This window comes from Butyricicoccus sp. AM78-15b2TA (assembly GCF_027665985.1).
Classification (GTDB): Bacteria; Bacillota; Clostridia; order Oscillospirales; family Butyricicoccaceae; genus Agathobaculum; species Agathobaculum butyriciproducens.
The window spans coordinates 115,610-215,266 of the sequence record NZ_JAQEHY010000004.1; the positions used below are offsets into that span (position 1 = coordinate 115,610).

93 protein-coding genes, 1 tRNA gene, 1 rRNA gene, 1 riboswitch and 1 other annotated feature (2 of these 97 only partly in view) are annotated in these 99,657 nt (G+C 56.5%); of the genes, 27 read left to right on the top strand and 68 right to left on the bottom strand.

Annotation, left to right across the window (positions count from 1 at the left end):
• The 3 genes from PGS25_RS05610 to ftsH all read left to right on the top strand — a co-directional run.
• A protein-coding gene (locus PGS25_RS05610; RefSeq protein ID WP_158575149.1) for a phenylpyruvate tautomerase MIF-related protein crosses the window boundary here: on the top strand, positions 1–5 show its final stretch. It extends 337 nt beyond the left edge of the window; 5 of the gene's 342 nt are visible here — the last part of the coding sequence; the start codon falls outside the window, past its left edge; its stop codon occupies positions 3–5.
• A gap of 163 nt (positions 6–168) precedes the next feature.
• The gene (locus PGS25_RS05615) at positions 169–624 is read left to right on the top strand and encodes a MarR family winged helix-turn-helix transcriptional regulator (RefSeq protein WP_118729819.1); all 456 of its coding nucleotides are present in this window, start codon (positions 169–171) and stop codon (positions 622–624) included.
• Positions 621–2,459 carry an ATP-dependent zinc metalloprotease FtsH gene (ftsH, locus tag PGS25_RS05620; protein ID WP_270417939.1) on the top strand — a complete coding sequence of 613 codons (1,839 nt, stop codon included), beginning with the start codon at positions 621–623 and terminating at the stop codon, positions 2,457–2,459. The genes PGS25_RS05615 and ftsH overlap by 4 nt, the downstream gene beginning before the upstream one ends.
• Positions 2,460–2,586: 127 nt before the next feature.
• Here ftsH and PGS25_RS05625 read toward each other — a convergent pair whose 3' ends face one another.
• Both PGS25_RS05625 and PGS25_RS05630 read right to left on the bottom strand, forming a co-directional pair.
• Positions 2,587–3,204, bottom strand: coding sequence for an HAD family hydrolase (locus tag PGS25_RS05625; protein ID WP_270417940.1), 618 nt, complete (start codon positions 3,202–3,204; stop codon positions 2,587–2,589).
• The gene (locus PGS25_RS05630; protein ID WP_270417941.1) at positions 3,201–4,175 is read right to left on the bottom strand and encodes an ROK family protein; all 975 of its coding nucleotides are present in this window, start codon (positions 4,173–4,175) and stop codon (positions 3,201–3,203) included. The genes PGS25_RS05625 and PGS25_RS05630 overlap by 4 nt, the downstream gene beginning before the upstream one ends.
• A gap of 200 nt (positions 4,176–4,375) precedes the next feature.
• Between PGS25_RS05630 and PGS25_RS05635 the strand changes: the two genes are divergently transcribed.
• A complete protein-coding gene (locus PGS25_RS05635) occupies positions 4,376–4,693 on the top strand; it encodes a hypothetical protein (RefSeq protein WP_270417942.1) in 318 nt (105 codons plus the stop codon).
• 286 nt (positions 4,694–4,979) lie between these two features.
• Here the strand turns inward: PGS25_RS05635 and PGS25_RS05640 are convergent, their stop codons facing one another.
• Together PGS25_RS05640 and rpe are read right to left on the bottom strand one after the other, a co-directional pair.
• Positions 4,980–5,777, bottom strand: a complete 798-nt coding sequence (locus PGS25_RS05640) for a hypothetical protein (RefSeq protein WP_270417943.1) — start codon at positions 5,775–5,777, stop codon at positions 4,980–4,982.
• A gap of 76 nt (positions 5,778–5,853) precedes the next feature.
• Positions 5,854–6,537, bottom strand: coding sequence for a ribulose-phosphate 3-epimerase (gene rpe / locus PGS25_RS05645; protein ID WP_270417944.1), 684 nt, complete (start codon positions 6,535–6,537; stop codon positions 5,854–5,856).
• Positions 6,538–6,983: 446 nt separating this feature from the next.
• Between rpe and PGS25_RS05650 the strand changes: the two genes are divergently transcribed.
• Complete coding sequence (locus PGS25_RS05650; RefSeq protein WP_270417945.1) at positions 6,984–10,715, top strand: phosphoribosylformylglycinamidine synthase; 3,732 nt, start codon at positions 6,984–6,986, stop codon at positions 10,713–10,715.
• A 529-nt stretch (positions 10,716–11,244) separates the two neighbouring features.
• Positions 11,245–11,661, top strand: a complete 417-nt coding sequence (locus tag PGS25_RS05655; protein ID WP_270417946.1) for an acyl-CoA thioesterase — start codon at positions 11,245–11,247, stop codon at positions 11,659–11,661.
• A gap of 44 nt (positions 11,662–11,705) precedes the next feature.
• Here the strand turns inward: PGS25_RS05655 and PGS25_RS05660 are convergent, their stop codons facing one another.
• The 3 genes from PGS25_RS05660 to PGS25_RS05670 all read right to left on the bottom strand — a co-directional run bounded on the left by PGS25_RS05660 (position 11,706) and on the right by PGS25_RS05670 (position 16,001).
• On the bottom strand, positions 11,706–12,473 hold the full coding sequence (locus tag PGS25_RS05660) for a tRNA threonylcarbamoyladenosine dehydratase (protein WP_270417947.1): 768 nt from the start codon (positions 12,471–12,473) through the stop codon (positions 11,706–11,708).
• Positions 12,474–13,192: 719 nt separating this feature from the next.
• Positions 13,193–14,512, bottom strand: a complete 1,320-nt coding sequence (locus PGS25_RS05665) for an MATE family efflux transporter (RefSeq protein WP_270417948.1) — start codon at positions 14,510–14,512, stop codon at positions 13,193–13,195.
• Positions 14,513–14,660: 148 nt separating this feature from the next.
• Complete coding sequence (locus PGS25_RS05670; RefSeq protein ID WP_270417949.1) at positions 14,661–16,001, bottom strand: S-layer homology domain-containing protein; 1,341 nt, start codon at positions 15,999–16,001, stop codon at positions 14,661–14,663.
• Positions 16,002–16,207: 206 nt separating this feature from the next.
• Here PGS25_RS05670 and PGS25_RS05675 point away from each other — a divergent pair, with 206 nt between their 5' ends.
• Together PGS25_RS05675 and PGS25_RS05680 are read left to right on the top strand one after the other, a co-directional pair.
• Positions 16,208–17,584, top strand: coding sequence for an MBOAT family O-acyltransferase (locus PGS25_RS05675; RefSeq protein ID WP_118480170.1), 1,377 nt, complete (start codon positions 16,208–16,210; stop codon positions 17,582–17,584).
• Between the two features lie 13 nt (positions 17,585–17,597).
• Entirely contained in the window at positions 17,598–18,755 is a 1,158-nt protein-coding gene (locus tag PGS25_RS05680) for an alginate O-acetyltransferase AlgX-related protein (protein ID WP_270417950.1), read from the top strand.
• Between the two features lie 82 nt (positions 18,756–18,837).
• Here PGS25_RS05680 and PGS25_RS05685 read toward each other — a convergent pair whose 3' ends face one another.
• The 4 genes from PGS25_RS05685 to PGS25_RS05700 form a co-directional block, all read right to left on the bottom strand.
• Positions 18,838–19,995, bottom strand: coding sequence for a Gfo/Idh/MocA family protein (locus tag PGS25_RS05685; RefSeq protein WP_110436725.1), 1,158 nt, complete (start codon positions 19,993–19,995; stop codon positions 18,838–18,840).
• 141 nt (positions 19,996–20,136) lie between these two features.
• On the bottom strand, positions 20,137–21,009 hold the full coding sequence (locus PGS25_RS05690) for a mechanosensitive ion channel family protein (protein WP_270417951.1): 873 nt from the start codon (positions 21,007–21,009) through the stop codon (positions 20,137–20,139).
• 181 nt (positions 21,010–21,190) lie between these two features.
• A complete protein-coding gene (locus PGS25_RS05695) occupies positions 21,191–22,123 on the bottom strand; it encodes a DUF975 family protein (protein WP_270417952.1) in 933 nt (310 codons plus the stop codon).
• Positions 22,124–22,143: 20 nt separating this feature from the next.
• A complete protein-coding gene (locus tag PGS25_RS05700) occupies positions 22,144–23,778 on the bottom strand; it encodes a VanW family protein (protein WP_270417953.1) in 1,635 nt (544 codons plus the stop codon).
• 239 nt (positions 23,779–24,017) lie between these two features.
• On the opposite strand from PGS25_RS05700, the gene PGS25_RS05705 reads away from it, so the two are divergent.
• The 3 genes from PGS25_RS05705 to PGS25_RS05715 all read left to right on the top strand — a co-directional run bounded on the left by PGS25_RS05705 (position 24,018) and on the right by PGS25_RS05715 (position 27,271).
• On the top strand, positions 24,018–25,205 hold the full coding sequence (locus tag PGS25_RS05705) for a cation:dicarboxylate symporter family transporter (protein ID WP_199720398.1): 1,188 nt from the start codon (positions 24,018–24,020) through the stop codon (positions 25,203–25,205).
• A 75-nt stretch (positions 25,206–25,280) separates the two neighbouring features.
• Entirely contained in the window at positions 25,281–25,856 is a 576-nt protein-coding gene (locus PGS25_RS05710; RefSeq protein ID WP_118359676.1) for a phosphatase PAP2 family protein, read from the top strand.
• Entirely contained in the window at positions 25,853–27,271 is a 1,419-nt protein-coding gene (locus PGS25_RS05715; protein ID WP_270417954.1) for a lipopolysaccharide biosynthesis protein, read from the top strand. The genes PGS25_RS05710 and PGS25_RS05715 overlap by 4 nt, the downstream gene beginning before the upstream one ends.
• Positions 27,272–27,487: 216 nt before the next feature.
• Here the strand turns inward: PGS25_RS05715 and PGS25_RS05720 are convergent, their stop codons facing one another.
• Positions 27,488–27,913: an RrF2 family transcriptional regulator gene (locus PGS25_RS05720; protein ID WP_270417955.1), complete on the bottom strand. Its 426-nt coding sequence runs from the start codon at positions 27,911–27,913 to the stop codon at positions 27,488–27,490.
• 70 nt (positions 27,914–27,983) lie between these two features.
• Positions 27,984–30,551: a translation factor GTPase family protein gene (locus PGS25_RS05725; RefSeq protein WP_118729830.1), complete on the bottom strand. Its 2,568-nt coding sequence runs from the start codon at positions 30,549–30,551 to the stop codon at positions 27,984–27,986.
• Positions 30,552–30,793: 242 nt separating this feature from the next.
• Here PGS25_RS05725 and PGS25_RS05730 point away from each other — a divergent pair, with 242 nt between their 5' ends.
• Both PGS25_RS05730 and PGS25_RS05735 read left to right on the top strand, forming a co-directional pair.
• Positions 30,794–31,987: an aminotransferase-like domain-containing protein gene (locus PGS25_RS05730; RefSeq protein ID WP_270417956.1), complete on the top strand. Its 1,194-nt coding sequence runs from the start codon at positions 30,794–30,796 to the stop codon at positions 31,985–31,987.
• A 5-nt stretch (positions 31,988–31,992) separates the two neighbouring features.
• A complete protein-coding gene (locus PGS25_RS05735; protein WP_270417957.1) occupies positions 31,993–32,991 on the top strand; it encodes a D-isomer specific 2-hydroxyacid dehydrogenase family protein in 999 nt (332 codons plus the stop codon).
• 12 nt (positions 32,992–33,003) lie between these two features.
• Here the strand turns inward: PGS25_RS05735 and PGS25_RS05740 are convergent, their stop codons facing one another.
• Positions 33,004–33,858 carry a LysR family transcriptional regulator gene (locus PGS25_RS05740; RefSeq protein WP_270417958.1) on the bottom strand — a complete coding sequence of 285 codons (855 nt, stop codon included), beginning with the start codon at positions 33,856–33,858 and terminating at the stop codon, positions 33,004–33,006.
• Positions 33,859–33,901: 43 nt separating this feature from the next.
• Between PGS25_RS05740 and PGS25_RS05745 the strand changes: the two genes are divergently transcribed.
• Complete coding sequence (locus PGS25_RS05745) at positions 33,902–34,816, top strand: AEC family transporter (protein ID WP_270417959.1); 915 nt, start codon at positions 33,902–33,904, stop codon at positions 34,814–34,816.
• A gap of 83 nt (positions 34,817–34,899) precedes the next feature.
• Here PGS25_RS05745 and tyrS read toward each other — a convergent pair whose 3' ends face one another.
• The 21 genes from tyrS to PGS25_RS05850 all read right to left on the bottom strand — a co-directional run bounded on the left by tyrS (position 34,900) and on the right by PGS25_RS05850 (position 52,720).
• Entirely contained in the window at positions 34,900–36,123 is a 1,224-nt protein-coding gene (gene tyrS / locus PGS25_RS05750) for a tyrosine--tRNA ligase (protein WP_118729803.1), read from the bottom strand.
• 105 nt (positions 36,124–36,228) lie between these two features.
• Positions 36,229–37,908, bottom strand: a complete 1,680-nt coding sequence (gene recN, locus PGS25_RS05755; protein ID WP_270417960.1) for a DNA repair protein RecN — start codon at positions 37,906–37,908, stop codon at positions 36,229–36,231.
• Positions 37,909–37,926: 18 nt separating this feature from the next.
• Entirely contained in the window at positions 37,927–38,382 is a 456-nt protein-coding gene (locus PGS25_RS05760; protein WP_118761548.1) for an arginine repressor, read from the bottom strand.
• Positions 38,383–38,415: 33 nt separating this feature from the next.
• Positions 38,416–39,267 (bottom strand): NAD(+)/NADH kinase, encoded by an 852-nt coding sequence (locus PGS25_RS05765; protein ID WP_118285992.1) that lies wholly within the window; start codon positions 39,265–39,267, stop codon positions 38,416–38,418.
• Entirely contained in the window at positions 39,264–40,085 is an 822-nt protein-coding gene (locus PGS25_RS05770) for a TlyA family RNA methyltransferase (protein WP_442865241.1), read from the bottom strand. The genes PGS25_RS05765 and PGS25_RS05770 overlap by 4 nt, the downstream gene beginning before the upstream one ends.
• Positions 40,060–41,937 (bottom strand): 1-deoxy-D-xylulose-5-phosphate synthase, encoded by a 1,878-nt coding sequence (gene dxs / locus PGS25_RS05775; RefSeq protein WP_270417962.1) that lies wholly within the window; start codon positions 41,935–41,937, stop codon positions 40,060–40,062. Before dxs ends, PGS25_RS05770 begins: the two co-directional genes overlap by 26 nt.
• Positions 41,938–41,982: 45 nt before the next feature.
• A complete protein-coding gene (locus PGS25_RS05780; RefSeq protein ID WP_202183305.1) occupies positions 41,983–42,567 on the bottom strand; it encodes a hypothetical protein in 585 nt (194 codons plus the stop codon).
• Positions 42,568–43,428: 861 nt separating this feature from the next.
• Complete coding sequence (locus PGS25_RS05785; RefSeq protein WP_118761545.1) at positions 43,429–44,313, bottom strand: polyprenyl synthetase family protein; 885 nt, start codon at positions 44,311–44,313, stop codon at positions 43,429–43,431.
• The gene (xseB, locus tag PGS25_RS05790) at positions 44,310–44,546 is read right to left on the bottom strand and encodes an exodeoxyribonuclease VII small subunit (RefSeq protein WP_117490672.1); all 237 of its coding nucleotides are present in this window, start codon (positions 44,544–44,546) and stop codon (positions 44,310–44,312) included. The genes PGS25_RS05785 and xseB overlap by 4 nt, the downstream gene beginning before the upstream one ends.
• Position 44,547: 1 nt before the next feature.
• On the bottom strand, positions 44,548–45,822 hold the full coding sequence (gene xseA / locus PGS25_RS05795) for an exodeoxyribonuclease VII large subunit (protein WP_270417963.1): 1,275 nt from the start codon (positions 45,820–45,822) through the stop codon (positions 44,548–44,550).
• A gap of 98 nt (positions 45,823–45,920) precedes the next feature.
• Positions 45,921–46,850, bottom strand: coding sequence for a DNA-binding protein (locus PGS25_RS05800; RefSeq protein ID WP_118645655.1), 930 nt, complete (start codon positions 46,848–46,850; stop codon positions 45,921–45,923).
• Positions 46,843–47,322: a transcription antitermination factor NusB gene (gene nusB / locus PGS25_RS05805; RefSeq protein ID WP_118285986.1), complete on the bottom strand. Its 480-nt coding sequence runs from the start codon at positions 47,320–47,322 to the stop codon at positions 46,843–46,845. The genes PGS25_RS05800 and nusB overlap by 8 nt, the downstream gene beginning before the upstream one ends.
• Positions 47,323–47,479: 157 nt before the next feature.
• Complete coding sequence (locus tag PGS25_RS05810; RefSeq protein WP_110436702.1) at positions 47,480–47,926, bottom strand: Asp23/Gls24 family envelope stress response protein; 447 nt, start codon at positions 47,924–47,926, stop codon at positions 47,480–47,482.
• Positions 47,927–48,029: 103 nt separating this feature from the next.
• Entirely contained in the window at positions 48,030–48,560 is a 531-nt protein-coding gene (locus PGS25_RS05815) for a SpoIIIAH-like family protein (protein ID WP_118761542.1), read from the bottom strand.
• Between the two features lie 30 nt (positions 48,561–48,590).
• Positions 48,591–49,136, bottom strand: a complete 546-nt coding sequence (locus PGS25_RS05820; protein ID WP_270417964.1) for a hypothetical protein — start codon at positions 49,134–49,136, stop codon at positions 48,591–48,593.
• Entirely contained in the window at positions 49,133–49,609 is a 477-nt protein-coding gene (locus PGS25_RS05825) for a stage III sporulation protein AF (protein WP_270417965.1), read from the bottom strand. The genes PGS25_RS05820 and PGS25_RS05825 overlap by 4 nt, the downstream gene beginning before the upstream one ends.
• Positions 49,606–50,718, bottom strand: a complete 1,113-nt coding sequence (locus tag PGS25_RS05830) for a stage III sporulation protein AE (protein WP_270417966.1) — start codon at positions 50,716–50,718, stop codon at positions 49,606–49,608. Before PGS25_RS05830 ends, PGS25_RS05825 begins: the two co-directional genes overlap by 4 nt.
• Positions 50,715–51,101, bottom strand: coding sequence for a SpoIIIAC/SpoIIIAD family protein (locus PGS25_RS05835; RefSeq protein WP_270417967.1), 387 nt, complete (start codon positions 51,099–51,101; stop codon positions 50,715–50,717). The genes PGS25_RS05830 and PGS25_RS05835 overlap by 4 nt, the downstream gene beginning before the upstream one ends.
• Positions 51,102–51,103: 2 nt before the next feature.
• Positions 51,104–51,298: a stage III sporulation protein AC gene (spoIIIAC, locus tag PGS25_RS05840; RefSeq protein ID WP_110436696.1), complete on the bottom strand. Its 195-nt coding sequence runs from the start codon at positions 51,296–51,298 to the stop codon at positions 51,104–51,106.
• Positions 51,299–51,311: 13 nt separating this feature from the next.
• On the bottom strand, positions 51,312–51,830 hold the full coding sequence (locus PGS25_RS05845; RefSeq protein ID WP_270417968.1) for a stage III sporulation protein AB: 519 nt from the start codon (positions 51,828–51,830) through the stop codon (positions 51,312–51,314).
• Positions 51,824–52,720, bottom strand: coding sequence for a stage III sporulation protein AB (locus tag PGS25_RS05850; protein ID WP_270417969.1), 897 nt, complete (start codon positions 52,718–52,720; stop codon positions 51,824–51,826). The genes PGS25_RS05845 and PGS25_RS05850 overlap by 7 nt, the downstream gene beginning before the upstream one ends.
• 290 nt (positions 52,721–53,010) lie before the next feature.
• Positions 53,011–53,261 (top strand) — a binding site (T-box leader).
• A gap of 78 nt (positions 53,262–53,339) precedes the next feature.
• Here PGS25_RS05850 and aroF point away from each other — a divergent pair.
• From aroF to PGS25_RS05885, 7 genes are all read left to right on the top strand, one after another.
• Positions 53,340–54,356, top strand: a complete 1,017-nt coding sequence (aroF, locus tag PGS25_RS05855; RefSeq protein WP_118359573.1) for a 3-deoxy-7-phosphoheptulonate synthase — start codon at positions 53,340–53,342, stop codon at positions 54,354–54,356.
• Between the two features lie 155 nt (positions 54,357–54,511).
• Positions 54,512–55,555: a 3-dehydroquinate synthase gene (gene aroB, locus PGS25_RS05860; RefSeq protein ID WP_270417970.1), complete on the top strand. Its 1,044-nt coding sequence runs from the start codon at positions 54,512–54,514 to the stop codon at positions 55,553–55,555.
• Between the two features lie 12 nt (positions 55,556–55,567).
• Complete coding sequence (gene aroC / locus PGS25_RS05865; RefSeq protein ID WP_270417971.1) at positions 55,568–56,662, top strand: chorismate synthase; 1,095 nt, start codon at positions 55,568–55,570, stop codon at positions 56,660–56,662.
• A complete protein-coding gene (gene pheA / locus PGS25_RS05870) occupies positions 56,655–57,785 on the top strand; it encodes a prephenate dehydratase (protein ID WP_270417972.1) in 1,131 nt (376 codons plus the stop codon). The genes aroC and pheA overlap by 8 nt, the downstream gene beginning before the upstream one ends.
• Before the next feature lie 15 nt (positions 57,786–57,800).
• Positions 57,801–59,072 carry a 3-phosphoshikimate 1-carboxyvinyltransferase gene (gene aroA / locus PGS25_RS05875; RefSeq protein ID WP_270417973.1) on the top strand — a complete coding sequence of 424 codons (1,272 nt, stop codon included), beginning with the start codon at positions 57,801–57,803 and terminating at the stop codon, positions 59,070–59,072.
• Positions 59,073–59,075: 3 nt separating this feature from the next.
• Positions 59,076–60,461 carry a shikimate kinase gene (locus tag PGS25_RS05880; protein WP_270417974.1) on the top strand — a complete coding sequence of 462 codons (1,386 nt, stop codon included), beginning with the start codon at positions 59,076–59,078 and terminating at the stop codon, positions 60,459–60,461.
• A gap of 99 nt (positions 60,462–60,560) precedes the next feature.
• Positions 60,561–63,563, top strand: coding sequence for an S-layer homology domain-containing protein (locus tag PGS25_RS05885; protein WP_270417975.1), 3,003 nt, complete (start codon positions 60,561–60,563; stop codon positions 63,561–63,563).
• Between the two features lie 67 nt (positions 63,564–63,630).
• Here PGS25_RS05885 and brnQ read toward each other — a convergent pair whose 3' ends face one another.
• From brnQ to PGS25_RS05905, 4 genes are all read right to left on the bottom strand, one after another.
• The gene (gene brnQ / locus PGS25_RS05890; protein ID WP_270417976.1) at positions 63,631–64,914 is read right to left on the bottom strand and encodes a branched-chain amino acid transport system II carrier protein; all 1,284 of its coding nucleotides are present in this window, start codon (positions 64,912–64,914) and stop codon (positions 63,631–63,633) included.
• 72 nt (positions 64,915–64,986) lie between these two features.
• Entirely contained in the window at positions 64,987–66,129 is a 1,143-nt protein-coding gene (gene tgt, locus PGS25_RS05895) for a tRNA guanosine(34) transglycosylase Tgt (protein WP_270417977.1), read from the bottom strand.
• A 20-nt stretch (positions 66,130–66,149) separates the two neighbouring features.
• Complete coding sequence (queA, locus tag PGS25_RS05900) at positions 66,150–67,175, bottom strand: tRNA preQ1(34) S-adenosylmethionine ribosyltransferase-isomerase QueA (RefSeq protein WP_161273941.1); 1,026 nt, start codon at positions 67,173–67,175, stop codon at positions 66,150–66,152.
• 81 nt (positions 67,176–67,256) lie between these two features.
• Complete coding sequence (locus PGS25_RS05905; RefSeq protein WP_270417978.1) at positions 67,257–68,957, bottom strand: SpoIID/LytB domain-containing protein; 1,701 nt, start codon at positions 68,955–68,957, stop codon at positions 67,257–67,259.
• Positions 68,958–69,051: 94 nt separating this feature from the next.
• Positions 69,052–69,234: riboswitch (Lysine riboswitch) on the top strand.
• 221 nt (positions 69,235–69,455) lie between these two features.
• Between PGS25_RS05905 and asd the strand changes: the two genes are divergently transcribed.
• From asd to dapB, 3 genes are read left to right on the top strand one after another with little or no spacing between them, the layout of a single operon-like run.
• On the top strand, positions 69,456–70,538 hold the full coding sequence (asd, locus tag PGS25_RS05910; RefSeq protein ID WP_118729784.1) for an aspartate-semialdehyde dehydrogenase: 1,083 nt from the start codon (positions 69,456–69,458) through the stop codon (positions 70,536–70,538).
• Between the two features lie 18 nt (positions 70,539–70,556).
• Positions 70,557–71,447: a 4-hydroxy-tetrahydrodipicolinate synthase gene (gene dapA, locus PGS25_RS05915; protein WP_117750875.1), complete on the top strand. Its 891-nt coding sequence runs from the start codon at positions 70,557–70,559 to the stop codon at positions 71,445–71,447.
• 15 nt (positions 71,448–71,462) lie between these two features.
• Positions 71,463–72,227: a 4-hydroxy-tetrahydrodipicolinate reductase gene (gene dapB / locus PGS25_RS05920; protein ID WP_270417979.1), complete on the top strand. Its 765-nt coding sequence runs from the start codon at positions 71,463–71,465 to the stop codon at positions 72,225–72,227.
• A 79-nt stretch (positions 72,228–72,306) separates the two neighbouring features.
• On the opposite strand, the gene PGS25_RS05925 is transcribed toward dapB, so the two are convergent.
• From PGS25_RS05925 to PGS25_RS05950, 6 genes are all read right to left on the bottom strand, one after another.
• Entirely contained in the window at positions 72,307–74,085 is a 1,779-nt protein-coding gene (locus tag PGS25_RS05925; protein ID WP_270417980.1) for an Rqc2 family fibronectin-binding protein, read from the bottom strand.
• Positions 74,086–74,097: 12 nt separating this feature from the next.
• Complete coding sequence (locus PGS25_RS05930) at positions 74,098–74,874, bottom strand: Nif3-like dinuclear metal center hexameric protein (RefSeq protein ID WP_270417981.1); 777 nt, start codon at positions 74,872–74,874, stop codon at positions 74,098–74,100.
• Positions 74,871–75,557, bottom strand: a complete 687-nt coding sequence (locus tag PGS25_RS05935; RefSeq protein ID WP_270417982.1) for a tRNA (adenine(22)-N(1))-methyltransferase — start codon at positions 75,555–75,557, stop codon at positions 74,871–74,873. The genes PGS25_RS05930 and PGS25_RS05935 overlap by 4 nt, the downstream gene beginning before the upstream one ends.
• A 63-nt stretch (positions 75,558–75,620) precedes the next feature.
• Positions 75,621–75,821, bottom strand: a complete 201-nt coding sequence (locus PGS25_RS05940) for a DUF1858 domain-containing protein (RefSeq protein ID WP_110436676.1) — start codon at positions 75,819–75,821, stop codon at positions 75,621–75,623.
• 378 nt (positions 75,822–76,199) lie between these two features.
• On the bottom strand, positions 76,200–77,759 hold the full coding sequence (locus PGS25_RS05945) for an oligosaccharide flippase family protein (protein WP_270417983.1): 1,560 nt from the start codon (positions 77,757–77,759) through the stop codon (positions 76,200–76,202).
• A gap of 165 nt (positions 77,760–77,924) precedes the next feature.
• A complete protein-coding gene (locus PGS25_RS05950; RefSeq protein WP_270417984.1) occupies positions 77,925–78,842 on the bottom strand; it encodes a helix-turn-helix transcriptional regulator in 918 nt (305 codons plus the stop codon).
• Positions 78,843–79,388: 546 nt separating this feature from the next.
• On the opposite strand from PGS25_RS05950, the gene iolE reads away from it, so the two are divergent.
• The 3 genes from iolE (at position 79,389) to PGS25_RS05965 (ending at position 82,476) form a co-directional block, all read left to right on the top strand.
• Positions 79,389–80,288, top strand: a complete 900-nt coding sequence (iolE, locus tag PGS25_RS05955) for a myo-inosose-2 dehydratase (RefSeq protein WP_110436673.1) — start codon at positions 79,389–79,391, stop codon at positions 80,286–80,288.
• A 125-nt stretch (positions 80,289–80,413) separates the two neighbouring features.
• On the top strand, positions 80,414–81,409 hold the full coding sequence (locus tag PGS25_RS05960; RefSeq protein ID WP_270417985.1) for a sugar ABC transporter substrate-binding protein: 996 nt from the start codon (positions 80,414–80,416) through the stop codon (positions 81,407–81,409).
• A gap of 50 nt (positions 81,410–81,459) precedes the next feature.
• Positions 81,460–82,476 carry a Gfo/Idh/MocA family oxidoreductase gene (locus tag PGS25_RS05965; protein WP_116705252.1) on the top strand — a complete coding sequence of 339 codons (1,017 nt, stop codon included), beginning with the start codon at positions 81,460–81,462 and terminating at the stop codon, positions 82,474–82,476.
• Between the two features lie 135 nt (positions 82,477–82,611).
• Here the strand turns inward: PGS25_RS05965 and PGS25_RS05970 are convergent, their stop codons facing one another.
• From PGS25_RS05970 to PGS25_RS06080, 23 genes are all read right to left on the bottom strand, one after another.
• The gene (locus tag PGS25_RS05970; protein ID WP_117555007.1) at positions 82,612–83,412 is read right to left on the bottom strand and encodes a Cof-type HAD-IIB family hydrolase; all 801 of its coding nucleotides are present in this window, start codon (positions 83,410–83,412) and stop codon (positions 82,612–82,614) included.
• 3 nt (positions 83,413–83,415) lie between these two features.
• On the bottom strand, positions 83,416–84,126 hold the full coding sequence (locus PGS25_RS05975; protein ID WP_270417986.1) for a YoaK family protein: 711 nt from the start codon (positions 84,124–84,126) through the stop codon (positions 83,416–83,418).
• A 162-nt stretch (positions 84,127–84,288) separates the two neighbouring features.
• Positions 84,289–84,690, bottom strand: a complete 402-nt coding sequence (atpC, locus tag PGS25_RS05980; protein ID WP_110436669.1) for an ATP synthase F1 subunit epsilon — start codon at positions 84,688–84,690, stop codon at positions 84,289–84,291.
• 1 nt (position 84,691) lies between these two features.
• Entirely contained in the window at positions 84,692–86,089 is a 1,398-nt protein-coding gene (atpD, locus tag PGS25_RS05985) for a F0F1 ATP synthase subunit beta (RefSeq protein ID WP_117750882.1), read from the bottom strand.
• 99 nt (positions 86,090–86,188) lie between these two features.
• Positions 86,189–87,052, bottom strand: coding sequence for an ATP synthase F1 subunit gamma (gene atpG, locus PGS25_RS05990; RefSeq protein WP_270417987.1), 864 nt, complete (start codon positions 87,050–87,052; stop codon positions 86,189–86,191).
• A 21-nt stretch (positions 87,053–87,073) separates the two neighbouring features.
• Positions 87,074–88,579, bottom strand: a complete 1,506-nt coding sequence (gene atpA / locus PGS25_RS05995; RefSeq protein ID WP_118359612.1) for a F0F1 ATP synthase subunit alpha — start codon at positions 88,577–88,579, stop codon at positions 87,074–87,076.
• 5 nt (positions 88,580–88,584) lie between these two features.
• Positions 88,585–89,133 (bottom strand): ATP synthase F1 subunit delta, encoded by a 549-nt coding sequence (atpH, locus tag PGS25_RS06000; protein WP_270417988.1) that lies wholly within the window; start codon positions 89,131–89,133, stop codon positions 88,585–88,587.
• 6 nt (positions 89,134–89,139) lie between these two features.
• The gene (atpF, locus tag PGS25_RS06005; protein ID WP_117490612.1) at positions 89,140–89,643 is read right to left on the bottom strand and encodes a F0F1 ATP synthase subunit B; all 504 of its coding nucleotides are present in this window, start codon (positions 89,641–89,643) and stop codon (positions 89,140–89,142) included.
• Positions 89,644–89,888: 245 nt separating this feature from the next.
• A complete protein-coding gene (atpE, locus tag PGS25_RS06010; protein ID WP_110436663.1) occupies positions 89,889–90,146 on the bottom strand; it encodes an ATP synthase F0 subunit C in 258 nt (85 codons plus the stop codon).
• Between the two features lie 54 nt (positions 90,147–90,200).
• Positions 90,201–90,923 (bottom strand): F0F1 ATP synthase subunit A, encoded by a 723-nt coding sequence (locus PGS25_RS06015; RefSeq protein WP_242988059.1) that lies wholly within the window; start codon positions 90,921–90,923, stop codon positions 90,201–90,203.
• 4 nt (positions 90,924–90,927) lie between these two features.
• Entirely contained in the window at positions 90,928–91,302 is a 375-nt protein-coding gene (locus PGS25_RS06020) for an ATP synthase subunit I (RefSeq protein ID WP_110436662.1), read from the bottom strand.
• Positions 91,303–91,306: 4 nt separating this feature from the next.
• Entirely contained in the window at positions 91,307–91,564 is a 258-nt protein-coding gene (locus tag PGS25_RS06025) for an AtpZ/AtpI family protein (RefSeq protein WP_147356543.1), read from the bottom strand.
• Positions 91,565–91,906: 342 nt separating this feature from the next.
• Positions 91,907–92,317 carry a hypothetical protein gene (locus tag PGS25_RS06030; protein ID WP_270417989.1) on the bottom strand — a complete coding sequence of 137 codons (411 nt, stop codon included), beginning with the start codon at positions 92,315–92,317 and terminating at the stop codon, positions 91,907–91,909.
• Positions 92,318–92,464: 147 nt separating this feature from the next.
• Positions 92,465–93,610, bottom strand: coding sequence for a D-alanyl-D-alanine carboxypeptidase family protein (locus PGS25_RS06035; RefSeq protein ID WP_270417990.1), 1,146 nt, complete (start codon positions 93,608–93,610; stop codon positions 92,465–92,467).
• A 540-nt stretch (positions 93,611–94,150) separates the two neighbouring features.
• The gene (locus PGS25_RS06040; protein WP_270417991.1) at positions 94,151–94,519 is read right to left on the bottom strand and encodes a CPCC family cysteine-rich protein; all 369 of its coding nucleotides are present in this window, start codon (positions 94,517–94,519) and stop codon (positions 94,151–94,153) included.
• A complete protein-coding gene (locus PGS25_RS06045) occupies positions 94,512–95,267 on the bottom strand; it encodes an exodeoxyribonuclease III (RefSeq protein WP_117490604.1) in 756 nt (251 codons plus the stop codon). The genes PGS25_RS06040 and PGS25_RS06045 overlap by 8 nt, the downstream gene beginning before the upstream one ends.
• Before the next feature lie 12 nt (positions 95,268–95,279).
• Positions 95,280–95,663 carry a VOC family protein gene (locus PGS25_RS06050; protein WP_110436655.1) on the bottom strand — a complete coding sequence of 128 codons (384 nt, stop codon included), beginning with the start codon at positions 95,661–95,663 and terminating at the stop codon, positions 95,280–95,282.
• 9 nt (positions 95,664–95,672) lie between these two features.
• Positions 95,673–96,839 carry an aminotransferase class I/II-fold pyridoxal phosphate-dependent enzyme gene (locus PGS25_RS06055; protein WP_270417992.1) on the bottom strand — a complete coding sequence of 389 codons (1,167 nt, stop codon included), beginning with the start codon at positions 96,837–96,839 and terminating at the stop codon, positions 95,673–95,675.
• A 5-nt stretch (positions 96,840–96,844) separates the two neighbouring features.
• A complete protein-coding gene (locus tag PGS25_RS06060) occupies positions 96,845–97,567 on the bottom strand; it encodes an alpha/beta fold hydrolase (protein ID WP_158574602.1) in 723 nt (240 codons plus the stop codon).
• 2 nt (positions 97,568–97,569) lie between these two features.
• The gene (locus PGS25_RS06065; protein ID WP_270418015.1) at positions 97,570–98,040 is read right to left on the bottom strand and encodes a VOC family protein; all 471 of its coding nucleotides are present in this window, start codon (positions 98,038–98,040) and stop codon (positions 97,570–97,572) included.
• A gap of 157 nt (positions 98,041–98,197) precedes the next feature.
• On the bottom strand, positions 98,198–98,443 hold the full coding sequence (locus PGS25_RS06070; protein ID WP_270417993.1) for a hypothetical protein: 246 nt from the start codon (positions 98,441–98,443) through the stop codon (positions 98,198–98,200).
• 202 nt (positions 98,444–98,645) lie between these two features.
• Positions 98,646–98,721, bottom strand: a tRNA-Lys gene (locus PGS25_RS06075).
• 162 nt (positions 98,722–98,883) lie between these two features.
• A 23S ribosomal RNA gene (locus tag PGS25_RS06080) occupies positions 98,884–99,657 on the bottom strand (it continues 2,071 nt past the right edge of the window).

Genomic DNA, 99,657 nt, shown 5'->3' on the forward strand with positions numbered 1-99,657 from the left:
AGTAAACCGCAGAAAGACGCTGAGAGTTTCTCGGCGTCTTTTTTGTTTCGGATGAAGAATTGAGAATGTCTGAATTTTCAGAATGTTCACATTTGGACGATTGACGTTCGCTCGCTTTCGGTCTATTATAGTTTACAAGTAAACCGTTTGCTGAAAGGAGGACACCGCATGCCCGGCTCTCCCCATGATTTTGCCGCCGATGCGTTCCACGCGGGTCAGCTGTACCGCAGCTGCTTCCGCGAGCTGACCGAAAACTGCGGCTTTACGCCAAATGAGATGTTCGTGCTGCTGTTTCTGTACCGCAACGCGCCCGAGCAGGACACCGCAACTGTTATTGCACAGGCGTGGAACGTTTCCAAGCCGCTGGTGACGCGCAGTGTGGACGGACTGCAGAGACGCGGTCTGCTCTACTGCGTACGCGACGAGAACGACCGCCGTCTGGTGCACCTGCACCTGTCTGATGAAGGACACGCTGCTGCCAAAACGCTCCATCACCGCTGTGAAACCTTTGCGCTGACACTGCAGCAGGGTATCTCCGAGCAGGAAATGCAGACCCTGTGTGGTGTGATGCGCAAGATGCAGCAAAACCTCAACGATTTACTCGAAAGGACGAAACTCACATGAATAACAACCCAAAAGGGACGAAAAACCCAAAAAAACCGCTGATCTTCTATTATGCGGTCATGCTGCTCGTGCTTATGATGCTCAACTGGCTGCTGTTTCCGAGCCTGCTGCAGCGGCAGGTTACCGAGGTCGGCTACGACGAGTTTATCGCCATGGTGGACGACGGCAAGGTGCAGACCATCGCCTACGACAAGCAGGATCAGGAAATTACCTTTGAGGCCACCAATGACAAGGGCAAGGACGCGCTCTACAAGACCGGCATTTTCCCGGATGACGAGCTGGTCGGCCGCTTGCTGAAGGCCAATGTCAAGTTTGCTGCCGAGATTCCGACCCAGACCTCTCCCATGCTGAGCATGCTCATCAGCTACGTTGTGCCAATTGTACTCATTATCGCGGTCGGTCAGTGGCTGCAGAAAAAGATGATGAAGAACATGGGCGGCAACATGATGAGCTTCGGCAAATCCAACGCCAAGATTTACGCCGAGACCGAGACCGGCAAGACCTTTGCCGATGTTGCCGGTCAGGATGAAGCCAAGGAGGCCCTCACCGAGATCGTAGACTTCCTGCACAACCCGAACAAGTACGCTTCCATCGGCGCCAAGCTGCCCAAGGGCGCGCTGCTGGTCGGCCCTCCGGGCACCGGCAAGACCTTGCTGGCGAAGGCCGTTGCCGGTGAAGCGCATGTGCCGTTCTTCTCCATCTCCGGCTCGGAGTTCGTCGAAATGTTCGTCGGCATGGGCGCGGCCAAGGTGCGCGATCTGTTCAAGCAGGCCAGCGAAAAAGCACCGTGCATCGTGTTCATCGACGAGATTGATACCATCGGTAAAAAGCGCGACGGCGCAGGCATGGGCGGCAACGATGAGCGCGAGCAGACGCTCAACCAATTGCTGACCGAGATGGACGGCTTTGACGGCACCAAGGGCGTCGTTATTCTGGCGGCGACCAACCGTCCGGAGTCGCTTGACCCGGCTCTGCTGCGTCCGGGCCGTTTTGACCGCCGCATTCCGGTGCAGCTGCCCGATCTGCAGGGTCGTATCGCAATTTTGAAGGTGCACGCTAAGGATGTTCACATGTCCGGCAATATCGACTTTAACTCGATTGCCCGCGCAACCTCCGGCGCTTCCGGTGCTGACCTCGCCAACATTATCAACGAGGCGGCTCTGCGTGCCGTTCGTCTCGGACGCAACAGTGTCATTCAGGCCGATCTGGATGAGAGCGTCGAGACCGTCATTGCCGGTGCGCAGCGCAAGAACGCCGTACTCAGCGCCAAGGAGAAGGAGATCGTTGCGTATCACGAAATCGGTCACGCACTGGTGGCTGCCAAGCAGACCGACTCCGCGCCTGTCACCAAGATTACCATTGTGCCGCGCACCTCGGGTGCACTCGGCTACACCATGCAGGTGGATGAGGGCGAGCACAATCTGATGAGCAAGGACGAGCTGCTGAACAAGGTGGCAACGCTCACCGGCGGCCGTGCAGCCGAGGAGCTGATTTTCGGCTCGATTACGACCGGTGCATCCAACGACATCGAGCAGGCCACCAAGCTGACGCGCTCGATGATCACGCGCTACGGCATGAGCCGCAAGTTCGATATGGTTGCGCTCGAGACCGTGACGAATCAGTATTTGTCGGGCGATACCGCGCTCGCCTGCTCGGCGGAGACCGCTGCGAAGATTGATGAGGAAGTGATTGCCACCGTCAAGACCGCGCATGAGAAGGCCATCGGCATCCTGCAGAATAATATGGATGCCCTGCACCGTCTGGCGCACTTCCTTCTGGAAAAAGAAACCATCACCGGCGAAGAATTTATGGATCTGCTGCATAAATCCGAGTAAATCTGCGCAAAAGGAAACCCTCTCTCGTAATGAGAAAGGGTTTCCTTTTGCCTATACCCACAACAAGGAACAGACCAGAAAGAGAGGGCGGACACATTGGTCCGCCCCTAAGCATATACAATTATATTTATCTGAGCGACAGAATCTCTGCCGGATGTTCAAACCTCATATCCGACATTAACTTCTCCGCCTCGGAGCACCCCCACAAGGCGAGGACGCTCTTGACGCCTGCACTTTTCGCGCACTGCATATCATATTCGCTGTCACCGATATAGACGGCGTCCTCGGGTTTACAGCCGAACCGACGCAGACACTCAAGCAGAGCGTCCGGCGCAGGCTTGGGATGCTCGACATCATCCGCGCAGATAATCTCATCAAACCACGGCGTGAAGCCAATGGGTTCAATCCCCTGCTTGAGCTGCAAACGTGTCCGCGAGGTGACAATGCCACACGAACAGCCGGATTTTCTGAGTTCCTCTATCGTTTCAGGAATGCCGTCGTACATCGAGATTTCGTCCAGACGGTCATACGCCAGCGCTTCCCAGCGAGCCATGATTGGCTCAACCCGCTCGGCCGGAATGCCTAATTTCGCCAATGCGCGTCTGCCGGGCATACCGAAGGAGAAGATCAGCTGCTCGTAGGTGAACTCATAGCCGAACTCGGCAAGTGCAGTGTGCATGGCCCACTGATCTACCTTTGAGGAGTCGATCAGCGTGCCGTCAATGTCAAAAACAAAGTATTTCATGTGGTTTCCTCCATCTTTTTCGCCAAGGTAAATAACCCTCGGGTATAGTCCTGCTCGAAGGACTGAGACAGCTCTATGGTCGGCATAGCCTGCTCCGGCAGCGCCTGCGCACAGCTTTCGCGTATCCGCGCTGCCTTATCGGTCAGACGGGAATCGGCATACAGCACCACCCTGTCCGGATTGATGAGCGCCGCACAGCCGCAGATGACCTTGGTGAAATAGTCGCTTATATCCGCGCCTGCAAAGTGATTCTGCGCGTATTCGAGATTGTGTTCGATTGGAAGATAATGCAGTTCGCCGGCAAAGCCTGCGGCACCGCCCCAGACCTTTCCGTTCAGCACGATACCTGCGCCTGCACCCAGCTTGCCGATGTAAATGCACACAGCGGCTTTCGGTGCGGGCGTGTACTGCGCCGCGTAGCCTGCAGCCACGACCTGCATATCACGGGCCGCCATGCACGGCAGACCGGTTTTATCGTGAAGATACGCACTAAGGCTTACGCCCCGCAGCTCGGGGTAGCCGAAACTCTCGGTGACGATGCCGTTATGCATTGTTCCGGCAAAGCCGAGCATCACCGCTGCAAGCCGCGGGTAACGCGCCCTAACACGCATCAGAAGCGTGTCGAGAAATTCGCGCACATCGCCGGAGCAGGTCTGCTGTTCCTGTTCGAGTGATGTGCCGTCGAGGTCACACACAAACCAGTGCAGCGTGTCCTGCTCCAGTCGCAGACACAGGAACAGCCGGTACTGCGGGTTCAGCCGGTACTGCATGGCGCAGCGTCCGCCGGTGGAGGCTGCCGTGCCGATTTCTTGCGCTTCTCCGCGCTCAACCATCTCATCCACAATGCGGCTGACGGTCGGAAAGCTGAGATGTGTCAGCCGCGCAAGATCGTTCTTGCCGGCAGAGCCGTGCTGCATCGCCTGCCGAAGCAGAGCCGTGTTCTCCCGCTTGAGTTTTCCTGTGTCTGCCATGGTGCACCTCTTTTCAAAACACTTTTTAATAGTGCGTTAATTTCTACATACAGTATATCCTCTGTGGGCGGTTCTGTCAATGCTGAATTAGCAATTAAGCGTTAGGAATTAACGTGAGGGTTTATTTGCTGCGTAATATTGTCCTTTCCATTCCACCCATAATATGTTATACTGTTCGCAAAGGAAGGAGGAGACAAAAAATGTCCACTACAATTTCAATCTCGGTGATGTGCTCTGTGGGGAGCCTGACCTGCGGTATACTTTCACTTGTACTGCCGCTCATTGCACTGGCCAGACGAAAAAACGCGCTGCCATTTGCAGCGGTCAGTATGGGTTTGTGCTCACTGGCGTTGCTCGGGCAGATTTTCGAGTACAATGTCCGCGTATATGCACAGGATTTCAGCGCCCTTCTGGATACATCGTTCGCTATTCGGTTCTGCGCAGTCGTACTGTTCCTGTTGGCGGCTGTTGTAAATGCAGGCGTATGCATATACCAGATGAAACACAGCGTAAAATAACACCCGCAACATCAATTTACCATGGAAAATACATAATAAAACCGCCTTTTCAGGCGGTTTTATTATTTTAACAAGGTCTTACATCTGCCGGTTTAAGACGGATTGACCTTGCAGGTCTGACAAGATTTGAAACTCACGTTTGTCACTCCCTTTAGGTCTATGCAGATGGGTTAGCGGCGATGCGCAAAGCCAGCGTCCCCTATGGTATACCTTTAATAGCAAGATAGAATCATGTGAAGAAGGATAAATCGCTACGTCATCTTCACTATCCGATCTCCACTCTTAATTACTCCGTTGATTTCCGCTTCGGCAGATTGAAGTCAAGCCCGGTGAGCATTTTCACAATCCACAGCAGGAACAGCAGTACGAGCACCGGCAGCACACACGAGGTAACGATTAGCACGGCGAGTGCCTCCATAACATTGCTGAGCAGTTTTTCAAACTTTTCCGTCACACCGGAGACCGCATTCTGTACCGAGGACGTGATATCCGACCAGAAACCGTTCTTTTCGCTGTCTGAATCCGAGTCCGAACCCGCACTGGTATCGATATCATCCGCTGCACTTTGCGCGTCCTCAATGGTCTGCGACAGAGAGGTTTCATAGGTGGCCTCGATCATGCGCGATACTGTGATGCCTCCCGGAACAGCAAGCCAAACCGCCATGCCGAACAGCGCCAGCTTGAATGCGAGTTTCGCCAGAATCTCACTGCTGCGGAACTGACGAACGATGAGCAGCACGCACGCTGCCGGTAAAATAAACCGAAAAACCGCGTATCCGGTAATGGTGAGCAGATATTTTTCTAACATAATGGCACACAGCACGATCAGAAAATCCGACGTGAGATCAGCCAGCTTTTCTGCGATGGCGCTGCCTGTGTCTCCCGGCAGAGCCGAAACAGCTGCGGACGCTGCCGTGGAAGCCGCAGTCAGCTTCATCACCGTCGCCTGTTTTTCGTTTAAGTATTCAATGCTCGTCCGGTGCGTCTCCGGTGAGGACTGCCATCCCGAGATACCGAAAAAGCACCCGAGTCCGATCATCAGCAGCAGCACACACGAAACGATTCGCTTTGTCAGTTCGTTCATTTTATCCCTCATCTCTATTAGAAAACCCCCAACGGTCAGACAGACTAACGATTGGGGGTTGCTCACACTTATATGATTACTTGCTCCAGGCTGCCTTGGCTGCGCCTTCCTTGAATACCTCGTGGAAGCCCTTGACATTGGCTGCAATGTCACCGCCGAACACGGCAGAACCTGCTACGATAACGTCTGCACCGGCGGCTACGATGTCGGCGGTATTGTTCAGCTTTGCACCGCCGTCAATCTCCAGCTCGCACTTATAGCCATTCTTCTGGATTTCCGTGCGGACAGCCTTGATTTTGTCCATGCACTCCGGGATAAAGCCCTGACCGCCAAAGCCCGGCTCAACGGTCATGATGAGCACCATATCGCAATACGGCAGCAGCGGGAACAGCACCTCAGCGGGGGTTTTCGGCTTGATAACGCAGGCTGCCTTGACACCGGCTGCGCGGATTTTCTTCAGCTGCTCGAGCGTATCACCGTTGGACTCGTAGTGTACGGTGATGATATCCGAGCCGGCCTTGATGAAGTCGTCCAGATACTGGTCGGGGTCCGAGATCATCAGATGTACATCGAGCACCTTGTCGGTCGCCCTGCGCAGCGCCTTAACCACCGGAGCGCCGATGGTGATATTCGGCACGAAGTGACCGTCCATAACGTCAACGTGAACATATTCCGCACCGGCATCGGTGGCAATTTTAATATCGCGTGCAAGATTTGCAAAATCTGCGGACAGAATAGACGGTGAGAGCTTGATTTCCATGACAGTTCCTCCTGTAACCGCAGAGTATTCCGCGGCATAATTTGATACCAGACGCGCCTGTATGCTCAACCGGTTTGCACGGCGCCGTCTTTTTGAATACGAGGGCGGCATGCACGGTCGCCCTCCTCTTGACTTACATTATATCACACCTCTTTGGAAATTGAAAGAAAAGAGTGTGGAGTGGAGATAACATAACGTTTTCATCTTCTTCACACCGCTGCATCTTGTCACATCCTGCGGCTGCCATTTTTAATACGATATAACCATACGAAGAAGGCTGCACCCCCATCAATCACTGCTTACGAATGCCTGATTACTAATTTGTTCTAACGGTATAGAAAACTTCTCCATCGAAATCAACAATATTTTGTCGCCCTCACCGATTGATTTATCTGTGTGAAAAATGTAGAATAGAAGTATCATGCAATAAAGGAGCGAACACGATCATGAGCGTCAATCGTTGTTATTCCGAGAAAAAAAACGGCTTCGATGTCGAAGCACGCAGCCTGTTCTCCAGCCTGCACGACCTGTTGGAAATCAAAAACCTGACTCATGTGCGCTATCTCTGCCGCTACGACGCAGAGGGACTTGCACCTGAGACCTACGAGAAGGCAAAAGGCATCGTATTCTCCGAGCCTATGGCTGATGTGTGCTACGACGAGGACTTTCCCCGTCCGGAAGGCGCTCACACCATCCTTGCGGTAGAGCCGCTGCCCGGTCAATTCGATCAGCGCGCCGATTCCTGCGCACAGTGCATCCAGCTGCTCACCGGCGGCGAACGCCCGACCGTTGCAGCCGCTAAAATTTACGTTCTGGAAGGCGAACTCACCGCTGAGGACATGGACAAGATCCGCGGCTATCTGATTAACCCCGTAGACACCCGCGAGGCTTCGATGGCTAAGCCTGCAACCCTCAAGGTAGAGTACGCTATCCCGACCAGCGTGGCATCGGTTGTCGGCTTTACTCACATGGACGAGACGGCTCTCTCTGACCTGCTGCATAATATGGGTCTGGCGATGGATCTGGACGACCTCAAGTTCCTGCAGACCTACTTCCGCGACACCGAAAAGCGCGACCCGACCATCACCGAGGTTCGCATGGTCGATACTTATTGGTCCGACCACTGCCGCCACACCACCTTCCTCACCCAGATCGATGACGTAAAGTTCGAGGATCAGATGGTGCAGGACGCATTTGACCGCTACATGGCTGCCCGCGTAGAAGTCTACGGCGAGGAAAAGGCTGCGAAGCGTCCGGTAACGCTGATGGACATGGGTACGATCGCGGCTAAGGTGCTCAAGAAGCGCGGCTACCTGAAGAACATCGACGAGTCCGAGGAGATCAACGCCTGCTCCATTAAGGTAAAGGCGCTCGTGAACGGTCACTACGAGGACTGGCTGCTCATGTTCAAGAACGAAACCCACAACCACCCGACCGAGATCGAGCCGTTCGGCGGCGCTGCCACCTGTCTCGGCGGTGCGATCCGTGACCCGCTGTCCGGTCGCTCCTACGTTTATCAGGCAATGCGCGTAACCGGCGCGGGCGACCCGACCGTGCCGCTCTCTGAAACCCTCGAGCACAAGCTGCCGCAGCGCAAGCTGTGCCAGACCGCTGCTGCGGGCTACTCCTCCTACGGCAACCAGATCGGCCTTGCGACCGGCCTCGTACACGAGATCTACCACCCAGGCTATGTCGCAAAGCGCATGGAGATCGGCGCTGTTGTCGGTGCGGCTCCGCTGGAGAACGTCATCCGCGAGGTACCCGAGCCGGGCGACATCGTCATCCTGCTCGGCGGCAAGACCGGCCGTGACGGCTGCGGCGGCGCTACCGGCTCCTCTAAGAAGCACACTGAGGAGTCCCTTGAGACCTGCGGTGCTGAGGTTCAGAAGGGCAATCCGCCTGAGGAGCGCAAGATTCAGCGTCTGTTCCGTGACGGCAATGTCACCCGCATGATCCGCCGCTGCAACGATTTCGGTGCGGGCGGTGTTTCGGTTGCCATTGGCGAGCTGGCCGACGGCCTTGACATCGACCTGAATGCCGTACCGAAGAAGTACGACGGTCTGGACGGCACCGAACTGGCCATCTCCGAGTCGCAGGAGCGCATGGCTGTCGTTGTCCGTGCAAAGGACGTAGACGCCTTTATTGCCGCAGCTGCCAAGGAGAATATCGAGGCTGTTGTCGTAGCCACCGTTACCGACAAGAATCGCCTGTGCATGACCTGGAACGGTGTTAAGATCGTGGATGTTCCCCGTGATTTCCTCAACACCAATGGCTGCTCCAAGCACGTTGACGCAGAGGTTGGCGCACTGCCGACTCCGTCCATCTCCTGTGCTCCGGCAGGCAATTCCGAAAAGGAAAAGCTGCTGAACCACGCCTCTACCCTCGGCATCTGCCTCGAGCGCGGTCTGGTCGAGCGTTTCGACGGCTCCATCGGCGCAAGCTCGGTATTCATGCCCTTCGGCGGCAAGTATCAGCTGACCCCGACGCAGGTCATGGCGGCTACCATGCCGGCACTGAACGGTCAGTGCGAAACCGCCTCTGTCATGGCGTTCGGCTTTGACCCCTACTTCACCGAGCAGAACCCGTATCTCGGCGCATCCTCCGCGGTAATCGAGTCTGTAGCCAAGCTGGTTGCTGCCGGCTGTGACTTTGAGACCGCATACCTCACCTTCCAGGAGTATTTCGAGCGTCTCGGCAAGGATCCGAAGCGTTTCGGCAAGCCGCTGTCCGCCCTGCTGGGCGCGTACACCGCACAGGAGAACCTGTGTCTGGCAGCCATCGGCGGCAAGGACTCCATGTCCGGCTCGTTCGACGATATGGACGTACCGCCCACGCTGGTTTCGTTCGCCATCGCGCCGCAGGACGCTTCCCGCCTGATCTCTCCTGAGTTCAAAGCGGCAGGCCATCCGGTTTACTTCTTCGACGCACCGTACAATCAGGACGGCACGCCGGATTACACCACGCTCAAGTTCATGTGGAACGAGGTCGCAAACCTGATTGCGTCCGGCAAGGCGGTTTCCGCGTGGGCGCTGTCCACCGGCGGTATTGCTGAGGGCGTGTGCAAAATGGCGCTCGGCAACAAAATTGGCTTTAAGATGGACGATTCCTTCCCGTCTGACGCGCTGTACCTCAAGAACTTCGGCGGCATTCTGATCGAAGCCGCATCCGAACTCCCGGCTTACTGGCTGGTCGGCTATACCACCGACGATGAGAAGATCACGGTTGCTGGTGAGTCCGTAGCGCTCGACGAGCTGACGAATGCCTTCGAGGGCAAGCTCGAGAGCGTGTTCCCGACCAAGGCGGCTGCTTCCGACGAGCATCTGACCAAGGTTTCCTTTACCGAGCGCAATGCTGCCGCTCCGGCGGTCAAGAGCGCAAAGCCGCTGGCTGTTATTCCGGTATTCCCCGGCACCAACTGCGAGTACGACACCGCCCGTGCGGTCGAGAATGCAGGCGGCGCAGCTGAGATTGTCGTTGTCCGCAACTTCTCCACAGATGCCCTCCGCGAGAGCGCAGAGCAGCTCGAAAACTCCATCCGTAAGGCGCAGATGGTTATCCTGCCGGGCGGCTTCTCCGGCGGTGACGAGCCGGACGGTTCCGGTAAGTTCATTGCGTCCTTCCTGCGCGACGCAGGCATCAAGGATAGCATCCACGAGCTGCTGAACAAGCGCGACGGTCTGATGCTCGGCATCTGCAACGGCTTCCAGGCGCTCATTAAGCTGGGGCTGGTTCCCTACGGCGAAATTCGTGACGAGATGACCGGCGACGACCCGACGCTGACCTTCAACCTCATCGGCCGCCACCAGAGCCGCTACGCGACCACCCGCGTTGCGTCGGTTAAGTCTCCGTGGCTGTCCTCCTGCAATGTCGGCGACCTGCACTCCATCGCGTTCTCGCACGGCGAGGGCCGCTTCGTAGCGCCGCAGAACGTCATTGACGACCTGATTAAGAACGGTCAGGTAGCGTTCCAGTACACCGATCTGAACGGTGATCCGTCCATGGACATCGCGTGGAACCCGAACGGCTCCATGTGCGCCATCGAGGGCATCACCTCTCCGGACGGCCGTGTGCTCGGCAAGATGGGTCACACCGAGCGTTACAGCCCGTTTGTCGGCAAGAATATCTACGGCGAAAAGTATCAGCCGCTGTTTGCAAACGGCGTGAAATACTTTAAGTAAAGCCTGTGCAGAAAGCGCCCTCAACGAGGGCGCTTTCCTATCAATAAATACAATATGAAAAAGCGGTTAAAAAATACTATAAGCGCATAATGCAAGACATTTTAGGATATATCAGTTTATCCCCATATTGGCGGCAAATTCTACGAGATACTCCTGCATTTCCCCCCAATTATATTAGAGACTGCCGATCTCGCATAGTTCGATTGTCATCTTGCTCATATTTGCCAACGAAATAGACTTTCTTTCGGTATATATCGAACCGAGTTTGATCCTGTCAATAGTCACGAATGCTTGATCTTTGTATATGCGAACGACTCATTTTATTCGCATCTTTGTGCCGTTTCCCTCAATAATCTTGATTATTTATAACAGGAGCACCTACAACAGAAATTTATACAGAGCGTGGTTTCTATAACAGCTCCTATGAATTGTCTTTTCATGATCTATCCAAATATTCTTTAACGTCAAAGAACAAACTTGCAATCCAAAAACTTCGCAACTCACTTTCTTCCAATAACGAGGTGTTTTTATGAACCCCTGTGAGCACAAAGTCCAATACTATGAAACCGATGGCATGGGCATCGTCCACCACTCGAACTACATCCGCTGGTTCGAGGAGGCGCGCGTGGATCTGCTCGAGCAGCTCGGCTTCGGCTACGACCGCATTGAAGAGGCCGGTTACAGCGGTCCGGTGCTGGAGGTCTCCTGCCAGTACAAAACCATGTCGAAATTCGGCGAAACCGTGCGAATCGAAGCATCTATCACGCAGTACAACGGCGTACGCATGACGCTGCACTATGATGTCTACGACAAGGCGACCGGCACGCTGCGCTGTACCGGCGACAGCCGCCATTGCTTTATCAACGTCGAGGGCAAACCGGCTATCCTCAAGCGGTGCTGGCCGGAGTTTGACGCGGCATTGGCTGCAAATATTGTCAAAGAGTAAAAAAACCGTCATCTCTGCATTTTAGATGACGGTTTTTGCCTGCGTTATCCTTTATTTTCCACGCCGGTCAAGTCCTGAACAACTTCACCTGCGATGATAAGACCCGCAACAGCAGGCACAAACGCAGTGCTGCCCGGAACCTGTCGGCGCTGTGTGCATTTTCTGGCAGTGCCCGGCGGGCAGATGCAGTTCTGGCGGCAGCTGATCGCCATATCGTCGATGGGCGTCATAGCCGGCTCCTTGGAGTACACGACCTTGAGCTTGCGGATGCGACGCTTGCGCAGCTCGTAGCGCATAACACGCGCGAGCGGACAGCCGGAGGTCTTATAAATATCCGTCACCTCCAGCTTGTCAGCGTGAATCTTGTTGCCCGCACCCATGCAGCTGATGATGCGCGTACCGGCCTTGGTTGCCTGCTCGATCAGCTCGAGCTTGCCGGTTACGGTGTCGATCGCATCCACAACGTAGTCATACTGGGTGAAATCGAACTGAGAGGCGGTCTCAGGCGTGTAAAAAGTTTTGTAAACGTTGACCTTGCAGTCCGGATTGATATCGTGAATACGCTCGGCAGCGGCCTCTACTTTGTACTGACCGACCGTCCTGCGGGTAGCGATGATCTGGCGATTGATGTTGGTCAGGCACACCTTATCATCGTCGATGAGGTCAAGTGTGCCGACACCCGAACGCGCCAACGCTTCTACTGTGTAGCCGCCTACACCGCCGATGCCGAATACCGCAACACGCGCGTTGTACAGGCGCTCCATGCCCTGCTTGCCAAGCAGCAGCTCGGTTCTCGAAAATTGATTGAGCAAGTTTTTTCTCCCTTTCGTGCAGTTTTTCGCTTAATTATAAGTATAACGGGGAATGCCTACTGTGTCAATAGGAAAGCTGTTGTTTCCCTGCACCGATTGACCGAGGCCGAACTGCGCAGGTGGGTTCGCCCCTGACGGGCGGTGTGTTTTTCACTGAGATTCACGCCACCCACAGGGACAGCGGGAACGTCGCGGCGCCCGCCGCGTGGCAAAAAGGAAGGGACACCTACGTTTTCCCTTCCTCTTTGGACTCCTACCTTTCCCTTGTTTGATAGCCCGGCGCAGATTGCCTACATGTGACCGCTTCGAAATTGGGAACGGCAGAGGATTTTTACTACCGTGTCTTTCGAAACCTGTTCGCAGGATCAGATACATTACTGCTACACAGACCGGAAAGTCTCCGCAGGCGCAACACAAGGTGAATTGCCCGCAGGGCAAGAGAGGGTCCCCTGGGGGATACCCGTGTTGCGCAATTCTTTAACACGTTATACTGCACGGCACCTACGGATTAGGCATTGTGTAGCGGTAATCTATCTGTGAACTGCGAATATGTTGCGAAACAAACGCTGTGGTAACCCGACTGCCGTTCCCCTATTCCGAAGCGGTCGCCGATCTCTGGTCTGCGCCAGGCTCGGAAACAAAAGGAAACGGGAGTTAAGAGGGTAGAAACCGTAGGTGTCTACCCTCTTGCCCACCGCGCGGGCGCGGCGTCAGCGCAGTTACACTCGCTTCCAAGCGACCAATGCAACTCCTGCCGAGATAAACTCCGTTACCCAGAACGCATGCCAGACGCCATTCGCACCCATAATCTTACACAGCACGACCGCGATCGGCAGAATGACCACGGTATACCGGCACAGTGAAATCACGAGTGACGCCGTACCCTTTCCGAGTCCTTCCAGTGCGCCGGATGCCGTAACCGAAACTGCCGAAACAAGAAATCCCACACAGATAATGCGCAGCGCATGTGCACCGATAGCCACCGTCCGGACATTTTCGGTGAAAAGTGCCATCAGCGGAGACGCGAACGCCAGACACAGCACAGTGCCGATCATCATAATGCACGCACACAGCGCAAGCGCTACCTGAAAAATACGGCTGACGCGTTCCCGCTCACCCGCACCGTAGTTGTAACCGATCACCGGACGCATCCCCTGAATAATGCCGCTCGCAGGCAGATACAGGAAGGTCTGCAGCTTGTAATAGATGCCGAGCACGACCACATACGCCTGACTGAACCCCGCCAGCAGCGCATTCAGACACGAGATGAGCAATGACGGCAGCGCCAGATTGAGTGCTGCCGGAATGCCGACCGCATACAGCCGTGCCGTGATGCCTCGAGCGCCGTGCAGCCCCTTGCGTGTGATATGCACGGACACCGGCTGCAGCCGATATATCACCAGATAGAATGCCAGCGTTACCAGCTGGCCGATGCCGGTGGCGAGCGCCGCACCGCGCATGCCAAGCTGCGGGAACGGCCCGATACCGAAGATGAGCAGCGGGTCCAGCACGATATTTGTCACGCAGCCGAACAGCAGCGCCGTCATGGTCACCTGCATGCGGCCCATCGCCTGATAAATCTTCTCGAACGCGAGACCGACCATGATAATCACCGAGAACGCGAACGCAATAGACGCGTACTGCGTACCCATCTCCGCTACCTGCTCAGAATCCGTGAACAGCCGCAGGAAACGCGGCATGACGGTGATGCACACGATCATGCTCACCACGCCGTGGACAACTGAGCACGCAATACCGCGCGTCGCCGCCGCGTCTGCCTTGTCGATCTCACCGGCACCGAGATGATACGAAATCACTGCGTTGATGCCCACGCCGAAGCCGATAGCGAGCGCGTTTATCAAATTCTGCACCGGATAGACCAGTGACAGCGCTGTTATCGCGTCCTCTCCTATTTTTGCAACAAACAGGCTGTCGATGATGTTATACAGCGAGTTCACCAGCATGGAAACCACCATCGGCAGCGCCATTGAGAGCAACAGCGGCAGTATCGGCTTTTCCCGCATAAAGCGTTGGTTCACGTTCGGTTCCTCCCTTTTGTGCAAATAAAAAACCGCACGACCGGAATCCCGGTCGTGCGGCGAAAAAGAACATCTTGAGATGCTGTAAAAATCCACACAAATTTTAGTGAGATAAGTTTATCATAAAAGATGCGGAATTGTCAAGCCGTCAGTTAATCTCGGTCGGCAGATCGACATAGCTGTCCAGATCGGTCGGCAGCGTAATCTTGACCGCATCGCCGGTAGCGGTTACCTTAGCGGCTGCGTTCAGGGTTGCGCTGATGGTCTCGCCCTCTGCCGTAATATCAACCGTACCGGAAATCGCGGTATCGGTAAGCATGCCATTGACTGCCTTCGCGGTAACATTCATATCGCGGGTTTTGATAGAAACACCGTCCAGCATGCCGCCGAGCAGCTCGTCAAACAGGTCAGAGCTGAAGACACTGTTCATGTTGTACTTAACGGTCATACCGCCGTTGCCCTTAGTAATGCTCTCAATCGCGCTGACCGGAACAGAACTGTTCATAGCAGAAATCTCCATGCCGTTCAGCACATCATCAAAGGACATCGCCATTTTGTACTTGCCCTGTGCACCCATATCCATGTAGTAAGTGCCATTGGTGAAGTAATAGTTAATATCCTGCGAAATACTGGTATCGCCGCCGTTCGCCAAAGACGGGTCGATCGTCATGTTCAGCTTGCCGCCAAATGCCATCACGGACTTGTCCAGCTCCTTGAGGTTCATATCGGCCTTAATCGTCATCGGCATGGACATATCGAGCAGCTTGGTGGTGCCGAGTTTAACGCTTGCCTTGATGTTCATATCCATAGCCATCTTGGACTCCGCCGAGGTGTTCTTCGCAGCGGTGTTGAATGTGTCCGCGTCTGCGAAAAATGCGCCCAGAGAAGCAGCCTTGGTCTTGTCAACCGCACCGTCTGCAACCAGCTTATCGAGCAGAATGCTGTCACTGCCCTTGACATCGGTATCAAGCGCGGTCAGGCTCATTGCAACTACGTTGTCACGCAGGAAATTCTTGGTGCTGCAATTGACATCGTCCACCAGGCCAACCTGCTCACCGAAATCCAGTGCTTTGGCATAGGTAAAATCGCCCTTGGCATCCGAGTAGCCGAGTGCGCGCAGCAGGAACGTGGTATACATCTGTGCAGAGCACTTGCCGGTCGGGTTATAGGCAGTCTCACTCATGCCGTTGGCAAGGCCGTTATCGTACAGGTACTGCACATACGGCTTTTCCCAGCCCTTCAGATCGGTAAACGGTGCGGTGTAGGTCAGCTTTTCCGCCTCAGCCTCCTTGCCCAGCAGGCGGACCAGCATTGCCGAAGCCTCGGCACGGGTAGGTGCCTTGTCAAGCTGGTAACCCTGATTCGTGCCCTGGAACAGTCCCACGTCCTTCAGGCGGTCCGCACAGTTTGTGAAGTTCGCCGCACCGGCTGTTGCCGTAATGCCGGCAGCAACCAGCATGGATGCCAGTGCGATTCTCATCTTTTTCATATTATCTTCCTCCTTTTGATTGAAAAAGCCAATAGATTTTCTTTATTATAGCATGGTTCTTAGGAAAAGTAAACAACAATTCAGAAACGATGCGGCTATCTGATGCATGATTGCAAATCCGCGCAGAACATGGTAAACTAAAGGTGCTTTTTGTCGGTTGTTTTGCCTTTCTGACAGCAATTTTACCATACAGGGATGTTTGCTACATGGTTTTCAGCAGTCTGATTTTTCTATTTTTCTTTTTGCCGGCGGCGCTGTTCTGCTATTATATCGTGCCGCAGAAATTTATCCGAGTGCGGAACGCGGTGCTGCTTTTATTCAGCCTGTTCTTTTATTTCTACGGAGAGCCAAGGCTGATCGGCATGCTAATTTTTTCGATACTGATGAACTACCTGTTCGGTCTGTCCATGCGCAGTACATATAGAAAACCGCTGCTTATTTTGTGCGTTATCGCTAATCTGAGCCTGCTGGGTGTATTCAAGTATCTGAATTTCTTCATCAGCTCAGCGGACAGCCTGTTCGGACTGGGTATTCCGGTGCCGGATATCGTCATGCCGATCGGCATCTCGTTTTACACCTTTCAGGCGCTCAGCTACGTCATTGACGTATACCGCCGAGAGGTTCCGCCGCAGCACGATCCGTTTTCGCTGGCGCTATACGTTTCCATGTTCCCGCAGCTTATCGCAGGCCCGATCGTACGCTACCACGATGTCAACGTGCAGCTTGCCGTGCGAAAACACTCGTTTGCGCAGTTTTCCGAGGGTATCAGCCGCTTCCTGTTCGGGCTCAGCAAAAAGGTACTGCTGTCCAATGTGTTCGCGCAGATTGCGGACGGCGTATTCAAATATGCACCGAGCGAGCTGTCCGCTGCCGGTGCGTGGATGGGCGCGATTGGCTATACGCTGCAGATTTACTTCGATTTCTCCGGCTACTCGGATATGGCGATCGGTCTCGGCAAAATGTTCGGCTTTGCGTTCCTCGAAAACTTCAACTATCCGTACATCAGCAAGTCGGTCACCGAGTTCTGGCGCCGCTGGCATATCTCGCTGTCCACCTGGTTCCGCGACTATGTGTACATTCCGCTCGGCGGCAACCGGTGCTCGCCCGCACGGCATATTTTCAATCTGCTTGCCGTATGGACGCTGACCGGCTTCTGGCACGGTGCCAACTGGACATTTATGGCATGGGGTCTGTACTTCGGTATCCTGCTCATTCTGGAAAAGAAATTCCTCGCCGGATGGATTACGCGCCTGCCGTCCGTGCTGCAGCATGTCTATGCGCTGTTTTTTATCGTCATCGGCTGGGTGTTCTTCCGCAGCGATTCGATGGGACTGGCAGTGCAGTATCTCGGCAGCATGTTCACCTCGGCGGTGCCGCTCAACCGGTTCGTAATCGAATATCTGCTGCGGTTCTGGCCATACTTGCTGTTCGGTGTTGTATTGTCCGCGCCGGTGTTTCCGCGTCTCAAGGCCTCCCGTGTATGGCGCGTGCTGGAGTTTCCGGTGCTGGCTGTCCTGTTCACGCTGTGCCTGATGCGCCTGCTCGCCAGCAGCTACAACCCATTTATCTACTTCCGCTTCTGAGGAGGGTTGAGACATGAAAAACGCAAAGCATATTGTCAAAACCGTGCTGTTCTGCGGTACGCTGGTCGTTTTTTCGGCTGTCAGCGTATTCAGTCCGAAGGAAAAAGGCTCGTTTTACGAAAACCGCAGGCTGGCGGTCTTTCCGGTGCCGAGTGTCGATACCGTGCTGGACGGTACGTTTTTTCCCAATGTGGAAACCTATATCAGCGACCACTTTGCCTGCCGTGTTCCGCTGCTGCGGCTGAACGTCCGCAAGGAGCTTGCGCTGCACAATCCGGTCGTCAGCAACACGGTTATCGCGGGTGATACGCTGCTGCCCTATCACGGCAAGCCGCGCACCGATTACAACCATGAGGACATGCAGACCGTATTGGATGCGCTCTCGCAGGTAAACACGGTGTGTGAGACTGTCGGTGCAAGGTTTGTCTATCTGTCCATTCCCGAGCAGAGCAGTGCTTTGCGGTACAAATATCCGTCATACCTCACGTCCGGCACCTACACGGATGATTCCATGCGCACGGACTTCCTCGCCGGACTGGATGCACGCGGCATTGACTGCCTGAACATGGCGGACTATCTCTGTACCGATCCGGAGAAATATTACAGCAAAACCGACCATCACTACAACTTTTACGGCGCGTATGAGACCTATCTGTGCACTATGGAGCACCTGCAGACGCTCGGCATAGACGCACCTGTCACCACCGATGTGACCATCGAGCAAATTGAGCGGCCGTTTCTCGGTTCCCGCTCCCGCAAGCTGCTCGGCGAGTACCCCACGGATGACAAGCTGTACCGCTTCACGCTCGGCACACCCGTGCCCTTTACGCGAGAAGATAACGGCAAGCCGGTTTCCGGCACGGTGGTCAATGAGAATTTCAACAACGTGTACGATTACTACATGGGCGGCGACATTGGCGAAACCATTATCAAGACAAACCGTCCCGGTCTGCCGCGCGTGCTTGTCGTCGGCGATTCGTTCACGAATCCCTTGGAGGGTATCCTGTATACCTCGTGCGATGAAATGCGCAGTCTGGATTACCGCCACTATGACGGAGAGAATATCCTCGACTATATCGCAAAATATCAGCCTGATGTCGTGCTGTATGTCCGCGATGATCTGACCTGCATCACCACCGAAGGCAACGGCACGATGGGACTTGCGGAATAAAAAAGACACCCGGGGGTGTCTTTTTCAGGTAGACATGCGGTGCAATTGAGAACGGAAAATCCTTCTCGGGCTTTTACTTCAATTACTGCCAATCAAGCGGCTTCGGCTGCTCAAATGTAGTCGTTGGCTCACAGAAGACGTGCTCATGTGCACTCTTGAGGATGCACTCCATCACCTCAAGCGAATGCAGCGCCATCTCGCCGGAGGCACGCGGCTTGCGGCCCTCCTCGAGCGCGTAGACGAGATCCACCAGACCGATACCGCGCGGGTTCTCGGCATGGCTGACCGAATTGTACGGATGGCTGTTCGGCACGACCGGCCACGGCGCGTTTACGTTCTCCGGACGGCGCTCGGCATCCGCCCAGCGGTACTGGTCGGGCGTGCGCATGAGCGTATCGCCGCCGAACAGGTTGGGACCGGAAATCGGGTCCTTCTCGTCAATGAGAACGGTTCCCTCGGTACCGTAAATCTCCATACGCGGCAGCTCGGAATCCCAGACGTCAAAACTGCAGGTCAGCGTCACTTGTGCCCCGCACACAAACTCGAGAATCGCGTTAATATGAGTATCCACGTCCACCGGCAGCACCTGTCCCTTGCTCGGACCGGACGGCACAGTTCGCGTCTCCCCTGCCTTGGTGGCCATTGCGCAGACGCGCTTTACCGGGCCGAGCAGGCTGAGCAGCGCGGTGACGTAGTACGGCCCCATATCGTACAGCGGACCCGCACCCGGCTGATAGAAGAATGCCGGAGCCGGATGATGGAACTCGTGACCATGACCGACAAACCACGCGCCGCCGCCCGTGATGCGGCCCAGTCTGCCGCTGTCGATCAGCTCGCGGATGTTCTGCAAGCGACCGCCGAGGAAGGTGTCCGGCGCGCAGCCAATCAGCAGTCCCTTCTCCTTAGCAAGCGAAACAAGTTCCCTGCCCTGCTCAAACGTCATCGCCAACGGCTTCTCCGTGTAGACATGCTTGCCCGCCTTCAAGGCTGCCAGATTATACTCATAATGTGCCTGCGGCGTCGTCAGATTGAGGATAATGTCAATATCCGGGTCAGCGATCAGCTCCATACCGGAGGCGTATGCCTTGGGAATACCGTGCTCTGCCGCCTTTCGCTGTGCCTTCTCCAGTCCGCGTGAGGCACACGCCACCACCTCGACTGCGTCATACTTTTTCAGATTGTTCAGGTAAACATTGCTGATGTCGCCAATGCCGATTACACCAACGCGTAATTTCTTCATCTTATGTTCCTCCCTTTGCTCTTTGACCATATTATAAAAGGAATGCGGATGGTTGTCTTACAATATCTTGCGATTTCTTACAGGCAGGAGACAGGAGTTTCGATTGCGGTTTACCATCGTCCGCTCCTCACTCCTGCCTGTTCACTCCTTGCTTTTTACGACCTGCATGTGCGGATATGCAATATCAATGCCTTCCGCATCATAGGTGAGCTTAATGCCCTCGAGTACGGCACACTTCAGTGCGAATGCGGTGGCGTTATCCTTCGCCCACAGCGATGCACGCAGAACAACCGCGGAATCCGCCAGCTCAAGCACAACGACCGGCACATCGGGCACGCCGTCCTTTTTCTGCTGCTCGGTGCGAATATCGAGGAAGGCCGGCTGCTTCCGCACCTCGCGGGCGAGCAGCTCTTTGGCTTTTTTGAGGTCGCTTTCGTAGGTAATCCCCACTGTCAGGAACACGCAGACCTTGCTGTCCGCATAGTCGGCGTTCTCGATGATGGCACTGTTCATCTTGCTGTTTGGGATGATGACGCGCTTGTTCTCGAACGTGCGGACCGCAGTATGGTGCAGCGTGATCTCCTCAACGCAGCCGGTGATGTCATTATCGACATAGCGCACGACATCGCCCATCTTAAACGGCTTGAATGCGAGGATCATCATGCCGCTGACCACGCTGCCGAGGGCTTCCTGTGCTGCAAGACCGGCAACCACCGCGATCACACCGCCGGTCGCCAGCAGAGTACGCACCGCACTCGACAGCACCGGAATCGCGCCTACGATGACCATGCCGCCCGCAAAATACACCGCAGCAACCGCTATGTAGCGCACAAATCCTAAGACAGTCGCAATACTGCTGTTCGTTTTCCGGTGACGGTCAACCAGCTTTTTCATCAGCCGATTGACCAGTCCGGCCGCCGCCAGCGTCAGGAGCAGCACCGCCACGGCCAGTATTCCCGTGGAAATCAGCTTTCCCATCGGCGATTCCATAAATTCTGTAAACCATTCAAACATCAGGGTTCCCTCTCTTTCCGGAGATAGGTTTATTATAGCGTATCTGCGGGTACGATACAATAGGAAAAGCCTCGGAGCATACATCTCCGAGGCTTTTCACACGTTCATAAATGATATCCTGTCGTTTGCCTGATGCTATCACCGCATAACCTCCACGAATGCAGGTTGCCCGGCAGGATGCTTACCCTTCCGGATAAAACTCTGCCGACGGTTCGGTCAGATGCTCATACACACGCACGAACGAGCTTTCCATATACGCCGAAAGAAAACCGTTCAGCACAGCGGTCAGGCATAGCGCCGCCACCAGAGCCGCCGCGAATACCGCAATCGCCATGCCGGTGCTCATCGCAGTCAGGCCGACCGTACCGAGCAGGATACATCCCCACAGAACAACGGCGATCAGTACATACCAGCCGATAAAGCTGAGATCGAACACAAACAGCTTCATCAGATTTCCGCGGAACGCCCATGAAGCCTCGCGCGTAGCTGCCCATGCACTGCGGTTCTCATCCTGCGCGAGCAGGAGCCAGCCTGCGTTATAAGTCTGCAGCTTAACGCGAATCGGAATCATCACCAGCAGGTACACAACCTGCAGCGCTCCCGCAATCACTTGATACTGTGCCGTATCCGAGACAGCCATAGCAGCCGCAAACACGATTGTCGAATAGATGACGGTCGGCACGATTGACCAGATAATGCCGCGCAGCCACAGCGTAAACACCATACGGATGCCCGCCCAGACGCTTCTCAGCGAGGTGAACGGGTACATGAGCATACCCACCGTCACATCCTCGCCGTGTGCGAGGCCGATGTAAAAGTGCATGAGGCCGAACTGCAGGGGACCCGTGATCGCCAGCATAAGCGCAATGCACAACCATACCGTATTCAGTCCACGCGAGAGTGCCGCCATCAGCTGGTAATCATTCGCAGAAACACCGCCTGCGATGAGCGCGAACGCTCTGCCGAACACGGAAACGTACAGGATCACCATCAGCAGCACATACGGCACGAGGTACATCAGCTGGATGCCGATACACCGGCCAAGGTTTTCCATTACACGCGCCTTCTGCTCCCGCTTAAGCTGTCTGCGGGTCTCAGCTGTAAAATTGTTCATAAAATTCTCCGTTTTCTTTATTATTCACCGACGTACACGACCTCATCCCGCTTGGAATAGGTGGAGCTGTTGGCCAGCACCTCGGTCGTCTTGCCATTTTCAGTAATCTGCTTGTAGGTCTTGGTCGAGTAGCCCGTGATGCCCGAGGTCTCCACGCGGCTCTCGCCTGCCTCCATCGAGCTGTCCGTCTTTGTAACGGTCTCCGGCTTGTAGGTCTCGAGCACCTCTGTGCGGGTCGTGACCGTCTTGTCGCTCGTTTTGGTGCCGACAATGGTCATGATCATCTGACCGTCGGTCTGCTCGGCAAGGATCTTGACCGGATACGCCGTATTGTTGACGAACCGGAAATCCAGATTGCCGTAATCCACGGTTGCGTCCTCGCCGAGCGGTGTGTAGGACACGGTAAACGAATGATTATGCCGTTCGGTCACCTTCAAATCGGCACGCAGTACAGCCATGTACAGCGTCGAGGACGGCTGGCAGACACCGCCGCCGAACTCGTCAATAATCTTACCGCCCGAGTAGGCATGCGCCTCCTGATAACCGCGTGCGGCTGTGCGCTCGCCAACCGTGCCGTTATAGGAAAACTCGTCGCCCGGATTGAGGATAGTGCCGTTGATGGCCTTAGCCGCCAGACGGATGTTGTTCGTACGCGGTGCGTTGCCCTCGTCGAGATTGGTCGCCGTGCGCGCGAGCGTATCGTGGAACAGCTTCGCCTTGAGCGTCTCTGCCGTGATGGACGGCTGGGTGATCGTCACAGGAATGGTGTAGGTCTCTTGCGAGCCATCGCCAATGATCTCCTTGGCCTTATCGGTGTCGAACGACACGCCTGCCTTGCCGGCGATGATGGTCTTGCCGTCCTCCTTGCTGACGGTAGCGTTGACCGGGTCACCGATAATGTCGGCTGCAATCTTGTCAACGTCAATCGCCGGAGCGGCTGTCACATCGGTCGAGACCTCATACGGCTCAAAGTCCATCAGGCGAATCTGATCAGTCAGCGCCTGCTCTACCGCATCCGTGTCAAACTTGACGCCCGGCTTGCCGGAATGCACGATCAGATTGCTGTCCTGCAGCTCCCAGGTCGGATTGACCGGTTCGGTCAGCGCCGTGTCCGCGATTTCGTTAAGCGTGCCGCGCAGACTTTCCTCATCTACAGTTGCCGCAATCTGTGCCTCTCTGTGGCCGCGCATTGCGCCGATGATATCGCGCACGCGCTCGAGCGGATTGCCGGTGCGGCCTATTTCATAGGCGTTCTCGGCGGACTGGATGCCGTCCACGCTTTTCAGCACCTTATCGACCGGAATATCATAGTTGGAGCCGTAAATCGTCACCGTGACATTCTTGCCCTCGTACAGCGGCGCACTCTGGTCCTCGATGGTGTTTGCCGCGTCATCGCGGTTCATGCCCCCGACCGCGATCGGTCCGACAGTCACGCCCGGAAAAACATTCGGGTAGCAGTACACATAGCCGAATGCACCGGCTGCCGCCGCAATGACAACGCCGACGGCAATCTTTACACCGATAGGAACACGACGTTTCTTCTTCGGCTGCTTCGCTTCCGTCCGGATGACCTGCGCCGGTTTTTCCGGCTTTTTGGCCTGCTTTTTGATCAAATGCGCTCCCTTCTTCGGTTTGTTTGCGCTTTTATCTGCCATGAGTATACCTCTTAACTAATCTATGCTTGGAATATGCTTTGGATTCTCGATGCACCCGCCATTATTCGACAGGTATACCTTTATATTATAGCGCCCTGTATTCATGATAGCAACCACAAATTCGGATAAATTCGGTGTACGCCGTCATAATCTGTCGCTTTAACTTGCTATCACGGCTCTTTTCTGCTATAGTATTATTAGTATGCTAAAATTTTTGTGAAAAAGAGGAGTAAATGCAAGTGAAACAATTAGGACTGTTAATTCGACTGATTATCGGCATCATCGCCGGTATCCTCATCGGTATGTGCGGACAGTGGTTCGGCATCGCGGACACTGGGTTCTTCGTTGCCATCATCCGCCTGCTGGCAACCTTTACCTCGCTGTTCTCAACCTTCCTGTCATTCATGATCCCGCTGATCATCCTGTCGTTCATCACGGTCGGCATGGCAGAGCTTGGCAAGAAGGCCAACCGTCTGTTCGGTCTGACCCTGCTGCTGGCCTACGGCACAACCGTTATTTCCGGCCTGCTGACCTTCTTCATCGGCAAGGCCGTTCTGCCGGGGATCATTCAGCCCATCACCGGCGATGTACTCGAGAGCAACGCCTTCGAGCCGCTGTTCTCCATCACGGTTGACCCGGTGTTCGGCGTTATGACCGCACTTGTGCTCGCGTTCGTGATCGGCATCGGCATGGCAAACCTTAAGGGCGATTCCCTGCTGAACGTTTTCCGCGATCTGCAGAAGATCGTTACCGGCGTACTCAGCCGCATTATCATTCCGCTGATCCCGATCCACATCGCAGGTCTGTTCGCCAACATCGCAGCCGAGGGCCGTCTGGCGGCTACCGTCAAGATGTTCGCTTCCCTGTATGCTATCATTATTGTGCTGCAGCTGCTGTACATCTTGTCTCAGTTTGGTCTGGCAAGCATTGTCTGCCGCAAGAACCACTTCAAAAGCATGAAGAACGCCGCTCCGGCGTACTTTACCGCACTCGGCACCCAGTCGTCTGCATCGACTATTCCGATTGCGCTGAACTGTGCATATAATAACAATATAAATAACGACGTTGCCGACTTTGTCGTTCCGCTGTGCGCTACCATCAACCTCAACGGCGATACCATCTGCCTCGTACTCGGCTCGATGGGCATCATGCTTGCAAGCGGCATAACCCCGACCTTTGCCATGTTTGCTCCGTTTGTATTCATGCTGGGCGTTACCATGGTTGCGGCTCCGGGTGTACCGGGCGGCGGTGTTATGTCGGCACTCGGCCTGATCACCTCGATGCTCGGCTTCACCGACCCGATGCAGCAGCTTATCATTGCCCTGCACTTCTCGCAGGACAGCTTCGGCACTGCTACCAACGTCACCGGTGACCAGGCGATTGCCCTCATCGTGGACAAGGTAGACCGTTCTGCTTCCGAAAAATAACCGGGAAGTTGTTTTATGACCATCCCCCGGTCATAAAACAACTTCCAATCTCCTGAAAGGCGGCGATTCCGGTAAATGGATATTCTGCTCGATATTGTGCATTCAGTTGACTACGGCGTTCTCGCGTACATCTCGGAGCACTGGCGCGGTGGTCTGTCCGACACAGTCTGGAAGGTGTTCTCCCTGATGGGCAGCTACGGTGCTGTCTGGATTACGCTTGCCGTACTGCTGCTGTTCTTCCGGCGAACACGCCGCGCCGGTGCGGCGATGCTGATCGCGCTCGGCGTCGGCTTTCTGCTTGGCAACGTGTTCCTCAAGAACCTTGTCATGCGGCCGCGTCCATTTGTCACCCATACCGACCTGACGGCGCTGCTCGTTCCGGAGGACCCGTGGTCGTTCCCGTCCGGGCACACGCTCAGCTCGTTTGCGGCAGCTTCGGCGCTGTACTTCTTCCACCATAAAACCGGTTTTCTGGCCTTTCTGCTGGCGGCAGCCATTGCGTTTTCGCGGCTGTATGCCAGCGTCCATTACCCGACCGACGTACTGGCCGGAGCGGTCATCGGCGTGCTGTGCGGCATTATCGCTGCATGGCTGACCGACCGCGTTACCGACCAGTGCCACACGCTCCGGCTGAGAAAGGGCAAAAAATGAATCAATACAAACGCCTTCTCGGCAATACCTTTATCTTTGCGATAGGCACGTTCAGTTCCAAGATTCTCGTCATCCTCATGCTGCGTTTCTACACCGGCATGATGACGCAGGATGAAATGGGTGTCGCTGACCTGATCATCAAGACCACCAGTATTCTGTATCCGGTGGTGTCGCTGTCCATCGGACAGGCGGTCATCCGCTACGGACTTGAGCGCAAGTATTACAAGCGCAGTGTGTTTACCATTGCGCTCGTGACCGTGCTGTGCGGCTTTATTATCGCACTGCCGTTCCATCCGCTGCTGAATCTCATCCACTATAACACCTCGGCGGGTGTTACCGGCTCACTGCTTGAGTATCAGTGGATCATCTACCTGTATGTTCTGACCTCGTGCACGCAGAATGTGTGCAGCCAGTTCATCCGCGCGCTCGGACACGTCCGCCTGTACGCGATTGACGGCATTTTCCGTACGTTCGTCACCATCATGCTGAACATCCTCTACCTGAAGGTGTTCCGCTGGAACATCCTCGGCTATGTGTTCTCCATCATCTGCTCGGACGCGCTTTCCACGGTTTGCCTGTTCATTATCGCCGGTTTGTGGAAGTACGTCAAGCTCAAGCGTCTGGACACACACCTGTGGCGCGGAATGCTGGCGTACTCGCTGCCGCTCGTACCGGATGCGATTCTCGTGTATATTATCGGCTTCTCAGATCAGGTGTTCCTCGCTTCCATGCAGGATACCGCAGTCAGCGCCATCTACTCGATTGCCTACCGTGTGCCGACACTGATCGCGCTTGTCGCGTCCATCTTTGTTGATGCATGGCAGATATCCATGGTCAACAACAACACCAAGGAGGAGCAGATCACGTTCTTCTCGAACGTCGGCAACACATACTCGTCCATCGTGTTCATCATCGCGTCCGGCGGCGTAATGTGCGCCAAGCTGGCCATGACCGTGCTTGCCGTGCCCAGCTACTATATCGGCTGGACGTTCATCCCGATTCTGGCGGTCGGCGCAGGCTTCAACTGCCTGTCCAGCTTCCAGAAAAGCGTGTACCTGCTGGAAAAGAAGACGGTTGCGTCCTTCCTGTCCACGGCATTCTCCGCGGTCATTAACATCGGTCTGAACGCCCTGCTCATCCCGCGGATGGGCGGCACCGGTGCAGCGCTGGCAACGCTCATCAGCTATGTGGCTCTGTTCCTGTACCGTGCGATCGACAGCCGGCGGTTCATGCCGGTCCGCTGGAAGGTGCCGCGCTTGGCGCTGACCGTGATTCTGCTTACCGTGCAGTCCATGCTCATGCTGCTTGAGCCGCCGCTGTGGCTCGTCTGGCAGATTGCGCTGTTCGGCGCGGTTGCGGCACTCAACAGCCGCGAGATGCTGCTCAGTGTCAAAAAGCTGCTGCATCGAGCATAAGCTTATATGCAAAGGGAATACCTGCGGGGTGTTCCCTTTTTCTTTTGCTGTCTACACGACATTATCACGTTACATTGTAGGATGCGCCGACTCGGTGCACTGCCTGTAAACCACATGCACGCACATAGAAGATAAAACCGCATCGTTCATTCTCCATTCTCACTGCTCCATTACTCAACGAAAAAAGACAGACGAAAAATCGTCTGTCTTTTTGCGTTAGATGGAAAAATTAAGCGTTCCGTTATTGACAAGATCCTCGAGCGTGACCGAATCAACATAATTATTGATTGCGTCATACAATCCGCGCCAAAAGCTGAGCGTAATGCATTCATCTACACGAGGACAATCCACTAGCTCATGCTCCAAACAAGCCACCGGTGCAAGAGAGCCTTCGGTAATGCGCAGAATATCGCCCACGGTATACTCCGAAGGATGCCGCGCCAGCTGGTACCCGCCCTGTGCGCCTCGCGTCGAGATAACAAAGCCCGCACGCGAAAGCTGCACCACGATCTGCTCCAGATACTTGGCCGAGATCTGCTGTCGCTTGGAAATATCGCGCAGCGGAATGTAGCCGCCTGCGTCATGCTGCGCCAAGTCGATCATCAGACGAAGCGCATATCTTCCTTTGGTTGAAATCTTCATAGTTGCAAATTCCCCTTTTTACTAATATACCACAGGTTTACTATGAATTCAAGTCCAAACCGATTTTTGTTTACAATTTTTTCAGAATTGCCTCAATATGCTCATTGGCCTGCTCCACTTCCCAGTGCAGCTCGGTCGCAGAGATACGCTCCGCGCCATGGCCGAGAATGATCATCTGCTCCATGCCGTCCGATGTAGCCACACGAACACGGTGCTTGCGCGACAGGTCGTAGGACGCCTGCTCAATGTACATATCCGCGGTTTCGGCCTCCTTGGTGTAGACGATATGGATACCGCCGCGCTGCTCGATCGAGCCGGTGCCGCCTTTGACCTTATAGGCATCGAACACGAGAATAAGATGACACCTGCGCACACCCTGATAATTGCTCAGCACGTTGACGAGCGCTTCGCGGGCGGCGTTAACATCACGGGCGGCAATGTCGCGCAGCTCGTCCCACGAGAAGATGATGTTGTAGCCGTCTACGAGCAGATAATCGTCCTCACGAATGCGGGTGACGTACAGCTGCTCAAGCGTCGCGGCCTTTTTACGGCTCTGCTGGAAGGCTTCAAAGCCGCGGTTTTTGACCGGACCGTAGGTGCGTTCAAACAGAGCACGCAGTTCCGCATCGCCGCCGAAGCCGTCTCCGCCGCCTGTGCCGGAGGAACGCACCGGACGGACTTGTTCCGGCTCTTCTTCCCTAGGTTTAAGCACGTTTGAAGTATCAATATGCGCGTGCTCCGGCACCTCATTCCACTTGACAACATAGCCTGCACCGTGCGAGCAGAACACGGAATCCGGCGTATTCTCCACATCGGCGGTCGGGTCGTAGGCAGCTGCCGAGATGACTTCCTCCGCGTTGTGGCAGGGCGCATAGCCGTTCGGCGTGCACGACAGCCGACCGCGTCCCTTGGTGTACGCGGCAACCTCGGTCCAGTAGTTGCGCATGGTGGAAACCGGCGCCGTTCCGGTCAGAATCGAGCCGTGAGCACCCTGCTCGGGCGGCTCGAACGTGCCGTTCATTCGCTGAATGTCGGTCATGGCGCGTCCGACGCACTCGTCCGGCAGCTCCAGCCGAAATGCATAATACGGCTCAAGCAGCAGGCTTTCCGTGCGCATAAGGCCGTTGCGGACGGCACGGTAGGTTGCCTCACGGAAGTCGCCGCCTTCCGTGTGCTTGACGTGTGCGCGTCCTGCAAGGATGGTTATCTTCACATCCGTGATGGGTGCACCGGTCAGCACGCCTAAATGCGGTTTTTCCGCCAAGTGTGTCAGAATCAGGCGCTGCCAGTTCAGGTCGAGCACATCGGTCGGACACGCCGTTGACAGCTGAATGCCGCTGCCGCGCTCTGCCGGTTCAAGCAGCAGATGCACCTCGGCGTAATGCCGCAGCGGCTCGAAATGGCCGATGCCGATTACCGGCTCGGTGATGGTCTCGCGGTAGACGATGCTGCCCTCATCAAAGGTCACATCCACGCCGAAGCGTTCCGCGATAACGCTGGTGAGGATTTCCAGCTGCACCTCCCCCATCAGCTGCAGATGTATCTCACCAAGCCGTTCGTTCCACACCACCCGAAGCTGCGGGTCCTCCTCCTCAAGCTGGCGCAGGTTGCGCAGCATGACATGTGCGTCGCACCCTTCCGGCAGGCACACGCGATAGCCGAGAACCGGCTCGAGCACCGGCGGCAGCGCACCGGCTTCCGCGCCAAGACCCATACCCGGACGCGTGTGCGTGAGTCCTGTCACCGCACAGACCATGCCGCTCTCGACGCGCTCAGCCGTGCGGAATTTTTCACCCGAGTAGATGCGGATGCCGCTCACTTTTTCCTGCCATCCGCCGTCCTCGCCGCCCGAAAGCTGCTCACGCACGGACAGCGCACCGCCGGTGATTTTGAGATATGACAGGCGGTTGCCCTGTGCGTCACGCGCGATTTTGAACACGCGCGCACCGAAGTCCGCGCCGTACTGCGGTGCAGGAAGATAGCGTTCCAGACCATCCAGCAGCGCGTCCACGCCGTCCAGTTTGAGCGCCGAGCCGAAATAGCACGGGAACGCTTTTCGTTCCGCAACCAGCTGCGCGATCTGGCTGTCGTCCACCATTCCTGTCTCGAGGTACTGCTCGAGCAGACCTTCATCGCACACGGCAAGCTCCTCCGCCATTGTGTCCGTCGAAGTGAAGTCCACACAGCCGCTGTCCAGCCGCGATTTCAGCTCCTGCAGGAGTGCATTTCGGTCTGCGCCGTCCAAATCCATCTTGTTGATGAACAGAAACGTCGGGATTCCCTGCCGCGTCAGCAGCCGCCACAGCGTTTCCGTATGCGCCTGCACGCCGTCCGTGCCGCTGATGACCAGCACCGCACAGTCGAGCACCTGCAGTGTGCGCTCCATCTCCGCCGAAAAGTCAACGTGACCGGGCGTGTCCAACAGTGTCACCTCGGTGTGCGGCAGAGAGAACTCCGCCTGCTTGGAGAAAATTGTGATGCCGCGCGCGCGCTCGAGCGCAAACGTATCGAGGAACGCATCCTGATGGTCCACACGGCCTAATTTTTTCAGCGCACCCGCCTGATACAGCATGGCTTCCGACAGAGTGGTTTTTCCGGCATCAACGTGCGCCGTGATGCCAATACAGATATGTTTCATAGCAAAATTCGCTTTCATGTTCGAGTGATTCTAACTCCTACTATTATCGCAGGTTTTGCGTGATTCTTCAAGGCATAGCATGTATTCTTTCCCGTTATATCGTCATAAACAACAGATATTGGACAAATTTCTTGTGCAGGTTTACAATAGAACCATCAGCAAAGGCGCTGAAACCTACCGACTAAGGGGTTTCAGCACCTTTTTGTTTTCTTGCATTCCAAATCTTAACAGGAGCGATAGATATGCAGTATGAAATTTCCAACCGTATGAGCGATGTGCACGGCTCGGCCATCCGCGAGCTGTTCAAGCTGGGCGCGGACCCGAACATGATCTCGTTCGGCGGTGGCAACCCGTCCGCAGAGACCTTCCCGGTGCCCGAGATTGCGGACATCATCGCGGACGTCATGAAGAACGCACCGGTCTCTGTTCTGCAGTACGGTCTGTCCGAGGGCTACATGCCGCTGCGTGAGACCATGAAGGACTACCTCACCCGCACACAGGGTTTCGATTTTGAGGAAAATGAGCTGTTCATCCTGTCCGGCGGTCAGCAGTGCGCCGACCTGACCACCAAGGTTCTGGTAAACGAGGGCGATGTCATCCTGACCGAGGACCCTGCCTTTGTCGGCTGCCTGAACACATTCCGCTCGTATGGCGCCAAGCTGATCGGCATTCCGATGCAGCAGGACGGCATGGATACGGATGCGCTCGAGGCCGCCCTCAAGGCGCACCCCGAGGCCAAGCTGCTGTACACGATTCCGTCCTTCCAGAACCCGTCCGGCATCACGACTACGCTCGAAAAGCGCAAAAAGGTGTATGAGCTGGCGTGCGAATACGACATTGCCATCCTCGAGGACAACCCGTACGGCGAGCTGCGCTTCTCCGGCGAGGATGTGCCGACCATCAAGTCGATGGACACCGAAGGCCGCGTCCTGTATGCAGGCAGCTTTTCCAAGGTTATGGCTCCTGCGTTCCGTCTGGGCTTCCTTGTGTTCAACAAGTCGCTCACCATGCCGCTGACCATCGCCAAGCAGACCACCGATGTGCACTCCAATGTGCTGTTCCAGTATGTCTGCAACGAGTACATGACCAAGTACGATTTTGCCGTGCACCTCGACAAAGCGCGTGACGTATACCGCGCTAAGTGCAATCTCATGCTCGATACCATGCGCCGCACCTTCCATCCGGCGGTCACGTTTTCGCAGCCGGAAGGCGGCCTGTTCGCCATGGCCTTCCTGCCGGACGGCATGGATTCGCAGCCGTTTGTCCGCGAGGCGATTCAGCGCGGTGTGCTGTGCGTGCCCGGCTCGGCGTTCCTTGCAGACGAAAAGCAGGTGTCCAACGCCTTCCGCCTCAACTATTCTACCCCGACCGACGAGCAGATCGTCAAGGGCATCGAAATTCTCGGCAAGCTCACCCACGAATGGATCAAGGAGTAATAAAAATGAAAGTTATGGCATTCAACGCCCGTCCGGACGAACGCGCGTTTTTCGATCACTTCAGTCAGTCGCTTAATATGGATCTTACGCTGCAGAAGGACACGCTGACCCTCGATAATGTTGCGCTGACCCGCGGCTACGACGGCATTTCCTGCACCTGCGACCTGCCTGCGCCGATTCTGGAAAAGCTGGCCGAGAACGGTGTCCGCTACGTGGCCCTGCGCACTATCGGCTACGATAATGTAGACCTGAAAGCTGCAGAGCGTCTCGGCATCCGCGTATCCCACGCCGGATATTCGCCGTATGCGGTTTCCAACTACACGGTCATGCTCATGCTGATGTGCATCCGCAAGGCCGGCTACATCATGTTCCGCTCGCACACCGCAGACTACTCGCTCGGCGCATCCGGTGCGGCCCGCGGCATGGAGATGCAGAACCTGACCGTCGGCGTCATCGGCACCGGTCGTATCGGCAAGGCCGTCATTCACAATCTGTCCGGCTTTGGCTGCCGCATTATCGCGCATGACCCGTACCCGTCCGAAGAAATGAAGCAGATGGGCGTGGAGTACGTTTCGCTCGAATCGCTGTATGCGCAGTCCGATGTCATCACGCTGCACACCTTCCTCAACGACAGCACCTACCACATGATCAACACCGATGCTATTCAGCAGATGAAGCCGGGTGTTGTCATCATCAACTGCGCACGCGGCGCGCTGATCGACACCCGTGCTCTGATCGACGGCATTGAGTCCGGCCGTGTAGGCTCGGTCGGCGTGGACTGCTTTGAGGGTGAGGATAACGTGATCCGCGTCGATCACAATTACAACAGCCGTGTCACCAACCACGATTACATCATCCTGAAATCCTTCCAGAACACTATCGTTACCCCGCATGTTGCGTTCTTCACCGATCAGGCGGTGTTCGATATGGTTCAGTGCTCGCTCGAAAGCCTGCATCAGTTTGAACTCGGTGAAAAAGTTCCTCTCGAGGTACATGCCGCATGACCTGTCGCGGATTTACGCCATCTGCGCAAAATACCGCTCCAAATACGCAGTAAACGCGCGAATGCTCTGCGTGCGGAACCGTCCGAGCGTCTGCACATAGATATACCGGCGGCACTGTGCGTCCCTGATGTGCAGCAGGCGCACGCCTGCGTCCTCGCAGACCTGCCGCCACTCGCCGGACGCGACCAGTGCAACACCCATGCCGCACGACAGCAGACGGATCTGCAGCGCCGCACTGTCGCACTCGATAGCGGCGTGCATCTCCACACCGGCTGACCGAAAAATATGCTCGGAAATCTGCCGGAACGACTGCGAATTGCTCAGCGCGATAAACGGGTCGTCGGCAAGTTCTGTCAGCGATACGCTTTCCCGATTGGCATACCGGTGTCCCTCGGGCACAGCCACGCACATCTCCTCATCGTACAGCAGGACGGCGCCTGCAGGCACCTCGTCCCGCGATACCGCGGAATCGAGCAGCAGATCGCTGCCCTCGGGCGTACTGCTGATGCGCAGATCCAGATTGCCGTACTCGGCGGAAAAACCCGCGAGTATCTCGCTGATACGCTCCGCGCACGACAGCGCACAGATGCACAGACCACCTGTCCGGTGCAGACTCTCCTCAATTTCGCCGCGTGCGTCGCGCTCGGCTTCCAGTATCGTCCGTGCGTACCGCAGCAGGATATCTCCCTGCTCGGTGCGGCGCAATCCCTTTCCCGTTCGCTCGAATAACTCGGCTCCCAGCTCGCTTTCCAGATTCCGTATGGTTTTGGATACAGCGGGCTGTGCCACGTTCAGGCTCTCGGCGGCGCGCGTCATATTTTCGTATTTTGCTACGGCGGCAAACTGTCGAAGCTGGTATAATTCCATCGCATTCCCCTCCATTCTATGAAAGTACAGGAAAATTTCCCTTATGATTACTCAAATTCTGCTTCAGCAGACGATCATCATGTTTCTTTTGATGATGCTCGGTCTGCTCCTCTCCCGCCGCGGCATGATAACCGAACAGGGCAGCCGTGATCTGTCCAACGTGCTGCTTTACGCAGTCATTCCGTGCGTCATCCTGCGCAGCTATATGTCCGAGTTCAGCGTGGACAAGCTGCGTGCCATGGGCATTTCGGCTGTTATCGCGGTGATCGCGTTTGTCGCGTCCATCGGCGTGGCGTACCTCACCTGCGGCACCCGGCACCGGATTGAAAACTTTGCGGTCACGTTCGGCAACGCCGGCTTCATCGGTATTCCGCTCGTCACAGCCGTGTTTGGCGCGGAGGCGGCGTTCTACGTTGTCTCGTACAGCACGCTTGTCAATCTGCTGCAGTGGACGTACGGTATTGTTATTATATCAGGCAAAAAGGAAACCATCAATCTGAAAATGGTGTTCGTCAATCCGGTTTTCATCTCCATGGTGATCGGTCTCATCCTGTTTGTGGCTCAGCCGACGCTGCCCTCGGTCGTCACCGGCACGATCGGCTACATCGCGGATGCCAATACTGCTCTGGCGATGATTATTCTCGGTTTCTATCTGTCCAAGGTGCGCCTGCGCGACCTGTTCGCGAGTGCAAGGCTGTACGTTGTCTCTGCCGTGCGCCTGCTTGTCGTTCCGGCGGTGACGGTGCTCATCTTCCTGCTGTTCCCCTTTGCCCGCGGCGAGATCACGCTGATTACGCTGATCGCAGCGGCAACGCCGGTTGCCAGCAGCACAGCCATCTTTGCGCAGAAGTTCGATCAGGACTACCGGCAGGCGGTGTCGTATGTATGCCTGTCCACCATTCTGTCCGTGGCAACGCTGCCGCTGGTAATGCTGGTGGCTGAACGTTTTCTTTCCTAAAACCAGATAACAAAAGCGGCGCAGACCGATCGGTCTGTGCCGCTTCTTTGCGTCTTCTTGACAATGTCGTTCCGCGACAGACGTTATCCCAGAACAACCTTATGGAAAGTCTTTTTGCCCTTCTTGATCATGCACTCCTCGTTAAAGAAGTCCTTGGTCAGCTGCTGCTTGAAGTCCGCGACCTTCTCACCGTCCAGCGAAACGCCGCCGCCCTGCACCAGCTTGCGCGCCTCACCGTTGGAGGCTGCAAGGCCGCACTTGACGAGCAGCGTCAGCACACCGATCTGGCCGTCAGTGAAGTCCGCATCGGTCAGCGTGGTGGTCGGCATGTTGGCAGCCGCACCGCCGGAAACGAAGATCTCCTTGGCGGCGGTCTGTGCCTTTTCGGCCTCCTCCTTGCCGTGTACCAGAGCGGTCAGCTCGTATGCGAGGATTTCCTTTGCCTTGTTCAGCTGTGCGCCTTCCCAGTTATCCATCGCCTCGATCTCCTCAAGCGGCAGGAAGGTCAGCATACGGATGCACTTGAGCACGTCTGCATCATCGACATTGCGCCAGTACTGGTAGAAATCGTAAGGAGAAGTCTTGTTCGGATCGAGCCAAACGGCGCCGGAAGCGGTCTTGCCCATCTTCTTGCCCTCGGAGTTGAGCAGCAGAGTGATGGTCATCGCGTGCGCGTCCTTGCCCAGCTTGCGGCGGATCAGCTCGGTGCCGCCGAGCATGTTGCTCCACTGGTCGTTGCCGCCGAACTGCATGTTGCAGCCGTAGTTCTTGAACAGGTAGTAGAAGTCGTAGGACTGCATCGGCATGTAGTTGAACTCGAGGAAGCTCAGACCCTTCTCCATGCGCTGCTTGAAGCACTCGGCACGGAGCATATTGTTAACCGAGAAGCACGAGCCGATGTCGCGGATAAACTCGATGTAGTTGAGGTTCATCAGCCAGTCGGCGTTATTTACCATCTGCGCCTTGCCCTCACCGAATTCGATGAAGCGCTCCATCTGCTTCTTAAAGCAGTCACAGTTGTGCTGGATGGTCTCGACGGTCATCATCGAGCGCATATCGGTACGACCGGACGGATCGCCGATCATAGCGGTGCCGCCGCCGATCAGCGCAATCGGCTTGTTGCCTGCCATCTGCATGCGCTTCATCAGGCAGAGCGCCATAAAGTGGCCAACATGCAGGCTGTCCGCGGTCGGATCGAAGCCGATGTAGAAGGTTGCCTTGCCGTTGTTGATCATCTCGCTGATCTCTTTTTCGTTCGTTACCTGCGCGATCAGACCGCGCGCTTTCAGTTCGTCGTAAAGCTGCATTATTCTGTCTCCTGTATTTCAATTTGTTTGCATTCTATGATAAAAGAGTCCGAATACCGTTATGGAGCACGCTCTTTTCTGCGTTCATCTATGATTACCACGGGTTCACGCCCCCTGTCCGGCCGCATCGAGCAGTTCCTCTGCATTGCGGCGTGCTGCATCCGAGATTTCCTCGCCGGAGAGCAGACGTGCAATTTCGTCTACGCGGTGTGCTCTGTCCATCGGGCTGACATCGGTGTAACTGCGGCCGTCACGCACAGATTTGGAAATACGCAGGTGGTGGTCGCCCATAGCGGCAATCTGCGGCAGATGGGTAACGCACAGTGTCTGCTTCTTTTTCGCAATCGCGGACAGCTTGCGGCCGATCTGCTGAGCCGCATGGCCGGAAACGCCGGTGTCGATCTCGTCGAAAATCAGCATACCAACATCTTCGCCCGCTGTCAATACGTTTTTGAGCGCCAGCATGATGCGGCTCAGCTCGCCGCCGGAGGCCACCTTGGAGAGCGGCTTTTCCGGCTCACCCGGATTGACCGAAATCTCAAACGTCACGATGTCGCAGCCGTGCGCGGACAGCTTAGTTCCGGTACGGACCGCAACCCGCATTTTCACCTTGTCCATGTCCAGTTCACTCAGCTCGCGCACGATTTCGCTCTCCAGCTGCTTTGCGGCCTTGCGGCGCTGTTCGGTGAGTTCCGCCGCGATGCCCTTGGCTTCCGCAAGCATACCACGGTACTGCTCCCGCAGTTCTTCCCTGCGGTCGTCCGCATTCTCGAGTGTATCCAGTTCGGCGGTTATCTTCTCGAGATACGCGAGGATTTCCGGAATCGTACCGCCGTATTTCTGCTTCAGACGGTAGATTTCGTCCAGGCGCTGCTCGACCATCTCGCGCTCCGCCGGAGAAAAGTCCAGATTGTCCCCCTGACTTGCCACGCTGTCGCGCAAATCTGCCGCCAGCAGGCGCACTTCCTCGGCCTGCTCGGCCATGCCGTCGAAGGCGTCCGACACTTCGCGCAGGCTCTCGATGGCGTTTGCCGCCTGATCGAGCAATTCACACGCACCCGCAATTTCATCGTCACCCGAGAGCGCCATACGCGCCTGCTCGAGTGCGCCCGCAATCTTGCCCGCGTGATCGAAATACGCCTTGCGCTGTGCAAGCGCCTCATCCTCATCGGGTTTAAGTGCCGCCTGCTCGATTTCCTCCTTGTGGAAAGTCAGCATATCGATGCGCTGCAGGCGTTCCTGCTCGCCGGTCTCCAACGCAGTAATTTCCCGCCGTAGTGTCACCAGCGCCTGATATTTCGGGCGGTATCGCTCGAGTATCTCGGCACAGCCTGCGTAGCCGTCCAGATATTCGATGTGATGCGCTTCATCGAGCAGCTTCTGACCGTCATTCTGGCCGTGAATGTCGATCAGATACGGCGCCAGCTGCCGCAGGACAGCCGCACTGGCCGGCTTCATATTCACGCGGCAGGTGCTCTTGCCGTCCGCGGAAATCTGCCGCTGAACGTACAGCGTGTCCGGCTCGTCACCGGAAAGCGCAAGCTCGTCAAGCAGTTCGCGCAGAGCACGCGGCAGATCGGTGAACACCGCGCTGACAAAGCCCTTCTGCGCACCCGAGCGCACCAGATCGCGGCTGACGCGCTTGCCGAGCAGCGCACCGATCGAATCAATAACGATACTCTTGCCTGCGCCGGTCTCGCCGGAAAGCACGGTCAGACCCTTATCGAGTTCGATGTCTGCACGTTCGATGACCGCTATATTTTCAATGTGGAGTAATTGCAGCATTGCCGCCTTATCCCTCGCTTACTTTAGAATGTCTCTTGCCTGTTCGCAGAACTTTTGCGCGCTGTCGTTATCGCGCATAACGGCGAATACGGTATCGTCGCCGCCAAGCGTGCCGACCACATCGGGTGCGCGCATGGCATCAATCGCCATTGCCGCCGCCTGACCCAGACCGGGCAGTGTTTTAATGACGACCATGTTCTGCGCCGCATCAATATCCGTGACGCATTCACGGAAAATGTTGCGCAGACGCGTAGTGAAGCTATCCGCCGCACCGGCGTTCGAGGAGGTATACTTGTACTTACCGGTCTCCGAGGAGAGCGTCTTGATAAGCCGCAGCTCCTTGATATCGCGCGAAATGGTCGCCTGTGTGGTGTTGTAGCCGAGTGCCCGCAGATGTGCGGTCAAATCCTCCTGCGTTTCAATCTCAAACCGGTCGATGAGATCGAGGATTTTTGCCTGTCGTTGAAACTTCATCGTTCGCGTTTTCCTCTCTTATAGCAGCGCCGCTCACAGCTTCTGCTGTAAAATTCGATAAAAACTATTGCCTTTCAGACGAATCAGCCGCGTCTGCAGGTCGGAACGGGTGATAATGACCCGATCATCCGGCCGCACGGCAAAGCCCTGTCCGCCGTCTGCCGAAATGAACACCTCACTGCCGCCCTCACAGGCTGCGGTGATGGATACGCTGCGCTCGGGCGCAAACACGAACGACTTTGCCGCCAGTGCGTGCGCACAGATGGGAATAACAGCGATGTTCTCCGCGCTCGGCTCAATGACCGGGCCGCCTGCCGACAGACCGTAGGCGGTCGAACCGGTCGGCGTGGCTGCAATAACGCCGTCGCCGTTAAAGCGGGTGACCTCCTCGTTGTCTGCCGAAATACCAACGCGCACCACGCGGAACGCGGTGCCCTTTGCGATAACAATATCGTTGAGCGCGTCATTCTCGTACACGATACGCCCGCCGCGCTGCACGGCAACGTGCAGCATCATACGGCTGTCCAGCGAAAATTCACCGGTAAACAGCTTTTCCATTTCGGGCAGCTCAGCCGGTTCCAGCTCGGTCATAAACCCGACATGACCCACGTTGATGCCGAGCAGCGGCAGCTGATTCTGTGCCGCCTCTCGTGCCAGACGGAGCATGGTTCCGTCTCCGCCAAGCACGACCGCCATATCCGCAAACTGCACGGCGTCCTCGGTTTTCATGTAATCCGCGTCCTCAATGATGGGCGGCACGACCCGCATCTGCTTGGGCAGCATAAGCCGCACACCGTCACGCCGCAGCTGATCACACACCGGCTGCAGGATATCGCGCGCGCTGTCCTTGCGCAGATTGGGATAGATGAAAATGTTCTTCATCATGCCTTTGCGTCCAGCTCCTCATGTGCCTGACGGACAACCTCCGCCAGATCCGGAATGTGCTCCTCGCCCTGCTTTGCCAGATAGCCGAGAAATTCAATATTGCCCTCTGGGCCCTTGATGGGAGAAAACGTCACATCAAGCACCTTAAAGCCTGCCGCATGCGCGTTTTCCACATAATTCTGCAGCACCTCAAGGTGAATCTCCGGCTCACGGACAACGCCCTTTTTGCCGACCTTGCCCTTGCCGGCCTCAAACTGCGGCTTGATGAGGTTGGCCACATGGCCGTCCTCAGTCAGCAGGCTGGAAACGACCGGCAGTACCAGCTTGAGAGAAATGAACGACACGTCGATGACGCACAGCGACGGCGTTTCTTCCAGCATATCCGGCGTTACATAGCGGATATTGGTGCGCTCCATGCACTTGACACGCGGATCCTGCCGCAGACTCCACGCCAGCTGACCGTAGCCAACGTCGATGGAATACACCTTGCGCGCACCGCGGCGCAGCAGGCAGTCGGTAAAGCCGCCGGTCGATGCACCAACGTCCATCACGACCAGATTGGTCGGGTCGATGTTAAAGTAGTTGAGCGCCTTCTCGATCTTCTTGCCGCCGCGGGACACAAATGCGTTCTCGTTGCCGCGAACCTCCAGTTCGGCGTTTTCGTCAACCATATCGCCTGCTTTGCCCGCCTTCTGGCCTGCAATGTAGACGATTCCCTCCATAATCGCAGTCTTTGCACGCTCTCGCGAGGGGCAAAGACCCTTTTCAAACAGCAATACGTCCAGTCTCTTCTTAGCCAACGCTGTTCTCCTTCCCATTCCGATTTTTCATGATATATGCCGCAATGCCCTCGGCATCAATGCCGCAGTGACGGTACAGCTCGTTTACGCCGCCGTGCGGCAGAAAGCGGTTACCGGTGTTCAGAAGATCGGTACGCTCGCTGCGGTGCGCGGCAAGCCACTCGCCGACGCTGCCGTTCGGCACAACGTCCTCCGCTACGACACACCAGCCGCCAAGTTTTTCCTTCTCTTCGGCATACGCCTGTTCCAGTCCGCTGCCGATTTCATTTACCTTGTAAACCTGTGCGCGGATGCCCTCGTGCATGAGGATTTCCGCGGCGTCGATCGCCTGATTGACCATAATGCCGTGTGTGACGATCGTCACCTCGCTGCCGGATTGCTCGTGTACGCACACGAGCGGCTGCGCCGACAGCTCCCTGCGGTACGCGCCTTCGCTGCCGCGCGGGTAACGGATAGCGACCGGTCCGGTCTCCCTGTAAATCGCACGGGACAGCATGACTCGGAGTTCCGCAAAGTCGGACGGACAGAAAATCTTCACGCCCGGGACAGACCGCAGGAACGCGATATCCAGCACACCATTATGCGTTGCGCCGTCCGCGCCGACAATGCCCGCGCGGTCCACGCACAGGACAACGTGCAGACCTTCGATTGCAATATCGTGAACGATCTGGTCATAAGCGCGCTGCAGGAAGGTCGAGTAAATGGCCGCTATCGGCACCAGTCCCTGTGCCGCCATACCGGCCGCCATACCGATGGCGTGCTCCTCGGCGATGCCGACATCGAAAAAGCGTTCCGGGAATTTCTCCGCAAAGCGGGTCAGTCCCGTGCCGGACGGCATAGCCGCTGTGATCGCGCAAATGCGGTTGTCCTTCTCGGCGAGTGCGCAAAGCTCTTTGCCGAAGAACGCAGAGAAGTCCTCCTTCTTCGCGGCAAGCGGTGCGCCTGTTACGCGGTCGAACTTGGAAACGCCGTGGTATTTCTCCGGATGCTGCTCACTCGGGGCATATCCTCTGCCCTTCTGTGTCATAACGTGCAGCAGAACCGGTTTTTTCATTTTTTTCGCCAGTGCGATGAACTCGCACACGCTCTTGATGTCATGACCGTCCACCGGACCGAGATAGGTAAAGCCCATCTGCTCGAACAGGGAGGTCGGCAGGACAGCCCGCTTGATCTTCGCCTTGAAGCGCGATACCGCGCGCGTGATCGTTCCGCCGCCCGGAATGCGGCTGAGTCGCTCCTTGATGCGGGTTTTCGCACGCAGATACTGCGGACTGACGCGTAGGCGAGACAAATGGCGGCTAAGTCCGCCGACATTCTTGGCGATTGACATATTGTTGTCGTTGAGCACCACGAGCAGCGGCTCCCGCGAGGTGCCGGCGCTGCTCAGCGCCTCATACGCCATGCCGCCGGTCAGTGCACCGTCGCCGATGACCGCGACAACGTGGTATTTCTGGTTTTTAATCGTGCGTGCATGCGCCATGCCGAGCGCCACCGAAACCGAATCCGAGGCATGTCCCGTGATGCACGGGTCGGTGATGCTCTCCTCCGGCTTCATAAAGCCGCACAGGCCGCCATACTGCCGCAGCGTGTCAAAGCGATCGCGCCGACCGGTCAGGATCTTGTGGACATAGCACTGATGACCTACATCGTAGATGATGCGGTCGCGTGAGGAGTCGAACTCGCGCTCGAGTGCGACAGCCAGCTCTACAATGCCCAGATTGGACGCCAAATGACCGCCGGTCTGCGACACCGAGTCCACAATGAACTCGCGCAGCGCAGCGCACAGCACGCCGAGTGTGTCGTACGACAGTCCGCGCAAATCGGCAGGACTGCTTATATTGTCTAAAATTCCGTATCGTTTCTGCTTCATCAATATCCCCACCTTTGGAAAGGCAGTTTATCTGTATTTATATCGTTACTTTCGGTTATCAAGCTTGAGCGGCAGAACGGACAGCACGCGTCCGCAGAGCGCCAGCACCTTGCTGCTGCACATCACCGCGATGCCCTTGCCGGCTGCCTTGCCGCCGATGGTCAGTGCCGAAACCAGACCGGTAATCAGCAGAGATACCACAACCTTGAGTCCCGCACTCACGCCCGAGGTGATATGTGCAACAATGAGTGCTCCGGTCGCGCCGGAGATAATGCCGCAGATATCGCCCACCACATCGTTGCAGATGCTGGAAACCTTCTCTGCGTTTCGCACCATCCAGACCGCCTCGCGCGCGCCGCGCACACGGTGGGCCGCCATCGAGTGAAATTCCTTCTCGGTCGCCGAGGTGGATGCTACGCCGATCATGTCAAACACAATGCCGAGCGCAATGAAGAGCAGCAGCACCGCAAAGGACAGAATCGTGCCCGCACTGGCCAATGCTTCGTTCGAGATATAGGACATGACAACGCTCAGCGCAAAGCTGATGACGGTGATCAAGCCGACCCATGCGGTATTAACAGCCTTGGGCTTTTGCGGCGGTTTTTTCTTTTGTTTGTCGGTCGTATCCACTGAAGATAACTCCTTCACCGATTTTTACCCCGGATTTATTCCATAATAGCAGAAAATTGCGGCAAACCGCAAATTCCGCCGCCGGGACGTATAGACAATACCGCATAGCGGTGTTGCCTTTATAACCGCTTTCGCGGGTTCTTTATTAAGGTAAGTGACGGCAGACCGAGTAAATCTTGCGGCTTGAGGTTCGGTTGGTTTTCCCCGCGGACTGCCTCGCGTCGCCGTCAAGGGGGTTTCCCATTAAAGTCCGTGCCGAGATGTTACCATGTTCGGGACCGAATTGCCACTGAGTCCGCACTGCAATCCACGGTCTGCCTCGTTAGAATAGCCTAGGTGATTTCCACTACAGTCAAAACGATTCTTAGCCTCTTTTGCAGACATGGTTTCAAAAGTCAATTCCCGCGGCATTCCTGGCCGGGAAACCGCAGGCGGATACCTTATTCACCATGGCCACTCAAGGCAGGCTACACTGCACACAGCACTTTGGTCCTTACGTCGGTGATCAATCCTTTGTAACTTCCGCTGCACCGCATTGCAGGTTTCATCCCGTGCCGTTGGACGTCCATCAATCTCTTGTGAAATGCTATAGGCATCCGACAGTCACGGGTCTCCACGGCAGGAGGGTCGGTACTTCATGCCATTGAAGCGCGCCCTCAAGCCTTAACCTCCAGCATCCACCCCAAACTGGGCGTAAGAAGCAAACACCAGAGACTTCATCGATATGCCCGTCTACGGATTTTTAGGCCCGTCTTGGGAATCGCATGAACTGACTAGGATACTACGTCACTTATCTGTTATATTAACACAGAACGCATAAATATTCAAGAAATGTGTGTAAATTTTATGTGAATGTGTGTCTTACCTGGTGCGGCCGGTCAGGCTGCGTGCCAGTTCGACAAGGAATGCATGACCGTCCAGCGGTTTTACCGCGTTCACTGCTTCCTCGGTCAGCTTTGCCGCAAGCTCTCGGCATTCCTCCAGACCGAGCAAAGACGGAAATGTGGATTTCTCACTGGCCGCGTCCTTGCCGATGGATTTTCCGAGTGTTGCGGCATCTCCCTCAATATCAAGGATATCGTCCTCAATCTGGAACGCCAGACCCAGCTTTTCGCCGTAAGCGCGTGCCCGAGCGAGAGTGTCCTCGTCGGTCGCACCGGCGGCCGCACAGCCGAGTTCACACGCGGCGCGGAGCAGACACCCGGTCTTGAGCTTCTGCAGCAGGCGCAGCTCATCGAGCGAGATTTTGCGATGCTCAGCACCCATATCGAGCACCTGACCGCCGACCATGCCGTTCATGCCCGCGTTTTCGCCCAGAATACGAATGCAGCGCACGATGGTCTCCGCCGGAACATCCTTTGCCGCCGAAGCCGTCTCAAAAGCCGCCGTCAGCAGTCCGTCACCCGCGAGGACTGCCGTCGCTTCATCGAAAGCCTTGTGGCAGGTCGGTCTGCCGCGGCGCAAGTCGTCGTTATCCATGCACGGAAGGTCATCATGGATGAGTGAGTAGGTATGGATCATCTCAAGCGCACACGCGAACGGCAGCGCCTTCTCGATATCGCCGCCGCACAGGCGGCAGAATTCCAGCACGATCACCGGGCGCAGGCGCTTGCCGCCTGCCATCGCGGAGTACTTTGCAGCCTCGAAAATGCGGTCGTAACCCTCGCCGGTCTCCCGCGAGAGGTATTTCTCCAGTGCAGGTTCAACGAGCGCAATATCTGCCTTTAACTGCTCGGAAAACGTCATTTTGCTTCCTCCTCTGCCGCAAACGGCTGCTCTGTGAGTTCACCCTGCATGTTCTCCTGCATGACGGTGACCTTCTGCTCGGCCTTGTCCAGCAGCTTGCCGAGGGACGCGGATAGTCTGGTGCCCTCCTCGAACAGCTTCATGCTTTCGTTCAGCGGTGCTTCACCGCGCTCGAGCAGCCGCACGATCTCTTCCAGACGTGCCATCTGGCTTTCAAATGTTCTTTCCGCCATGTTACTTGTCCTCCTCGATATCGGTCACGCGGCAGTTCGCCGCACCTTTTGCGAATTGAATATGCAGAGTGTCTCCCTGCTTGAGCGCCGCTGCATCGGTTACGACCGTGTGCTTGACACCCTTGGTCGCTACCGCATAGCCGCGTCCCAGAACGCGCAGCGGGCTCATTGCGTCGAGTGTCGCTACGGTCTGTGCAAACCGCAGTTTACGGCGATGCAGGCCGCTTTGTCCTGCCGCGAGCAGGCGCTGCCGCAGTCCGTTCAGTCGGTTGTGCTCGGTCTCCAGCCGCGCCGGAACCGCCGAAAACAAGCGTTCCTCGGTCTGGGTCAGCAGCAGGCGTTTTTCCTCGATGTATTTCATCGGTGTGCGGTTTGACAGTCGCTCCTGCAGACCGTCCAGCAGCTTTCTCTGCTGCTCTGTTCTGCGGTGCGCCGCCGTGTGCAGGCGGGCATCCAGTGTGCGTAAGTGCAGCGCGTACTCGGCTCTGTCAGGCACGGCAAGCTCCGCCGCACCGGACGGCGTAGGCGCACGAAGATCGGCAACAAAGTCCGCAATCGTGAAATCCGGCTCGTGACCGACCGCGGAAATCACCGGAATCTCGGAGGCAAAAATCGCCCGGGCAGTCACTTCCTCGTTGAACGCCCACAAATCCTCCATCGAGCCGCCGCCCCGACCGCACAGAATGACATCTGCTTCGCCGATGGCATTCGCCAGAGCGATCGCGCGTGCAATGCTCTCCGCCGCGCCCTGTCCCTGCACCTGCGCCGGATAGAGCACAACCTTGGCCAGTGGCCAACGCCTGCCGAGAATGCGGATCATGTCGCGCACCGCCGCGCCGGTCGGCGAGGTTACGAGCGCGATACTGTCCGGACAGGACGGAATCGGCTTCTTGTACCGCTCGGAGAACAGGCCTTCCGCCTGCAATTTAGCCTTGAGCTGCTCAAACGCAAGGTTGAGCGCACCCGCACCGTCCGGAATGATCTCGGAGACGTAAAGCTGCACCGCGCCTGTGCGCGGGAACGAGCTGACGCGCGCCTTGACGATGACCTTCATGCCGTTCTGCAGACGGAATTTCAGCCGCATCGCATCCGAGCGGAACATGACCGCATTGATGGCTGCGTTTTCGTCCTTGAGCGTCATGTAGTGGTGTCCGGATGAATGCGCCTTATAGTTCGAGATTTCGCCCTGCACCATTAACCCGCGGTAGCCGGGAATCGTATCGAGCAAGTCCTTTATTTCATTGTTTAATTGAGATACTGTGTAAATCGTTGCCATTCCAACAAGTTAGGAGTGAGGAGGCAGGACTGAGGAGTTTGGTTCATTTTCCATCCTCCATTTTCAATTTTCCATCCCTACCACCGAACTCCTACCTCCTATCTGTTACAAAGTTTTGCCGCCAGCACTGCCACGCCCACAGCATTATCTCCCGAAAGTGTCGGCTCCGCGAAGGAGATCTCCCCGCCGAACCGCTTATTCATGCGGGCACGGATGATCTGGCTGGCCATGACGCCGCCGGCGCATAAAATCGGACAATGATACTGCTCGCGTGCCTGCTCGGTGGCTTTGATAACGGCATTCGCCACGGTCTCGAGTGCAAAACGCGCCATCTGCTTTGGCTCGGCGGTCTTGAATTTATTCTCTACCTGATTCTGCATACCGGAGAGCGAGAATTTACACTCGTTTACCTTGGGCTTGAACCCCTTTTCCGGCTCGGCGGTAAGCGCCAGCGCATCCAGTGCGCCGCCGGACGGGAACGGCAGACCGAGCAGATTTCCCGCGCGATCAAGCAGCTGACCGGCTGCAAGATCGGTCGTACCGCCGATGCAGGTGCAGTCCGGCAGGCCGTCCGCGCCGCACTTCACATGCAGCAGCTCACTCGTGCCGCCGGACAGGTGCCACGCCAGGAATTCGCCGTCAAGCAAATCCAGCTTGCCAGCCGACAGCGCCGCTGCCGCGATATGTCCCTGCTGATGGGACACGGTAAAAAGCGGCACGGAAAGCAAATGCGCCGCGCTCCGCGCGACGCTCTCTCCTGCCAGAAAACACGGCATATACGAGCCTTCCACCGCGCGGGGACGGGTGCTGACGCCGATGGCGCGCACCTCTCCCTGCGGCAGAGCCTCGATTTTTTCATGCAGACGCACGGTATGCTGGAACAGCGCATCCGACTGGCGCAGACCGATCGCGCCTTCCGGCACGGTCAGCAGTCCGCCGCGGTTGACCCACTCGCCGGTCTCGGCGTTGTAAATCGCCGCTGACGTGCGATAGTTGGACGTATCAATTCCCAGAAAGCGCTCAGGCATTGGTGCTCTCCTGCTTTCCCTGCGGGAACTCTGCACGGGCGGCAGAGCCGAGCACGCCGTTGATGAAGGAAGCGGCATCCTCGGTGTCGTACTTCTTCGCCAGCTCAACGGCCTCGTTGATGGCTACGCCGACCGGAACGTCGTCCACATCGCGCATCTCAAAGAGCGCCAGACGCAGTACCGCGATCGTCATGTGGGACAGACGGTTGAGCGACCAACCCTTGGAATTGGCCTCGATAATGGTATCGAGCACCGGCAGGTCGTTTGCCACGCCCTTTACCACCGCGCGGATATACGCGGTCTGTTCCTCACTCAGCTTGCCCGCATACAGTGCGATATCGCCGCTGATGGACTTCATGATTTCCTCATCCAGTCGCTCGTTCAGATTTTCTTCTTCAAACTGCTGGAACCCCATCTCAAAAATCAGGTGCAGCGCAATTTCTCTTGCTTTTGTTCTGCTCATCACACACATGCGGCAGGACCTCCTATATTCTACGCAAATTTTGCCTATTATTCAGTATAACTATTTTATCCTATTTTCGGGCAAAACGCAAGGCGGTATTCCATATTTCATAAAACCGGGCAACAGAAAAACAGGCACAGCCGCAGCCATGCCTGTTTTGCTCATGTTACTCAGCGTCTGCCGTCTCCGCCGGAGTTTCGGTCTCGGACGGTGCCGGCTCGGCCTTTTCCTCAGCCGAAGCGGACGGCTTGAAGGTCACGCCGCCGACATGCACATTGATCTCGACAACGCGCAGACCGGTCATGGACTCGATCGAGGACTTGACGTTCTCCTGCACTTCCTTTGCCACATCACAAATGTTGTAGCCGAACAGTGCGAGGAAGCCGATCTCCACCTTAACGGTATCATCATCGCCGAGTTCGATACGGACGCCCTTGGACAAATTCTTTTTACTGATAAAGCCGACAATGTCGCTCGTCAGGCTGGAATACAAACCGCTGACACCCTTGGTTTCCGAGGCCGACAGTGCTGCGATAGACGCAACAACGTCCTCAGAGATACGGATAGAGCCTTGATCGCTTTCGGTGGACCAGTACTCCTTGTGATCTGCCATAGTGCTCACTCTCCTTTTTTGAGACAATCCCATCATCCGGCATTGTCTAAGAGCATTATAGCACAGTTTGTGTAAAAAGCAAAGTAAAAATACACGCTGTCTATTAAGATGCTTCCACAATTTTGATCTGCCCTGCCGTCATGCCGGTCTCCGAGATAACGATATCGCGGATAACAGCTACGTCCTCGGCCTGCAGACCGCCGTCCGGCGGCGCTACTACGATATTCGCGCTGCTGTCACCGAGCATCACAACTGCGTCCTCGTAGCCTTTGGCGCGAATCAGGCTCTCAATATTGGCTTCGGCCACCGTGTCATCTGCCAGTGCGGAAATCTGTGCCGCCGCATCGTCTTTTGCACTCTGGTCTGCGGTGTCGCTCTCACTGAGCTCCTTGAGCGTGCTCACCGCTTCGTCTCTCGCCTGCGTACGCGTCAGCCGTGAGGATGCAAAATAATCGCCCTCACCGGCGGTACTGTCCACCGAGGCATCGGTCTGCGTATCCGCCTGCGCGTCGGTCTGCTGCGCCGCAAGAAGGTCCTCCGGCGTGTCAACGTAGCTCCAGTTCAGATAAGCCGCTGCGCACAGCAGCAGCGCGATCACACCGTAGACCGCTCCGCGTTTTTTGATCTTCTTCATCTGCCTGCCCTCCTAACGAATTGCTATACCTTATGTATCGGACTGCATTTTCAGAACCGTAACTTTGTCTGCACCGATGCCGCACACCGTGCTCACCGCCTGTGTGACGGACAGCCGAACGGATGCGTCATCCGCGCCATCGCACAGCACAACCGCACCGCGGAATACCGGCAGAACGCGCTTGACCGTCACGGGCGTTTCGCCATAGCTGCCGTTCGATACCACGCTGACATCGCTCTCCAGACTGCGGCTGTCACTCCCGCTTGTCTGGCGGGTGTTGACCGCGTAGACCGATTCCTCGGTCTGGTCGAGCGACAGCATGAGCTCCACACGACCGGCGCCGGAAATCCCCGAAAGCCTCGTCTCCAGTTCCTGTTGAAAATCGTTCAGGTCGAACGACTGCGAAACCGTTGTATCCGCACTTGTGGTCTGCACCTGCTCCGTGTTTCCGCTGTGCCCCGAGGTGAGCAGCAGCACGCCCGCGAGCAATACCGCCAGTACGGCCCGGTATTTCTTCAAAACCGGCAGGATCTTCTCCTTGACGGCAGTTAAGTTTTCGTTATCCGGCAGTTTCATCTTGCGATCAGCTCCTGTCGTTCTGCGGGTACGCCGCATTCCTTGGTCAGCAGACTTTGCAGCTCGGAGAGGCGATTTGCCGCTGTACTGTCGTAGTACACAGTCACTTTATCGACCTGCAGCAAGCCATCTGCGTCGTTTGCCATCTCCACGTTCACCGTGCACGGAATACCGGCTTCCTCTGCACGCTGCTGCACCGCCTTCGCAATGCTCGCCGCGACCGTGCTCATCGTGGTCTGCATGTTGCGCGCCTGCATTTCGTCCAAGTCGCTCTGCGAGACGCTCCCCTGCCAGTTCCACGACAGCAAGTGCAGTCCCGCCAACGGCTGCAGAAGCGCCAGCAGCATGAGCAGACCGGCGGCTGTCCTCACAACCTCTTTTAAGGCTCCGCCGCCTGCCAGCTTGAGCGCCACCGCAGACGCAGCTCCCGCGATCGTCACGCGCAGTAATATCGTTTGCAGTAATTCAGTCATATTGGTTTCACCATCGCCACCATATACACGAGTTCGAGGAATAAAATCATACAGCAGGTGCTCAGCATGCCGAGCAGCAGACCGAAGCCGGTGCCTACGTTTTCGAGGAACCGCTTCATGCCGTCCGAGCACAGCGGCGAGAGTACGGCAGCCCCCGCCTTGTAGCACAAATAGCTTGCTCCCGCCCGAACGAACGGCACAAAGCAGATAGCCGCTACACACAGCATCCCGAAAATGCCGATCGAGCCGCGCAGCAGAGCTGCACCGGACAGCATGGTTTCGGTCGCGTCCGAAATCACACCGCCGACCACCGGAACCGCACCGGACACGGCAAGTTTCGCGGTCTTTAGCGTCATGCGGTCCACGTTGCCGGAAACACCGCCCGCTATCGCAAGATATGCGGTGAACAGCGTTAAAATGAGTTTAAGTACACCCGAGGTCAGGGTTTTTATGCCGTCCGCAATGCCGCGCAGCATGCCGTTGCCTGCCGCGGCATCCACCGCCGTGATGGCAAGATAGGCGCACGCCGCCGGAACAAGCAGGGCGTTCACCAGCCGTATTACCAGGTCGAACACTACCATGGTTGCCGCCTGCAAAACGGTTGCGGTCGCCGTGTTGCCGCCGGTCGCAAGTACAGTGGCGAGCACCGGTTGGAGCGTGCCCGAAAACACGCCGATCTGGTCGAGCGTGTCGCGGCAGAGCGACAGCACACCCGTGAAATCCCGCAGGAGTACTGCCGCACAGCCGAGTGCCGCCGCCATATCGATCCAGTCGTTGGCCTCGCCGCCCGCCGCCGCAGAAAAGCCGCGCGCTGCCGAGGCCAGCAGCACAATCACGGCTACGCGCAATAGTCCGCCAAGTGCAGTCCGAATCGCACTTTGGCTGTCCGAGGTCATGTTTTCCAGCACGCGGGAGACCGAATCCGACAGCGTGTCCGCGTTTTCCGGCGATACGCCGTCAAGGTATTGCCGCGCACTGTTCGGCATAGCGTCAGTCAGACTGCTGCCGCCGACTGACTGCACCTGTTCCTCACTCACAGCCGCATGCGCGAACGGCAGGAACAGCAGGAGCACGAGAATAGCATTCAGCGCCAGTTTGCATTTGCTCATACCGCCCACTCCGTAATAAGGTCGAGCACCTGCTCGAAAAGCGGCAGGCACACGGAAAGCGTCAGGACAGCGCCTGCAATCTCCATCTTGGCGGCAAGCGCGGATTGACCGGCGTCCCGACAAAGCGCGGCTGCGATCCGCACCACGACCGCCACACCGACTGCCTTGCACACCGGCAGATACAGCGCGGAATCCAAGCCGCACTGCGAGAGCAGACCGGAAAACCGCTGCGCCGCGCTTCCGGCTGCGCTGAACACCCGCAAAAGCAGGAGCACGCCTGCCGTCAGCACCAGCAGAAACGCGATAGCGGGCGCGTCCTTTTTCAGCACCAGCGACAGCGTGAGCGCCGCAAGGACAATGCCGCAAATCAAGCCTAATTCCATCGTCAAAACCCAAATACATTTTTCATCATGGTGAACAGGCGGTCGATTTCCTGAACAATCAGCATCAAAACGACAATTAAACCCGCGAGTGTCGTCATCAGCGCCTGCTCCTCCCTGCCCGAGCGGGAGAGCAGCTGTCCGAGCACAGCCACTAAAATTCCTACCGCCGCAATGCGGAAAATCAGATCAACATCCATTGTTTTCCTCCGCTTAGATCAGCACCAGAATCACCAGCAGACCGAGCGCAATGCCGCAGGTCCGGTACAGATTTCCCCGATTTGCCAAATCCTCCTGCGCTGCCTCCCGCGAGGCCGCCAGCCGCCGCTCCACCTGCGACAGTCCGGTCAGCTGCTCGTCCGCGTCGTAGCGGCCTAAGTAGTTTGCGGCGTCGCACAGAATGTCGCATTCCTGCGTGCCCAGTCCGACCTGTGCACGGCAGTCCCGCAAGGTGCTGCGCCACAGGTAGCCGAGCGACAGACCGTTCTGCTCCCGCAGGCGGCGCTGCAGCGTGCGAAAGACTTTGCGGACGATCGGCTGCTCGTTTTCCGCCAGCAGACCGATAATTTCCGGCATAGGTGTCCGTCTTCCAGAAATCTCACTGCGGATAAGACCGAGCGCAAGCAGCATCGCGTCTGCCGCCGCCACTCTGCGCCGCAGATTTTGCCGCGCGGACAGTCCGAGCGCTGCACATGAGCCGAACACCATCACCGAACCGATCAGCTTTAACATTTCGTCTCCTCCCATCGTTCCATGCGGTAGACCCGCTGTCCGTCCCGTTTTTCGATAATAACCGCCTGATGAAATACGCCGAGCGCGAGCAGCTCACGGTAGATCGGCCGCTGCCGCAGATCATCCAGTCCGGCCGCGTGTGCACACGCAATCACTGCCGTTCCGCAGTGCGTGCAGAGCGATACCGCCTTTGCGTCCTCAGGCGCAGTAATTTCATCAAGAGCGAGCAGGGCAGGCGACATGGTTTTGAGCAGCATGACCGCCGCCTGCCATTTCGAGCAGCCTTCCATCACATCCGTGCAGCGCCCGACCGCAAGCTGCGGTACACCGTCCGCAAGAGCGGCAATCTCGCTGCGCTCGTCCGCAATCGCGGCAGTGAAACCGCGGTCGGAGAAATAGCGCACCCACTCTCTCAGCAAGGTCGTTTTGCCATATCCCGGCGGTGACAGGAGCAAGGCAGACTGCGGCTCGTCCGTTCCTATCCAACGGGCAATCTGCGCCTGTAAATCCTCGGCTTGATGTGCAATGCGCAGGTTGATTGAACTCAGGCCGCGCACCCCGATAACGCGGCCGTCCTCTTCGGCGGCTGTGCCGCAGATGCCCAGCCGATGCCCGCCGGATAACGTCAGAAAGCCGTGCCGCAAACTATCTGTATAACTATGCACGGAATACTGCGCGGCGCGGCTGAGCATCTCGCGCAGCTCCGCCGATGTGACCGCCTCAAGCGGGAGCGGCCGCTCTCCGACGGCTGTTTTCGCCGCAGGCGGCTGTCCCGCGCGAAAGCGTAATTCCTCGATGTCCTCCGGCCTGTCCAGCCGCTCCAGCTGCGCCCGCCGTATCGGCGGCAGGCACGAAATCGCCTGCCGGAAGGCCGCTTTTCGTTTGTCCATTTTCATCACCACTACAGACTATGCCGCAGATTACCAAAGTAGAATGGTAAATTGAGGATTGAGGATGGAAAATGAATGTTGTGATTGACCATTATCCTTCATTGCCAATCTGTATTGCAGGGCAGGATGACCTCATCCCGCCCTGCGGTGGTTCATTACGCATCCGCTTGACGTACGGAAGGCCAGAGACTTGTCAGAATACATGAAAATTTATGCATTTTTTCATCGAACCATGTCAAATCAGTCATTGACAACTCGCCCGTCCAGCGATATAATAAACACAAATATTGCACAAAGCGATGACAGAGGAAAGTAATCGTTCCAAGTGCGGCTTTCAGGGAGTGTCCGGCATGACTGGAAACGGACGCAGACGCCGGTACGATGAAGTTCCCTCCTGAGCTGCGGCGCTGAACCCTATCGAATTAGGCGCTGACGGATTTCCTCCGTTACAGGGATAGGATATATTTGTATCCGAAAAAGTGCGGCATTGTTATGCCGAATGTGGGTGGTACCGCGGAACCGTTTGTCTTTCGTCCCTCTTTGTGGATGAAGGGCTTTTTTTATACCCATTCTGCCGTGACAAACAGCAAATACCACCTATATAAAGGAGATACACAACATGATCATCATTATGAAGCAGGGCACGACCCACGAACACGTTGAGGAACTGTCCCAGCATATCGAGCGCTGGAACGTAAAGGCAAATCCGATCTACGGCGAGGGCACCATCGTTATCGGTCTGGTCGGCGACACCGGCGCTGTTGACAAGGACGCACTCATGCTCGACCCGCAGGTTGAGAACATCATCAAGGTGCAGGAGCCGTTCAAGCTGGCAAACCGCAAGTTCCATCCGGACAACTCCACCGTTGAGATTGCACCGGGCGTTGTTGTCGGCGGCAAGAAGCTGGTCGTTATGGCAGGTCCGTGCTCGGTTGAAAGCGAGGAGCAGATCATCGACGTGGCGAAGCATGTGCAGGCAGACGGCGCTACCGTTCTCCGCGGCGGCGCGTGGAAGCCGCGTTCTTCCCCGTACTCCTTCCAGGGTCTGAAGGCTGAGGGTCTGGACTTGCTGCACAAGGCGCATGAGGCAACCGGTCTGCCGGTTGTCACCGAGATCACCAATCCGGCGCACATCGACATCTTCATGGACAAATGCGACTGCTTCCAGGTCGGCGCACGCAATATGCAGAACTTCGAGCTGCTGAAAGAACTCGGTCAGACCCGCAAGCCCATCCTGCTCAAGCGCGGCTTCGCAAACACCATGGAGGAGTTCCTGATGAGCGCCGAGTACATCATGGCGGGCGGCAACGAGAACGTTATCCTCTGCGAGCGCGGCATCCGCACCTACGAGAAGTACACCCGCAACACGCTTGATATTTCCGCCGTTCCGGTGCTCAAGCGCATGAGCCATCTGCCGGTCGTCGTTGATCCGTCCCATGCAGGCGGCATTTACTGGATGGTCGAGCCGCTGGCAAAGGCTGCTGTTGCAGCCGGCGCAGACGGTCTGATGATCGAGGTTCACAACGATCCTGCACACGCTCTGTCCGACGGTGCACAGTCGCTGACCTACGATTCGTTCCACCACACCATGAACGCACTGCGCGCTGTTGCAGCGGCAGTTGACAGAGAAATCTGATACGCATTATAATGTAAGATAGCCGGAGGTCGGTGTTCCACCGACCTCCTTCGCAAATATAAAGGATAACGGCAATTACTAATTCCTCATTCCTAATTACTAATTGCTAATTCCTCATTCCTAATTACTAATTCAACCAAAAGGGTGTTGTAAAAATGGCAGAAACGCTGAGTCTGACGGGCGCGAACGGCGTGTCCGAAATTCATATCGAAACCGGATTGCTGGACCATGCGGGCACGGTAATCCTCGAAACCTTTTCGCCCAGCCGCGTGCATATCGTGTCGGATTCAACGGTAGCGCCGCTGTATCTCGAGAAGCTGGAAAAGCAGTTCTCCCTGCCGGTGACGCACACGGTCATTCCCGCCGGTGAGGAGCACAAGCAGCTTTCCACGGTCGAAGGCATTTACCATGATCTGCTGGCGGCAGACATGACGCGCAAAGACCTGATCATCGCGCTTGGCGGCGGTGTTGTCGGCGACATCACCGGCTTTGCGGCGGCGACCTTCCTGCGCGGCGTATCACTGTGCCAGATTCCGACCACGCTGCTCGCGCAGGTGGATTCCTCGGTTGGCGGCAAGACCGGCGTTGATCTGCCCGAGGGCAAAAACCTTGTCGGCGCGTTCTATCAGCCGCGGCTCGTGCTCATCGACCCGAACGTGCTCGCTTCCCTGCCGGACAGCACCTTTGCGGACGGCATGGCCGAGGTCGTTAAGTACGGCTACATTTCCAACCGGGAAATCCTGACGATGGTTTCTCAGCCGGACTACAAGTCCAACATTGAGAATATCATTTACGAGTGCGTTAAGATCAAGCGCGATGTAGTTGCCATCGACGAGCACGACACCGGACTTCGCATGATACTGAACTTCGGCCACACCATCGGCCACGCGGCAGAAAAACTGGGCAACTACACCGACCTCACCCACGGTCAGGCGGTGGCGATCGGCATGGTGGCCGCGATGCGGCTGTCCGCTCTGCTGGGCAACGAGGATTTGACAGCGCCGCTCATCGACCTGTTGAAGCACATCGGTCTGCCGACCGAGCTGAACTACGACCGCGAGTCCATCTTTAATGCTCTGCTGTCGGACAAGAAGAAATTCGGTGCAACGGTCAACTTTATCCTCGTGCGCGAAGCCGGTCGGGCGGAAATTACGCCGATTGACGCAGAAAAGCTGCACGAATACATTCTGAAGCTGTAAGGAGGGAGAAGCATGGGTTCTACCTGGGGCAATGCAATTAAAATTTCCATTTTCGGTGAATCGCATGGCACGGGCATCGGCGTTGTGATAGACGGATTCCCGTCCGGTGTGGCATATGACGAGGCGTTTGTCCTGCGTGAGATGGAGCGCCGCGCACCGGGCCGCAACAAGCAGTCCACCGCGCGCAAGGAGCCGGACAGGCCGGAAATTCAGTCCGGCATCTACAACGGCAAAACGACCGGCACGCCCATCTGTGCCGTCATCCGCAACACCAATCAGCGCTCGAACGACTACGCCGAGCTGGCGGCACAGCCGCGTCCCGGTCACGCGGACTACACGGGTATGCTGCGCTACGATTCCTGCAACGACCCGCGAGGCGGCGGCCATTTCTCCGGCCGGCTGACAGCTCCGCTGGTGTTCGCCGGTGCGCTGTGCAAGCTGTGGCTCAAGGAACAGGGCGTGACGGTCGGCGCGCACATCCAGTCCATCGCGCAGATTCAGGATATGCCGTTCGACGATGTGGAAGTTACCGCCGAGCAGCTGGATGCGCTGCGGAACGCCGAATACCCGGTGAACAATCCGCGTGCGCTTGAAGCCATGCTGGCCGCTATCGAGGAAGCACGTGAGGAACAGGATTCGGTTGGCGGCGTCATCGAGTGCGCAGCCGTCGGCCTGCCGGCCGGTATCGGCAGCCCGATGCTCGACAGCGTGGAGAGCCGCCTGTCCTCTATCCTGTTCGGCGTGCCCGCTGTCAAGGGCGTGGAGTTCGGCGCAGGCTTTGCCTTCGCTGCGCTGCGCGGCTCACACGCAAACGATCCGTTTTATGAGGAAAACGGGGTTGTCAAGACCGAAACCAACAACAACGGCGGCATCCTTGGCGGCATCACGAGCGGTATGCCGCTCATTGTCCGCGCGTGCATCAAGCCTACGCCGTCCATCGGCATGGTGCAGGATACGCTCAACATCCGCACCGGCAAGGTCGAGCCGCTGTCCATCCACGGCCGCCACGACCCGTGCATCGTCACCCGCGCCGCGCCGGTGGTCGAGGCCGCCTGCGCCGTTGCACTGGCAGATCTTCTGAGGGAGGCGAAGGGTTATCATGCGTGAACTTCCCGAAATCCGTCAGGACATCAACCGCGTGGACTCCGCCATCCGGGAACTGTTCCTGCTGCGTATGTCGCTGGCTCTCGAAGTCGCAAAGACCAAGGCGCAGTCGGATGATAAAATCTACAAGCCCGACCGTGAAGCGGAAATCGTTGAGAAGCGCTCCGCCGGTATGGAGGAGGAGCTGCAGCTCAAGTATGTTTCCCTTCTGCAGAGCATGATCCGTGCAAGCCGCGAGTATCAGTACAGCGAAATTCTGCGTCAGGCGCCGGAAAAGTTCCCGTTTAAGCCGAGCGAATCGCTTATCGAGCCGAAAACCGTATTCTATCAGGGAGTTCCGGGTGCGTATCAGGAGCTGGCCGCGCGGGCGCTGTTCCCGAACTGCGAACCGCACAACGTCCCCACCTGGGAGCAGGTTTTCCAGTCCGTCCGCGACGGCAAAGCCGATATCGGCGTTGTGCCGGTCGAGAACACAACCGCAGGCACGGTCAGTGAAGTCTATGACCTTCTGCTTGACTACGACCTGTACATCAACCGCTCGTACATCAAGAAAATCTCGCATTGTCTGGCGGCGGTGCCCGGCACAAAGCTCGAGGATGTAAAGCGTGTCTGCTCGCATCCGCATGCGCTGCCGCAGTGCCACAGCTTCATTTCCGAGCACGATCTGGAGGCCATCGAGGTGGCAAACACCGCCATTGCGGCCCAGAACGTGCAGAAAAAGGGCGACAAGAGCCTTGCTGCCATCTGCTCGCAGGAGGCGGCGGTGCGCTACGGTCTCGATATTCTCGCCGAGGGCATCAACGACATGAAGCACAACGAAACGCGCTTTATCGCGGTAAGCAAAACGCTGACCTGTCAGCCAGAGGACAACCGCATCGAGATCGCATTCCACATTCCCAATGCGTCCGGTACGCTCATCACCGTGCTGGACACCATCGCGCACTACGGCATCGACATGACCGAAATCCACTCACGTCCGCTCAAGGACAGCCCGTGGTGCTATGTGTTCTATGTCGATTTCACCGGCAACATGCGCGACCATGCGGTGCAGTCCCTGCTGTATCAGCTTCATGAGGAGCTTCCCTATATCAAAGTAATCGGCAGCTATTGCGTGCCTAACGAATAAAAGGAGTACAAACCCATGCAAATTCAACCCTGCGGCCCTTTGCGCGGTGAAATTACCGTGCCGGGCGACAAATCCATCTCGCACCGTGCCGTTATGCTCGGCGCACTTGCCAACGGCACCACCCACATCACCGGCTTTCTGATGGGCGAGGACTGCCTGTCCACCATTGACTGCTTCCGCAAGATGGGTGTCGAGATCAACATCACCGATGACGAGGTTATCGTGGAAGGCGTTGGTCTGCACGGTCTCGAAGCGCCGTCAGAAGCGCTGTACACCGGCAACTCCGGCACGACCACCCGCCTGCTGTGCGGCATTCTGGCCGGTCAGCCGTTCACCGTTACCATGAGCGGCGACCCGTCCATCCAGAAGCGCCCGATGGGCCGCGTGATGAAGCCGCTGCGTGAAATGGGCGCGTCCATTGAGGGCAAGAACGACAATTTCTGCCCGCTGACCCTGTTCCCGAGCGAGCTGCACGGTATTGAATACCGTCTGCCGGTAGCATCCGCTCAGCTCAAGAGCGCCATCCTGCTGGCAGGTCTGTACGCCGAGGGCCAGACGACCGTTATCGAGCCGGCTCCCTCCCGCGACCACACCGAGCGCATGTTCCGCGCACTCGGCGTTGAGATTGAGACCAGCGGCAGCACCATCACGCTCGACCCGCCGGAGGATCTCCATGCGGTCGATATTGCGGTTCCGGGCGATATCTCGTCCGCGGCGTTCTTCCTCGTTGCCGGTGCGATCATTCCGGGCAGTGAGCTGACGATTAAAAACGTGGGCGTCAATCCGACCCGCACGGGCGTTCTGGACGTTCTGCGCGACATGGGTGCGGACATCACCGAGTCGAACTTCCGCGATGAGGCCGAGCCGATGTGCGACCTGACCGTCAAGTACAGCAAGCTGCACGGCGTGGAAATCGGCGGCGCTATCATCCCGCGCCTGATTGACGAGCTGCCCGTTATCGCGGTAGCCGCTGCATTCGCTGAGGGCGAAACCGTTATCCGCGACGCGCAGGAGCTCAAGGTCAAGGAGTCCAACCGCATTGCCGCTATGGTCGCAGAACTGACCAAGGCCGGCGTAGCTGTCGAGGAGACCGACGACGGCATGATCGTGCACGGCGGTGCAAAGCCGCACGGCGCATCGTTCGAGACCTATAAGGACCACCGCATTGCGATGAGCCTTGCCGTGCTCGGTCTGGCAGCCGAGGGCGTAAGCCGCATTGACGAGCCGGAGGTCGTTGCCATCTCCTACCCCGATTTCTTCAACACCCTCGAACGTCTGGGGGACTGAGTTATGCTGTTTTCCATGGACGAATTTCGCGCTTTCGAGCCGAAAAAGACCACCTATGCCCTGTTTGGCTGGCCGCTCGGCCACACGATGAGTCCGGAACTGCACGCGCAGCTGTTCGAGGCCTCCGGTCAGGACGCGGACTACATCGGCGTTGCCGTGCCGCCGGAGGATTTACCGGAAGCGTTCGAGCTGGCCAAGCGCAAGCTCGGCGGCATCAACTGCACGATTCCGCACAAAAAGGCCGTCATCCCGCTGCTGGACGACATCGACACTGCTGCCCGCGACCTGCACTCGGTCAACACGGTCCGCTTTGCGGACGGCAAGGCGACCGGCTTCAACACGGATATCCTCGGCTTTGCGGAGTCGCTGAACCGTGACGGCGTATCGCTCCAGGGTAAAAAGGTGCTGCTGCTCGGCTATGGCGGCGCGGCTTCCGTGATGGCATACCACTGCGTGACGCAGGGCGCGTATCTGACCATCACGGGACGCAATCTCGAGAAGGCGGAGGCACTGCAGAAGCAGCTGACCGATGCCGTTCCGGGCGCACGCATTTCCGTGTTCAGCCGCCGGCACATTCCGCGCGATATTCATATCGTGCTCAATTCCACGCCGGTGGGCATGTACCCGAAGGAAAACGCGGCTCCGCTGCATTATCTGCCGCACAAGACCGAGTATGTGTTCGATGCGATCTACAATCCGCCGGTGACCTCGACCATGAAGCTCGCCAATCCGCGCAAGGCCAAAACACGCGACGGACTGTTCATGCTGGTCATGCAGGCGGCGCACGCGCAGACCATCTGGACCGGCGTGACCTTTGAGCCGCAGGCGTGCGAAACCATTCTGCGCCGCACCTACGGCAAAATGGCGGTCAAGCGTCTGCACGAGAAGCATGGCAAGAAAAACCTGGTGCTGTGCGGCTTTATGGGCAGCGGCAAGACCACCATCGGCCGTAAGCTGGCGCGTCTGACCGGACTGGAATTTATTGATGCGGACATCTACCTTGAGGCGAAGGAAGGCAAGAAAATCTCCGAGATTTTCGCTGAAAAGGGCGAAGCCTACTTCCGCAACCGCGAGACCGCGTACATTAAAGAGCTGGCGCAGAAAGACGGCATCGTGCTTGCGCTCGGCGGCGGCTCTGTCCTCCGTCCGGAGAATGTGGCGGCTGTCAAGGAGACCGGTCTGCTCATCTTGCTCGACACACCGTTCTACCGCATTATGAAGAACCTTTCCTATTCCACGAATCGCCCGCTGCTCGATAAGCCGGACAAGCAGGCGGAAACACGCCGCCTGTACAATGCACGCAAGGCGCTCTACCATCGAGTGGCCGATATCGCGGTGCGCAGTCCCAGGCTGTCCGAGGTTCTGGAAAAAGTAGTAAAGAGCGTGTAAAGCACTGGACAAATCCACCAGATGCGTTTACAATTAGGGACATACTGAAAAGTATGTCCCTTTTTCACATCCGCAATAAAAGGAGGAACTCAAAGGATTATGAGAACATCAGCCAAACATCCCTGCCGCCTGATTGCAGCCGCGCTTGCCGCTCTGCAGCTATGCGCAGGTGCTGCCGGAGCCGTTTTCGATAACAGCTTCAGCTACACCTACTCTCTCGGCAGCGGCCTGCAATACAGCCGCACCGAGGGCAAAAACAGCGCCGGTCTACAGCGCGCGAACGTACTGACATACTCGCCGAACACCGGTGTAACGCCCATCATGGTCTACGCCGATGAGCAGCTGTACGGCAGCAAGGCCACTATCACAAACGCGGCGAAATATCTGCAGAATCAGGGTAAAACCGTGCTCGGCGGCACGAATGCAGACTTTTTCGTTATGTCCACCGGCATCCCGATCGGTCTGGTCATCGACAGCGGCGAGCTCATTTCGTCCGATGCCTGGCAGTACGCGGTCGGCTTCAAGAAGGACGGCACAGCTGTCCTCGGCCGCCCGACTATGGGCATCCGCGTGAGCGGCAAGAGCGGCACGGTCAACGTATCCTACTTCAACAAGACGCGCACGACGGCTGGCGCGTACCTGCTCGATCACAACTACGATGACTCGACGCACTTTGCAGCCAAGGGCACGAGCATTATCCTTGAGCGCGTGGATGATACACCGGTCAAGGTCAACGGCTCGGTCAAGCTCAAGGTCGTGAACAAGGGCACGGGCAGCAGTCCCATTACGATCACAAAAAACCAGATGGTGCTCACCAAGTCGGATGGCGCAAATGTGCCCTCGTGGGTGGATTTCGAGGTTGGCGAGGAAGTCACGCTGTCCATCGCATCGAATGACAGCAGCTGGAGCGACGTGCAGTACGCAGTCGGCGGCAAGCTGCTGATGGACAACAGTACGATCACGACCGACGGCATCGACGCAGGCTCGACCCGCAGAGCACGCAGCGCAGTCGGCGTGAAGGCGGACGGCACGGTTGTTCTGTATGAAATCGACGGCAACCAGCCCTCGTACAGCGTCGGTCTGACGGCGGCAGAACTCGGTCAGGAGCTGAAGGATCTCGGCTGTGTCCGCGCCATCTGTCTGGATGGCGGCGGCTCCTCCGCGATGGCGGTCCGCAATCCCGGCGAGAGCACCGCAGCATTGATCTCCCAGCCGTCGGACGGCTCACAGCGCGCGTGCGCCAACTACATTTTCTTTGTGAACAACATCGCGTCGGACGGCGTGACGGCTCATGCTGTGCTCACGCCCAGCCACCGCTATGTGCTCCCGGGCGGAAGTACCTGGTTCTCGGTCAAGGGTGCAGATGCGTCTTACGCCTCGGCGGACGCACCGACCGACCTCAGCTACACGGTGAATGATGAGTTGGGCACGGTCTCCGGCCAAACCTTCACCGCGGGCAGCAAGGCCGGTCGCGCGACCATTACCGGCTCAAACGGCACGGTTTCCGGCTCGATGAACGTGTGCATCACCACCGGTGTGGACTCGATCGCACTGCAGAGCGGCGGCAAAGCGCTCAGCTCTATCTCGGTCAAACCGAGCCAGAGCATCAACGTAGATGCGCTCGCGTATCACCTCGGTCATACGATGGGAGCTGCGGATTCCTGCTTCAAGTGGAGCGTGTCCGGCGATGTCGGTGCGGTAAATGCGGACGGCGTGTTCACTGCGGGCAGCCGGATGGCCTCCGGCACGCTCACCTGCTCGTATGGCAGCGTAAGCAAGTCCATTTCGGTCAATGTCGGCATGGGCGACGCGCAGAGCGCTCATACCGTTGCGGATTTTGAAAGCGGTCTGAACAATCTGACCGCATCGGACGGCGTGACGCTCTCGCGGGTAACGGATTACACCTCGGTGGCACGCGGCACCGGTTCGCTCAAGGCGATGTGGAACGGCACCGGTACGGACGGCTTTACGATTTCCGTTCCGGCGGCTGATGCTTCGAGCATGAAGCACCTGACACTGTGGGCGCACAGCAGGAACACGGCAGGCACGCTCACGGCGGTGTTTGCCGACGCGGAAGGCAATGAGCTGACCGCTCCCCTGTCCGCTGCAACCGGCAACAGCTGGAAGCAGCTGACGGCAAGCGTGCCGGACGGCGCACAGCAGTTCACCGGTCTGCGGTTTGACAAATCCGGCGCAGGCTCCGGCGGCTCGGCGCTGTACCTCGACCAGATCGTACTGAGCGCAGATCATGCGGTGACGAATACGGATGCGCCGTCGGTCAAGCTGAATACGACCTCGGCAACGGTCAGCATCGGCACAAATGCCGCGCTTTCCGGCACTGCCACCATGGAAAACGGCAAATATCCGGTGCGCGCAAGCAATATTGCGGTCAAGGTGGACGGCAAAGCCGTTTCCGGTGCAGCTGTGATGAGCGGCTCGACCATGACCATTACAACCGGCACGCTGTCTGCCGGTACGCATACCGTGACTGCCGACGTGTCCGATGATGCAGGCAACCGCACGCGCGTTTGTGCGACCGTAACCGCCGGTTCGGCATCCAACGTGTTCACGGACACCGCATCGCATTGGGCGAACGGCTACGCTTCCCTGCTGAGCGCACGCGGCATCATGAAGGGCGAAACCGCAAACGGCAGTACCTATTTCCGCCCGAACCGCAACCTAACCCGTCAGGAGTTCGCGGTGACGATGGCGCGTCTGCTGAATCTGGATACCTCCAGCACCTCCGGCACGCTCGGCTTTGCTGATGAGGACAGCATCCCGAGTTGGGCACGCGGCGCAGTTGCCGCAGTTTCGCGTGCGAACATTATGAACGGCTCGGGCAGCAACGGCAAGCTGTACTTCAACCCGCAGGCCACCATGACGCGCGCTGAGGTTATGACGGTCATCGGCCGCTGCCTGCCGCGCGGCTATGCGGCGGTCAGCCTGAATTACACGGACGCGTCCGTAATTCCAACGTGGGCGACCGAGCAAGTCAAGACCTGCGTTTCCGCCGGTGTCATCGGCGGTTACTCGGATGGTACCATCCGACCGAACGGCAATATCACCCGCGGTGAAATTGCGAAAATTCTGGCTCTGTTCTGATAGCTGCCGCGCAACCGCAGTTTTGCAACAACAACACCCGTCAAGAAAAATCTTGACGGGTGTTTTCTTATGCCTTTTCAGTTTTCTTCGGAAGCAGCAAGCCAATCAGCAGACCGACCGCAGCCGGAATCAGCCAGCCGAAGCCGAGTGCGTTCAGCGGCAGCGCCCGCAGCAGCGGCGACAAGACCGGAATCGGGAATGCCGCGGCAATGCTCTGCACAGCAGTAAAGGCAATGCAGAGGCGGTAAACCGCACCGTGTTTCTCCGGCTTCGGGAGGAACGACAGCACGATCAGCACGATAGCGACCGGATAAATCGCGTTCAGCACCGGCGTGGACAGACGGATAATACCCGCCAGACCGATATTCGAAATAATCATGCTGGCCGCAGCAAAGAACGCCGCAATGGCCGGATACGGAATACGCGGCAGCAGCTCATGGAAATACTGACCGACGCAGGCAATCAGGCCGACACAGGTATTGAAGCATGCAATGACGAAAATTGCGGCAAGCAGCACCTGCCCGACCGGGCCAAACAGACCTCTGGCAATATTGCTCAGCGTGTCCGCGCCGGTCGAGCCGCCCGGCCATGCCGCGCCGGACAGTGCGCCAACGTGCGTCAGCATCGCGTAAACCAGAAGCAGCATTGCGCCTGCAATCCAGCCTGCACGGATGGTGCTGCGGCGCACCTGCTGTTCGTCCTCGATACCGTAATCCCGAATATTCAGCGCGATAACCGCGCCGAAATTGAGTGCCGCCAGCGTATCCATTGTCTGGTAGCCATTCAGAATGCCCGTCAGGCCCGGCAGCGAAGCGTAGTCTGCGGTCGGCACGCCGTAATGCTCTGCCACCGGATGAAACAGGCAGCCGAAAAACAGCACGAAAATCAGTACGATCAGCGTCGGACACAGAATGCGTCCGAGCCAGCTTGTCAGCTTTTCCGGGTGCAGTGCAACGAAAAACGCTGCCGCAAAGAACACGATAGAGTAAATCAGCTGCCGCATTGCATCTCCGCCGATGAGCGGCGCGAGCATTTGGAACGATGTACTCGCCGTGCGCGGGATGGCCAGACACGGACCGATCGACAGGTAAACCAGCAGCGCAAATATCTGCGCAAATCGCGGATGCACACGCCCGGCCAGCTCGGACAGCCCGCCTGCACGCGCGACAGCGATCACGCCAATAACCGGCAGACCGATCGCGCTGACCGCAAATCCGACAAAGGCCAGCCACGCGACAGTGCCCGCCTGTGCACCGAGATACGGCGGGAAAATCAGGTTTCCGGCGCCGAAAAACATGGAAAACAGCGTAAAACCTACCAGAAGCAGGCTCCTTCGGTTTAACTTTTGCATAGCAGTTCTCCTCCTTATGAATAGTGAAAGCGCCATCATCGCGGGACAATGGCGCCCGGGTTTGCATCCGAGTCAGATGCGTTTGCTCATTTTTTCGCTGTATTCTGCGCGATAGTCCTCGAATGTGCCATTATCGAGTGCGTCACGGATTTCCTGCATGAGGTGGTTGTAGAACCACAGATTGTGCATAACGAGCAGTCTCTGGGACAGCATTTCACCGCTCTTGAGCAGGTGGCGCAGATAGGCGCGGCTGAACCGCTGACAGGTCGGGCACTGACAGCCTTCTTCGATCGGACGGTCATCGGTCTGGTACTTGGCATTCATAATGTTCAGGATGCCGTTATGCGTGAACAGATGACCGTGACGCGCGTTGCGGGTCGGCATAACGCAGTCGAAGAAATCAATACCGCGGGCAACACCTTCAATAATGTTGCTCGGTGTGCCGACACCCATCAGGTAGCGTGGCTTATTCTCGGGCGCATGCGGCAGAACAACATCGAGAATATGGTACATGACCTCGGTGCTTTCACCGACGGCAAGACCGCCGATGGCATAACCCGGCAGATCCAGCTCCGCAATCGCTTCCATGTGCTCGATACGCAGGTCATCATAAGTGCCGCCCTGATTGATACCGAACAGCAGCTGGTGCGGGTTTACCGTATCCGGCAGCGTGTTCAGACGGTCAAGCTCGGTTTTACAGCGTTTGAGCCAGCGCGTGGTACGGTCAATGGAGTTTTTTACATACTCACGCGGCGCGGGGTTCTCGATACACTCGTCGAACGCCATCGCAATGTCCGAGCCAAGGTTGGACTGGATCCGCATGCTCTCCTCCGGTCCCATGAAGATCTTGCGGCCGTCAACGTGCGAGTGGAAGGTTACGCCTTCCTCCTTGATCTTGCGCAGGGTCGCCAGCGAAAACACCTGAAATCCGCCGGAGTCGGTCAGCATCGGACCGTCCCAGCGCATGAATTTGTGCAGACCGCCCATCTGCTTGACGATCTGGTCGCCCGGACGGACGTGCAGATGATAGGTGTTGGACAGCTCAATCTGACAGCCAAGCTCCTTGAGGTCGAACGCGTCAACTGCCCCCTTGATGGCACCCGCTGTGCCGACATTCTGGAATACCGGCGTCTGTACCACACCATGTGCCGTGCAGAACTCGCCGCGACGGGCGCGGCCCTCGGTTTTGATTAGGTTAAATTTTCCGATTTCCATAATTCCCTCTTATCCTGTTTTTAGTACAAAAGCATCGAATCACCGAACGAGAAGAAACGATATTCTTCCTTGATGGCTTCCTGATACGCATTCATGACCATTTCTCGTGTCGCAAATGCCGAAATAAGCATCATCAGCGTGCTCTCCGGCAGATGGAAGTTGGTCACAAGATGATCGACTGCCTTGAATTTATAGCCCGGATAGATAAAAATATCCGTCCAGCCGGACTGTGCGCGTACAGTGCCGTCGTCAGCCGCGATGGTCTCTAGCGTGCGGCTGGCTGTTGTGCCGACCGCCCAGATCTTGCCGCCTGCGGCACGCGTATCGTTGATGATTCCCGCGGTCTCTTCGTCCATGATATAATACTCGGAGTGCATGATGTGGTCGGTGATCTCATCCTCCTTGACCGGGCGGAACGTACCCAGACCGACATGCAGCGTCACGAACGCCAGTTTTACTCCCTTGGCTTTCAGCGCGTCAAGCAGCTCGGTCGTGAAGTGCAGGCCGGCGGTCGGTGCAGCTGCAGAGCCCGGTGTTTTGGAGTAAACCGTCTGGTAGCGTTCGGGATCATCCAGCTTTTCCTTGATATACGGCGGCAGCGGCATGGTGCCGAGCTTGTCGAGGATTTCCAGGAAAATGCCCTCATAGTGGAAACGGATCAGGCGGTTGCCGTCCGGCTGAACCGCCTCAACGGTTGCAGTCAGCAGGCCGTCACCGAAGGTCAGCTCTACGCCGGTGCGGGTCTTTTTACCCGGACGCGTCAGGCACTCCCACAGGCCGTCGCCCTTGTCGGTCAGCAGCAGCACCTCGATCGGCGTAACATGGCCGACAGCGTGGCCCATCAGCCGCGCCGGAATGACGCGGGAATTGTTGAACACCATGCAGTCGCCCGGCTGAACATACTCCAGCAGATCGCGGAAATGGCGGTGCGTCACCGAGCCGTCCCTGCGGTCGAGCACCATCAAACGGGACGCGTCGCGCTGCTCCAGCGGATGCTGGGCAATCAGGCGTTCGGGCAAGTCAAAATAAAAATCGCTTTTCTTCATCACAAAGGCAAGGACGCTTTTAAGACAATATCGCCTAAGCGCCCCTGCCGTTTTTCCTCCCTTGCGTGTTGATTTTATAGATTACTCGGCAATTTCAATGCCGGTAAAGTAGAATTTCAGAATCTGGTCATAGGTGAAGCCCTTCTGCGCCATTGCGTAAGCGCCCCACTGACTCATGCCGACGCTGTGTCCCCAGCCGGAGCCGTTGAACGTATAGCTGGTCGGATTGGTAACGGTCGGCGTGGTATTCGAGCCGGTATTGCCCGAATTACCGCTGTTTGTGTCCTCGTCATCGCCGGAATAGTCGCTTGTGGTTTTGACGAGCACGGTGTTATCCTCAAAATCAACGTCGAAGCCGATCGCCTTGCCGATATCGCGCAGCTTGTAGTAGTTGTTGCCGTTGATGATGTAGCCGTCCAGTGTGATCTCCTCGCCGTCGAGCACAATCGTCGAGGTGGATTTGCCGATTTTCTCCACCGCCGTGGACGAATCCGCAAGCTCGCCGCCAACGGTCTCATACGCCGTGCCGGAGGTCAGGAGAATGCGTTCATTCTCCTTATCCCAACGGACGTTGAACTGGCCTTTGGTGCCGCTCAGCAGATATGCAATATCGCGCAGCTTGAAATAATTGTTGCCATACTGCGTGCCGTTTACAATGTAATACCCCTGCGGAGATACGGTTTTGCCGTTGACCTTGACGTTATGCGTCGAAGCCTTGACCTGCAGACTGGTCTTGTTGCCCGAGCCGCCCACCGGCGTGATCGTGTAGCGAATGCTCTTGAGACCGAACACTGTGCGGACGCTGCTCCTGGAAATCGTAACCGACTTGCCGCTCGTATCCGTTACGGTGACTTCGTTTACGTTATCGGTCGCGGTGCGCTTGGTGACCTGCACATTTGCCACCTTGCCGATGGAGTAGCCTGCGGCATTCACCTTCTGCTGAATCTCATCGGCGGTGAGCGTCACCGTCCATCTGTCCTTGCTCGGGTCCTCATACGGGTCAGCCTTGCCCTTGAGGTACGCGTAATCGCCGCCCCAGACGTTCGCTGCGTCCTCGGTTGCGCCGCCGTCCGACGAATAAAAGTAACCGATGACCGAGCTGCCGTTGTACGACAGCGTTTCACCCTTGGTCGCATCTACTGCCGCATCAGAAGCCTCGGTTGCACGGTTGGCGCCCAGATACACCTGACAGTTCGTGGTGTTGCACAGATCGTAATCACTGCCGTGCTTGTGTGTGCCGAGTGCAAACGAACGAGCACAGACTGCCTGTGCCTTCTGCGCTTCGGCAGGCCAGTCCGGGTCGATCTCATACGGCAGCACGCCCTTCACATAATCCTCCACACCCACATAGTTTATAACAGTGATGCTGCCGTTCGATGCACGGCGGTACACAAAATCGCCGTACCACTTGTAGCCCTTGAACCACGTCAGCGCGCTGTTCGGACGAATGGCGATATGGTCTGCACCCGCTGCGGACGTATACAGCACCGAGCCGCTGTCGGTATCGCTGACCTGAAAGGCATCGTTCACCAGCTTGACGGTCAGCGCACTGCTCGTGATCGACTTGCTGCCGGAGAACGCGGTGCCGCTGACGGTGCCGACCGTGTAGCCGGTTTTGCAGCCGCTAACGTTCTCAAGTTGCGGTGCCGCAAAGGCGGAAGCGCCGCTGATCGTCAGACCGACACGCAGGCGTGTATCGCTGCTCGCTGCATGTGCCGGAACAGCACCGATGCAGGTGACCGTCATCACGGCGCAAAGCAGCATGGATAACAGCTTTTTCATTTTTATCAACTCCTGTTTTATTTTTTATCCTTGTTTCGCCTTGTTCTTATTGACAAACTCAAGGGTATATTCTAAAATAAAAAGCGAAAGTATCAATACAGATAGAGGTGCGGTTTTCATCAGTACCGGTTGGAAGGGTCCGCAGACCCGATAATCACCCGGGAAAGGGACCTCCGCCGAAGCCGGTGCTTGTTGCGGAAAGGCCGTGCTGGACGCCGTCGGAAAATATCCCAGCGTCTGTCATCAGCGGAAACGCCGGTGGAGAGCTATTCTGTTTAGAGCGCAGCGGTTTGTTCCGCTCCCTCTATTATAGTATAGATCATACCGGTTTTTCAACCGGTATTTTTCTTTTGAGGTAACTCTGTACAATTCGTCTGCGGCACTTTGCGGAAAATTGCTCTTGCCGAATCATCCGAAGTCACCTCTGGATATTCTTTCTGTATGTTTTTCATCACATAATTTCTTTGTTAGAATACCTTTTGGAAGGATTTGATAAACATGAAGCAGTACAAAGTAGGCATCGTCGGCGCGACCGGTATGGTAGGCCAGCGCTTCACCCTGCTGCTGGAAAACCACCCGTGGTTCGACGTCGTAGCACTCGCTGCATCCGGCCGAAACAAGGGCAAGACCTATGCCGAGGCTTGTGAGGGCCGCTGGAAGATGACCGTTCCGATGCCCGGCAAGTACAAGGACATGGTTATGTACGACGCAACTGCCGACGCAGAGGAGATCGCCTCCAAGGTTGATTTCATCTTCTGCGCGGTAGATATGAAGAAGGATGAGATCCGCGCCCTTGAGGAGAAGTACGCAAAGCTCGAGTGCCCGGTTTGCTCCAACAACTCCGCTCACCGCGGTACCCCGGATGTTCCGATGATCATTCCGGAGATCAACGCTGACCATGCCGAGATCATTCCGGCACAGCGCAAGCGTCTGGGCACCAAGCGCGGCTTTATCGCCGTTAAGTCCAACTGCTCTATCCAGTCCTACGTTCCGGCGCTGTCCGCTCTGATGGACTTTGAGCCGACCGAGGTTTCCGTCTGCACCTATCAGGCGATCTCCGGTGCCGGCAAGACCTTCGAGACCTGGCCCGAGATGGTAGACAACGTTATTCCGTACATCGGCGGCGAGGAAGAGAAGAGCGAGAAGGAGCCGATGAAGATCTGGGGTCACATCGAGGGCGACCACATCGAGTCTGCGACCACTCCGGTTATCTCCGCACAGTGCCTGCGCGTTGCATGCTCTGACGGCCACATGGCTGCCGCTTCGGTCAAGTTTAAGAACAAGCCGAGCAAGGAAGTTATGATCGAGCGCTGGAACAACTTCAAGGGCCGCGCACAGGAGCTGAACCTGCCGTCCGCTCCGGAGCACTACCTTACTTACTTCGAAGAGGATAACCGTCCGCAGACCAAGCTGGACCGCAACCTTGAGAATGGTATGGGTGTTTCCATCGGCCGTCTGCGTGAAGATACCATCTTTGATTACAAGTTTGTCAGCCTGTCGCACAACACTCTGCGCGGCGCAGCAGGCGGCGCTGTTCTGATGGCAGAGCTGCTTTGCGCCGAGGGCTACATGGACCGTTAAGGAGGTCACCGTTTTATTATGAAGAAGCCTGTTTTTACCGGTGCTGCGGTTGCTATTATCACGCCGTTCAAGTCCACCGGTGAGGTCGATTACGAAGAATTCGGCAAGATCATCGACCACCAGATCGCACATGGCACGGATGCCATCGTTGTCTGCGGCACCACCGGTGAGGCATCTGCCCTGCACGATAAGGAGCACCGCGAAGCCATTGCCTGGTGCTGTGAGTATGTCAATCACCGTGTACCGGTCGTTGCCGGCACGGGTTCCAACGACACCGCATACGCCATTGAGCTGACCAAGTTTGCCGCTGAATGCGGCGCAGATGCCGGTCTGTCGGTTACGCCGTACTATAACAAGACTACGCAGCGCGGTCTGATCGCACACTACACCGCAATCGCAGACTGCTGCGATCTGCCTGTCATCCTGTACAACGTACCGAGCCGCACCGGTGTATGCTTTACCGCCGATACCCTGTATGAGCTGTCCAAGCATCCGAACATCAATGGTCTCAAGGCCGCATCCGGCAATTTCAGCCTGCTGGCTGAGGCCATGGCTAAGTGCGGCGACAACCTGAATGTCTGGTCCGGCAACGATGACCAGATCGTCCCGCTGATGTCTCTCGGCGGCAAGGGTGTTATCTCGGTGCTGTCCAACGTAGCGCCGCAGGTTGCACACGATATTACGCAGCTGTGCTTTGACAACCGTTATCCGGAGGCTGCTAAGCTGCAGCTGCAGTATCACGATCTGATCGATGCACTGTTCTGCGAAGTCAACCCGATTCCGGTCAAGAAGGCTATGGAGCTGCTCGGCTGGAAGGTCGGCGGTCTGCGCCTGCCTCTGGTTGAGCCGAGCGAGGAGCACATCGCGTACATCAAGCGCGAGCTGGAAAACGCCGGCTGCAAGATCTAAAGGAGCTATAAAAAGATGTTGAAAATTGCACTTTCCGGCTGCTGCGGCCGTATGGGCCATGTCATCAACGACATTGTCAGCGGCAGAGAAGGTATGGAGATCGTTGCGGGATTTGATATCAATACGGTGCAGTATGCAGGTTTCCCGATTTTTGCCGATCCGTTTGAGTTTACCGGCGAATGCGATGTAATCATCGACTTCTCCAACGCCGCTTCTACCGAGCGCCTGCTCGATTACTGCGAGCAGCACGGCACGCCGGTCGTCATCTGCACCACCGGTCACTCTCCGGCACAGCTGGACCGCATCCGTGCGGCTTCTGCAAAGATTGCGGTGTTCCGTTCGGGCAATATGTCCCTCGGCATTAACCTGATGAGCGAACTGCTCAAGCAGTCCGCCGCTGTTCTGGGCGACAAGTACGACGTGGAGATCATCGAGAAGCACCACAACCAGAAGCTGGATGCTCCTTCGGGCACGGCTCTGATGCTGGCTGACGCAGTTGCGAGCGCACTCCCCTATGACGCGGAGTACGTTTACGACCGTCACGAGCGCCGCGAAAAACGTCCGGCACACGAGATTGGTATCTCCGCGATCCGCGGCGGCACCATCGTTGGTGAGCACAGCGTGCTGTTCTGCGGCCGCGATGAGATCATCGAGATTAAGCACACCGCTCTGTCCCGCGAGGTTTTCGCGGTTGGTGCGGTTGATGCAGCCGCTTTCATGGCCGAGCGCACCCAGCCGGGCATGTACGACATGAGCGACGTTATCGCATCCCACAAGTAAAACCAAAGGGATTCTGTTTCTGACAGAATCCCTTTGGTCGTGTAAAAACCGCTCTCAAAAGTTCGAGAGCGGTTTATTTTTATTCTACGCGAAGTTTTTCCACTTCGGCTTCGTTCGGCGTGACGTATGCGGTCTGGTACACATGGTAGATGACCATGCCCGGCTTCGCGCCCGCAGGCTTTTTCACCTGGCGAACCGGCGTATAGTCCACCGGCACCAGAGAGGACGAGCGTCCTCGCGAATGGTACGCTGCGATCATGGCGGCCTCGGTCATGGCCTCATCAGTCGGCTCCCTGCCGTCCGTCACGAGGATAACGTGCGAGCCGTGAATCTTCTGCGTGTGGAACCAGATATCGCTCTTGAACGCAGTTTTGAGTGTCAGCAGGTCGTTTTGCAGATTGTTTTTGCCTGCAAATACGTCGAAGCCGTCGCTCGTGCGGTAATGGAACGGCTTGGCCTGCACCGGCTTGCCGCGCAGCTTCTTGTTGCGCGTCTGCTTGGCAGAGAGCACACCGGACTGCGTGAGCTCCTCGCGCAGCTGTGCAAGATCACGCTCGTTTTCGGCTTCGCTGAGAGCAGCGAGGACACTTTCCAGATAATCCAGCTCGGCTGTGCCCTGTTCGATCTGCTGTGTGAGCACTTCCTCAGCGGTCTTGGCCTTGTTGTACAGCTTGAAATACTTCTGTGCGTTCTGCTGCGGCGTCAGCCGCACATCTAACGTAATTTCAACCTCCGGACAGCTTTCAGCGTAGTAATCGACCACTTTCGCCTTGTTCATGCCCTTTTCCAGCTGATACAGGTTCGCGGTGATGAGTTCACCGGTGCGCTTGTACTGCTCACGGTTGTGCGTAGCCGCGAGTTCCTTTTTCTGCGCCGCCAGCTTGCGGGCCACACGGTCACGCGCGTTTGTGACAGTCTTGTGCAGATCACCGGTGCGGCGCTGCATACGCTCAACCTTGCCCTTTTTCTCAAAGAAGGCTGCAAGCAGCGCACTGAAGCTGTCCGCCTGCGTGACATTCATCAGACCCTCATACTGCGTCACCGGCAGAAAGGTGAAGTCGAACACCGCACCGTCCTCGACCTTGGTCAGCAGGAAAGGCTTGGCTCGGTCATCCTCGACATACGACATGAAATCGTCGTACACCTTGCCGAGCTGCTGACGGTTCTCATCCGTCATGCGTGCGATCGGCTGGGCTGCATCGCCGGTAGCGCGGAAGGACAGCTCGCGGCAAAGCAGCGGCGAAAAGCCCAGAAGCTGACTGAGCAGCCAACGGTCGAGCGTCTGCCCTTCCTCAGCCTGCGATACGGCGGCAGCAAGTCCTGTGCCGGAAACCGTGAATGGGTCGTGCTTGTCCTGTGCGGGCGGCATACGGTAAAACAGACCAGGCAGAACCTGCCGCTTGCCGGACAGGTCGCCATCTACACGACGCAGAGCGTCAATAATACGGTTGTCCTCGCCGCACAGAATGACGTTGGAGTGCTTGCCCATCAGCTCGCAGATGAGGTGCTTTTTGCAGGGTACACCCATTTCATCCGTCGTATCCAGTTCGATGGTGAGCATACGCTCGACCGCCGGCTGGCTCACTGCCGCAATCTTTGCGCCCTGCACATGCTTGCGCAGCAGCATGCAGAACATCGGCGGCGCCGCCGGATTCTCTCGAGCCGCGTCAATAAAATGCACGCGCGGCGAGCCTGCCGCGATCGACAGCAGCAGTCGGCGTGGGCCGCCCTGACCGCCGCGTGTCTGCAGCACGATTTCATCGCGGTCCGGCTGATAGACCTTCTCTACACGGCAGCCCGCCAGTACGTTATTGAGTTCATTTGTCACTGCCCGCAGGCAGATCGCATCTAATGGCATATAAATTCTTCCTTAAACAAATTGGATACAGTCCGCGTGCCGCTCGGAAACCTCGGTGAGCACCTGCGGGAATGCGGCTGTGATTTTATCGGCGAACACGGCCGCGACCGGATTTTCGGTCGGAAAGTGTCCTGCATCCACCAGCGACAGACCGATGGCCTGCGCACGCTGCATGAGATCGTAGCTGCAGTCGCCGATGACGAACGCCTGTGCGCCGCCTGCAGCGGCATAGTCCATCAGCTTGCCGCAGGCACCGCCGCCGACCGCTACGCGCGTGATCGGCTTGCCGCCGTCACAGAAGCGCACACCGCCCGCACGCAGGCATTCCTTGACATAGAGTGCAAATTCGCGCGGCTGCATTTCGCGCGGCAGATCGCCCACACGACCGAGCATGCCGTTCTCGCCTGCCTCCATGCTCACCACATTGGTGAGGAACAGCGCAGATGCGAGTGCGTCATTGACACCGCCCTCCGCACAGTCTGCGTTGGTATGCATGCAGATAATAGAAATATCGTGCTTGATCGCGTAACGCAGCACTCGGCCGGTCGTATCGTCCGATGTCACACGGCTGACCGAGGTGAAGATCGCCGGATGGTGTGCGACAACAAGCTGCGCACCGCGCTCAGCCGCTTCCTGCACGACCGTTTCTGTCACATCGAGCGCACAAAGCACGCTCGTGACCTTCTGCGCACGATCGCCGCACAGCAGGCCGACATTGTCCCAGCTTTCCGCCAGTTCGTAGGGAGCAAGACCCTCCATAAATGTCAAAATATCCTGAACCGTCGTCATTTCAGTTCCTCCCTTGCAGATTGGATGCACTGCACCAGCGCACGCTGGTACGCGAGACGCTTGTTCGCCGATGTACCCTGTTCCATGCCGTCCAGTGCCTTTTTCTCCCGCAGGTAGAGCTGCTCAAGATAATCGGCAGCCCCCTCTGCACGCAGCAAGGCCGGAGAAACCGCACATTCGCTCAGCGGTATTTCCCGCTTCGGTGCACCGCCGCGTACGCTGAGAACGACGTAACGCCGTCTGTCCTCGCGGCACAGCGTTTCACGCTCGATGGCGTAGCCATGCGCGTACAGCCACCGGCGCAGTTCGGCAATCATGGTCATCGGCTGGAGCAGCAGCAGGTGGTCACCCTGGCCGGTCCACGGTGCGGCAGTCAAAATCTCTGCGATGGTCTGGCCGCCCATGCCTGCGATTGTTACGGTGTCGCATTCCTCTGCCCGCACGGCCTCCAGTCCCGGTGCAAGCCGCAGAGACAGGGATACGTTATGCTCTTTCGCATTGCGCTCCGCATGCGCCAGCGGTCCCGAACGGATATCCGAGCCGATAGCCGATGCAATATGCCCATCCAGCAGCAGTGAGATCGGCAGCTTGCCGTGATCCGTTCCGATATCCGCCAATCGAGCATTCTGCGGCACCAGAGCCGCCATACAGGCCAGCCGCGGTGTTAAAATCATACTTTCCATGTAAAACTCCAAAAAAACAGAGCCGGCAAACAATGCCAGCTCTAATTTTCTTACTCACTCGACTTATTCGCCCAGAAAAGCGTTGAGCTTGGCAACCAGTTCATCTGCATTGGTGCCGTGTACCATGCAGGCCTCCTCGATGCTCTCGCCCTGAGATGCCGGGCAGCCGAGGCAGTGCATGCCGATTTCCATAAAGAAACGAGCGGTCTCGATGTTCATATTCAGAACCTCACCAATGGTGGACTTCTTCGTAATAGCAGCCATGATAGTAACCTCCTGTTGCTTTTTGTTTGTTTATAGTATACCGCAAAAATCCGTACTATTCAAGTAGTAAATAGTATTCCCTGTGAAATCGGTCAGAAAACTGCGTAAAGCAGACAAATCATGTATTCACCGAGAAGTTCCCGCTGTACGAATCATCTCCGGCTGCTGCGGAACTGCTTCATCCGGATTTTCGAGCAATGGCTGCATGAGGCTCCGGAGCACGCAAATCCGATGATACTCATACAAAAACAGAGCGTTTCACTGCTGTGAAGCGCTCTGTTTTCATTTTTATTCCTGCAGCAAAAAAGCCGGCGCCTGCACAGCGGCAACCCGTTACCCTTTCTCCAATCTTCACGCTGATAGCACTTCTCTATTTTCCTACCACAAGAATACTGGAAGGACTGCCGGATTTTCCACACGATGTGCCAGATACCGCCCGAGACGGATGCCAAGCAGCCTCAGCACGAGCAAATACAATATGATAGCGGACACGAGCGCTGCCGCGAGGGCGGTCACGGTGTTATCAAACCGGCAGACAAATGTCTGCGCGAAAAAGCGAGTCCACAGGTAAACTGCAGCGCCGCAGAGCAGCGGCACGCCGAACCGCCGGAAGGGTTTCAGGCGGAACGCTGTTCGCCGGTGCAGGATGGCAAGGTTGACCGCAGCGGCGCTCACTCCGGTCAAAAACATGGCCAGCAGGTAGCCGTAAATGCCGAGCGTTGGCCTTGCACACCAGCGGTACAGCAACGCAAGCTGGCACAGCTCCGCAGAGATAGCGGTTGCCACGTTCCACCTTTGCAGACCGAGCGCATTGAGCAGGCTGCCGGTCGCCATCTGGTAGTAGGCCGCCACGGCTGCCGCGCCGAGCAGCGCGGCGTAGCCGCCGGTGAGTGGCTGGCGGAAAAACATCTCGCTCAGCTGCGGTGCCAGCGGCACGAGAACAGCAGTTGCCGGCATGCCGATGAGACCCACAGTCGTAACGGCACGGCCGGTCAAAACACGCACGCGTGCCTGCTCACCGACCGCCTGCGCTGCCGTAACGGCAGGCAGCAGCGCCGTGCAGACCGAGCTGACGAACGCGACCGGAAACAGCAGCAGCGGCATGGCCATGCCCGAGATCACGCCAAGCGCGGACAGCGCCTGCTCATAGTCCAGACCGGCCGCCATCAGACGCTGCGGCAGCAGGACGGCGCCTGCCGAGCCGAGCATATTGCCGATCAGCGCCGAGGCGGATAATGGCGCGGCAATGCCGAAAAACTGACCGTAAAGTTCCTTATCCGGCCTTGTAAAGCGAATATGCCGCATATTTCGTCGGAACAGCCGCGTGAGGAAAAGCGCGCTGAAAATCTCGCTGCACACCATGCCCGCAAAGATGAGCATGGCGATTCTGCCATAGTCGCCGCTGCCAGATTCGTACAGCAGAAAACTGACCGCGAAGATGCGAATAAGCTGCTCCCCGACCTCGGAGCAGGCTGTGTACTGTACCCTTTCCAGGCCGATAAACAGCGATTTGAAAATATTTTCTACGCCGGTGAGCGTCAGGCACAGCAGCATGTACGGAAACGCGCGCGCACAGCGTCCGTCACCGAGCAGATTTGCCGCGATACTGCCGCCGCACAGCAGAACCACCGCTGCGCAGGCCGCACTCAGCGCAAAAAAGGCGCGGAACGCCAGCCGCAAAACCGCACCTAAGCGGCCGCTCTCCCCTCTTGCTTCGCACGCTGCGCTCAGCCGCGAACACGCCGTCGTCACGCCGGACAGGCAGCCTGCATTCAACACTAAATACACCGAATTGACCAGCCGATACACGCCCAGACCTTCCGCGCCTGCAAAGCGGCTGAGCACCACGCGATAGACAAATCCGAGCACCTGCAGCAGCACATTTCCGCACGCGAGCACACCTGCCGCGTATAAAATCGTTCCTTTTCTGACCCGCACAGCATGACCCCATTTCACGAAATTCTATGCGGATTCTGCACGGAATATGCGTACAAAAGCTCCCGCAGCAAACTGCCCGTTCTGTACGCGAGAATGCTTCTTTTTCTGCAGTTTTCCTCATCAAAAAAATCCCTGCACAGAATTCTCACTCTGTACAGGGATTTCTTACTTGCGTTTGCGCTTAGGCTTCTCCTCGATGCCGGTGGACACAATATAATTCTGCCGGAACTTATTTGGCGGCATGCCGACGTTTTTGGTAAACTGCAGATTGAAATAGCTCTGCGTGTCATATCCCACCATCTCCGCGATACGCGTGATGGACAGGTCGGTCGTGATCAGCAGCGTCTGTGCTTCACCGATGCGGCGGCGCAGCAGATACTGCACGGGCGAATACCCGCTCATCTGCTTGAAAACATGCGATAAGTAATACGGACTGATGTGCAGCGCCTCACCCATGCTCTGCAGCGTGATCGGCTCCATATAATGCTTGTCAATATATTCCTTAATCCGTCTGCCGAGAATGTGCGGCTCCTCCAGCGGCTTTTCCGACTCCGCGTGAGGACCGGCGGTGACCGTCAGCACCGACACCAGCAGCGCGTGCATCAGCGAGCTGCAGAACAGCTCAGCGTTCGGCTCACCGGCTGACAGTGTGCGGAACATCATTTCAAACAGACAGCGCAGATCAGCGAAATACTTGCCGGTCGGAAACACATAGCCCGCATCATCCGGAATGAGCGCGTTCTCGCGCAGACCGGGCATATGCAGCCCGCCGACGGCAATGCAGTAGCTGCCGACTTCCATATCCGGACCGGAAACCTCGTCGTGCACCACGCCTGCGTTGTATACGAGCAGATCACCCGGCTTGATGATGACTTTTTTATCGTGAATCAGGTATTCGCTCGAACCGCTGCAAATGAGAATCAGCTCGACAAAATCCTCATGCGCATGCATGACACGCGGATGCGCACTGGCATCCGGTCGGATTTCACTGACGTAAAGCAGCTTCGGCTGATTCTCCCCCTCAAAAATTGATTTAACTTCCTTCTCTACAAAGCACTGTACGTTCAGGCTTGCCTTCGGCATAGTTTTTTGCAGCTCCTCTCTTTCTCTGACGGTGATTTTACTCTTATAAAAGTATAGCACACGGATTCGTTGTGCGCTAGCACATATTTGCTTTTGCAGACCGCCGTATATCGTGCTTTTTTGTGGTCGGGCTGAGAATAATTATAAATTCTTGCTATTTGCAGATTCTTGTTTTTTGTTCTCACTTATTTATAGTATAGCATATCCGACCGAGAATCCTGCGTGTGTTTCTCTGCGGTTTTTCAGCTTTCGCAAACCTGCCGATTCGCCGGTCTCCGACCGGCAAAAAGCAGGATTTATAAAAACAAGCGCACAGCCTCAAACCCGCTCCGAAAAAATACTGTGCATTTTTACCGCCGCTTTTACCTCTAATATATTATATATATGGGATTTTCGGGTGTCCGAAAAAAAAGTTTCCGTTTTTTGAATCAAGCCAAGAATCTAAAAGAAACCGTTCGCCATATCTGCTAAACTATAAGCACAAAGAGAAGAAAGAATCTCACAGCTCAGTTGTGAGATACAACAAGAATGAAAGGACGAAGCATTATGTTAGATCCCAAAAAGGTTAAAATCGGTATCGCGCCTATTGCATGGACCGAGGACGACATGCCGGAGATGGGTGCTGAAAACAGCTTCCTGCAGACGATCAGTGAAATCGCTCTGACCGGTTATGTTGGCACCGAGATCGGCTGCCAGTTCCCACGTGATCCGGCGATTCTGAATAAGGAGTTTGGCCGCCGCGGTATTTCTGCCATCACCGGCTGGATCAGCACCTACTTAAATGAACTGCCGATGTGGCAGAACGAGCGTGCATTTGTTGACCACATGAACTTCCTGAAGTCGATCGGCGCTACGATTATCAACACATCCGATCAGTCGTTCTCCATTCAGCATCAGTGGAACACTCCGCTTTCCAACAAGAAGGTGCTGAACGACGATGAGTGGGAGGTACTGACCAAGGGTCTGGATCACCTCGGCAAGATCGCTTATGACAGCGGCATGAAGATCGTGTACCATCATCACATGACGACTACCGTGCAGAAGACCGACGAAATCGACCGTATGCTCGCTATGACCGACCCGAAGTACGTCAGCATGATTTACGATACCGGTCATCTCACCTTCTCCGGCGAGGACCCGATCGAAATTCTCAAGAAGCACCACGACCGCATCGGTCATGTCCATCTCAAAAATGTCCGCAAGCCTGCAATGGACAAGTGCTACGCCGAGAACAAGAGCTTCCTCCGTTCGATTCCGGAAGGCGTGTTCACCGTTCCCGGCGACCCGGAAGGCTGCGTAGACTTCCCGACCGTATTCAAGCTGCTCGACGAGTACAACTACGAGGGCTGGCTGGTCGTAGAGGCTGAGCAGGATCCGGCTATCGCAAATCCGCTCGAGTACGCCCGCATGGCCCGCGCCTACGTCAAGGAGCACACCGGACTCTAATCCGCCGTTTTGCACACGATCCCAAACTGTTAAGCTGACAACTGAATACGGATGTCTTCTTATCGGTTTACAAGAATACCGGTTCAAAAGAAGGAAACTCGGAAAAAGAAAGGAAGAGTACTCTTATGCAAAAGTTACTGGCAACCGTTCTGACTGGCACTATGTTATTCAGCCTCGCAGCATGCAGCGGCAGCAACACCCCCTCTTCTTCCGGAGATTCTGCCGATGGTGGCAAGAATCTTTCTATCAGCGTAATTCTGAAAACCACGGCTTCTGAGTACTGGCGCTATGTTGTTGCCGGTGCCGAAGCCTACGGAACCGAAAATTCCAATGTAAAGGTCGATGTCAAGGGTGCTACTTCGGAAACTGCTTACGATGAGCAGCAGAATATCATCGAAACCGACCTGAACTCCGGTGCTTACGATGCTTATGTTATCGCACCGCTGCAGTCCGATGTTGCAGCTACTCTGATCAAGGGACAGACCAAGCCGATCATCAATCTGGACACCCGCATTGATGCACCGGAGATTCTCTCCTTCGTAGGTCTCGATCAGGAAAATGCGGCCGAATTCGGCGGCGAAGCCGCTGTAAAGGCCGCCAAAGAGGCCGGCTGGACCGAACTGAAGGCAATCGCCATCTCGGGTGTACAGGGCGACAACACCGCAACCGCACGTCTAAACGGCTATCGCACCGGTATCACCAATGCAGGCGGCACCTTTCTGGATAACGAAATTCAGTACGCGGATGCTGTGGCGGATAAGGCCGCCAACTCGATGGAAGCGATTATCCAGAACCATCCAGAAGGCATTGCGATGATTGTCTGCAACAACGACGACATGGCCATGGCCGCTGCCCGCGCAGCAGAGAGCCATCCAGCTTATGCCAACACGGTCTTTGTCGGCTTTGACGGCACCAAGTCTGCCTGCGATTCTCTGCTGCAGGGCGGCGAAACGCTTTCCGTTTCCTATAACTGCTACGACCTCGGCTACAAGGCTGTAGAGGCTGCTGTTGCCGCTGCAAACGGCGAAAAGGTCGACGAAGTCATTTCCGTAGATGCAAGCATCCTGACGAAGGACAATGCACAGGAGCGTCTGGATTATCTGAACAAGCTGTTGGGTTAATCTATAATTCTATTCACATTCACTATATTTTTCAAAGGAGATCGATGATTATGAAAAAGCTGAAGATTGGTATCATCGGTGTAGGTCGTCTGGGTTACGAGCACGCCTGCAACATTGCAAACCGCGTTCCGGGTTCGGAGTTGGTAGCTATCGCAGACGCAAACTTCGACCGCGCAAAGCAGGTCGCTGAAGAACTGGGCGTAACCGCCGTTTACAACGACCCGAAGGATCTGTGCGCTGACCCGAACGTTGAGGCCGTTGCCATCATCACCAACACCGCTTCTCACGTTGAGATGATCAAGATTGCGATGGACGCAGGCAAGCACGTTTTCTGCGAGAAGCCGCTGGCGGACACGGTTGAAAAGTGCAAGGAGGCCGAAGCCATCATCGCCGCTCACCCGGAGCTGACCTTTATGCTGGGCTTCATGCGCCGCTATGACCACTCCTATCAGGTAGCCAAGAAGAAGATGGAGAACGGCGACATCGGTGATGTTATTCTGGTTCGCTGCTACTCGCAGGACCCGATCTCCATCATCGAGGGCACCCTGGAGTACGCTCCGCGCTCCGGCGGTCAGTTCATCGATATGTCCATTCACGACTTCGACCTGATTCGCTGGCTGACCGGCTCCGAGGTCAAGGAGCTGTGGGCAACCGGCGGCTGCTACGAGTTCAAGCAGTACAAGGACTGGGACGACGGCGATAACGTTTCCGGCCTGATGAAGATGGAAAACGACGCTATGGCATTCTTCTTTGCCGGTCGTGCAGCAGCTCACGGCTCTCATGTTGAGACCGAAATCGTTGGTACCCGCGGCACCCTGCGTATCGCTTCCGTTCCGACCGACTCCCTTGTAGAAGTTATGAGCCAGCACGGTGTATGCCGTGAGTGCTATCAGGACTTCATCACCCGTTGGCACGATGCATACATCACTGAGATTGAGGAATTCTGCGACTGCGTAGCAACCGGCCGCAAGGCAACTCCGGGTGTTATCGACGGCACCCAGTCCACCAAGATCGCCTTCCGCTGCAAGGAGTCCTTCCTGACCGACAAGAAGCTGACCCTCGAATAATCGTTCTCGAAACCGCATTCTTATTCCACATTCAATTTATTCTCTCTTATTTATATTCAAGTCTCCAAACAGAATACAAATACAGCCTAATTCAAAAAGAAACCCGGGAATCCTTCGATTCCCGGGTTTCGCTGTTTATTCCACCGCCAGCACACTGCGGATCGTGCGGCACACGCCGTCCTCATCATTGGAAGGACAAACATGCTTTGCGACCTTCTTGAGCCGCTCATGTGCATTCGCCATCGCGTAGGACTCGCCCACCGAGCGCAGAAGCTCCACATCGTTCAGATAATCGCCGAACGCCATGCACTGCGCGGGTGTGATGTGCAGATTATCGCACATAACGCCCACGGCCACGCCCTTGCTCAGCCCCAGGCGCATCAAATCCACCCAGTCCGCGCCAGAGAGCGCTACCTGCAGCTTATCGTCGAACATCTGCCGATAGTACGGCAGCACGTTGGTTTCCGCCGCATTTTTGCAGAAAAGCGCCACCTTGCACACCGGCTCCTGCTGCACGGCTGCAAGCAGATCAGGCACCTTTTTACGACGTGCGTAGTACATCGCCATGTTCTCCACGAACACCGGATCGTCGTCCTCGTAGGCCGCGCCGTCCCGCATGGACGCGATTGCGTGCACATTCGGCAGACCGCGCGCCAGCTCCACAGCCGCGCACACCAGCTGCTGCGGCATGGCCTCGAACGACACGATTTTGCGTCCGTCGCACACCATGCCGCCGTTTTCGCTGATGTACATCAGCTCGTCCGCGATCTCGCCGAACTGCTCGTACAGGTTGTAATACTGCCGTCCGGATGCAGGTGCGAAGCGTACACCAATCTTTTTCAGTGTGCGCACCAGCGGAAAAAAGCCCTTGGGCAGCTGCTTGCGGCTGGACAGCAGCGTGCCGTCCATATCTGCGGCGATCAGTTTGATCGACATGGTTTACCGTTCCTTTCCGGCGGTCTCCTCCGCCTCGAGCGTATGTTCTTCCTCGACAAACATGACTGCAAAGACCAGACTCAGCGGGATACAGGTCAGCAGCAGCGCTTTTTCGCCAATTCTCGCGGTCGTCAGTGCGCCAATCGCACCGCCGAGGATGAAAAACAGGATGATTGAGTAATAGTTGCGCATTTTGCGGATCGCATTCCGGTCGCCGGTCTGTGCCCAGATCACAAGCTGCTCGGTGCCCGAACGCAGGTTGCCTGTGCACATCGTGGTTGCAAATGCGCTGCCGCGCACCTTGCGGAACGACTCGACCTGCATCGCGCAGATGAACGAGATCATAATGTTGACCGTGGTATTCAGCGTCTGCGGCATAAAAGCCGCTGCGGCCAGCAGCACGATCTCGACCAGCACGACAATCTGTCTCCAATGAATGTTGATGTCGCTCTGGCGTTTTTTGTATCGCCGCTTGACAATCTCCGCCGCCACAACGCCCAGTGCGAACGCCAGGATCGGTAAGAGATACTCGGCCGCACGCAGCCAGTTGCCCTCGGCAATATTCGCGCCGAACAGGACAATATTGCCGGTCTGCGCGTTGGCAAACACCTTGCCGCGGCAAAGATAGGTATATGCGTCAAAAAAGCCGCCGGCCATAGCCAGCAGTGCGCCCAGCAGCAGCGATTCCGACATCTGCCCGTGCGCTCGTTTCATGGAAATTCCCCCATTTCACTTCGGCAGAGAACTTTTCTTTGTCTTCCAGCGGCTATTATAGCACAAAAAATCCCCCGATTCAATCAAATCGAGGGATTTATATTCGGTCAATATGCCGAATTATTCAGTAATGCTGATACAATTCCTCTGCCGGAAATTGTATCATTTGCTCTCCGCGATGCGAATACGGTTTACCGCCTTTTTCAGCTTGCCCTGTGCGATATCCATTTCACGGTCGCCGGCCTTTTTCTGCAGAATCGCTTTCGCGCGGTCTGCGGCCTCACGGGCACGGGCAACGTCGATTTCGTCGGCCCACTCGCAGGTACGCGCCAGCACGACCGTCTGCTCTGCCGAAACATCCACAAAACCACCCGAAACCGCCGCTACACGGCGTTCGCCGTTCCGGATAATGGTCAGGCCGCCGACGCCGAGCGCCGCAACATACGGCACATGGTTCGGCAGGATGCCGACATCGCCCTGTGAGGTGCGAACCACGATACGGTCCACTTCACCGTCGAAAAACTGCTTATCGACCGTGAGCACCTTGAGATGAAAGGTAGCCATATTATGCCCCCTTCTTAGCCTTCTCCACTACCTCGTCGATCGTGCCGGCAAACAGGAACGCCGACTCAGGCAGATCGTCATGCTTGCCCTCAAGAATCTCCTTGAAGCCGCGGATGGTCTCAGCGACCGGCACATACTTGCCCGCCATACCGGTGAACTGCTCTGCAACATGGAACGGCTGCGAGAGGAAGTTCTGGATCTTACGGGCACGGGCAACGGTCAGCTTGTCCTCGTCGGACAGCTCATCCATGCCGAGGATGGCGATGATATCCTGCAGATCCTTGTACTTCTGCAGAATGGACTGCACCGCACGGGCAACCTCGTAATGCTCCTTGCCGACAACGTCCGCCGACAGGATACGCGAGGACGAATCCAGCGGATCAACCGCCGGGTAAATACCCATGGATGCGATATCACGCGACAGAACGACCTTTGCATCCAGATGCGAGAACGTGGTAGCCGGAGCCGGGTCGGTCAGGTCATCGGCAGGCACATAAACAGCCTGTACGGACGTGATCGAGCCCTTCTTCGTCGAGGTGATTCGCTCCTGCAGCGCGCCCATCTCGGTTGCCAGCGTCGGCTGATAGCCTACGGCAGACGGCATACGGCCGAGCAGCGCGGATACCTCCGAGCCGGCCTGCGTGAAGCGGAAGATGTTGTCGATGAACAACAGCACATCCTGACCCTCGACATCGCGGAAATACTCCGCCATGGTCAGACCGGAAAGTGCAACGCGCATACGCGCTCCGGGCGGCTCGTTCATCTGGCCGTAAACCAGCGCAGTCTTGTTGATAACGCCGGATTCCTGCATCTCGTTGTACAGGTCGTTGCCCTCACGGGTACGCTCGCCGACACCGGTGAATACCGAAATACCGCCGTGCTGCTTTGCGATGTTGTTGATCAGCTCCATGATGATAACGGTCTTGCCGACGCCTGCGCCGCCGAACAGACCGATCTTGCCGCCCTTGGCGAACGGCGCGATCAGGTCGACGACCTTGATGCCGGTCTCAAGGATCTCGGTCGTGGACTGCTGCTCCTCGTAGGACGGTGCCGGACGATGGATCGGCCAGCGCTCCTCGCCCTCGACCGCCGGCTTGTTGTCCACCGGCTGACCGAGCAGGTTGAAGATACGTCCGAGGTTTTTGTCGCCCACCGGCACCGTGATCGGGCTGCCGGTATCGACTGCCTTCATGCCGCGCACCAAGCCGTCGGTGGATTCCATTGCGATGCAGCGCACGGTATCCTGACCGATGTGCTGCGCAACCTCGACCGTGATGATCTGACCGTGGTTGTCGATCGTAATAGCATTCAGCAGCTTCGGAAGCGCGTCAGCGGCAAATTTAATGTCAAGCACCGGTCCGGTGATCTGGACAACGGTGCCAATATTCTGCTCACTCATTGGCAAAACTCCCTTTTGTGAAAAGAGTGAAGAGTGCAGAGTTCAGAGTAAAGAGACGAGAGGTATCTCCGCTCTCCACTCTTCTATCTCCACTCTCGATTAAGCTCCTACCTCGCCCGAGCCGGCCACGATCTCCGTAATTTCCTGTGTGATCGCTGCCTGACGCGCACGGTTGTAGGACAGATTCAGATTTTCGATCATCTCGCCCGCGTTATCGGACGCAGCCTCCATTGCCATGCGGCGCGCCGACTGCTCGGAGCAGTAGCTTTCCACTACCGCGCCGTACAGCACGCCGTACAGGTACTCCGGAATGACTGCATCAAACACGCTCTCTGGCGAGGGATCGTATTCGGTCAGAACATGGGCGCCTGCCGGCTGCTCGTCCGCCGCATCAAAGTGCGCGGGCAGCAGCTTGAGGCACTTCGGCTCCTGCTGCAGAGGGGAGATAAACTCCGTGTAGCACAGGAAAACCTCGTCCACCTTGCCCTCGCGGAACAGCTTCAGCATGTCCTCCACGATGGGATGCGTATCACTGATGCGCATGGTCTCGGCAATGCCGGGATAGTCCGCCGCCACCGTTACCGGACGCTTTGCGTAATGCTCCTGCGCCTTTTTGCCGATGGTGATGACCTGCGCCTGCTTGCCCTGCATCTCGGCAGCGGCGAGCTTGAACAGGTTGGCGTTGTAGCCGCCTGCCAGTCCGCGGTCGCCCGCGATGACGATGTACAGGCTGTTCTTGACCTCACGCGGCTTGGTGTACACCGACTCGCTGCCGCGGGTCGCGCCCGCAAGGCGGGTGATGGTCTGATACAGCGCGTTAAAGTACGGACGAGCCCCGAGGGCACGCTCCTTTGCGCGGCGCATCTTGGAGGACGCGACCAGCTCCATCGCCTTGGTGATCTGCATGGTGGACTGCACCGATTTGATGCGGCGCTTGATGTCCTTCATATTTCCGGAAGCCATTTTCAGTCCCTCCCTTTCGCGTTAGTGCTCGGAAAGGAACTTACTCTTGCATTCCTCGATTGCCTTTGTCAGCTTTTCCTTCACATCGTCCTCCAGCTTGCCGGTGGTGCGGATGGACTCCGGAATGTCGCCGTAAACGCTGTCCACGAAGGAGAACAGCTCCTTCTCGAACTCGCCGATCTGATTTGCCGGAATATCGAGCAGTGCACCCGAAACAACGGCATAGATGATGATAACCTGCTTCTCGACCGGAATCGGGCTGTTCTGCGGCTGCTTGAGCACCTCTACGATGCGCGCGCCCTGTTCCAGACGCTTCTTGGTATCTGCGTCCAGGTCGGAGCCGAACTGCGAGAACGCCTGCAGCTCACGGAACTGCGAGTACGCCAGCTTGAGCGTACCGGCAACCTTCTTCATCGCCTTGATCTGCGCGTTGCCGCCGACGCGGGATACCGAAATACCCGGGTTTACCGCCGGACGGATACCGGAGTTGAACAGCTCAGTCTCGAGGAAGATCTGACCGTCGGTAATGGAGATTACGTTGGTCGGGATATACGCCGAAACGTCGCCTGCCTGCGTCTCGATGATCGGGAGTGCGGTCAGGCTGCCGCCGTTCTGGATATTCGCTGCACGCTCGAGCAGACGGGAGTGCAGATAGAATACGTCGCCGGGGTACGCCTCACGTCCTGGCGGACGGTGAAGCAGAAGGGAAAGTGCACGGTAAGCTACCGCGTGCTTGGACAGATCGTCGTAAATGACCAGAACGTCCTTGCCCTTGTGCATGAAGAATTCACCGATCGAGCAGCCCGCGTACGGTGCAATGTACTGCAGCGGTGCAGACTCGGATGCGGTTGCGGCTACGATGCAGGTATAATCCATCGCGCCGTTGGCCGCGAGCGTTTCGGCAACCTGTGCAACGGTCGAACGCTTCTGACCGATTGCTACATAGATACAAATAACGCCTGTGCCCTTCTGATTGATGATGGTGTCCAGACAGATCGCGGTCTTACCGGTCTGACGATCACCGATGATCAGCTCACGCTGACCGCGGCCGATCGGGATCATGGAGTCGATCGCCTTGATACCGGTCTGGAGCGGCACATTAACTGGTGCACGCTCGATGATGCCCGGTGCGGGCATTTCGATCGGACGGCTCTCCTTGGTTTCGATAGCGCCCTTGCCGTCGATCGGCTTGCCGAGTGCGTCAACAACGCGGCCCAGCATGGCTTCACCGACCGGGACCTCTACGATTCGCTTGGTGCGCTTTACCGTGTCACCCTCGCGGATGTTCTGATCCGAGCCGAGGATAACCGCGCCGACCAGCTCTTCCTCCAGGTTCTGCGCCATGCCCTGCACGCCGCCCGGAAATTCGAGCAGCTCGCCTGCCATGCAGTTTTCAAGGCCATGGATATGCGCGATACCGTCACCGACGGTAACGACAGTACCTACGTCGGTCAGCTTGATCTGGCTCTGATAATGCGTGATCTGCTCCTTGATAATGCTGCTGATCTCTTCGGAGCGCAATTCCATAAAAATCACCTGCTTTCCTGTGTACCGGTCAACCGTGCTGCAAGCTCTTCCAGACGGGTGCGCAGGCTGGTATCGAACTGCTCGTTGTTCACCTTAACAACGATGCCGCCCATGATGCTCGGATCGACCGAGCATTTCAGCTCTACCTTTTTACCCGTAACCTGTTCCATCTTGCCGCGCAGCTTGTCGGTCAGCGCCGCACTCATCGGCACCGCCGTGACCGCCAGCACCTCTACGATGCCGTTTTCAAAATAATACTGCTCCTTATATGCCTGACACATCTCGTGGATAAGACCGATGCGGTTCTTATCCGTTACAAGCATCAGGAAATTGAGCAGAAAAGGCTCGATACGTCCCTCGAACACGGCTTTCAGAACATTCCGTTTGTCCTCCGCCGCGATAGAGGGCGTTGTGAGCATTTTGAGGAAATCCGGTTCGCTGTCAAACGCCGCGCACACCTCGGTCAGCTGATCGAGATACAGCTTTTCCTGCTTCTCGTCCTGCGCGACCTCGTAAAGGCTCAGTGCGTAGCGCTCGCTTACCATATCCGCCATGTTTGCTCACCCCACCTTGTCAATAAAGTCTTCGATAAAGCGTTCGTGATCCTCCGGCTTTACATCGCGCTCCACGATCTTGGAGGCGATCATCACGGACAGATCCGCAACCTCATCCTTGAGTTCCTTGTGCGCCTTGATGCGCTCCTGCTCGATAACGCGCTCGGCCTTCTTGACCATAGCGGATGCCTGCTGCGAGGACTCGCGCAGGATCTCATCGCTGCGCTCTGCCGCACGGCGGGTAGCGGAGCCGACGATCTCGGCAGCCTCCTCCTTCGCCTTGGACAGACGCTCGGTGTATTCGCTGCGCATCTGCTCGGCCTCGCTCTGCGCCTTCTCGGCGTTGGAGTACATGGACTGTACCTCCTCGCTGCGAGCAGCGAGCATCTTGCGCACCGGCTTGTACAGAAACTTCTTGATGATCAGGAACGTGATGAGCGTGTTGCACATCGTCACAAGGATCTCCCACCAGCCGATGCTGACGAACGCTTCATATAATGCTTCTGTCACTGGTTTACCTCCTTCCCAAACGGAAGAATCCGTTTCGTCTTTTAATTCTCAACCACCCTCTTGAAACAGAGCGGTCTGAGAAGTGTCAATGACCTGACTGGCAAGAGCGATTTGCGAGATAAAATTGTGTGCGAGCGAGGCGCGGTGCCGCAGCAATACTTTGTGTATTGCAAGGTGCCGCAACGAAGTTCCCGCGCAATTTTTCCGCAAAGCGCCGCAGACAGTTAGGGCATTGCCACTTCCAATTAAAACTGGCCTACGAACGGATTGGCAAACAGCAGGATCAGCGCGATAACCAGCGCGTAAATACCGGTGGACTCTGCCATTGCGATACCAAGGATCATGGTACGGGTGATATCGCCCTGTGCCTCCGGCTGACGGCCGATTGCGGAGCACGCCTGACCGGCGGCATAACCCTCGCCGATACCAGGGCCAAGGCCGGCGATCATTGCCATACCTGCACCAAGAGCGGACATACCTGCTACGAATGCTTTGGGATCCATACTTTTCTTCCTCCTAATTCAGATAACGAAATTGGAATTTGTTTTTTCTTCACGTCAGCTGTTTCTTGCGTCACCCACATAAGCCATGGTGAGCATACTGAAGATGAACGCCTGCATGCAGGCCGTGAAGCAGTCAAAATACAGCGACAGCACACCGGGTAGACCGATCTGCAGCAGCGCGATATTATCGGGCAGGAAACCCAATACCGCATTAGACAGCACCTTGAGTGCGCCCATGATCAGCGTGGTGATAACCAGGCCGCCTGCCATGTTGCCGAAGTGACGGAACGACATGGAGACCGGCGTTGCGATCTCGCTGAGCACGTTGAGCGGCGCCATAACGAAGATCGGCTCGAGGAAACCTTTGAGGTAGCCCTTGATGCCGCCGTACTTGATCTTATTGAACGTGATCAGCACGAACGTGATGAGCGCCCAGCCGAGCGTGGTGTTCAGGTCTGCCGTGGTAGAGCGCATCCAGAACAGGCTGGCCAGTGAACCGAACAGCGAGCTCATCATCAGCGTCATAATGTACGGCGAGAAAGCCTGACAGCCTTCTCCCATCGTGCTTTCGACCAGACCGTCGATCATCAGCACCGCCTTTTCGGCCAGTGCCTGCTTGCCTTTAGGGATCTTCTGCATGCGGTGTGTTAAAAAGATACACAGGAACAGGATAAACGCCATGATGATCCATGAGTTTCTCATGGTCTCCGTGATCGGCAGATTGGTATTGCCGAACAAATAACCCAGTATTTTAGGACCGTTTATTTCGACGTTCAACCGTTTAACCTCCTTTCCGCTGAACTGCGTGGCGCCAGAGGAGCAGCGCCTTGGTGAAAAACAGCGGAATGACCGCTGCAGCTGCGTTCAGATACGGCAGCTTGATCGCCGCGATCACGAACACCGCCGTGAGCATGTAGCGAACTACATAGCCGCGCCGCGTAATGCGAATGCCCTGTGCCGGCGGAAAGGCGGTTGCCCTTACCGTGCTCCTGCCGATCATGTAGAACAGCAGCAGTGCGAACGCCGTACCGAGCAGAACGCTTGCACCGGACCGAGCGATGCCCTGTCCGCAAAGAGCGAACACACCGAAGGTCACCAGCGCCAGCGGGAGCATGCCGCGCAGCATGCGCTTCGTTTCCTCATAAACGATGTGCATTCCGTCACAGCTCCTTTTCTTTCTCTGCGCTTTCTCTGGCTTTGCGCTCGGTAAATCGCAGAAAGTCACGCAGGCTGCAGGCTGCAACCGCGATACCGAGCAGGATTCCGATAATCACCGCACCGTTGCCCCAACCGAACCGGTTGCGGAGCCATATCGCTCCGAAGCAGCAAAGCACCGGCGGTGTGATCACTGTGAAGCCTACCTGAGAAAAATAGATCAGGTAGCGCAGCACACTAAAGCCTTCTTTCCCTCTTTGCAATCGCATTCCCCCTTCATGAACGCCATAGCAACATTGTACAAAATGCAGCGTGCTCTCTCGGCACGCTATATTACTTATTATAAACAACTTGCCCAAAAAGTAAAATACTTTTGCTCAGAAAAGCTAAATATTTTTTGTGACTTTGTGTCGTATCATACATTCTGCATAAATTATTCTTATTAAGTATATACAAAATGCCAGATTGTCTTTTTTATCACAAAGGGAAAAAGACGCAGCATTCCCCATTGTTTTTTCTTACCAGCACGGCTGCGGGCAAAAGAAAAAAGCAACGACTTTCATCGTTGCTTTTTTGTGCTTGCGATATGTATTTCCGTTTAAGGATTACAGGAAACGCTTCATGCCTTCGGTAGCAGACTCCGGCTCCTCGCTGAGCGAAACGGTGAAGTTTACGCTGTGCTTGGAAGAGAATGCGTCCAGAGCGGTGAGGAACTCCTCAGCCTTGGCTGCGTCCTTGCCGCCGATGATCTTGTACAGACCGTCGATGAAGACACGGGTGATATCGTAGTTGCCGGCATGCAGACCGCCGACAAAGCCGAGCAGGCTTGCGATGTCGCTAACCGGATAATCCGCTGCGTCGATCAGACGCGCGTCATGCGAGATATCGAAAGTCAGCTTGTTGCCGCGGGAAATGCAAACGACACTGCCCTTTTCTTCTTTTACTGCAGCGTTGACCTGATCAATAAGCTCCTTGGTCTTACCGGAACCGGTACCGCCAATAATAAGTTTTACCATAGTTTTTATCCTCCCAACCTTTGAGGTTGCTATTAGTGTACCATAGTTTAGCCAAAATCACAAGTCCGAATTGCAAACTTTCCGTCATTTTGTATGGTAAATTTCTCACCCTTTCCAATTTCGTTCGGAAAACGCCGGATTTTTACGTTATTTTGCATCTTTTACAACATTTCCTGCAAGGCCGCGCACAAAGGAAATAAGCAGCCCGGACAGTCCGAGCGCGTCCACACCGGCTTGGGCGATGATGGGAACGGTCAAAACCGTCTCTCCGCCGGCGGATACCGTCATTTCGCCCAACTGCTGACCGGCCTGTATCGGCGCGGCAAGTGTCTCCGGCAGGTCGAATGTGGTCTGCATATCCTCTGCTCTCGCCTTTTCGATGACGACCGTGTCGCTGCCCTCGAGCACCGGCTGCACGGTCTCCGCGGTGCCGAGCGTCACCGGAATGGGTTCCAAGTCCTCCGCCGCAGGCGTGTACGCCGTGAAGTTGGCAAAGCCGTAGTTGAGCAGCGCGGTCGCATCCGCTGTGCGGTTCTCCTTGGTGGGCGCCGCCATCACGACCGCCACAAGGCTCAGTCCGTCCCGCTCGGCACTTGCAGAAATGCAGAAGCCGGCCTCGCGGATGTAGCCGGTTTTGAGTCCGGTCAGACCCTGATAGCTTTTGAGCATCTTGTTCGTGTTCGCCAGACCGAATTTGCCGCCGCGCACGGTGTCCATCCAGATGCCGGTGTAGTCGAGTATCTTCGGGTGGCGCAGCAGCTCACAGGAAATAAGCGCAAGATCGCGTGCCGAGGTCAGCGTCTTTTGACCTTCGCCGTCCAGTCCGTTGGCGTTGATGAACGTTGTGTTCGTGCAGCCGAGTTCGCGTGCGCGCGTGTTCATCCGCTCGACAAAGGCGGCCTCTGTGCCCGCCAGATGCTCCGCCACCGCAACCGCACAGTCATTCGCTGAACCGACCGCAATCGCCTTGAGCATCTCATCCAGCGTCAGCTGTTCGCCCGGCTCCAGCCAGATCTGCGTGCCGCCCATCGAGCAGGCGTACTCACTGCCGGTTATCATGGTGTCCAGTGTCACCTCGCCGCGCTCGAGCGCCTCCATCGCCAGCAGCATGGTCATAATCTTTGTCACCGATGCAGGCTGCAGCTGCTCATCGGCGTTATAGACGTAAAGCTCCTGCCCGTTTGCCGCATACAGCGCCGCCGATTTCGCGTAGAGCGCGCCCATTTCGGGCAGCGCCGCCGCCTGCACCGTAAACAGACCGCTGAGCAAAGCGGCACAGATCAATTTCCGCACATCCACTCACCCTTTCAGCATAGCTTATGTGCGGCGGAACGCAATTATGCAGTAATTGAAAATTGAAAATGGAGAATTGCGCTATCCTTGCGCAGCCTTCAGTCGCGCTGCGCACATAACGATAAAGTTTTTTCGTAGGGTGTGGCGCCCTCAGAAGGTGAATTGCCCGAAGGGCAAGAGAGGCCACCCTGGGGTGCCACGCCGTGCGAACCGCCTGCATATTGCAAAGAATTGTATTGTTCTTCCAGTGTTCCGGATTTCTTGGCGAGAAATCGCTATTTCTTGGCGAGAAATGGGCATTTCTTGGCGAGAAAGTACACAGAGCAGAGAAGAGTACAGAAGAGCAGAGAACAGTACAGTACAGTAGAGCAGACCAGAGCAGAGAAGAAAAGAGTAGATATTACAGTAGAGAACAGCAAAGCAGAACAAAATTGAGAATTGAAAATGATTGACTGATTCTGATTTGACTAATCTGACGGAAAGTGAATTTATTTCTGAATGAAAAAATGGAGAACGCGCTCCCATCGAGTTCATTCTCCATTATCCATTCTCAATTATCTTCCACGGTGCGACCGTACCGAACGAATGAAAATTCCACCGGGCCTCGGTAAGCGACAGCCCATGATTCTGGTCGCTCGGCTTATCCGGCTCACCTTCGACATCGTAATCAATCTCCCATCCGCACATCGGGCAGATATAGCCCCAGGAAGGATTCTCGGGGATCTCTGCACCGCAGCACGGACACGGCTCGGTCGGCGTTTCCGGCATCCAGCTCATATCCGGCTCGGGTTCCTCGTCCTCGGGTGCGGCGTCCGGCCGAAAGTACGGGTCGAGCACCTCCTCGTCCTCCCGCTCCTGCACGCCGCCGAAAAACGCCTCCGGCAGAAAGGCATACTCGTCCTTATTCAATTTCGATCAGCACCGGACAATGATCCGAACCGAACACGTCGGTCAGGATACGCGCGTCCTTGACCCGCTGGGCAAAGCGATTGGACACGAGGAAATAGTCGATACGCCAGCCTGCGTTCTTCTCTCTGGCGTGGAAACGGTAGCTCCACCACGAATACACGCCCTCGAGCGTGGGGTTAAAATGGCGGAACGTATCCGTAAAGCCTGCGGCGAGCAATTCGGTCATCTTGCCGCGCTCCTCGTCGGTGAAGCCTGCGTTCTTGCGGTTGGTCTTGGGGTTCTTGAGGTCAATTTCCTCATGCGCGACATTCATATCGCCGCACACGATGACCGGCTTCTCCGCATCCAGCTTTACCAGATACTCGCGGAAGGCATCCTCCCACGTCATGCGGTAATCCAGACGCTTGAGTTCATTCTGCGAGTTGGGCGTATACACGGTAACGAGGTAGAATTCGCCGTAGTCGGCGGTGATGACACGGCCCTCGTGGTCGTGCTCCTCAATGCCAAGACCATAGGTGACGCTCTGCGGCTCGGTTTTGGTGAACAGCGCCACACCGGAGTATCCCTTCTTCTCTGCCGAGTTCCAGTATTCGCGGTAGCCGCCCTCGAGCGGCACATCAGCCTGTCCCGGCTGCATCTTGGTCTCCTGCAGGCACAGCATATCCGGCTGCTCGGCGGCGACGAAATCAAGGAAACCCTTGCCCATGCACGCACGCAGGCCGTTTACATTCCATGAAATCAGCTTCATTTGCGTTCTCCTTCACGCTACGATGCGGACGGTATTGCCGTCCGGGTCGAGCACAAAACTGCCGTAGCAGCCATCCTTGCCGACAACAGGGCCATCTGTGATCTCATAGCCCTCCGAGCGCATCTGCTCGGTCAGCGCGTCCACGTTCTCTCGGGTGCCCGCCTTGAACGACGTATGCGCCCAGCCGGTCCACAGACGCGAGTGCTCGGCGTCCTCAAACTGCGGACGGGTCACAATTTCAAGCCGTGCGCCGTCAGCAAAGGACACAAAGCACGCCTGCGTGCCGGTCTCCTCGTTCTGGTACAGCTTGCCCGCCGTACCGTCAAAATATTTGGTATAAAATTCACACAGACGCTCTAAATCACGCGTGTACAGTGCAATATGGTCGATCTGCATAACAGAAACTCACTCCTTTACAATACCGCTCTCGTCAATGCGGCGAACCGCCTCTGCCATGCGCTCGGGCGGAACGACAAGCGCCATGCGGACGTAGCCTTCACCCTGTTCACCGAAGGCACTGCCCGGAACCACGATAACGCCGGTCTTTTCCATCAGCTCAATGGCGAAGTCCACCGAGGACGCAAAGCGCTCCGGAATCTTCGCCCAGACGAACATGGTGCCCTGTGCATCCGGCACGTTCCAGCCGATCGAGCGCAGACCGCCGCACAGTGCGTCGCGGCGCGCCATGTAGCCGGTGCGGTTGCTCTCTACCACATCCTGCGGACCATTGAGCGCGGCAGCCGCACCCGCCATGATCGGGTAAAACATGCCGTAGTCGATCTGCGAGCGGAACGCGCGGAAACGGCTGATAACCTCGCGGTTGCCGAGTGCGAAGGACACGCGCATGCCGGTCAGGTTGTAGGTCTTGGACAGCGAGTTGAACTCAATGCCGACCTCCTTCGCACCCGGAATGGACAGGAAGGACAGACCCTTTTCCCCGTTCAGCATAATGTCGGAATACGCGTTGTCGTGCAGAACAATGATGTTGTGCTCACGCGCCCAGAGGACCAGCTTTTCGTAGAACCTGCGGTCGGCAACGGCGGTGGTCGGGTTGTTCGGATAGGAAACAACGATCGCCTTTGCACGCTCTGCCACGTCCTCCGGAATGTCGTTAAAGTCCAGCTGCCAGTTCTTCTCGGCGTACAGCGGGTACAGACCGACCGTTGCGCCGGTCATCATCGGGCCGAACGAGAAGATCGGGTAGCCCGGGTCCGGTGCAAGGATCAGGTCGTTCGGGCCGGCAAAGGCAAAGCCAACGTGTGCAATGCCCTCCTGCGAGCCGCACACGGCCATGATCTCATCGTCGGCAAGCGTGACGTCATAGCGACGCTTGTACCAGTCCTGCACGGCATCGAGCAGCTCGCGCGTTTCATTCAGCGAATACTTGTACATATCCGGGTCGAGTGCAGCGCGGCTGACGGCCTCCATCACATGCTTTCCCGGCTGAAAATCCGGCGTGCCGATCGACAGATTGATGACGTCCATGCCGCCTTCGAGGAGCGACTTCTTGCGCTCGTCGAGCTTGTTGAAAATATTGCTGTCTGCGATTTCTCCCGCTTTGATGAATTTCATGCTGATTATCTCCCAAGTAAAAATTCTATAACCGTCCGGTTGAAGCGGGACGGCTGCTTTGCTGCAACAAAGTGGTCGCCGTCGCGGAAAACCTCCACTTCACAGTGGGGAATGTGCGAGGCCATCTCCTTTGTCTGCTTTTCGCGTATTGCATCGTGCTCGCCGACGATGATGAGGGTCGGCATGGTCAGCCGCTCCAGATCGTTCATCGTCACCCCGTACGGGTGCACCATCAGTCCGAGCACATCCCTTCGGCGCGCCGCCTTTTTGCTGAAACGGCTCAGCGCCGCAGCAACACCGTAGCCTGCCATAATGGGCAGCTGCACCTGCGGCTTGACGCCGCTGAACATCTCCACATTAGCCGCGTTGAGGATGAGTTTATCTATATATTCCGGGTACGTCAGTGCGAATTTGATCGCCAGATTGCCGCCATCCGAAAAGCCGAGGAAGTGCGCTTTCTTCACGCCGAGCGTGTCCAGCACGGTTTTGAGATCCTCCGCCATCATTTCAAATGACAGGCCGTGTCCGCCGCTCCCGGAGGCGCCGTGCCCGCGGCTGTCCACCGCAATAACGCGGTAAAAGCGGGTCAGCTCGGGTATCTGTGCGTTCCAGTACGAGCTGTCCTCACCGTTGCCGTGCAGCAGCACGAGCGGCTTTCCTCGGCCGACATCGTAATAAGCAATCCGGGCATCGCCGCACACGACGAATTCCGGTTCATAACCGAACATATCTATTTCAAACCCTTTCTGCATTGCTCCACAAAATCAGTCGGGTGATGGATGAGCGCGGCGGTCTCTTCCACGGAATGGCCCTCATCCAGCAGGCGAAGTGCGATGTGCTCCATGGACTCACCGACCTCGATCATGTGCCAGTCCGGGTCGTACAGGCGCACCACACGCTGCTGCCACGCATGCGTCATCGGCGGATGCACCAGTTCCACGTCCAGGTGTCCGCGCAGCTTTTCCGTGAACGCGTCAAAGTCGTCCACTTCAAAGTAAAGCTCCATGTTGTGCGACTGGTGCAGGATCGTGGATTTGGGCACGCCGGTCAGCCTGTCAAAATCCTGCTGAACGGAAAAGCCGCCGGAAAACGTCACGTTTCCGCCTAAATCCAGCACAACCTCCTGATCGAACAGATCATGGTAAAATTTCTTTGAAATCTCCACATCACGCACCGCCAGCAGCGGCATTCGGAACTTTATCATAGTGCAGCCTCCATCAAACCAAACCCAAAGCGGAAAATCCGCTCGGAATAGAAACTAAATTTTCTGTTTGGCTTCTATTTTATCACATTTTGATGAATCGGTAAAGTAGGCATGGAAAAAGGGAATGAATTTTACTTCATTCCCTTCTTTGCGATCAGATTGTCGCCAGAACGCTCTTTGCGGACTCCAGCTCCGCGCGTTTGACGTAGATCTTGTAAACGAATCTCGCCTCGGCATTCATGCCGAACGTGCCGGACGAACGCCGGTTTTCCAGCAGACCGCCGCTCATCAGATCGACCGTTTTCGTGGTCGCGTCTATGCCTTTCGTGTTGAGTGCCTTGACGATTTTGTCCATCTCCTCCATGGTGGAGACTTCGGTAAGCTCTGTTTTGAACAGCATTGCATTCCCTCCCTGTGCAATTCCGTAAATGGTTATCCTGCCTTGTGCTTATCATACCGCAGAGCGCGCAGCTTGTCAATCGACATACGACAGCCGGATTACTGCTTTTAATAAACAGGCGCGAAGAAAAGAGAGGCAACGGTGTAAAATGAAATTGAGACATAACAAAAACCCGAGTTTTCGTTAAAAAACTCGGGTTTCGTGGTACACCATCACGGGCTCGAACCGTGGACCCACTGATTAAGAGTCAGTTGCTCTACCAACTGAGCTAATGGTGCATACTTTCTTGTGTACAAGAAAGTATGCAAAGAAAACTTTACCTGCACACTTCGTGTGCTTTACTTTCTCATTCACAATCTGAAAGTGTAATTTAATCCTTTACACCCTCAAAACTGAACAATCCTACTCGCAAGCTATTTCTTCGAGGTTACCTAACATTTAAGGTCAAGCCCTCGGCCTATTAGTATCAGTCCGCTCCATACATTACTGCACTTCCACTCCTGACCTATCAACCTTGTAGTCTACAAGGGGCCTTACTCCCGAAGGATGGGAACACTTATCTCGAGGGGAGTTTCACGCTTAGATGCCTTCAGCGTTTATCTCGTCCGTACTTAGCTACCCAGCTATGCCCTTGGCAGAACAACTGGTGCACCAGCGGTACGTCCATCCCGGTCCTCTCGTACTAAGGACAGCTCCTCTCAATATTCCTGCGCCCGCAACAGATAGGGACCGAACTGTCTCACGACGTTCTGAACCCAGCTCGCGTACCGCTTTAATTGGCGAACAGCCAAACCCTTGGGACCGAATTCAGCCCCAGGATGCGATGAGCCGACATCGAGGTGCCAAACCTCCCCGTCGATGTGGACTCTTGGGGGAGATCAGCCTGTTATCCCCAGGGTAGCTTTTATCCGTTGAGCGACGGCATTTCCATTCACATACCGCCGGATCACTAACTCCAACTTTCGTTACTGCTCGAACCGTCATTCTCGCAGTTAGGCTCGTTTATGCGTTTACACTCAGTGCACGATTTCCATCCGTGCTGAACGAACCTTTGAGCGCCTCCGTTACTCTTTTGGAGGCGACCGCCCCAGTCAAACTGCCCACCTGACAGTGTCCCCCGACCAGATTCATGGTCGCAGGTTAGAATCCCAATATCCCAAGAGTGGTATCCCAAGGTTGGCTCCACGAACGCTGGCGCGCTCGCTTCCTAGCCT

Excerpts from the sequence above, each read along its gene's own strand:
- PGS25_RS05720 (WP_270417955.1), bottom strand. The coding sequence starts at position 27,913 with ATGAAGATTTCAACCAAAGGAAGATATGCGCTTCGTCTGATGATCGAC.
- queA (WP_161273941.1), bottom strand. The coding sequence starts at position 67,175 with ATGAAGAAAAGCGATTTTTATTTTGACTTGCCCGAACGCCTGATTGCC.
- xseB (WP_117490672.1), bottom strand. The coding sequence starts at position 44,546 with ATGGCGGAAAGAACATTTGAAAGCCAGATGGCACGTCTGGAAGAGATC.
- PGS25_RS05740 (WP_270417958.1), bottom strand. The coding sequence starts at position 33,858 with ATGGAATTATACCAGCTTCGACAGTTTGCCGCCGTAGCAAAATACGAA.
- PGS25_RS05615 (WP_118729819.1), top strand. The coding sequence starts at position 169 with ATGCCCGGCTCTCCCCATGATTTTGCCGCCGATGCGTTCCACGCGGGT.
- PGS25_RS05845 (WP_270417968.1), bottom strand. The coding sequence starts at position 51,830 with ATGTTAAAGCTGATCGGTTCGGTGATGGTGTTCGGCTCATGTGCAGCG.
- PGS25_RS05630 (WP_270417941.1), bottom strand. The coding sequence starts at position 4,175 with ATGGCAGACACAGGAAAACTCAAGCGGGAGAACACGGCTCTGCTTCGG.
- PGS25_RS05640 (WP_270417943.1), bottom strand. The coding sequence starts at position 5,777 with ATGAACGAACTGACAAAGCGAATCGTTTCGTGTGTGCTGCTGCTGATG.
- pheA (WP_270417972.1), top strand. The coding sequence starts at position 56,655 with ATGCGTGAACTTCCCGAAATCCGTCAGGACATCAACCGCGTGGACTCC.
- PGS25_RS05880 (WP_270417974.1), top strand. The coding sequence starts at position 59,076 with ATGCTGTTTTCCATGGACGAATTTCGCGCTTTCGAGCCGAAAAAGACC.
- PGS25_RS05905 (WP_270417978.1), bottom strand. The coding sequence starts at position 68,957 with ATGAAAAAGCTGTTATCCATGCTGCTTTGCGCCGTGATGACGGTCACC.
- PGS25_RS06070 (WP_270417993.1), bottom strand. The coding sequence starts at position 98,443 with ATGCTGTTCAAAACAGAGCTTACCGAAGTCTCCACCATGGAGGAGATG.
- PGS25_RS05925 (WP_270417980.1), bottom strand. The coding sequence starts at position 74,085 with ATGCCATTAGATGCGATCTGCCTGCGGGCAGTGACAAATGAACTCAAT.
- asd (WP_118729784.1), top strand. The coding sequence starts at position 69,456 with ATGAAGCAGTACAAAGTAGGCATCGTCGGCGCGACCGGTATGGTAGGC.
- PGS25_RS06020 (WP_110436662.1), bottom strand. The coding sequence starts at position 91,302 with ATGCACATCGTTTATGAGGAAACGAAGCGCATGCTGCGCGGCATGCTC.
- PGS25_RS05625 (WP_270417940.1), bottom strand. The coding sequence starts at position 3,204 with ATGAAATACTTTGTTTTTGACATTGACGGCACGCTGATCGACTCCTCA.
- PGS25_RS05635 (WP_270417942.1), top strand. The coding sequence starts at position 4,376 with ATGTCCACTACAATTTCAATCTCGGTGATGTGCTCTGTGGGGAGCCTG.
- brnQ (WP_270417976.1), bottom strand. The coding sequence starts at position 64,914 with ATGCAAAAGTTAAACCGAAGGAGCCTGCTTCTGGTAGGTTTTACGCTG.
- PGS25_RS05680 (WP_270417950.1), top strand. The coding sequence starts at position 17,598 with ATGAAAAACGCAAAGCATATTGTCAAAACCGTGCTGTTCTGCGGTACG.
- PGS25_RS05815 (WP_118761542.1), bottom strand. The coding sequence starts at position 48,560 with ATGAAGAAGATCAAAAAACGCGGAGCGGTCTACGGTGTGATCGCGCTG.
- dxs (WP_270417962.1), bottom strand. The coding sequence starts at position 41,937 with ATGAAGCAGAAACGATACGGAATTTTAGACAATATAAGCAGTCCTGCC.
- PGS25_RS05800 (WP_118645655.1), bottom strand. The coding sequence starts at position 46,850 with ATGCCTGAGCGCTTTCTGGGAATTGATACGTCCAACTATCGCACGTCA.
- atpA (WP_118359612.1), bottom strand. The coding sequence starts at position 88,579 with ATGGAATTGCGCTCCGAAGAGATCAGCAGCATTATCAAGGAGCAGATC.
- PGS25_RS05650 (WP_270417945.1), top strand. The coding sequence starts at position 6,984 with ATGAGCGTCAATCGTTGTTATTCCGAGAAAAAAAACGGCTTCGATGTC.
- PGS25_RS05975 (WP_270417986.1), bottom strand. The coding sequence starts at position 84,126 with ATGAAACGAGCGCACGGGCAGATGTCGGAATCGCTGCTGCTGGGCGCA.
- PGS25_RS05965 (WP_116705252.1), top strand. The coding sequence starts at position 81,460 with ATGAAAAAGCTGAAGATTGGTATCATCGGTGTAGGTCGTCTGGGTTAC.
- aroC (WP_270417971.1), top strand. The coding sequence starts at position 55,568 with ATGGGTTCTACCTGGGGCAATGCAATTAAAATTTCCATTTTCGGTGAA.
- PGS25_RS05675 (WP_118480170.1), top strand. The coding sequence starts at position 16,208 with ATGGTTTTCAGCAGTCTGATTTTTCTATTTTTCTTTTTGCCGGCGGCG.
- PGS25_RS06045 (WP_117490604.1), bottom strand. The coding sequence starts at position 95,267 with ATGAAGCTGATTTCATGGAATGTAAACGGCCTGCGTGCGTGCATGGGC.
- nusB (WP_118285986.1), bottom strand. The coding sequence starts at position 47,322 with ATGTGTGTGATGAGCAGAACAAAAGCAAGAGAAATTGCGCTGCACCTG.
- PGS25_RS05670 (WP_270417949.1), bottom strand. The coding sequence starts at position 16,001 with ATGAAAAAGATGAGAATCGCACTGGCATCCATGCTGGTTGCTGCCGGC.
- PGS25_RS05715 (WP_270417954.1), top strand. The coding sequence starts at position 25,853 with ATGAATCAATACAAACGCCTTCTCGGCAATACCTTTATCTTTGCGATA.
- ftsH (WP_270417939.1), top strand. The coding sequence starts at position 621 with ATGAATAACAACCCAAAAGGGACGAAAAACCCAAAAAAACCGCTGATC.
- aroB (WP_270417970.1), top strand. The coding sequence starts at position 54,512 with ATGGCAGAAACGCTGAGTCTGACGGGCGCGAACGGCGTGTCCGAAATT.
- PGS25_RS05785 (WP_118761545.1), bottom strand. The coding sequence starts at position 44,313 with ATGACGTTTTCCGAGCAGTTAAAGGCAGATATTGCGCTCGTTGAACCT.
- atpH (WP_270417988.1), bottom strand. The coding sequence starts at position 89,133 with ATGGCGGATATGGTAAGCGAGCGCTACGCACTGAGCCTTTACGAGGTC.
- PGS25_RS05770 (WP_442865241.1), bottom strand. The coding sequence starts at position 40,085 with ATGGGAAGGAGAACAGCGTTGGCTAAGAAGAGACTGGACGTATTGCTG.
- PGS25_RS05850 (WP_270417969.1), bottom strand. The coding sequence starts at position 52,720 with ATGGACAAACGAAAAGCGGCCTTCCGGCAGGCGATTTCGTGCCTGCCG.
- PGS25_RS05725 (WP_118729830.1), bottom strand. The coding sequence starts at position 30,551 with ATGAAACATATCTGTATTGGCATCACGGCGCACGTTGATGCCGGAAAA.
- xseA (WP_270417963.1), bottom strand. The coding sequence starts at position 45,822 with ATGGCAACGATTTACACAGTATCTCAATTAAACAATGAAATAAAGGAC.
- PGS25_RS05745 (WP_270417959.1), top strand. The coding sequence starts at position 33,902 with ATGATTACTCAAATTCTGCTTCAGCAGACGATCATCATGTTTCTTTTG.
- aroA (WP_270417973.1), top strand. The coding sequence starts at position 57,801 with ATGCAAATTCAACCCTGCGGCCCTTTGCGCGGTGAAATTACCGTGCCG.
- PGS25_RS05710 (WP_118359676.1), top strand. The coding sequence starts at position 25,281 with ATGGATATTCTGCTCGATATTGTGCATTCAGTTGACTACGGCGTTCTC.
- atpE (WP_110436663.1), bottom strand. The coding sequence starts at position 90,146 with ATGGATCCCAAAGCATTCGTAGCAGGTATGTCCGCTCTTGGTGCAGGT.
- tgt (WP_270417977.1), bottom strand. The coding sequence starts at position 66,129 with ATGGAAATCGGAAAATTTAACCTAATCAAAACCGAGGGCCGCGCCCGT.
- PGS25_RS05735 (WP_270417957.1), top strand. The coding sequence starts at position 31,993 with ATGAAAGTTATGGCATTCAACGCCCGTCCGGACGAACGCGCGTTTTTC.
- PGS25_RS06055 (WP_270417992.1), bottom strand. The coding sequence starts at position 96,839 with ATGAAATTCATCAAAGCGGGAGAAATCGCAGACAGCAATATTTTCAAC.
- PGS25_RS05930 (WP_270417981.1), bottom strand. The coding sequence starts at position 74,874 with ATGACGACGGTTCAGGATATTTTGACATTTATGGAGGGTCTTGCTCCC.
- PGS25_RS05835 (WP_270417967.1), bottom strand. The coding sequence starts at position 51,101 with ATGGAATTAGGCTTGATTTGCGGCATTGTCCTTGCGGCGCTCACGCTG.
- recN (WP_270417960.1), bottom strand. The coding sequence starts at position 37,908 with ATGCTGCAATTACTCCACATTGAAAATATAGCGGTCATCGAACGTGCA.
- PGS25_RS05760 (WP_118761548.1), bottom strand. The coding sequence starts at position 38,382 with ATGAAGTTTCAACGACAGGCAAAAATCCTCGATCTCATCGACCGGTTT.
- PGS25_RS05970 (WP_117555007.1), bottom strand. The coding sequence starts at position 83,412 with ATGTCGATCAAACTGATCGCCGCAGATATGGACGGCACGCTGCTGTCC.
- PGS25_RS05960 (WP_270417985.1), top strand. The coding sequence starts at position 80,414 with ATGCAAAAGTTACTGGCAACCGTTCTGACTGGCACTATGTTATTCAGC.
- PGS25_RS05765 (WP_118285992.1), bottom strand. The coding sequence starts at position 39,267 with ATGATGAAGAACATTTTCATCTATCCCAATCTGCGCAAGGACAGCGCG.
- PGS25_RS06050 (WP_110436655.1), bottom strand. The coding sequence starts at position 95,663 with ATGCAGATCGACCATATTGCACTGTACACGCGTGATTTAGAGCGTCTG.
- dapA (WP_117750875.1), top strand. The coding sequence starts at position 70,557 with ATGAAGAAGCCTGTTTTTACCGGTGCTGCGGTTGCTATTATCACGCCG.
- PGS25_RS06060 (WP_158574602.1), bottom strand. The coding sequence starts at position 97,567 with ATGTTCGGTTATGAACCGGAATTCGTCGTGTGCGGCGATGCCCGGATT.
- PGS25_RS06030 (WP_270417989.1), bottom strand. The coding sequence starts at position 92,317 with ATGGTAAAACTTATTATTGGCGGTACCGGTTCCGGTAAGACCAAGGAG.
- PGS25_RS05695 (WP_270417952.1), bottom strand. The coding sequence starts at position 22,123 with ATGAACAATTTTACAGCTGAGACCCGCAGACAGCTTAAGCGGGAGCAG.
- PGS25_RS05655 (WP_270417946.1), top strand. The coding sequence starts at position 11,245 with ATGAACCCCTGTGAGCACAAAGTCCAATACTATGAAACCGATGGCATG.
- atpG (WP_270417987.1), bottom strand. The coding sequence starts at position 87,052 with ATGGCTTCCGGAAATATGAAGGACATCAAGCGCCGCATCAAATCGGTG.
- PGS25_RS05730 (WP_270417956.1), top strand. The coding sequence starts at position 30,794 with ATGCAGTATGAAATTTCCAACCGTATGAGCGATGTGCACGGCTCGGCC.
- atpC (WP_110436669.1), bottom strand. The coding sequence starts at position 84,690 with ATGGCTACCTTTCATCTCAAGGTGCTCACGGTCGATAAGCAGTTTTTC.
- PGS25_RS05685 (WP_110436725.1), bottom strand. The coding sequence starts at position 19,995 with ATGAAGAAATTACGCGTTGGTGTAATCGGCATTGGCGACATCAGCAAT.
- rpe (WP_270417944.1), bottom strand. The coding sequence starts at position 6,537 with ATGGAAATCAAGCTCTCACCGTCTATTCTGTCCGCAGATTTTGCAAAT.
- PGS25_RS05935 (WP_270417982.1), bottom strand. The coding sequence starts at position 75,557 with ATGGAAAGTATGATTTTAACACCGCGGCTGGCCTGTATGGCGGCTCTG.
- aroF (WP_118359573.1), top strand. The coding sequence starts at position 53,340 with ATGATCATCATTATGAAGCAGGGCACGACCCACGAACACGTTGAGGAA.
- PGS25_RS05820 (WP_270417964.1), bottom strand. The coding sequence starts at position 49,136 with ATGAAACTGCCGGATAACGAAAACTTAACTGCCGTCAAGGAGAAGATC.
- PGS25_RS05690 (WP_270417951.1), bottom strand. The coding sequence starts at position 21,009 with ATGTTTGAATGGTTTACAGAATTTATGGAATCGCCGATGGGAAAGCTG.
- iolE (WP_110436673.1), top strand. The coding sequence starts at position 79,389 with ATGTTAGATCCCAAAAAGGTTAAAATCGGTATCGCGCCTATTGCATGG.
- PGS25_RS05885 (WP_270417975.1), top strand. The coding sequence starts at position 60,561 with ATGAGAACATCAGCCAAACATCCCTGCCGCCTGATTGCAGCCGCGCTT.
- spoIIIAC (WP_110436696.1), bottom strand. The coding sequence starts at position 51,298 with ATGGATGTTGATCTGATTTTCCGCATTGCGGCGGTAGGAATTTTAGTG.
- dapB (WP_270417979.1), top strand. The coding sequence starts at position 71,463 with ATGTTGAAAATTGCACTTTCCGGCTGCTGCGGCCGTATGGGCCATGTC.
- tyrS (WP_118729803.1), bottom strand. The coding sequence starts at position 36,123 with ATGCAGCTTTACGACGAACTGAAAGCGCGCGGTCTGATCGCGCAGGTA.
- PGS25_RS05700 (WP_270417953.1), bottom strand. The coding sequence starts at position 23,778 with ATGGCAGATAAAAGCGCAAACAAACCGAAGAAGGGAGCGCATTTGATC.
- atpD (WP_117750882.1), bottom strand. The coding sequence starts at position 86,089 with ATGAGTGAGCAGAATATTGGCACCGTTGTCCAGATCACCGGACCGGTG.
- PGS25_RS05950 (WP_270417984.1), bottom strand. The coding sequence starts at position 78,842 with ATGCCGAAGGCAAGCCTGAACGTACAGTGCTTTGTAGAGAAGGAAGTT.
- PGS25_RS05825 (WP_270417965.1), bottom strand. The coding sequence starts at position 49,609 with ATGACTGAATTACTGCAAACGATATTACTGCGCGTGACGATCGCGGGA.
- PGS25_RS05810 (WP_110436702.1), bottom strand. The coding sequence starts at position 47,926 with ATGGCAGATCACAAGGAGTACTGGTCCACCGAAAGCGATCAAGGCTCT.
- PGS25_RS05940 (WP_110436676.1), bottom strand. The coding sequence starts at position 75,821 with ATGGCTGCTATTACGAAGAAGTCCACCATTGGTGAGGTTCTGAATATG.
- PGS25_RS05830 (WP_270417966.1), bottom strand. The coding sequence starts at position 50,718 with ATGAGCAAATGCAAACTGGCGCTGAATGCTATTCTCGTGCTCCTGCTG.